At 66.0% G+C, this 115343-nt stretch carries 90 protein-coding genes, 1 pseudogene and 2 riboswitches (2 of these 93 cut by a window edge); of the genes and pseudogenes, 43 read left to right on the forward strand and 48 right to left on the reverse strand.

Translation table 11 applies throughout. The features are described from left to right. On the forward strand, positions 1–1461 hold the 3' portion of the coding sequence (locus QOL57_RS07375) for a phosphoethanolamine--lipid A transferase (RefSeq protein ID WP_089236441.1). 189 nt of this gene lie to the left of the window's left edge; only the last 1461 of its 1650 coding nucleotides appear in the window; its start codon lies off the left edge, out of view; it ends in the stop codon at positions 1459–1461. 589 nt (positions 1462–2050) lie between these two features. Continuing rightward, entirely contained in the window at positions 2051–4021 is a 1971-nt protein-coding gene (locus tag QOL57_RS07380) for a M2 family metallopeptidase (protein WP_089236442.1), read from the forward strand. Between the two features lie 128 nt (positions 4022–4149). Here QOL57_RS07380 and QOL57_RS07385 read toward each other — a convergent pair whose 3' ends face one another. From QOL57_RS07385 to QOL57_RS07395, 3 genes are all read right to left on the reverse strand, one after another. Next, positions 4150–4542 (reverse strand): hypothetical protein, encoded by a 393-nt coding sequence (locus QOL57_RS07385; RefSeq protein ID WP_089236443.1) that lies wholly within the window; start codon positions 4540–4542, stop codon positions 4150–4152. Positions 4543–4619: 77 nt separating this feature from the next. Beyond that, the gene (locus tag QOL57_RS07390) at positions 4620–5516 is read right to left on the reverse strand and encodes a siderophore-interacting protein (RefSeq protein WP_089236444.1); all 897 of its coding nucleotides are present in this window, start codon (positions 5514–5516) and stop codon (positions 4620–4622) included. A gap of 141 nt (positions 5517–5657) precedes the next feature. Further along, positions 5658–6884 (reverse strand): multidrug effflux MFS transporter, encoded by a 1227-nt coding sequence (locus tag QOL57_RS07395; protein ID WP_089236445.1) that lies wholly within the window; start codon positions 6882–6884, stop codon positions 5658–5660. A gap of 299 nt (positions 6885–7183) precedes the next feature. Further along, positions 7184–7286: riboswitch (glycine riboswitch) on the forward strand. A 61-nt stretch (positions 7287–7347) separates the two neighbouring features. Here QOL57_RS07395 and gcvP point away from each other — a divergent pair. Next, the gene (gene gcvP / locus QOL57_RS07400; RefSeq protein WP_089236446.1) at positions 7348–10215 is read left to right on the forward strand and encodes an aminomethyl-transferring glycine dehydrogenase; all 2868 of its coding nucleotides are present in this window, start codon (positions 7348–7350) and stop codon (positions 10213–10215) included. A gap of 133 nt (positions 10216–10348) precedes the next feature. On the opposite strand, the gene QOL57_RS07405 is transcribed toward gcvP, so the two are convergent. From QOL57_RS07405 to QOL57_RS07415, 3 genes are all read right to left on the reverse strand, one after another. Further along, positions 10349–10759, reverse strand: coding sequence for a VOC family protein (locus tag QOL57_RS07405; RefSeq protein ID WP_089236447.1), 411 nt, complete (start codon positions 10757–10759; stop codon positions 10349–10351). Positions 10760–10898: 139 nt separating this feature from the next. Beyond that, the gene (locus QOL57_RS07410) at positions 10899–12269 is read right to left on the reverse strand and encodes an amino acid permease (RefSeq protein ID WP_089238054.1); all 1371 of its coding nucleotides are present in this window, start codon (positions 12267–12269) and stop codon (positions 10899–10901) included. 81 nt (positions 12270–12350) lie between these two features. Next, a complete protein-coding gene (locus QOL57_RS07415; RefSeq protein WP_089236448.1) occupies positions 12351–13085 on the reverse strand; it encodes an AraC family transcriptional regulator in 735 nt (244 codons plus the stop codon). A 117-nt stretch (positions 13086–13202) separates the two neighbouring features. On the opposite strand from QOL57_RS07415, the gene QOL57_RS07420 reads away from it, so the two are divergent. Both QOL57_RS07420 and QOL57_RS07425 read left to right on the forward strand, forming a co-directional pair. Continuing rightward, positions 13203–15299 (forward strand): catalase, encoded by a 2097-nt coding sequence (locus tag QOL57_RS07420; protein WP_089236449.1) that lies wholly within the window; start codon positions 13203–13205, stop codon positions 15297–15299. A 21-nt stretch (positions 15300–15320) separates the two neighbouring features. After that, positions 15321–15506 (forward strand): annotated as a pseudogene (locus QOL57_RS07425) (hypothetical protein); the annotation flags it as partial. Positions 15507–15526: 20 nt separating this feature from the next. Here the strand turns inward: QOL57_RS07425 and QOL57_RS07430 are convergent. Further along, the gene (locus tag QOL57_RS07430) at positions 15527–16270 is read right to left on the reverse strand and encodes an alpha/beta hydrolase (RefSeq protein WP_089236451.1); all 744 of its coding nucleotides are present in this window, start codon (positions 16268–16270) and stop codon (positions 15527–15529) included. Positions 16271–16410: 140 nt separating this feature from the next. On the opposite strand from QOL57_RS07430, the gene QOL57_RS07435 reads away from it, so the two are divergent. Then, positions 16411–16950, forward strand: a complete 540-nt coding sequence (locus tag QOL57_RS07435) for a hypothetical protein (RefSeq protein ID WP_089236452.1) — start codon at positions 16411–16413, stop codon at positions 16948–16950. 219 nt (positions 16951–17169) lie between these two features. Here the strand turns inward: QOL57_RS07435 and QOL57_RS07440 are convergent, their stop codons facing one another. After that, a complete protein-coding gene (locus QOL57_RS07440) occupies positions 17170–19296 on the reverse strand; it encodes a methyl-accepting chemotaxis protein (protein WP_089236453.1) in 2127 nt (708 codons plus the stop codon). A gap of 218 nt (positions 19297–19514) precedes the next feature. On the opposite strand from QOL57_RS07440, the gene QOL57_RS07445 reads away from it, so the two are divergent. From QOL57_RS07445 to QOL57_RS07460, 4 genes are all read left to right on the forward strand, one after another. Further along, positions 19515–20858 (forward strand): AAA family ATPase, encoded by a 1344-nt coding sequence (locus QOL57_RS07445; protein ID WP_089236454.1) that lies wholly within the window; start codon positions 19515–19517, stop codon positions 20856–20858. After that, positions 20845–22227 carry a hypothetical protein gene (locus QOL57_RS07450; protein WP_089236455.1) on the forward strand — a complete coding sequence of 461 codons (1383 nt, stop codon included), beginning with the start codon at positions 20845–20847 and terminating at the stop codon, positions 22225–22227. The genes QOL57_RS07445 and QOL57_RS07450 overlap by 14 nt, the downstream gene beginning before the upstream one ends. A gap of 90 nt (positions 22228–22317) precedes the next feature. After that, positions 22318–23274, forward strand: coding sequence for a L,D-transpeptidase family protein (locus QOL57_RS07455; RefSeq protein ID WP_089236456.1), 957 nt, complete (start codon positions 22318–22320; stop codon positions 23272–23274). A 4-nt stretch (positions 23275–23278) separates the two neighbouring features. After that, entirely contained in the window at positions 23279–23923 is a 645-nt protein-coding gene (locus tag QOL57_RS07460) for a M23 family metallopeptidase (protein ID WP_089236457.1), read from the forward strand. A gap of 30 nt (positions 23924–23953) precedes the next feature. Here the strand turns inward: QOL57_RS07460 and QOL57_RS07465 are convergent, their stop codons facing one another. The 5 genes from QOL57_RS07465 to hflK form a co-directional block, all read right to left on the reverse strand. Next, positions 23954–24592, reverse strand: coding sequence for a hypothetical protein (locus tag QOL57_RS07465; RefSeq protein ID WP_089238056.1), 639 nt, complete (start codon positions 24590–24592; stop codon positions 23954–23956). 106 nt (positions 24593–24698) lie between these two features. Then, positions 24699–25991, reverse strand: a complete 1293-nt coding sequence (locus QOL57_RS07470) for an adenylosuccinate synthase (protein ID WP_089236458.1) — start codon at positions 25989–25991, stop codon at positions 24699–24701. A 327-nt stretch (positions 25992–26318) separates the two neighbouring features. Next, entirely contained in the window at positions 26319–26504 is a 186-nt protein-coding gene (locus tag QOL57_RS07475; RefSeq protein ID WP_089236459.1) for a DUF2065 family protein, read from the reverse strand. Between the two features lie 67 nt (positions 26505–26571). Beyond that, complete coding sequence (locus tag QOL57_RS07480) at positions 26572–27435, reverse strand: protease modulator HflC (protein ID WP_089236460.1); 864 nt, start codon at positions 27433–27435, stop codon at positions 26572–26574. Beyond that, positions 27432–28568 carry an FtsH protease activity modulator HflK gene (gene hflK / locus QOL57_RS07485; protein ID WP_089236461.1) on the reverse strand — a complete coding sequence of 379 codons (1137 nt, stop codon included), beginning with the start codon at positions 28566–28568 and terminating at the stop codon, positions 27432–27434. The genes QOL57_RS07480 and hflK overlap by 4 nt, the downstream gene beginning before the upstream one ends. Positions 28569–28720: 152 nt before the next feature. On the opposite strand from hflK, the gene QOL57_RS07490 reads away from it, so the two are divergent. Together QOL57_RS07490 and pilH are read left to right on the forward strand one after the other, a co-directional pair. Then, positions 28721–29716, forward strand: a complete 996-nt coding sequence (locus tag QOL57_RS07490) for a YhdH/YhfP family quinone oxidoreductase (RefSeq protein ID WP_089236462.1) — start codon at positions 28721–28723, stop codon at positions 29714–29716. 88 nt (positions 29717–29804) lie between these two features. Next, entirely contained in the window at positions 29805–30176 is a 372-nt protein-coding gene (pilH, locus tag QOL57_RS07495; RefSeq protein ID WP_005410644.1) for a twitching motility response regulator PilH, read from the forward strand. A 126-nt stretch (positions 30177–30302) separates the two neighbouring features. On the opposite strand, the gene QOL57_RS07500 is transcribed toward pilH, so the two are convergent. Then, a complete protein-coding gene (locus QOL57_RS07500; protein WP_089236463.1) occupies positions 30303–31199 on the reverse strand; it encodes a DnaJ C-terminal domain-containing protein in 897 nt (298 codons plus the stop codon). Positions 31200–31457: 258 nt separating this feature from the next. Here QOL57_RS07500 and QOL57_RS07505 point away from each other — a divergent pair, with 258 nt between their 5' ends. Both QOL57_RS07505 and QOL57_RS07510 read left to right on the forward strand, forming a co-directional pair. After that, positions 31458–31940 carry a peroxiredoxin gene (locus QOL57_RS07505; protein WP_089236464.1) on the forward strand — a complete coding sequence of 161 codons (483 nt, stop codon included), beginning with the start codon at positions 31458–31460 and terminating at the stop codon, positions 31938–31940. A gap of 30 nt (positions 31941–31970) precedes the next feature. After that, the gene (locus QOL57_RS07510) at positions 31971–32552 is read left to right on the forward strand and encodes a ferritin-like domain-containing protein (protein ID WP_089236465.1); all 582 of its coding nucleotides are present in this window, start codon (positions 31971–31973) and stop codon (positions 32550–32552) included. A gap of 242 nt (positions 32553–32794) precedes the next feature. Here the strand turns inward: QOL57_RS07510 and pbpC are convergent, their stop codons facing one another. The 9 genes from pbpC to prpB all read right to left on the reverse strand — a co-directional run bounded on the left by pbpC (position 32795) and on the right by prpB (position 49227). Further along, positions 32795–35179, reverse strand: coding sequence for a penicillin-binding protein 1C (gene pbpC / locus QOL57_RS07515; RefSeq protein WP_089236466.1), 2385 nt, complete (start codon positions 35177–35179; stop codon positions 32795–32797). A gap of 49 nt (positions 35180–35228) precedes the next feature. Next, entirely contained in the window at positions 35229–40136 is a 4908-nt protein-coding gene (locus QOL57_RS07520; RefSeq protein WP_089236467.1) for an alpha-2-macroglobulin, read from the reverse strand. A gap of 266 nt (positions 40137–40402) precedes the next feature. Continuing rightward, complete coding sequence (locus QOL57_RS07525) at positions 40403–41863, reverse strand: bifunctional 2-methylcitrate dehydratase/aconitate hydratase (RefSeq protein ID WP_089236468.1); 1461 nt, start codon at positions 41861–41863, stop codon at positions 40403–40405. Between the two features lie 148 nt (positions 41864–42011). Further along, positions 42012–43190, reverse strand: coding sequence for a 2-methylaconitate cis-trans isomerase PrpF (gene prpF / locus QOL57_RS07530; RefSeq protein ID WP_089236469.1), 1179 nt, complete (start codon positions 43188–43190; stop codon positions 42012–42014). A gap of 79 nt (positions 43191–43269) precedes the next feature. Next, positions 43270–43512 carry a type II toxin-antitoxin system ParD family antitoxin gene (locus QOL57_RS07535; protein WP_089236470.1) on the reverse strand — a complete coding sequence of 81 codons (243 nt, stop codon included), beginning with the start codon at positions 43510–43512 and terminating at the stop codon, positions 43270–43272. 101 nt (positions 43513–43613) lie between these two features. After that, positions 43614–44309, reverse strand: a complete 696-nt coding sequence (locus tag QOL57_RS07540; protein WP_089238058.1) for a hypothetical protein — start codon at positions 44307–44309, stop codon at positions 43614–43616. A gap of 103 nt (positions 44310–44412) precedes the next feature. Continuing rightward, entirely contained in the window at positions 44413–47031 is a 2619-nt protein-coding gene (acnD, locus tag QOL57_RS07545; protein ID WP_089236471.1) for a Fe/S-dependent 2-methylisocitrate dehydratase AcnD, read from the reverse strand. A gap of 109 nt (positions 47032–47140) precedes the next feature. Continuing rightward, entirely contained in the window at positions 47141–48298 is a 1158-nt protein-coding gene (gene prpC, locus QOL57_RS07550; protein ID WP_089236472.1) for a 2-methylcitrate synthase, read from the reverse strand. Positions 48299–48333: 35 nt separating this feature from the next. Next, a complete protein-coding gene (gene prpB / locus QOL57_RS07555; RefSeq protein WP_089236473.1) occupies positions 48334–49227 on the reverse strand; it encodes a methylisocitrate lyase in 894 nt (297 codons plus the stop codon). A 156-nt stretch (positions 49228–49383) separates the two neighbouring features. On the opposite strand from prpB, the gene prpR reads away from it, so the two are divergent. Beyond that, a complete protein-coding gene (gene prpR, locus QOL57_RS07560) occupies positions 49384–50967 on the forward strand; it encodes a propionate catabolism operon regulatory protein PrpR (protein ID WP_089236474.1) in 1584 nt (527 codons plus the stop codon). 151 nt (positions 50968–51118) lie between these two features. On the opposite strand, the gene pdxH is transcribed toward prpR, so the two are convergent. Then, positions 51119–51718, reverse strand: coding sequence for a pyridoxamine 5'-phosphate oxidase (gene pdxH / locus QOL57_RS07565; RefSeq protein ID WP_089236475.1), 600 nt, complete (start codon positions 51716–51718; stop codon positions 51119–51121). A 40-nt stretch (positions 51719–51758) separates the two neighbouring features. Here pdxH and QOL57_RS07570 point away from each other — a divergent pair, with 40 nt between their 5' ends. Beyond that, the gene (locus tag QOL57_RS07570) at positions 51759–52586 is read left to right on the forward strand and encodes a kinase (protein WP_089236476.1); all 828 of its coding nucleotides are present in this window, start codon (positions 51759–51761) and stop codon (positions 52584–52586) included. 6 nt (positions 52587–52592) lie between these two features. On the opposite strand, the gene QOL57_RS07575 is transcribed toward QOL57_RS07570, so the two are convergent. Continuing rightward, positions 52593–52796: a dodecin family protein gene (locus QOL57_RS07575; RefSeq protein ID WP_049465447.1), complete on the reverse strand. Its 204-nt coding sequence runs from the start codon at positions 52794–52796 to the stop codon at positions 52593–52595. A gap of 98 nt (positions 52797–52894) precedes the next feature. Here QOL57_RS07575 and QOL57_RS07580 point away from each other — a divergent pair, with 98 nt between their 5' ends. The 5 genes from QOL57_RS07580 to mdtD all read left to right on the forward strand — a co-directional run bounded on the left by QOL57_RS07580 (position 52895) and on the right by mdtD (position 57525). Continuing rightward, positions 52895–53437, forward strand: a complete 543-nt coding sequence (locus QOL57_RS07580; RefSeq protein WP_089236477.1) for a shikimate kinase — start codon at positions 52895–52897, stop codon at positions 53435–53437. Next, positions 53434–54546, forward strand: coding sequence for a 3-dehydroquinate synthase (gene aroB, locus QOL57_RS07585; protein WP_089236478.1), 1113 nt, complete (start codon positions 53434–53436; stop codon positions 54544–54546). Before QOL57_RS07580 ends, aroB begins: the two co-directional genes overlap by 4 nt. Before the next feature lie 127 nt (positions 54547–54673). Continuing rightward, complete coding sequence (locus tag QOL57_RS07590) at positions 54674–54913, forward strand: WGR domain-containing protein (protein WP_089236479.1); 240 nt, start codon at positions 54674–54676, stop codon at positions 54911–54913. 28 nt (positions 54914–54941) lie between these two features. Further along, positions 54942–56024: a uroporphyrinogen decarboxylase gene (hemE, locus tag QOL57_RS07595; protein WP_032951968.1), complete on the forward strand. Its 1083-nt coding sequence runs from the start codon at positions 54942–54944 to the stop codon at positions 56022–56024. A gap of 91 nt (positions 56025–56115) precedes the next feature. Then, on the forward strand, positions 56116–57525 hold the full coding sequence (mdtD, locus tag QOL57_RS07600; RefSeq protein ID WP_089236480.1) for a multidrug transporter subunit MdtD: 1410 nt from the start codon (positions 56116–56118) through the stop codon (positions 57523–57525). A gap of 529 nt (positions 57526–58054) precedes the next feature. Here the strand turns inward: mdtD and QOL57_RS07605 are convergent. Both QOL57_RS07605 and QOL57_RS07610 read right to left on the reverse strand, forming a co-directional pair. Further along, positions 58055–61582 carry a hybrid sensor histidine kinase/response regulator gene (locus QOL57_RS07605; RefSeq protein ID WP_089236481.1) on the reverse strand — a complete coding sequence of 1176 codons (3528 nt, stop codon included), beginning with the start codon at positions 61580–61582 and terminating at the stop codon, positions 58055–58057. A gap of 96 nt (positions 61583–61678) precedes the next feature. Beyond that, on the reverse strand, positions 61679–65224 hold the full coding sequence (locus tag QOL57_RS07610; RefSeq protein WP_089236482.1) for an ATP-binding protein: 3546 nt from the start codon (positions 65222–65224) through the stop codon (positions 61679–61681). Positions 65225–65389: 165 nt separating this feature from the next. On the opposite strand from QOL57_RS07610, the gene QOL57_RS07615 reads away from it, so the two are divergent. From QOL57_RS07615 to QOL57_RS07625, 3 genes are read left to right on the forward strand one after another with little or no spacing between them, the layout of a single operon-like run. Then, positions 65390–66034: a YceI family protein gene (locus QOL57_RS07615; RefSeq protein ID WP_089236483.1), complete on the forward strand. Its 645-nt coding sequence runs from the start codon at positions 65390–65392 to the stop codon at positions 66032–66034. After that, positions 66031–66603: a cytochrome b gene (locus tag QOL57_RS07620; RefSeq protein WP_089236484.1), complete on the forward strand. Its 573-nt coding sequence runs from the start codon at positions 66031–66033 to the stop codon at positions 66601–66603. The genes QOL57_RS07615 and QOL57_RS07620 overlap by 4 nt, the downstream gene beginning before the upstream one ends. A gap of 3 nt (positions 66604–66606) precedes the next feature. After that, positions 66607–67179: a YceI family protein gene (locus QOL57_RS07625; protein WP_089236485.1), complete on the forward strand. Its 573-nt coding sequence runs from the start codon at positions 66607–66609 to the stop codon at positions 67177–67179. 88 nt (positions 67180–67267) lie between these two features. On the opposite strand, the gene QOL57_RS07630 is transcribed toward QOL57_RS07625, so the two are convergent. Then, positions 67268–67498 (reverse strand): glutaredoxin family protein, encoded by a 231-nt coding sequence (locus QOL57_RS07630; protein ID WP_089236486.1) that lies wholly within the window; start codon positions 67496–67498, stop codon positions 67268–67270. 101 nt (positions 67499–67599) lie between these two features. On the opposite strand from QOL57_RS07630, the gene QOL57_RS07635 reads away from it, so the two are divergent. Together QOL57_RS07635 and QOL57_RS07640 are read left to right on the forward strand one after the other, a co-directional pair. Continuing rightward, a complete protein-coding gene (locus QOL57_RS07635) occupies positions 67600–68982 on the forward strand; it encodes an L-serine ammonia-lyase (protein ID WP_089236487.1) in 1383 nt (460 codons plus the stop codon). Positions 68983–69106: 124 nt separating this feature from the next. Beyond that, on the forward strand, positions 69107–70102 hold the full coding sequence (locus QOL57_RS07640) for an alpha/beta hydrolase (protein WP_089236488.1): 996 nt from the start codon (positions 69107–69109) through the stop codon (positions 70100–70102). A gap of 90 nt (positions 70103–70192) precedes the next feature. On the opposite strand, the gene QOL57_RS07645 is transcribed toward QOL57_RS07640, so the two are convergent. From QOL57_RS07645 to QOL57_RS07655, 3 genes are read right to left on the reverse strand one after another with little or no spacing between them, the layout of a single operon-like run. Then, the gene (locus QOL57_RS07645) at positions 70193–71260 is read right to left on the reverse strand and encodes a homoserine dehydrogenase (RefSeq protein ID WP_089236489.1); all 1068 of its coding nucleotides are present in this window, start codon (positions 71258–71260) and stop codon (positions 70193–70195) included. Further along, positions 71257–72492 (reverse strand): O-succinylhomoserine (thiol)-lyase, encoded by a 1236-nt coding sequence (locus QOL57_RS07650; protein ID WP_089236490.1) that lies wholly within the window; start codon positions 72490–72492, stop codon positions 71257–71259. The genes QOL57_RS07645 and QOL57_RS07650 overlap by 4 nt, the downstream gene beginning before the upstream one ends. Beyond that, complete coding sequence (locus tag QOL57_RS07655) at positions 72489–73520, reverse strand: homoserine O-succinyltransferase (RefSeq protein WP_089236491.1); 1032 nt, start codon at positions 73518–73520, stop codon at positions 72489–72491. The genes QOL57_RS07650 and QOL57_RS07655 overlap by 4 nt, the downstream gene beginning before the upstream one ends. 76 nt (positions 73521–73596) lie before the next feature. After that, positions 73597–73715, reverse strand: a riboswitch (SAM riboswitch). 138 nt (positions 73716–73853) lie between these two features. Between QOL57_RS07655 and QOL57_RS07660 the strand changes: the two genes are divergently transcribed. From QOL57_RS07660 to QOL57_RS07675, 4 genes are all read left to right on the forward strand, one after another. Then, positions 73854–74738: a M23 family metallopeptidase gene (locus tag QOL57_RS07660; RefSeq protein ID WP_089236492.1), complete on the forward strand. Its 885-nt coding sequence runs from the start codon at positions 73854–73856 to the stop codon at positions 74736–74738. A 74-nt stretch (positions 74739–74812) separates the two neighbouring features. After that, entirely contained in the window at positions 74813–76417 is a 1605-nt protein-coding gene (locus QOL57_RS07665) for a peptide chain release factor 3 (RefSeq protein ID WP_089236493.1), read from the forward strand. Positions 76418–76513: 96 nt separating this feature from the next. After that, the gene (locus QOL57_RS07670; RefSeq protein WP_089236494.1) at positions 76514–77152 is read left to right on the forward strand and encodes a hemolysin III family protein; all 639 of its coding nucleotides are present in this window, start codon (positions 76514–76516) and stop codon (positions 77150–77152) included. A 112-nt stretch (positions 77153–77264) separates the two neighbouring features. Continuing rightward, positions 77265–79238, forward strand: a complete 1974-nt coding sequence (locus tag QOL57_RS07675) for an AsmA family protein (protein WP_089236495.1) — start codon at positions 77265–77267, stop codon at positions 79236–79238. Positions 79239–79735: 497 nt separating this feature from the next. Here the strand turns inward: QOL57_RS07675 and QOL57_RS07680 are convergent, their stop codons facing one another. The 3 genes from QOL57_RS07680 to mtgA all read right to left on the reverse strand — a co-directional run bounded on the left by QOL57_RS07680 (position 79736) and on the right by mtgA (position 82002). Further along, entirely contained in the window at positions 79736–80167 is a 432-nt protein-coding gene (locus QOL57_RS07680) for a CBS domain-containing protein (protein WP_089236496.1), read from the reverse strand. Continuing rightward, a complete protein-coding gene (locus QOL57_RS07685) occupies positions 80127–81146 on the reverse strand; it encodes a glycosyltransferase family 2 protein (protein ID WP_089236497.1) in 1020 nt (339 codons plus the stop codon). The genes QOL57_RS07680 and QOL57_RS07685 overlap by 41 nt, the downstream gene beginning before the upstream one ends. 106 nt (positions 81147–81252) lie before the next feature. Then, a complete protein-coding gene (mtgA, locus tag QOL57_RS07690; protein WP_089236498.1) occupies positions 81253–82002 on the reverse strand; it encodes a monofunctional biosynthetic peptidoglycan transglycosylase in 750 nt (249 codons plus the stop codon). A 77-nt stretch (positions 82003–82079) separates the two neighbouring features. Between mtgA and QOL57_RS07695 the strand changes: the two genes are divergently transcribed. The 3 genes from QOL57_RS07695 (at position 82080) to QOL57_RS07705 (ending at position 87228) form a co-directional block, all read left to right on the forward strand. Next, positions 82080–82973: an Hsp33 family molecular chaperone HslO gene (locus QOL57_RS07695; protein ID WP_089236499.1), complete on the forward strand. Its 894-nt coding sequence runs from the start codon at positions 82080–82082 to the stop codon at positions 82971–82973. Between the two features lie 121 nt (positions 82974–83094). Next, positions 83095–83949, forward strand: coding sequence for a hypothetical protein (locus QOL57_RS07700; RefSeq protein WP_032952038.1), 855 nt, complete (start codon positions 83095–83097; stop codon positions 83947–83949). A 375-nt stretch (positions 83950–84324) separates the two neighbouring features. Further along, the gene (locus QOL57_RS07705) at positions 84325–87228 is read left to right on the forward strand and encodes a TonB-dependent receptor (protein ID WP_089236500.1); all 2904 of its coding nucleotides are present in this window, start codon (positions 84325–84327) and stop codon (positions 87226–87228) included. A gap of 139 nt (positions 87229–87367) precedes the next feature. On the opposite strand, the gene QOL57_RS07710 is transcribed toward QOL57_RS07705, so the two are convergent. Then, entirely contained in the window at positions 87368–87970 is a 603-nt protein-coding gene (locus tag QOL57_RS07710; protein ID WP_025877807.1) for a TetR/AcrR family transcriptional regulator, read from the reverse strand. Positions 87971–88112: 142 nt separating this feature from the next. Between QOL57_RS07710 and QOL57_RS07715 the strand changes: the two genes are divergently transcribed. The 3 genes from QOL57_RS07715 to QOL57_RS07725 all read left to right on the forward strand — a co-directional run bounded on the left by QOL57_RS07715 (position 88113) and on the right by QOL57_RS07725 (position 92036). Next, positions 88113–89030 (forward strand): alpha/beta hydrolase, encoded by a 918-nt coding sequence (locus QOL57_RS07715; RefSeq protein WP_033831779.1) that lies wholly within the window; start codon positions 88113–88115, stop codon positions 89028–89030. Continuing rightward, on the forward strand, positions 89027–91504 hold the full coding sequence (locus QOL57_RS07720; RefSeq protein ID WP_089236501.1) for an acyl-CoA dehydrogenase: 2478 nt from the start codon (positions 89027–89029) through the stop codon (positions 91502–91504). Before QOL57_RS07715 ends, QOL57_RS07720 begins: the two co-directional genes overlap by 4 nt. A gap of 64 nt (positions 91505–91568) precedes the next feature. Then, positions 91569–92036 carry a hotdog fold domain-containing protein gene (locus QOL57_RS07725; protein ID WP_089236502.1) on the forward strand — a complete coding sequence of 156 codons (468 nt, stop codon included), beginning with the start codon at positions 91569–91571 and terminating at the stop codon, positions 92034–92036. 507 nt (positions 92037–92543) lie between these two features. Here QOL57_RS07725 and QOL57_RS07730 read toward each other — a convergent pair. Then, a complete protein-coding gene (locus QOL57_RS07730) occupies positions 92544–92894 on the reverse strand; it encodes a DUF1304 domain-containing protein (RefSeq protein ID WP_089236503.1) in 351 nt (116 codons plus the stop codon). Positions 92895–92963: 69 nt separating this feature from the next. Next, entirely contained in the window at positions 92964–94292 is a 1329-nt protein-coding gene (locus QOL57_RS07735; protein ID WP_089236504.1) for an MFS transporter, read from the reverse strand. Between the two features lie 287 nt (positions 94293–94579). Between QOL57_RS07735 and QOL57_RS07740 the strand changes: the two genes are divergently transcribed. Continuing rightward, on the forward strand, positions 94580–95980 hold the full coding sequence (locus QOL57_RS07740) for a serine hydrolase domain-containing protein (protein ID WP_089236505.1): 1401 nt from the start codon (positions 94580–94582) through the stop codon (positions 95978–95980). A 98-nt stretch (positions 95981–96078) separates the two neighbouring features. Here QOL57_RS07740 and QOL57_RS07745 read toward each other — a convergent pair whose 3' ends face one another. Further along, on the reverse strand, positions 96079–96837 hold the full coding sequence (locus QOL57_RS07745; RefSeq protein ID WP_089238060.1) for an SDR family oxidoreductase: 759 nt from the start codon (positions 96835–96837) through the stop codon (positions 96079–96081). A 112-nt stretch (positions 96838–96949) separates the two neighbouring features. Here QOL57_RS07745 and QOL57_RS07750 point away from each other — a divergent pair, with 112 nt between their 5' ends. Continuing rightward, entirely contained in the window at positions 96950–97852 is a 903-nt protein-coding gene (locus QOL57_RS07750) for a LysR family transcriptional regulator (protein ID WP_089236506.1), read from the forward strand. An 82-nt stretch (positions 97853–97934) separates the two neighbouring features. Here QOL57_RS07750 and QOL57_RS07755 read toward each other — a convergent pair whose 3' ends face one another. The 7 genes from QOL57_RS07755 to QOL57_RS07785 form a co-directional block, all read right to left on the reverse strand. Then, a complete protein-coding gene (locus tag QOL57_RS07755) occupies positions 97935–98474 on the reverse strand; it encodes a histone (protein ID WP_089236507.1) in 540 nt (179 codons plus the stop codon). Positions 98475–99250: 776 nt separating this feature from the next. Further along, on the reverse strand, positions 99251–99646 hold the full coding sequence (gcvH, locus tag QOL57_RS07760; protein WP_089236509.1) for a glycine cleavage system protein GcvH: 396 nt from the start codon (positions 99644–99646) through the stop codon (positions 99251–99253). 94 nt (positions 99647–99740) lie between these two features. Continuing rightward, a complete protein-coding gene (gene gcvT, locus QOL57_RS07765) occupies positions 99741–100853 on the reverse strand; it encodes a glycine cleavage system aminomethyltransferase GcvT (RefSeq protein ID WP_089236510.1) in 1113 nt (370 codons plus the stop codon). A gap of 632 nt (positions 100854–101485) precedes the next feature. Then, positions 101486–101920, reverse strand: a complete 435-nt coding sequence (locus QOL57_RS07770; protein ID WP_089236511.1) for an NfeD family protein — start codon at positions 101918–101920, stop codon at positions 101486–101488. Between the two features lies 1 nt (position 101921). Further along, positions 101922–102881 (reverse strand): SPFH domain-containing protein, encoded by a 960-nt coding sequence (locus QOL57_RS07775; protein ID WP_089236512.1) that lies wholly within the window; start codon positions 102879–102881, stop codon positions 101922–101924. A gap of 121 nt (positions 102882–103002) precedes the next feature. Beyond that, the gene (locus tag QOL57_RS07780; protein ID WP_089236513.1) at positions 103003–103746 is read right to left on the reverse strand and encodes a FadR/GntR family transcriptional regulator; all 744 of its coding nucleotides are present in this window, start codon (positions 103744–103746) and stop codon (positions 103003–103005) included. Positions 103747–103848: 102 nt separating this feature from the next. Continuing rightward, positions 103849–106740, reverse strand: a complete 2892-nt coding sequence (locus QOL57_RS07785; protein WP_089236514.1) for a TonB-dependent receptor — start codon at positions 106738–106740, stop codon at positions 103849–103851. A 282-nt stretch (positions 106741–107022) separates the two neighbouring features. Here QOL57_RS07785 and QOL57_RS07790 point away from each other — a divergent pair, with 282 nt between their 5' ends. The 5 genes from QOL57_RS07790 to QOL57_RS07810 are packed head-to-tail and all read left to right on the forward strand — an operon-like array spanning position 107023 to position 113973. Beyond that, positions 107023–108423, forward strand: a complete 1401-nt coding sequence (locus tag QOL57_RS07790) for a polysaccharide lyase 6 family protein (protein ID WP_244900655.1) — start codon at positions 107023–107025, stop codon at positions 108421–108423. Further along, a complete protein-coding gene (locus QOL57_RS07795; RefSeq protein ID WP_089236516.1) occupies positions 108420–110675 on the forward strand; it encodes an oligoalginate lyase in 2256 nt (751 codons plus the stop codon). Before QOL57_RS07790 ends, QOL57_RS07795 begins: the two co-directional genes overlap by 4 nt. Beyond that, positions 110672–111976, forward strand: a complete 1305-nt coding sequence (locus QOL57_RS07800) for an MFS transporter (RefSeq protein ID WP_089236517.1) — start codon at positions 110672–110674, stop codon at positions 111974–111976. Before QOL57_RS07795 ends, QOL57_RS07800 begins: the two co-directional genes overlap by 4 nt. A 45-nt stretch (positions 111977–112021) precedes the next feature. Beyond that, positions 112022–112774 (forward strand): glucose 1-dehydrogenase, encoded by a 753-nt coding sequence (locus QOL57_RS07805; protein WP_089236518.1) that lies wholly within the window; start codon positions 112022–112024, stop codon positions 112772–112774. 14 nt (positions 112775–112788) lie between these two features. Beyond that, complete coding sequence (locus QOL57_RS07810; protein WP_089236519.1) at positions 112789–113973, forward strand: GDSL-type esterase/lipase family protein; 1185 nt, start codon at positions 112789–112791, stop codon at positions 113971–113973. A gap of 33 nt (positions 113974–114006) precedes the next feature. On the opposite strand, the gene QOL57_RS07815 is transcribed toward QOL57_RS07810, so the two are convergent. From QOL57_RS07815 to mazG, 3 genes are all read right to left on the reverse strand, one after another. Continuing rightward, entirely contained in the window at positions 114007–114309 is a 303-nt protein-coding gene (locus QOL57_RS07815; RefSeq protein WP_089236520.1) for a DUF962 domain-containing protein, read from the reverse strand. A 94-nt stretch (positions 114310–114403) separates the two neighbouring features. Continuing rightward, the gene (locus QOL57_RS07820) at positions 114404–114730 is read right to left on the reverse strand and encodes a YnfA family protein (RefSeq protein ID WP_089236521.1); all 327 of its coding nucleotides are present in this window, start codon (positions 114728–114730) and stop codon (positions 114404–114406) included. Continuing rightward, positions 114727–115343 carry the 3' portion of a nucleoside triphosphate pyrophosphohydrolase gene (gene mazG / locus QOL57_RS07825; protein ID WP_089236522.1) on the reverse strand. 220 nt of this gene lie beyond the right edge of the window, so 617 of the gene's 837 nt are visible here — the last part of the coding sequence; the start codon falls outside the window, past its right edge — the gene reads right to left on this strand; its stop codon occupies positions 114727–114729. Before mazG ends, QOL57_RS07820 begins: the two co-directional genes overlap by 4 nt.

Genomic DNA, 115343 nt, shown 5'->3' on the forward strand with positions numbered 1-115343 from the left:
CTGTTGCTGCTGCTGGGTGCACACGGCGTGCTGCTGGGCATCCTGGTGTGGCGCTGGAATGCCAAGGTGGTGATCAGCGTACTGCTGCTGGTCACCGCGTTCGCCGCGCACTACATGAGCCGTTACCACATCTATCTGGATGCGGACATGCTGCGCAACGTACTGGCCACCGACCCGAAGGAAAGCCGCGAACTGATGACGGTATCGCTGCTGTGGCCGGTACTGCTGCTGGCCGCGCTGCCGATGGTGGTGCTGTGGCGCGTTGAACTGCGCCGCCGCAGTTGGGGCCGCAGCCTGCTGTGGCGCATCGGCTTCCTGCTTGTGGCTGCGGCCACTGCGCTCGGTGGCGCGCTGGTGTCCTTCCAGGATGTGTCGGCCCTGATGCGCAACCAGCGCGAAGTGCGCTACCTGGCAACGCCCGCCAATGTGCTGCTGGGGCTGCCGCGTGCGCTGCGCGGCGACAACCCGGTACAACGCGCGCCGAAGCTGCCGATCGGCACCGATGCCAAGGCGACCCCGCGCGCACCGACCAGCAAGCCACGCCTGCTGGTGATCGTGATGGGCGAAACGGTGCGCGCGCAGAACTGGGGCTTGAATGGCGGCCGCAACACCACGCCGGAGCTGGCCCAGGCGGCGGTGGTCAATTTCCCGGACATGCACTCCTGCGGCACCAGCACCGAGGTGTCGCTGCCGTGCCTGTTCTCGCCATGGGGGCGCCACGAGTACGACGAAAAGAAGATCCGCGCGCACCAATCGCTGCTGCATGTACTGAACCGCGCGGGCATCGCACCGCTGTGGCGCGACAACCAGTCCGGCTGCAAGGGCGTATGCGAGGGCCTGGACTTCCAGTCGCTGTCGGATGCAACCACGCCGGGGCTGTGTGCCGATGGCCGTTGCATGGACGAGATCCTGCTGCAGGACCTGGCCACCCAGGTGCGTGCGCGCCCGGGTGACCGGGTGGTGGTGATGCACCAGCTGGGCAACCATGGCCCGGCCTATTTCGAACGCTACCCGCCTGCCTTCCGCCGCTTCACCCCGACCTGCGATACCCGCGACATCGGCCGCTGCACGCGCGAAGAGATCACCAACAGCTACGACAACGCCGTGCTGTACACCGACCACTTCCTGAGCAAGACCATCGGCACGCTGCAGGGCCTGCAGGACTACGACACGGCGATGATCTACCTGTCCGACCACGGTGAGTCGCTGGGCGAAAAGGGCCTGTACCTGCACGGCGTGCCGTACGCGATCGCACCGGCCGAGCAGACCCGGGTGCCGATGACGATGTGGTTCTCACCGGGCTTTGCCAGCAGCCGTGGGCTGGATCTGCAGTGCGTGCGCAAGCGCTCGGCCAGCTACACCGACCACGACAACCTGTTCCCGTCGGTGCTGGGGCTGATGCAGGTGAAGACCGCTCTGTACGAGCGTGATCGCGACCTGTTCGCCGGCTGCGAGAGTTAGGGTTTATCGGCAGGGCTTGCAGCCCTGCACCTGCTGCAAGCAACAGCAACAGCAACGGCCGAAGCAACAGCAGAAGCTGGTTTCCTGAGGGTAGGCGGGGTGGGTCCGGTGGCGGGAGACGCCGTAAACCCGTCCATGGGGGCTTGGCCGCGGCATCCATGCCGCGGACACTCCCGCCACCGGACCCATCCCGCCTTCGACAGATTTCCGCGATCTGTCAGGCCATCTCTCGGGGTCGGATCCGTTTTCCTCCGGAAAACGGATCCGACCCCATTTTAATTTTCGATATCTGACAGATGTGTCGACCAAGGTCGACACCCACCAACAGCCGCGGAGATCTGTCAGAGGTGGGGCGGTGTCGGAGTGCGGGGTGTCAGCCGCATGGATGCGGCTGCCAAGCCCCCATGGATGGGTTTACGGCGTCCCCGCAGTCCGACACCGCCCCGCCATCCCACGGAATGCGGCTTTGGCTTTGGCTTTTGATCTGGCCTCTGCGGGTGCAGGGCGCAGCCCTGCCGACCTTTGCCACTTGCGGTGGCAAGCCCTGCCCACTAGCCTTCGGCGGTCGTTCACCACCCAAGGATCGCCCGTGAAACACCGTCATCTCCTGCTGGCCTCGGCAATCGCCGCCGCTACGCTGGCCCTGGCCGCCTGCAAGAAGGAAGCTGCCCCAGGCACCGATACCGCCAGCAGCAGCGCGCCGGCCGGCGAAACCGCTGACCAGTTCGTGGCCCGCATCAATGCCGAATTCAAGGCGGCCTACCCGGAGATGACCTCGGCCCAGTGGCTGTCCTCCACCTACATCAACGGTGATTCAGAGCGCATCGCGGCCAAGGCCAACGAGCGTTCGCTGACCCAGCTCAACAGCTGGATCGAGCAGGCCGGCAAGTTCGACGGCAAGCCGATGAGTGAGGACAGCAAGCGCGCGATCCACCTGCTGAAGCTGATGTCGTCGATGCCGGCACCGCGCGACCCGGCCAAGCTGGCCGAACTGACCCAGATCGCCACCCGCATGGAAGGCAGCTACGGCGCAGGCAAGTACTGCACCGACGCCAACGATCCGAACTCGTGCCGCCAGCTGGGCGAGCTGGAACAGGTGCTGGCGCGCAGCCGCGATTACGACCAGCAGCTCGATGCCTGGCAGGGCTGGCACAGCACCACCAAGAGCATGCGCGGTGATTACCAGAAGTTCGTCGGCCTGGTGAACGAAGGTGCCAAGGGCATGGGCTTCACCGATGCCGGGCAGATGTGGCGCAGTGGCTATGACATGCCGCCGGAGCAGATCGGCCCGGAAACCGATCGCCTGTGGGAACAGGTCAAGCCGATGTACGAGCAGCTGCACTGCTATGCGCGCGGCAAGCTGGACAAGACCTATGGCAAGGACAAGGCCGAGGTGGGCAACGGCCTGATCGCCGCGCACCTGATGGGCAACATGTGGCAGCAGGACTGGTCCAACCTGTGGGACCAGCTGGAACCGTACCCGGGCGCCGGCAGCCTGGACATCACCGCGGCGCTGGAAAAGCAGTACCAGACCAACCTGAGCGCGGCGCTGGCCAAGGCCGGCAAGGATGCGAACGTGGCCGCGCAGTACAAGGCGCAGCGCGAAGCCGAACTGCGCACCGCCAAGCAGATGACCGAGCGTGCGCAGGACTTTTACGTGTCGCTGGGCATGCCGTCGCTGCCGCAGTCGTACTGGGACAAGACTCAGTTCATCAAGCCCGATGACCGCGACGTGGTCTGCCACGCCAGTGCCTGGGACATGAACATGGAAGGCGACGTGCGCACCAAGATGTGCATCAAGCCCAACGAAGAGAACTTCACCACCATCTACCACGAGCTGGGCCACATCTATTACGACCTGGCCTACAACCCGCTGCCGCCGCTGTTCCAGGGCGGTGCCAACGATGGCTTCCATGAAGCGATCGGCGACACCATCGTGCTGGCGATGACGCCGAAGTACCTCAGTTCGATCGGGCTGGTCGACGCGCCGACCGAGAGCCGCGAAGCGGTCATCAACAACCAGATGCGCATGGCACTGTCGGGCGTGTCGTTCCTGCCGTTCGGGCTGATGATCGACCGCTGGCGCTGGGGCGTGTTCGATGGTTCGATCACCGCGGACAACTACAACAAGGCCTGGTGGGACCTGAAAGCCAAGTACCAGGGCGTGGCACCGGCCAGCACCCGTGGCGAGGAATTCTTCGACCCGGGTGCCAAGTACCACGTGCCGGGCAACACCCCGTACACCCGCTACTTCCTGGCGCGCATCCTGCAGTTCCAGTTCTACAAGGGCCTGTGCGATGCCTCCGGCTTCAAGGGCCCGCTGCACGAGTGCACCTTCTACGGCAACAAGGAAGCCGGCCAGAAGTACTGGGCGATGCTGAGCAAGGGCGCCAGCCAGCCGTGGCAGGCCACGCTGAAGGAGCTGACCGGCTCGGACAAGCTCGATGCCGGCCCGATGATCGAGTACTTCAGCCCGGTCAACGCCTGGTTGAAGCAGCAGAACGAAGGCCAGATGTGCGGTTGGCAGGCCAACGCGGCACCGGCAGCGGCGGCGAAATGAAAGAAGGGGCGGGTCCGCGAGGATCCGCCCCTTTCCTGGTGTTGTAGAGCCGAGCCATGCTCGGCTGCTTTTCCACCGTGCTGCGCACGGTAAGCCGAGCATGGCTCGGCTCTACAGATTCGGCGCGATCAGTTGCTCTTCTTCGCCGCCAGCTGTGCGGCCAGGGCGGCCTTGAATTCCTCGAAGGTCTGACCCTTCTCGTTGGCTTCGGCCTGCGCCGCATCGCGCAGCGCATCCGAATAGATCAAGCGCACCGGCGTGCCCTGTCGTTCGTGCAGTTCACCGGCCTGCATGATCAGCGCCAGCACCTGCGCCGCACTTTCGCTCTGGCCGGCAATGCGGCCATCCATGCCCAGCACCCATTCGCCATCGCGACGGACGACGCCGGCCAGCAGCGTGCGCTGCGTGTCGCGCAGTTCGGCGTGCGGCTCGACGGGCGAGGCGGTGGCGGCGGCCTTGTTGGCAGCCTGCTGTTCCTGGCGACGGCGCTGGTCGCGGCGGGATTTGGAAGAGGTCGACATCGGTGGGGCTTGCATTGCGGGGGCGCAAGGATAACCCACGCCCCCTGCATGCTGGTTCACACCGGTACGGCGTCGGCTCAGTCCAGCACCCGCCCCTGCCGCCAGTAGCCCATGAAGGTGATCGCGCGGCGATCCAGGCCGCAGTCCTTCACCAGATACCGGCGGATCGCCATCACCGCGCCGGCCTCGCCCGCCACCCAGGCATACATCGCGCCGTCTGCGCTGGCATCAGCCTGCTCCCACAGGATCTGCGCGTCGACGTCGATGTCGTCCAGTTCGGCGCCCTCGGCCACGGCCGGGGCTGCCGCCAGCCGCGCCTGCACGGCCTGCAGCAACCGCTGCCCATGGGCCTGTTGCCCGCGTGGCAACCACACCAGTTCGGCCGTGGCCGGTGCCTTCAATGGCACCGCATCCCCCGCCTGGGCGATCTCCAGCAGGGCCAGCGTGCGCGGCGGATCGGCCAGCCCGGCCAGTTCCTCGAGGATGCCGGCCACCGCCGGCAATGCGGTCTCATCGGCCACCAGCAACACCTGGCCGACCCCGGCTGGCGGCTTCCATTCCCAGCCTTCGCTGCTGTCCGCGCAGTCAGCGTCGGGGGCCAGCAGCACCACGCGGTCGCCCGGCCGTGCGTGCGTGGCCCAGCGCGAGGCCGGTCCGGTCTCGCCATGCAGCACGAAGTCGACGTCGACCTCGCAGTCGCCGGCGCGCAGTTGGCGGACGGTAAAGGTGCGCATCGGCGGCCGCGCGTCATCGGGCAGTGCGCGGTAACGGGCGTACCAGTCTTCGCCGCTGGGCACGTCCGGCGCGTCCTGGCCGGGCAAGGGGAAGAACACCTTGATGCGTTGGTCCGGGCCTTCGGTCTTCATGCGCGCCACGTCGGCGCCGGTGAACACCATGCGGTCCAGGGAAGGAGAAAGAACGCGGCGCTCCTTCAGCGCCACCTCGAACAGGCGGTAGGTCTGCTGCGCAGCCATGCGGGTACCTCATACGACGACATCGGAATGGCTGGCTGTCGTGCATCCACGAACCGGCTCGCTGGAAACCCCAGCCTAATCCCTGCTCCCGGCACCGCAACGGGCCCGCGCGTGATGGCGCACCCTACCCCTGCGCGACGCTCAAAGCGCCGTGCCGGCTGCCTCTGCTGCGCGCTCGCGCTGGTGCTCCCAGTACCAGAACACGAAGCCGGCCGCGAAGAAGGCCGCCTGCCCCAGTGCCAGATGCAGCGGGCTGTCGTGCAGCAGTGGCGATACCACGCCGGCCACCACGGTGCTGATCATCAACTGCACGAAAGCCTGCAGCGATGAGGCCAGGCCGCGCTGCTGCGGATACATGTCCAGCACCGCCAGCGCCAGGATCGGGAAGATCAGCGCCATGCCCATGCCGCCGAGGAAGATCGGCATCACCGCCCACGGCAGCGCGAACTGCGGCGCCAGGCTGACATAGCCGATGTTCAACACGGCAGAGACCGCACACAAGGTAAAGCCGAGGGCAACCTGCCGCGTCGGTGTGCTGTGCCCGGCCATGCGCCCGGACAGGAACGAACCGGTGGTCATGCCGCCGATGGTGGGAATGAACAGCCAGGCAAAGCCGCCTTCACCCAGATGCAGGTGCTGCATCACGATGGCCGGTGCCGAGGAGATGTACAGGAAGATACCGCCGAAGCCGATGCTGCCGGCAAGCGCCAGGCGCAGGAAACGCGGGTTGAAGCCGATGCGCACGTAGTCGCGCATCAACGTGCGTGGCGACAGTGCGACCCGTGCCTCCGCCGGATGGGTTTCCGGCAGGAAGCGCGCGGTGGCCGCCAGCAGCACCAGCGCGAATACCACCAGGAACCAGAAGATCAGCGGCCAGCCGGCACCACTGAGCAGGATCCAGCCGCCGATGATCGGCGCGATGGCAGGAGCGATGCCGAACAGCATCGACACCTGGCTCATCAGCCGTTGCGCGTCGTGGCCGTGGTACAGGTCGCGGATCACCGCGCGGCCGACGATCATGCCGACACCGGCAGACAGGCCCTGCAGCGCGCGGAACGCCAGCAGCGTGGTCAGGTCGGTGGACAACGCGCAGCCCACCGAGGCGCCGACGAAGATCAACAGGCCGCCGAGGATCACCCGCTTGCGCCCCCACGCATCGGACAGCGGGCCGTGGGCCAGGCTCATCAGGCCGTAGAACAGCAGGTAGACGCTGATGGTCTGCTGCACGGCCACCTCGTCCACCGCCAGGCGCTGGGCCAGCTGCGGAAACGCAGGAAAGATGGTGTCGATCGAGAACGGACCGAACATGGCCAGGCCAGCGAGCAACAGGGCCATGCGGCGGGTGGAAGGAGCAACAGCGGCGGTCATCGGGCAAGCGTCCGGCAGGGCCATGCGTGACACGCACGGCGGGCGCCGATCCCCTGCAGCAGGGACGGCGCCAGATGAATACGAGAATCCGACCATCATAGGTGGGGAATGCGTGCGACGCCATGCACGGGTGCACAGAACGCACGCCCGGGCCATCGGCCATTCAGGCCTGTGAGGCCGCTCCGGGCCACCGTCGGACGCCGGCAAGAGGCTATAATCGGCGGGCAACACGGTGGGAGAAGCAGTTCACCGCTGCCGAAGGCGCAACGCCCGTAATCGCTCAGGCCCGATACCACCCGTAACAGAACTCTGGAGAGACCGGTTCGATCCGGCGCCGAAGGGGCACGAAGCTGCGGTTTTCCGCGCTTTTAAACTCTCAGGCAAAAGGACAGAGGGGCGCCCGCAGACCGCCGACCGGCGGCTTGTGCCCGTGCGTGTGCCCTTTCCTGACGGATCCTTCGCCATGTCCCAGAACACCCCTTCCCTGCGTGAGCTCGAGCACCATTCGGCGTTCGTCGAGCGCCACATCGGCCCCAACGATGCCGAGATCGCGCAGATGCTCGGCGTCATCGGCCACGCATCGCTGGATGCGATGACCGATGCCATCGTCCCGGCCAAGATCAAGTCGCCGGCACCGCTGGCGCTGCCGGAGTCGATCACCGAAGTGCAGGCGCTGGCGAAGATCCGCGCGATCGCCGACAAGAACACCGTGCTGCGCAGCTTCATCGGCCAGGGCTATTACGGTACCCACACGCCGAACGTGATCCTGCGCAACATCCTGGAAAACCCGGCCTGGTACACCGCCTACACCCCGTACCAGGCGGAAATCTCGCAGGGCCGCATGGAAGCGCTGATCAACTTCCAGACCCTGTGCGCCGACCTGACCGGCATGGAAATCGCCAACGCCTCGCTGCTGGACGAAGCCACTGCCGCCGCTGAAGCGATGACCCTGGCCAAGCGCTCGGCCAAGTCGAAGTCGGACACCTTCTTCGTGCACGATGCCGTGCACCCGCAGACGTTGGAACTGCTGCGTACCCGCGCCGAGCCCATGGGCATCGTGCTGCGCGTGGGCACCCCGGCCGAAGCGCTGGAAGCGGAAGTCTTCGGCCTGCTGCTGCAGTACCCGGACACCTTCGGCCAGGTCGGCGACTACAAGGCGCTGGTCGATGCCGTGCACGCGCGCGGCGGCCTGGTGGCCGTGGCCACCGACCTGCTGGCACTGACCCTGCTGGCCGCCCCGGGCGAATGGGGTGCGGACATCGTGGTCGGCAACAGCCAGCGTTTCGGCGTGCCGTTCGGCTTCGGTGGCCCGCATGCGGCATTCATGGCCTGCCGTGACGCGTACAAGCGTTCGATGCCGGGCCGCCTGATCGGTGTCTCGATCGACGCACAGGGCAACCCGGCCTACCGCCTGACCCTGCAGACCCGCGAGCAGCACATCCGCCGCGAGAAGGCCACCTCCAACATCTGTACTGCACAGGTGCTGCTGGCGGTGATGGCCTCGATGTACGCCGTCTACCACGGTCCGGAAGGCCTGACCCGCATCGCCCGCCGCACCCATCGCCTGGCCGCTATCCTGGCCAGCGCGCTGCGTACCGCCGGTGTACAGGTCGGTGCCGACTTCTTCGACACCCTGCACGTCACCGGTATCGATGCCGACGCGATCCATGCCAAGGCCCGTGCTGCCGGCTACAACCTGCGTGCGATCGACAGCAGCTCGGTGGGCATCAGCCTTGACGAGACCACCACCCGCGCCGACATCGTCGCCGTGGGCGCGCTGTTCGGTGCCAACGTTGATGTGGACGCGCTGGATGCCAGCACCGCCGACGCGCTGCCGGCCGGCCTGCTGCGCCAGTCCGCGTTCCTGACTCACCCGGTGTTCAATACCCACCACAGCGAGCACGAACTGCTGCGCTACCTGCGTTCGCTGGCCGACAAGGACCTGGCGATGGACCGCACGATGATCCCGCTGGGCTCGTGCACCATGAAGCTCAACGCCACCGCCGAAATGATCCCGGTGACCTGGCCGGAGTTCTCGCAGATCCACCCGCTGGTGCCCGCCGAGCAGGCGCTGGGCTACAAGGAACTGATCGATTCGCTGGAAGCGATGCTGGTCGAGTGCACCGGCTACGACGCGGTCAGCCTGCAGCCGAACTCCGGTGCGCAGGGCGAGTACGCCGGCCTGCTGGCGATCCGTGCCTACCACCGCTCGCGCGGCGAAGATCACCGTGACATCTGCCTGATCCCGGATTCGGCGCACGGCACCAACCCGGCTTCGGCACAGATGTGCGGCATGAAGGTCGTGGTCACCAAGACCGATGCCAACGGCAACGTCGATGTCGAGGACATCCGCCTCAACGCCGAGAAGTACAGCGACCGCCTGGCCGCGATCATGATGACCTACCCGTCCACGCACGGCGTGTTCGAGGAAGAGGTGGTGGAGATCTGCGAGATCATCCACAAGCACGGCGGCCAGGTGTACACCGACGGTGCCAACATGAACGCCCTGGTCGGCGTGGCCAAGCCGGGCAAGTGGGGTTCGGACGTTTCGCACCTGAACCTGCACAAGACCTTCTGCATCCCGCACGGCGGCGGCGGCCCGGGCGTTGGCCCGTGTGCGGTCAAGTCGCACCTTGCCCCGTTCCTGCCGGGCAAGCTGGGTGACAACGGTCCGGTCGGCATGGTCAGCGCCGCCAGTTTCGGCAGCGCCTCGATCCTGCCGATCAGCTGGATGTACATCGCGATGATGGGCACCGAGGGCCTGCGAAAGGCCACCCAGGTCGCCCAGCTCAACGCCAACTACATCGCCAAGCGCCTGGCCCCGCACTTCAAGACCCTGTACACCGGCCGCAACGGCCTGGTCGCGCACGAGTGCATCCTGGACGTGCGCCCGCTGGAGAAGACCAGCGGCATCGGCGCCGAGGACGTGGCCAAGCGCCTGATCGACTTCGGCTTCCACGCCCCGACCCTGAGCTTCCCGGTGGCCGGCACGCTGATGGTCGAGCCGACCGAAAGCGAATCGCTGCACGAGCTGGACCGCTTCATCGACGCGATGATCCAGATCCGCGAGGAGATCACCGCGATCGAAGACGGACGCCTGGACCGCGAAGACAACCCGCTGAAGAACGCGCCGCACACCGCCACCGCGGTGACCGCCAGCGAATGGACCCACGCCTACCCGCGTGAACTGGCTGCGTTCCCGCTGCCGAGCCTGAAGCTGCAGAAGTACTGGCCGCCGGTGGCGCGCGTGGACAACGTGTACGGCGACAAGAACGTGATGTGTGCCTGCATCCCGGTCGATGCCTACAAGGACGATGAAGTCGAGGCGTAAGCCTTCGCGATATCGGTAAAAGAACGGCCCGCGCATGCGGGCCGTTTTCGTTTCCATCCACGCATGGCGTGGATCTACTACCTGCCATGGCGCACTCTTCAGTAGATCCACGCCATGCGTGGATGCTTTGCCATCATGGGTCGGGCACCTGCCCCAGGCTCAACTGCCACGACACGCCGAAGCGGTCCTGCACCCAGCCATAGCGGCTGCTGAACTCGTAGTCGCCCACGGGCATCAGCCAATGCCCGCCATCGCCCAGCACGCGAGCGGCACGCTCGAACGATTCGGCACCCGCACATTCCACGAACAGCGACATCGAGGGCGTGAACGTGAAGTCGTGCACATCCAGGCTGTCGAAGCACAGGTAGTGGGTGCCGCCGAGCAGGAAAATGGCCTGGCGGACCTGCCCGGGCACGCCCGCGCCCGCGCCGTCCGCATGGCGTTGCAGGGCCAGCAGGCGGAATTCGGCGAAGGCTTCGGCGTACAGGGCCAGCGCGGCTTCGGCCTGGCCGGTGAACATCAGGAAGGGACGGCTGCGCAGCATGCGGTGCTCCCGTTCGTCGGGCCGGTGTGGCCCACGCGATCAGGATGGCACGGCCGATGTATGCCTGCTGTAGAGCCGAGCCCATGCTCGGCTGGCGGCCGCGCAAACAGCAGCCGACCATAGGGTCGGCTCTACAGGATCAGGCCTCGCGCATGCGCCGGGCAATGGCGCTGCTGGCCGCGATGGTCGCCGTCAGCGCCACCATCGACAGGAACTGCAGGCGCGTATGCGCCTCACTCAGCAGCAGGCCGAAGATCAACGCCAGGATGCCCAGCGCGCACACGGTCAGCCACGGGAAGCCGGCCATGCGGAATGGCAGGCGCGTGCCCAGGCGGTCGGCGCGACGTCGCAGCACCAGCTGCGAAACCAGCGACAACGTCCAAACCAGCAGGCAGGTGGAACCGACGATGTTCAGCAGCACCGGCAACACCTTGTCCGGGAACAGCAGTTCCATGATGGTGGCAGCAAAGCCGAACAGGACGCTGGCCAGCACCGCGATCACCGGCACCTGGCGCGGGTCGGTCCAGCCCAGCACGGCCGGTGCTTCGCGGCGTTGCGCCAGCGAATACATCATGCGCGAGGCGCCGTAGAGATTGGCATTGAGCGCCGACAGCAGGGCGATCACTGCGATCAGGGTGATGGCCGTGGCCGCACCCGGAATATTGGCGACATCGAGAACTGCGGCGAACGGCGATTTCAGCGCTTCGCTGGTCCACGGCACCACGGCGATGATCACGCTCAGCGAACCGATGTAGAACACCAGGATGCGCCAGGCCACGGTGCGGATGGCACGGGCGATGCTGCGCTCGGGGTCCTCGGTTTCCGCCGCCGCGACGGCCACGATCTCGGTGCCGCCGAAGGCGAACACCACCACCAGCAGCGCAGCGCCGATACCGGCCAGACCCTTCGGTGCGAATCCACCGTGCTCGGTGAAGTTGCTCAGGCCCGGCGAGGCCACCTGCGGCAACCAGCCCATCAGCAGTGCCACGCCAACGGCGATGAAGGCCAGGATCGCCGCCACCTTGAGGATGGCGAACCAGAATTCGAACTCACCGAAGTTCTTCACCCCGAGCAGGTTGATCGCGGTGAAGAACAGCATGAATGCCAGTGCTGCCATCGGTACCGGCACCACTGGCCAGACCGTGGCCAGCAACCCGGCCGCGCCCACCGCCTCGGCGGCGATGACGATGACCAGCTGCACCCACCACAGCCAGCCCACGGTGGCGCCCGCGGTGGCGCCCATGGCATCGCCCGCATACACCGAGAACGCACCGCTGGTCGGCTTGGCGGCGGCCATTTCGCCCAGCGCGTTCATCACGATGATCACCAGCGCACCGGCCACAAGATAGGACACCAGCACCGCCGGGCCCGCCGCCTGCACGCCCACGCCGGAGCCGAGGAACAGGCCGGCGCCGATGGCGCTGCCCAGCCCCATCATGATCAGCTGGCGTGGCTTGAGCGAATGGCCGAGGCGGGAGGGCGAAGCGGTCTGATCGGGAGTGGCGGGCATCGGCAGGGCTGGCGGCGGCGACAAGGGCGACACCTTACCGTGTCCAGCCGCCGCGGGGATAGGCACAGCGCAGCAGGGAACTCAGGCCGGTACCGGCTCGCCGACACTGCCGCCGACATTCCCACCAATACGGGCGCGGTAGGCGCGCGGCGAGAAACCGGTTTCAGCCTTGAACTTGCGGGTGAACGCGCTCTGGTCGCTGAAACCGCAGGCCTGGCCGATGCAGGCGATGCTCTCGTTGCCATGCAGCAGGTGCATGGCCATCTGGATCCGCAGCCGGGTCAGCACCTGCTGCGGGGTCATCTGGAACACCTTGCGGAAGCTGCGTTCCAGCTTGGACAACGAGAATCCGGTGATGTCCAGCAGGGTCTGCATGCGCACGTTCTCGGCGTAGTGCGTATTGAGATGGGCCAGGGCCAGCCGTAGCTGCTCGTACTGGGTGCCCAGGCTGTCCTTCTGGCCGAGGTCGCGGGAGATGCCGATCAGCCCTTCGACCTGGCCGTCGACCACCAGCGGGCGCTTGCAGGTCAGGCACCAGCCCGGTTCGCGGTTGGCGAACAGGTGCAGTTCCATCAGGTTCTCGATCACCTCGCCGGACAGCACGCGTGCGTCCTGGTCGACATAGTCCGCACTCAGGCCGGTGGGGTAGATCTCGGCCGCGGTGCGCCCGATCACGTCCTTGCGCGCACGCAGGCCCAGCCGTCGCAGCATGGTCTGGTTGACGTAGGTGTAGCGGCCCTGGCGGTCCTTCATGAAGAACAGCACGTCCGGAATGGCGTCGAACAGGGCTTCGATGTCGGCGGGTTCGACTCGCATGCGGCAAGCATACCCGAGCCGCCGATTTGTCTGCGCGTTCACTCCCACGGGACCGTGCATTAACACCGACGGCGCCAGTGTCTGGGGTCTGCCCCTACCCGCTCCAGGAGATCCTCCATGGCCGCCAGCAAGCCGACCGGCAAGCGCGCTCCCGCCACTCCCTCCGCCGACCGTGACAGCCGCGGCCAGGGCGATGAACTGCATCAGCTCGCAGGAGGCGCCCATCCGGTACTGACCAGCAACCAGGGCATCCCGGTCGCCGACAACCAGAATTCCCTGCGCCAGGGGCCGCGTGGCCCGGCCCTGCTGGAAGACTTCCTGCTGCGCGAGAAGATCACCCACTTCGACCACGAGCGCATTCCCGAGCGCATCGTCCACGCGCGCGGCTCGGCCGCCCATGGCTTCTTCGAACTGACCAAGTCGCTGGGCAAAGTGACGCGGGCGAAGATCCTCACCGAGGTCGGGGTGAAGACGCCGGTGTTCACCCGTTTCTCCACCGTCGCCGGCGGCGCCGGCTCGGTCGACACCCCGCGCGACGTGCGCGGCTTCGCGGTGAAGTTCTACACGAAGGAAGGCAACTGGGACCTGGTCGGCAACAACATCCCGGTGTTCTTCATCCAGGACGCGATCAAGTTCCCCGACCTGATCCATGCGGTGAAGATGGAACCGGACCGCGCGTTCCCGCAGGCCGCCAGCGCGCACGACACGTTCTGGGATTTCGTCTCGCTGATGCCCGAGTCGATGCACATGATCATGTGGGCGATGAGCGACCGCACGATCCCACGCTCGCTGCGCACCATCGAAGGTTTCGGCATCCACAGCTTCCGCCTGCTGGATGACGAAGGGAACTCCACTTTCGTCAAGTTCCACTGGCGCCCGAAGCTGGGTCTGCAGTCCACGATCTGGGACGAGGCGCTGAAACTGCAGGCCGCCGACAACGATTTCCACAGACGCGACCTGTTCGAGGCGATCCAGCGCGGCGACTTCCCCGAGTGGGAGCTGGCGGTGCAGTTGTTCAGCGAGGAACAGGCCGACGGCTTCCCGTTCGACCACCTGGACCCGACCAAGATCATCCCCGAGTCGCTGGTGCCGCTGCAGGTGATCGGACGCATGGTGCTGGACCGCTGGCCGGACAACTTCTTCGCCGAGACCGAGCAGGTTGCGTTCTGCCCGGCCAACGTGCCGCCCGGCATCGACTTCAGCAACGATCCGCTGCTGCAGGGGCGTCTGTTCTCCTATCTGGATACCCAGCTGATCCGCCTCGGCGGGCCGAACTTCAACCAGATCCCGATCAACGCACCGAAGTGCCCGTTCGCCAACCACCAGCGCGATGGCCACATGCAGATGCAGGTGCCGAAGGGACGCGTAGCCTACGATCCCAGTTCGCTGCAGGAGGACAGCCCGCGCGAAACGCCCGCCGGATTCCGCAGCCACGCCAGCGCCGATGACGGGCGCAAGGGCCGCACCCGTGCGGAGAGCTTTGCCGACCACTACAGCCAGGCACGGATGTTCTTCCGCAGCCTGGAGAAACCGGAGCAGGCGCACCTGGCCTCCGCGCTGGTGTTCGAGCTGTCGAAGGTGGAAACCGAGAAGGTGCGCGTGCGCACCGTCAGCCATCTGCGCAATATCGACGAGGGGCTGGCCAAGCGCGTGGCCGACGGACTGGCCCTGCGTACCCTGCCCGACCCGGCACCGACGGCAACCCCCGCGCAGGATCTGCCCGCCGCACCCGAAGTACGCGTGATCGGCCGCAACAAGCCAGTGCTGCAGGGGCGTTGCGTCGGCATCCTGTTCGATGAAGGTTCCGATGCACGAGTGATCGCCAACCTGCGCAAAGCCGCTGAAAAGGCCGGCGCCAGCGTCAAGCTGGTCGCACCGAAAGTCGGCGGCGCCACGCTCAGCGACGGCAAGCTGCAGGCCGCCGATGGACAGCTGGCCGGTACCCCGTCGGTGGTGTTCGATGCGGTGGCCGTGGTGCTGAGTGCCGATGCTGGCAAGGCGTTGGCCAAGGAAGCGGCGGCCGTAGGCTTCGTCAGCGACGCCTGGGCGCATCTCAAAGCGATCGCCAGTGACGAAGGTGCACAGGCCCTGCTGAAGGCAGCGCGTGTCGGCAACGATGCCGGCACCGTCGAGGCCGAAGACAGCAAAGCCTTCCTCACCGCTGCCGCCACCCGCCAGTGGGCGCGCGAGCCGAAGCTGCGCCTGCTGGCCTGATCATCCAACAGGAGAACTCCCATGCCCCGTGGTGACAAATCCGCCTATACCGACAAGCAGAAACGCCAGGCCGAGCATATCGAAGAGAGTGAGCGCGAACGCGGTGCCAGTGAAGGCACCGCCGAGCGCATCGCCTGGGCCACCGTGAACAAGCAGGATGGTGGCGGCAAGCGCGGCGGCAGCGCGCGCAGGAGCACGAAGAAGGCAGCGCCTGCTCGCGCCCGCAGTTAGTCAGCAGCCGGCAACACCCTCACCCAACCGGCCACCACGGCGGCGGCCGGTTCGGCACAAGCCTGCAGCAGCAGATGCGGCCCTTCCAGTGCAACGTGCCGCGCATCCGGCAACAGGGCCTGTAACTCGGCCACGCTCGGCGGCCACAGCAACCGGTCCTGACGCGCCTGCAGGCACAGCGTCGGCACCGCGATCCGCGGCAGCAGTGCGCGTACGTCCACCCGCAGGGTTGCTGCGGCGCGCTGCCGCAGCGTGGCGGCCGGGATCTGCGCCAACGCATCGCGCAGCATCGACAGGTGCTCGCGGGTGCACCATTGCCCCAGCAGCAGGCGTGCCAGCAACGCTACGGGAGGCATCGGCCAGGCCGGCGACAGCAGTGCCGCGCCGGCTGCCGGTAATGGCACGGGCCGACGTGCGAAGGTCGCGGCCAGCACCACCCCGCGTAGCCCGGGCGGATGCCGCGTGGCGAGTTCAACCGCCAACGGGCCCGAGAAGGACTCGGCAAGCAATACGAATGGTCCGTGTGGCAACCGTGGCCACAGCCCCTCGGCAAGCGTGGCGTAATCCTGGGCTCCCTGCGTAGGCAGTGCGATGGCCTGCGTTGTCAGCCCATGAGCCTGCAGGGCGGACAGGAACGAGGTCGACATCCTGCCGGTGCCATCCAGGCCTGGCAGCATCAGTACGTGCAGCGGCGCAGCCGACGCATCGCCGCACTCCTTCTCCTCGTTTCCGGTTTCCATGGCCCCTCCTTTGCTGGCAAGCATCGCCCGGATCGGCAGGCCGCGGAAGCTCCTGCTCTGCTCTTGTTCCGCTGCGTCGGTCAAGGTTGCGCGATACTGCCGGCTCCGCCGCAGGATGCGGCTACCAAGGAGAGTCGTTGATGCGATGGACCTACGCACTGGCCATGATGGCCCTGATGCTGCCACTCACCACCTTTGCCAGCGATGGCTGGATAAATGGCGACGGCAAGGCGGTTCCGCAGACCGATGCCATGAAGTCCAGGGATGGATTTGCGGCATCGCTGCTGGTCACCTCCGACGCCGATTGGCGGGCCAAGTGGGAAACCCCAGCCGACACCACGCCGAACTTCACCGAGGCCAGCGACGTGCGGCTGGGCGGAGAGCTGTTCGTGCTGACGTTCCTGTCCAACCCGCAACTGGACGAGGATGGCGCCGCCAAGGTCCACTGCGACGTGCGCATGCTGCGCCCGGACGGCAGCACCAGCGCGGATGAGCGCGATGTTCCCTGCTTCACCGCTCGTCTGCCGGGTCCACCCACCCTGTTGTACATGACCAACGTGCAGCTGAAATTCGTCGCCGAGCCCGGCGATCCGAAAGGTACGTGGACTGCGCAGGTGGTGGTCAAGGATCTGCTGCGGGGTGTGAACCTGCCACTGCAGGCGCGCTTCGACGTCCGTTGAAGCATGGCCAACAGATGAAGACGCGACGGGTGATGAGCTGGACTGGTCGACCGCGTATGCGGTGCTGGTGCCGCCAACGCTGCTGTTGCTGTACGCGGCCGGTTGGTTGATCGAACGTGCCGCGCGTGGGCGCTAGCTGTGCCCATCCGTTGGACACATCGACGCCCTGCATGCGGCCATCGCATGCAGGGCGCCATCCAACTTCCAGCTACGGACTGCTTAAGCCGCGCGCGCAGCCACGGCAGGCCTGCGCACACCCTGTTCCAGCTGGAACACCGACACCGACGTGGTCAGTGCATGCGCCTGCTCTTCCAGCGCGCGGCTGGCAGCGGTGGCTTCTTCCACCAGGGCCGCGTTCTGCTGGGTCACCTGGTCCATCTGCACCACCACCTGGTTGACCTGCTCGATACCGGCGGCCTGTTCCTTGCTGGCGGCGGCGATGTCGCTCATCAGCAGGGTGGTACGCGAACTGGCCTGCGCCACGCGCGCAATGGCGGCTTCCGACTGCACGGTCACCGCCAGGCCGCTCTGCACCTTGGCGGCGGCGTCCTCGATCAATTCCTTGATCTCCTTGGCAGCGACGCCGGCACGCTGTGCCAACGTACGCACTTCGCTGGCGACCACCGCGAAGCCGCGACCCTGTTCACCGGCGCGCGCCGCTTCCACCGCGGCATTCAACGCCAGGATGTTGGTCTGGAAAGCAATGCCATCGATCACCGTGGAGATTTCCGAGATGCGCGCGGAAGACTGATCGATCTCGCCCATCACCGTGGCCATCTGCGCCATGGCCTGCTCGGTCTCGCGCACGGCAACGCCGGCCGCATGCGCTTCGCTGTCGGCTTGGCGCGCCAGCTCAGCGTTCTGGCGCACGGTCGAGGTCAGTTCTTCCATCGAGGCGGCAGCTTCTTCCAGATTCGCAGCCTGTTGTTCAGTACGGCGCGACAGATCATTGTTGCCGGCCGCCAGTTCCTGCGCTGCGTTGTTGATGCTGTCGGCGGCCACCTGGATGCCACGCACGATACCGGTCAGCTGTGCGGTGGTGGTGTTGGCATCGTCGCGCATGCGCGCGAAAACACCTTCGTACTCACCTTCCATGCGCGCAGTGAGGTTGCCATGCGAGATCGCGCGCAGCACGTCGGAGACATCGGCGATGCTGGCCTGCGAACTGGCCATCATGCCGTTGAGGTGGTTCACCATCGCCTGGAACTGGTACTGGAACGCCGCAGCGTCGCCACGCATGCTGAAATCGCCGGCGCGCGCGGCACGGGCCAGTTCATCGATCTGCGCGTTGATCGCCATCAGGCTCTGCTTCACCGCCGCCAGGGTGCGGGTCAGCGTGCCCTTCTCGCCCGGATACTCGGGCAGATCGCGGCTGAGATCACCGATGGCATAGCGCTGCATCACCTCGGCCATCAGCAGCTGCACCTGCACGTGCGATTCGACCAGATGGTTGGTGGCCTGCACCATGCGGCCGAAGTCGCCGGGGAACGCACTGGCATCCATCCGGTAACGGATCGCACCGGCTTCATGCTGTTCGGCCATCTGCAGCTGCGCGCCGATCGCCGCCTGCACACTCTGGCGCACGCTGGCCATGGCCTCGCCAAGCTGGGTCAGCTCGTCACGCCCGCCAAGACGGAATTCCTGGTCCAGTTCGCCCTTGGACAGGCGCTCGGCCAACTGCACCGCACGCGCCAGCGGGCCGGTCATGCTGCGGCCGATCAACACCGACGCGGCGATGCCGACCAGCAGGGCCACGCCGCCCAGCACAAGCAGCTGCAGCAGACTGCGCTCGCCCAGGCGGATCGCCTCGGCAGCCGCCTCGCGGCTTTCCTTTTCCTCATAGGCCACGCCATCGGCCAGGGCCTTGTTCCAGCCATTGGCCGCTTCCTGCACCGGGCCCAGGGTCAGCGCCACGGCAGCGGGGAAATCGCCCTGCTCCATCAGCTCGCTGGTCTGCTTGTTGAGCGGACGGGCGAGCGCACGCTTGGCGGCGATGGTCTCGCCGATCACCTTGCCCTCGGCATCGCCGGGCAGGGCCTGGTAGGCAGTCCAGCTGGCCTCGTAGCGCTTGACCAGATCGGCAATGCGCTGCTCGTCGTTGGCGCGCTCTTCGCCCTGGCGGATCAGCATCTCGCGGCGCACGACCATCATCTGGTTGTTGGCATCGAGCATCTCCGACAGCAGCCGTACCTTGGCTACGCCAACCTCGACCACCTGCTCCATCGCGCGCTTCTGCACGGTGGTGGCGGTAGCGCCGGTGGCCACCACGGCGGCAACCAGCAGCAACAACAGGCCAAAGCCAAGCCCAAGACGCCAGGCAACCCTGACGTTCCTCAAGTAGTTCATGGGGTGAATCCAAAACGGGGGGATGTGGCGTTATCGGCAGCTGCGTGATGTGGCTTGATGGCAGCCGCAGCATCCGTCCGGGTACGGTTCAGAGAGTTGATGGCGGCTATTCCCGGCGTAACTCACCCTAAAGTTATCCACCCTGCTGCCAAGGGTGCCCTCACACACCGGGCGCCCTTAGAATCGAATCCATCCTTGGAGATGAATGGATACGTCTGATGAACCAGGACTTTCCCCACCAGCTGATCATTTTCGGTCCACCGGGAACCAGCAAGAGTTACAAGGCCCGATACGAGAAGACTCCGATACTCGGCATCGACGCCGAGGAGGTCATCCCCGTGACCTTCCACGCCGAGTTCGGCTACGGAGATTTTGTTTCCCGGCTGTTGCCATTGTCCGAGGGCAACAAGGTCAACTACGAGGTGCATGCCGGCCCCTTCATCCGCGCATTGGCACTTGCCTGCCACCGTTCCGAGCATAGCCCGGCGGATTCGCCCCCTCGCAACGTTGTCCTGCTCATCGACGAGATCAACCGTGGCAACTGTGCGGAGATATTCGGCGACATTTTCCAGCTGCTGGACCGTGACGACAACGGACAATCCAGCTATTCCGTCTGCGCCTCGAAACTGACGGTGCAGGCGCTGACCGATGAAATAGGCAAGCTTGCAGATCGTGATGGCAAAGACTCCAGCGAGCTGATCGAACGCATCACCGAAGCGCGCATGCTGAGGCTTCCTGCCAATCTCTACCTGATCGGAACCATGAACACCGGCGACGAGTCGATCTTCTTCATGGACTCGGCATTCAAGCGCCGCTGGAACTTCGAGTTCAGTCCAGCCGAGTTCAGCGCGGTACCTGCCGTGCAGGCCAATGCAACGATCGAAGGCCACCCGTCGGTAACCTGGCAGAAGCTGATCGATGCGCTCAATGCGATGATCATCGAGAAATGCGCCTCGCCGAATCTCGACGACAAAATGATCGGCCCCTGGTTCATCAAAGCGCGTGTGGTCGGTGCAACGACACCGCCTGCGACTCTGGAGCAGAGTCATGCGGCATCGATTGCCGTACTGCGCAGGCTTGCCCCAGGAGTCGCAGAGCTCATGCAGGGCGCTGACAACAGTGACACATTCGATCGGGAATTCTGCAAACTCCGCGACGCATGCAACGACGAAACCCGCAAGGCCCTGGACACGCTTTCGGGCTTTGACGATTCCGCCAAACGCAAGCTGACGACCATTGGTTTCAACGGCACGTCCCTGTACTACAAATCGAAGAAAAAGTTCACGCAGGGAAAAGGCGAAATGCTCATCGAGGATTTTGTCGAGAAGCTTGCCAAGCTGGAAGAAGCCCATCCCATCGTCCACCACATTGCCGCCAGCGACATCGAAGGAAAACTGTTTCTCTACCTGTGGGACAACGTTTTCGAAAGGGACAAGTCTCCGCTCGCCGACTGGCTGGGAGTTCCGGCGCACTCGCTGAGGACCTTCGGACAGTTTGCAGCGTGTCGCGAGGCGTTCATCCGCGGCCTTTCCGGTCCGGCAGAGCTTCATGCAGCTGCATGACGTCAGCGTCGTAGCGGCCCAATCCGAAGCTGTGGGCCTCTTCGTGGAAAATGGCCGGACCGAACTTCGGGTACCGCATGGCGTGGCGACCGATACCGCGCCCCGCGACGCATTCCGCCTGCTCTACCTGGCGTTTTCGGCCTTCAAGAACGTTCAATCAAGCCCAAGGAGTGCGCATCAGCAGGATGGCGTTGAAGCGGACACTCTCGGACGAGGGCTTGCATCGGGCCCCGCCTCGTTCGTCGACGCATACAGTATCGACTCGCTGTTCAACCGTTCAAATCCATTGAGGCTGCTGTCGCTGCGGCCACAGATGGCGCAGCGGCAGGATGGCAACCTGCAGCATGCAGACCGCCATCTTCACCATGCGTTGTTCAACGACGACGACGCTCCCTTTTTCCCGAAGCTTCCTACTCGGCGTAGCGTATGCGAACGCGGGACTGCCGACATCGTCGGCCTGTACTTCTTCCTGGCTGAAGACTTCTACCGCAATCTGCTGCAGATCGATCCCGGCATCATGTGGGGACGCTTCGCCACAGATGGCGTGCAGCGTGCGACGGACTTCCGCCATCGTCATCTGCGCCAAGGCGACTCGTTGTATGAAGGTGATGCACTGGCGCAGGAGCTGCTGCAGAGGCGACTCCAGCAGCTGCTGAGAACATGCTACCGGCAAGCAACGCTGCGCAGCTCGGAGTTCCTTGCCCTGTACACGGCGCTGGAGCGCTACCTTCACCCCGCGCTCGCAGGTATCGTGCAGCAGGGTCAGATCTGGGGCATACGGGATTTCTGGCCTGTCTGGGAATCCATGTGCCTGCATGAGGCCCTGCAACAGGCCAGCGAAACACACGGCACTTCAATCGTCACCTGTGACAGTGCTCACCTGCCCCCCCATCCCATGACCATCGAGCACCGGGAGACATGGGATCAGCAACAACAATCAATGTTCGCCCACAATGGAATCTGCCGCCGGCCCGACCTGCTGCTGCAGCGCGGCTCCGAGATCGCCGTGGTCGATTTCAAGTACTACCCCAGCGCTCCCGCCTGGCACCAGCGAAGCGCCCGGGGGGAGGACGAGAAGGCGAAGCAGCTGAAAGAGAAGGAGCGGAAGGATCTGGACAACATCGAGTTGTATGGACTGCTTTTGCACCGTCACCTCGCTGCAACGGAGCCGGTATTGCCATCGATCACGCTGGAGTTCTGGCTCCCTGGAGGCGAAGCGGAGCGGATCGACATCCGCAGCTCACCGGCCTGGAATCCGCCGCTGGCCGTGATGACACTCCCCTCGCTGGACGTGATCAGGCGCTATGGTGAGGGCTATGCGTTGGCTATGCGAACCGGCAGCATGCGCAGAGCTGCGAAGGCTGCGTAAAGACGCATGGCTCAGGTGCGGGTCAGCCTTTTCACGCGGGCTGCTCGTGCGAGACTGGCATGGTGGAAGGGCATTCCTCTGGAGTCATCCATGCTTTCAGCCCGAGCCACCGTGCTGTCCCTCTCCCTGCTGTCGTCCCTTGCCTTTGCACAGGTTGCACCAGCTGGCCTCCCGGCCCCGATTGCTGAAAAGGCCGGGCCCGATGTGGCATCACGCTCCGCCCTGCACGCCCAGGTACTGCTGGACCGCGCGAATTTCTCGCCCGGTCAGATCGATGGTGAAGTGGGCAGCAACCAGCGGCGTGCGGTGTCCGGCTTCCAGGAGGCCCGCGGGCTGACGGTCAGCGGTGAACTGGACGACGCCACCTGGAAAGCCCTGCAGGCCGAGTCGGTTGGTCCGCTCGCCAGCTATACGCTGACCGCCGAAGACGTGGCCGGCCCCTTTGTCGCCATCCCCAAGAAGCCGGCCGAACAGGCAAAACTGAAATCCCTGGGCTTCAGCAGTGTCGAAGAATCGCTGGGCGAGCGTTTCCATGCCGCCCCGGAGCTGCTGAAGGCACTCAATCCCGGCGTGGATCTGAGCAAGGCCGGCAATCGCATCCAGGTGCCCAACATTGCGCCTGCCGCTTTGCCCAAGGCCGTCAAGCTGGTGGTCGACAAATCCGACTCCACCCTGCAGCTGCTGGACGCACAGGGCAAGGTGATCGCTCAGGTGCCGGTGTCGTCGGGCAGCGAGCATGACCCGCTGCCGATCGGTGAGTGGAAGATCCTCGGCGTGTACCCGGATCCGCCATTCCACTACAACCCGAAGCTGTTCTGGGACGCGAAGAAGGGCGATCGCAAAGCCACGATTCCGCCCGGCCCGAACAACCCCGTCGGCCGGGTCTGGATCGACCTGTCCAAGCCGCACTACGGCCTGCACGGCACACCGGTGCCCGGCCACGTCGGCAAGACCGAGTCGCACGGTTGCGTGCGCATGACCAACTGGGATGCGCTGCGCGTGGCCGCGGCAGTGGATACCTCAGTGCCGATCATCATGCAGGAGTGAGCTGATGCGACTTGCGCAACTGATCGTGCTGGGGCTGGTGATGGGCGTGGCCGCCGGGTGGTGGCTGCAGCGCGATGGCGAGCCGTCCGATGGTACGGCTGCCCACCCTCCTGCAGTGGTTGCAGTGGACCACGCACCTGCCCTGCCCGCAGAGCAGGCAGCGACGGCAATCGCTGCGCCCGCCCCTACAGCGACGAGCGACACACCCTCCGGTCTGCTGCTGCCCGTACAGGGCATTGCGTCGTCGCAACTGCAGGACACCTTCACCGATGCACGCAGCGAAGGCCGTGTGCACGATGCCATCGACATCATGGCCGCTGCCGGCACGCCGGTGCTGGCCGTGGCCGATGGCCATGTCGAGAAACTGTTCGACAGCAAACGCGGCGGCCTGACCCTCTACCAGTTCGAACCCAGCGGCCGCTGGTGCTACTACTACGCACACCTGCAGCGCTACGCCGACGGCCTGGCCGAGAAGCAGACCATCAAGCGCGGCGATGTGATCGGCTACGTCGGCAGCACCGGCAACGCCAACCCCGAGGCCCCACACCTGCATTTCGAAGTGCACGCGCTGGGGCCGGAAAAACAGTGGTGGAAGGGCAAGTCACTCAATCCCTATCCGCTGCTGAACAAAGCGGACGGAGGGAATTAAGTCGCAACCCGCACGGTTGTTTCTGGGCGCCTAGGCAGCGCGTGGACGCTGCCTGCGCAGCGCGATGGTGAAGATCACCAGTGCGATGCCTGGAATCAGGAGCAACAGCGCCACCAGTTTCCAGAAGAAGAATGGCCACAGCCAGATGTAATCCAGGTCGGTCAGCTTCAGGAGATCCAGCGGCGGTTGCAGCTCGACCGTTGCCGGCCTGCCGACCAGCGCCGGCTCCACTTCCAGCACGGTTACCCGCAGCCAGGATCGGCCACGGGGCAATGCGTCACCGCGGCCGTAGCCGAAGTATGGGGCGGTGAAAACAGCCGTTTCAACGGTTTCCACCCTACGCACGACATCCGTCGCGGGCGGACCTGATCGCACGCTCGCGCGGAAGTCCGCGCGCTCGTTGGGCGTTTCGATGCGCATCAGCACGTCGGGATCGAGGGCCGGGTCGGCAGCGTTGGGCGGGTAGCGCAGCCGCATCCGCAGGCGATCATCAATGAAGCGGTAGACCGCGATCTCCGCGCTCGCACCGGGGCTCAGCACCAGCGGCAGGGTCTGCGTGCGTGACGCCAGGTGGTTGGCCACAGCGCCCACCGCCAACACCACACAGGCGGCGGCCCACAGGCCCCAGAACACCCACAGGGTGATCCGCAGCACCCTGGTCCCTTTCACGCTGACATCGCCGGTCATCGGTCCGCTTCCCTGCTGGCACTGCGTACACACTAACGAAAAAGCCCCGCTTTCGCGGGGCCTTTCCTTCACGTCAGCGGGCGGTCGCTCAGGCGAACGGATCCTGCAGGACCATGGTGTGGTCGCGGTCCGGGCCGGTGGAGACGATGCTGATCGGGCAGCCGGCCAGCTCTTCCAACGAGCGCAGGTAGGCACGTGCGGCCGGCGGCAGGTCTTCCCAGTTGGTGATGCCGTGGGTGTTCTCGGTCCAGCCCGGGAACTCCAGGTACACCGGGGTGCACTCTTCCCAGCCCTGCGCGTCCAGCGGCGCGTACTCGGTACGCTTGCCGTTGTATTCGTAGGCGATGCAGACCTTCAGCTTTTCCATGCCGTCCAGCACGTCCAGCTTGGTGATGCACAGGCCGCTGATGCCGTTGATGGCCACGGCGCGCTTGAGGGCGACGATGTCCATCCAGCCGCAACGACGCGGGCGGCCGGTCGAGGCACCGTACTCGGCACCGCGGTCGCGGATGCCCTGGCCGATTTCATCGTCCAGCTCGGTCGGGAACGGGCCACCGCCAACGCGGGTCGCGTAGGCCTTGGCGATGCCCAGCACGTAGTCGATCGCGTCAGCGCCGACGCCGGCACCGGCCAGCGCACCGCCGACGGTGGTGTTGGAGCTGGTGACGTACGGGTAGGTACCGTGGTCGATGTCCAGCAGCGCGCCCTGCGCACCTTCGAACAGCACGCGCTTACCCTGCTTGCGCAGGTCATGCAGGATGCCGGCAACGTCCGACTTCATCGGCTGCACGTATTCGCCGAAGGCCAGCGCCTCGTCGAAAGTCTTCTGGAAATCGACCGCGTCGGTCTTCAGGTAGTTGGTCAGCACGAAGTTGTGATAATCCAGCGCGGTGCGCAGGAGTTCTTCCAGCTGCTTGGGGTAATGCAGGTCGGCGATGCGGATGCCGCGACGCGCCACCTTGTCTTCATAGGCCGGGCCGATGCCACGGCCGGTGGTGCCGATCGCCTTGCCGCCGGCCGCGCGTTCGCGCGCCTGGTCCAGGGCGATGTGGTACGGCATGATCAGCGGCGCGGCCGGGGAGATCTTCAGGCGCGAACGCACTTCCACGCCGGAGGTTTCCAGCTCGGCGATTTCCTTCTGCAGCGCAGCCGGCGAAATCACCACGCCGTTGCCGATCAGGCACAGCGCATCGTCACGCAGGATGCCCGACGGGATCAGGTGCAGGACGGTCTTCTTGCCGTTGATGACCAGGGTGTGGCCGGCATTGTGGCCGCCCTGGAAGCGCACGACCGCGCCGATTTCCTCAGTGAGCAGATCGACGATCTTGCCCTTGCCTTCATCGCCCCACTGGGCACCAAGCACTACGACAGACTGACCCATGACGGGTTCCTCTATTTGTTGCGGCCATCGGGGCCGCGGACGGGTAAACCGCAGCGGGGCTGGCCAGCGCTTGGGTGGCGGCTCCAAACGGGGAGCGGCCGGCGATGGAAGGCCCAGACACGGAAAAAGCCGAACGGGGAGGCCCGTCCGGCTTTTGTGCATTATCCGGGTTTCCGGGGTCTGGTGCCACCTTTCCGACGGACGGCTTCACCGACCGGTCAGCCGCCCTGCCCCGGTCGTGCCGGCCGCTGGCCGGCAATGCCAACCAAGGTTGGCATCTACCAGAGCCGGGCCACGTATGTGAACGCAGGCGGCCGTGCCGGGCCCTCAGTGCCGCACCCACCACAGCAGGCTCAACCCGGCCAGCAGGACCAGGCCACCGAAGCTGCGCAGGGCCGGGCTGGGCAGGTCCAGCAGGCGTTCGGCCATGCGCTTCCAGGCCACGGGGGCCGCGAACAGCAACAGGCCTTCCAGCACCGCGACCAGGCAGACGGCGGCGAACAGATCTTTCATGGGGGAACTCCGGAAAAGCACGGGGCCCGGCGTATGGCCGGGCCCCGTGAGGTACTGCCGTGCGGTCTCAGCGATCGTTCTTGAGGTACTGCAGGAACGGGTCGTTCTTGTCCAGCACGATCACGCCATTGCCGTCGGTCATCGAGCCGCGGTAGGCCTCGAGGCTGCGGTAGAACGCGTAGAACGACGGGTCGGCCGAACCGGCCTTGCCATAGATGCGCGCGGCCTCGGCGTCGCCTTCACCACGCAGGCGCTGGGCATCGCGTTCGGCTTCTGCGATCAGCACGGTGCTGTCACGGTCGGCCTGGGCGCGGATGGTCAGCGACTGCTCTTCGCCTTCGGCGCGCAGCTTGGCGGCTTCCTGCTTGCGCTGGGCGCGCATGCGCTCGTACACGTCATTGATCACCTGGCTGTCGGTCGGCAGATCCACCTGCTTGATGCGCAGGTCGATCATCTGCATGCCCAGGCCGGCAACGGCTTCGTTGATCCCCTTCAGCTGCTCGGCGATCAGCTCGCTGCGGTCGCCGGAGACCAGCTGCTGCAGGGTGCGCGAGTTGATCTGGTTGCGCAGCGAGTCGGTGATGATCGGTGCCAGGCGGGCGTTGGCGATACGCGGATCGCCACCGGTGGCACGGAAGTAATCACCCACGTTGGAGATGTAACCGATGGCGAAGAAGTCGACGCTGACGTCCTTCTGCTCGGCGGTGAAGTAGCGTGCCGGCGCGGTGTCCAGCACCTGGAAGCGGCGGTCGAACACCCGCACCGTTTCCACCACGGGCAGCTTGAAGTGCAGGCCCGGCTTGATATCCGAACGCACCACCTTGCCCAGGTTCAGGACCATGGCGGTCTGGTCCTCGCGGACCACGTACACCGAACCCAGCAGGCCCAGCAGCACCGCTACGACAACGGCGATCCACATTGAATTTCTCATCGGCTGCCCTCCTCACGGCCGCTCGAACGCCCGGTCGGGCGGCCCACCGGCCGGCCCGGATCACGGGAAGCTTCCACTGCCGTGGTACCCGGCAGCGACGGCATCACCACGTCCGGGTTCGGTACCGGCGCCTGTGCCGAGGTGCTGGCACGGGTATCGCCGGTCATCGGCACGTAGATCAGCTGACGGCCATCGCCGCCAATGACCTTGCGGTTCTCGCTCAACACCTGCTGCACCGTTTCCAGCCACAGGCGCTTGCGGGTGACTTCCGGTGCGTCCTTGTACTGAGCCTGCAGCAGGCTGAAGCGCTGGCCATCACCCTCGGCCTTGGACACCACGGCCTGCTTGTAGCCTTCGGCGGTGGTACGGGCACGCGAGGACTGGCCACGCGCTTCAGGCACGACCTTGGCCGCATAGGCCTGGGCTTCGTTGATCAGGCGCTCCTTGACCTGCTGGGCACCGTTGACCTCGTCGAAGGCCGGCTTGACCTCCTCCGGCGGACGGGCGTCCTGCAGGGTCAGGCCGGTCACGGTCAGACCGGTCTTGAAGGCAGTCAGCAATGTCTGCAGGCGTTCTTCAGCGGCCACGGCCAGCGGGCCACGGTTGTTCAGCACGGCGTTGAGGTCGGCGCGTCCGACTTCCTCGCGCACCGCGCTCTGCGCCGACTGTTCCAGCACCTGGTTGGCATCGACGGTGCCGAACAGATACTGCTGCGGGTCATCGATGCGGTACTGGACGTTCAACGAGACGTTGACGATGTTCTCGTCGCGGGTCAGCACCGGCACCTGGATCGAGAAGGTCTTGATCTCGGTGGCGTTGACCTTGGTGACCGATTCGATCGGCCAGGGCAACTTGAAGTTCGGGCCTGGGGTCAGGATGCGCGAGAACTGGCCGAAGCGCAGCACGACGCCACGCTGCTGTTCGCCGATCAGCTGGAAGCTGGAGAACAGCACCAGCAGTACCACTGCTGCCGCCACCCAACGCAGGATGCCGCCGTCGAACAGATCCTTCAGCGGTCCGGGCAATCCGCCCCAGCCGCCACCATTGCCACCGCCGCGCGACCCGAACGGCCCGCGTCGATTGTCCTCGGGGCCTTGTCCGCCCTTGTTGCCGCCGGGTGTATTCCAGGCCATGCACGCTCCATCAAGATGTGGGCTGCGACGCGGGCCCTTCCCGCAACGCCAGCCATGAACCACTACCGATCATACAAGATGGGGCTGGCCGGCAGGATTGAAAGGCCCCCGAACGGGTAAGGTGGCGTTTTCCTCGAAGTCAGGCAACGCCGATGGCCCCCACCGCCCCGTTCACCGCCTTCCGCATCGAAAAAGACGACGCCGGCTACCGTAGCGGCCTGGTCCCGCTGAGCCTGGACGACCTCAACCCCGGCCAGGTGCTGATCCGCGCGCACTGGTCCTCGGTCAACTACAAGGATGCCCTGGCCGGCACCGGCAAGGGCCGGATCCTGCGGCGCTTCCCGCTGGTCGGCGGTATCGACGTGGCCGGCACGGTGGTCGCCTCCACCGATCCGGCCTGGCGCGAGGGCGATGCGGTCCTGGCCACCGGCTGTGGCCTCAGCGAAACCCGCGATGGCGGCTACAGCCAGTACGTGCGACTGGAATCGAGCGCGGTCATCGCCCAACCGGCAGGCCTGAGCCCACGCGAGGCAATGGTGCTGGGCACCGCCGGCTTCACCGCCGCGCTGGCCCTGCTGCGCCTGCAGGACAACCGGCAGACGCCCGAGTTGGGGCCACTGGCGGTCACCGGCGCCAGCGGTGGGGTCGGTGCCCTGGCCGTGGACATCTTCAGCCGCGCCGGCTATGCCGTGCACGCGATCAGCGGCAAACCGGAGCAGACCGACTTCCTTCGCGGCATCGGTGCTGCCGAGGTGCTGCCACGTGATGCCCTTGCCGACACCGGGCCGCTGCAATCGGCACGCTTCGGCGGTGGCCTGGACAACGCCGGCGGGCCGATGCTGGCCAGTCTGCTGGCACAGACCGTGCCCTATGGCAGCGTGGTCAGTGCAGGCCTGGCCGCCAGCCCGACGCTGGACATGACCGTGATGCCCTTCATCCTGCGCGGTGTATCGCTGCTTGGTGTGTCGTCGGCCAATGCCCCGCGCGCGCTGCGCGAAGAAGTGTGGGCACGCCTGGGCGACGCGTGGAAACCGCAGCACCTGGACCGCATCTGCACCGCCGAAGTCGGCCTGGACGGCCTGCCTGCGGTGTTCGATCGCATGCTGGCGGGCGGCTCGCTTGGCCGCACGGTGGTGCGGATCGACTGAACGTCGCAGGCAGGCGACGGACGGCAGCTGTCGCCCTCCCGCCAACGGGATGCCGGCACTACACTTCCGGCATCACATGGGGAACAACATGGCACGCATTCTGATCGTCGACGACTCACCGTCGCAGCTGTTGGGGATACAGCGCATCGTCGAGAAGCTCGGGCACCAGATCCTGACCGCCACCGATGGCGCGGCCGGGGTGGAGACCGCCAAGGCCGAGCTGCCCGACCTGGTGCTGATGGACGTGGTGATGCCCAACCTCAATGGCTTCCAGGCCACCCGCACCCTCGCCCGCGATGAAGCGACCCGGCACATTCCGGTGATCCTGGTGACCACCAAGGACCAGGACACCGACCGCATGTGGGGCATGCGCCAGGGTGCCAAGGCCTACATCACCAAACCGTTCTCGGAAGACGAACTGTCCGAAGTGCTGGAGCGGGTGTTCGCCGGCCAGGGCTGACCCACCGCTCTGGTAGGTGCCAACCTTGGTTGGCACGCCTTTGCCGGCCAGCGGCCTGCACTACCCTCGGACCGATTTGCCGCCGCGATTCGTGCGGACCAAGGTCCGCACCCACCGAAGCAGATCTCAGATCGTTTCGCCAAACGCCTTGGCCAGATTCCGATAGGCCTTCTTCTGCGCCTCGTCGGTCGCCGCCGGGGCGACAATCTCCAGCTCGACGATCTGATCGCCGTCCGGGCTGCCCGGCAGGCCACGCCCACGCAGGCGCAGCTTGCGACCGGCATCGGAGTCGGCCGGAATCTTCAGTTCCACCGCTCCGCCCAGGGTCGGCACGCTGATGCTGGTGCCCAGCGCCGCCTGCCACGGGGTGACCGGCAGCGTGTACAGGATGTTGCGGCCGTCGACCTCGAACTGCGGATGCGCGGCGTACTCCACTTCCAGCAGCAGGTTGCCGCCGTGGTTGCCCTGCCCGGCCAGGCGGATCACCTGCCCGGGACGGATGCCCTTGGGCACGCGCACGTCCAGCTGCTTGCCGTTGACGGTGATGCGCAGGCTATCGCCGTTGTAGGCCGCCTCCAGCGGTACCGACAGCTTGGCCCGGGTATCACGGTTGGGTGCATGGCCGTGGCTGCTGAAGCCCGGACCGGGGCCCGCGCCCTGGCTGCCGCGCTGGCGCGCGAACAGGCTCTCGAAGAAGTCGCTGAAGCCACCGTTGGGGCCACCGCCACCACCACCGAACACTTCCTCGAAATTGAAACCGCCGCCGCCGTAGTTCGGCGGAACGTTGAATTCCTCGCCCGGGCGATAGCCCTGCGCGCGCAGCTGGTCATAGGCCGCGCGCTTCTCGGGATCGCGCAGCGCCTCGTAGGCCTCGTTGATGGCCTTGAACTTGTCTTCGGCCCCGGCCTCCTTGCTGACGTCCGGGTGGTACTTGCGTGCCAGCCGGCGATAAGCGGTCTTGATTTCCGCTTCGCCCGCGCTCGGTTCCACCCCCAGGGTGGCGTAATAATCCTTGAATTCCATCCAGCTACCTCGATTCGCTTCGGCGGCGCCGGTGGCGCCGCCCCGGGTTCATTCTACGCGCCGGCGATGCTACGCCGCCGGTCGTGCGGCAATGGTGAGGCCGACTGATCCAGCGCAATGCGCCTGCCATCGTTTCGTCCCACGCTGTGGCTGACCGCCCGCCGCGGACGACGGAGATGGGGTGTATACATGGGTTTTCCAATGTCTTGACGCGTCCGTCCCCTCCTGGCCCCTACCCTCACCCAGCAAGGAGTTCACATGACCATCCATGTCGGCGACCGCATTCCGGAAGTCACCCTCAAGCGCATCCGCGAAGGCATCGAGACCCTCGATACCCACGCCCTGTTCGACGGGCGCAAGGTGGTGCTGTTCGCCGTGCCCGGCGCATTCACCCCCACCTGCTCGGCCCGTCACCTGCCGGGTTACGTGGAAACGTTCGATGCCTTCCGCAAGCGCGGCATCGACGTGTACTGCATGGCGGTCAACGATCCGTTCGTGATGAAGGCCTGGGCCACCGACCAGCACGTGCCCGACGGTCTGCTGATGTTGTCCGACGGCAACGCCGAACTGACCCGCGCACTTGGCCTGGAGCTCGATGCCAGTGCCTCGGGCATGGGCATCCGTTCGCGCCGCTTTGCCCTGTACGTGGTGGACGGCACGGTACGCGCAGCCTGGGTCGAGGAACCCGGACAGTTCGAGGTGTCTTCGGCCGAGCATGTGCTGGAGCACCTTCCTACCTGAAACCCTGACTGCAAAGGAAAACGGCGAGCCATGTCCAACAAGCCAGCCAAAGCCAGCAAGACCGCTCCGTCCGCCAGGATCGATGGCATCAGCGATCGCCAGACCCTGCGCGAGCGGGCGCGGAAGAACATCAAGGATGGTGCGATCACCGACAGCTACAGCGCCGACCGCAAGGTGGTGATCAAACTGCTGAACGACGCGCTGGCCACCGAGTATGTGTGCGTGCTGCGCTACTACCGGCACTATTTCATGGCCAAGGGCATGCTGGCCGATGCGGTGAAGGCCGAGTTCCTGGAACACGCGCAGCAGGAGCAGGCACATGCCGGGAAGTTGGCTGAGCGCATCGTCCAGCTCGGCGGCGAGCCGGACCTCAATCCGGACACGCTGACCGCACGCTCGCACGCCGAATACAAGGAAGGCAGCGACCTGCGCGACATGGTCCGCGAGAACCTGGTGGCCGAGCGCATCGCCATCGACAGCTACCGCGAGATGATCAACTTCATCGGCGACAGTGATACCACCACCAAGCGCATCCTGGAGGAGATCCTGGCGCAGGAGGAAGAGCACGCCGACGAGTTCGCCGACCTGCTGGAGGGGTGGATCGGGGAATAGCAGCGCTGGGCCATAGCCGGCGAATACCCCGGCAGTTGCCCACCTTGGTGGGCAATGGCCTGCACGTGCCAACCAAGGTTGGCAGCTACCGGGTCATGGTGCATCAGGGGTGCCGGGCCATGCCCGGCGAACGCCCTGGTAGTCGCCCACCTTGGTGGGCAGCTTCTGCGCGTGCCAACCAAGGTTGGCACCTACCGGGTCATGGTGCATCGGTAGCGCCGGCTCCCGGCCAAGGTCGGCACCTACCTGAGGACGTTGAACCGTACCTGCGTCCAGGCCCCGTCTGCGGCCAGCGCGGTCAACGTATGTGCGCCCGGATCGGCGAACTCGCGCTGCATCAGCTGTGCACCGCGCGTCTGCGCGATCCAGCGGCCATCCAGCAGCCAATCCACGGCCTGCTCGCTGCCCAATGCGCGCAGCTGCAGGCGTACACCATGCTCGGCATTCGGCGCACGCGCCAGCGTCGCGCCCTCGTTGAGGCCATCGATATGCAGGGCCACGCTGGCCTCGCGACCATCGTCGCGGCAGTCCGGCGACAACGCAGGAAGCTGTGAGGCATCGCGCGTGGCCTTGGGCAGCCAGGGTGACAGCAACGCCGGCCACCGCGCGATCTCGCGCGCGACTTCTTCATGCGGTGCGCTGCAGTCAGCCGATACCCGCAGGCCGGTGCGCGCGTCGGCCAGATAACGCTGCCGACCGGGCTGCCAACGCCGCGCGTCGCGCTCCGGGAACGTGGGCGGCGCCGCACCGTCCAGCAGGTAGGCCGACAGGCGTCGCTGGCAGAGCTCGGTGGGCAACGCCTCGGCCAGTTCACCGGTCGGCCAGCAGATGTCCGCCTCGGTCACGCTGGCTGGCATCGGCGCGGCCGCCGCATCGCCGCGCTGGCGCGGCAGGCTGTCGACCACTTCGAACATCAGCGGCAACGCGGTGACCGCACCGTACTGACCCGGTAGCGGCGTGCCATCGGGCCGCCCCACCCACACACCCACGGTGTAGTGGCGGGTACTGCCGATCGCCCACGCATCGCGGTAGCCGTAGCTGGTGCCGGTCTTCCAGGCCACGCGCGGCCTCCCGCCAACATCGAACGTACCAACGCCATAGCCCGGGCGCGGGTTCGATTCCAGCATCTCGCGCACGATCCAGCTGGCACCGGGCGACGCCAGCCGCCGTTCGATCATCGGTTCGTCATCGGTGTAGCGCACGCGGCCGGCAATGCCGTTGCGATTGAGTGCGGCAAACGCACCGACCAGGTCTTCCAGGCGCGCGCCGGTGCCGCCAAGAATCAGCGACAGATTCGGCGAACTGCCCGGCGGGAAACGCAGCTGGATACCGGCGTGCGACAGGCGCGCGGCAAAGCGTGCAGCACCCACCCGCTGCAGCAGGTCCACCGACGGCACGTTCAACGACAGACGCAAGGCACTGGCGGCACTGATCGGTCCGTTGAAGGCCATGTCGAAGTTGCCTGGCCGGTAATTGCCGAAACTCTGCGGTGCATCCACCAGCAGGCTCTCGGAATGGATCAGGCCATCATCGAGTGCCATCGCGTACAGGAACGGCTTCAGCGTGGAGCCCGGAGAGCGCCAGGCCTGCACCATGTCCACGTGGCCCAGCCGTTGCCGATCACCGAAAGACAGCGTGCCGACGTAGGCACGCGCCTGCAGGGTCTGGTTGTCGACCACCAGCAGCGCCGCCGAGGTGCGCTCGGGCAGCGTGGAGAAATAGCTGGCCACGCGCTCTTCCAGGGTGCGCTGCAGGCCGATGTCGATGCTGCTCTGGATCCGCGCCTGCCCGGGATGCGCGGAGTGCAGGCGCTGCGCCAGCAGTGCGGCATGCAGCGGCGGACGCAGCGAGCGTGCAACCACGTTCTCGATGCGCGCATCTTCCACTTCGTCCGGCGTCCACGCACCGAGCTCGGCCATGCGCGCCAGCACCTTGTCGCGTGCCTTCTGCGCGGCTTCGGGATGACGGTCCGGGCGCAAGCGACTGGGCGCCTGTGGCAGCACCGCCAGCAGCGCGGCCTCGGCATGCGAGAGTTGCGCGGCCGGTTTGCCCAGATAGGCCCAGCTGGCCGCTTCCACGCCCTCGATAGTGCCACCGTAGGGCGCGCGCTCCAGATACAACGCGAGGATCTCGCGCTTGGACAGGTGCACTTCCAGCTGCACCGCACGCAGCATCTGCTTCAGCTTGCCCCAGGGGGTGCGTGTATGCGGATCCAGAATGCGCGCGACCTGCATGGTCAGGGTCGAGCCACCGGAGACGATGCGGCCACCGCGCAGCAACTGACCGCTGGCACGCAGGATCGCCAGCGGATTGATGCCCGGGTGCTGCCAGAACCAGCGATCCTCGTAGGTCAGCAGCGCCTGCAGGTACAGCGGCGAGACGCTGTCGACCGACGCCGGATAGCGCCACACGCCCTCGGCGTCGGCGAACGCACGCAACGGGCTGCCGTCAGCGGCAACCACCAGCGTGCTGGTATCGCGCTGCTTCGGCAACGGTGGCGGAAAGACGACATCCAGCACCAGCAACAGCGCCAGCAATGCCGCGGTGCCCCAGCGCAGCCACGGCCATAGCGGTTGCAGCCGCTGCCGCAGGCGCGGCAGCCGCGTTTTCAGAGATCCCACCTTCATCCACGGCATCCTGTGGGACGGGCCGCGCCGTCGCGGCCCGTCCGCACGATCACGGCTGTACCACCGTCAACGTGGTCGGGTTGCTGCGGCCGACGCCACGCAGCTGCGGCCGGTACATGTCCTCCACCAGCGACGGCGGCACCGTGTAGGTACCCGGAGTGACCGCACGCACCAGATAGAACACATTGGCCTTGCTGCCGCGCGAGAGCTTCAGCGCCGCCACGTAGCGGTCATCGCGGAACTCTTCGTGCTTGGTATCGGCCGCTTCGCTGCGGTCGCTGATGGTGATGCCATCCACCACCACGTCGGCCCACTGCTTGGCATCGCCCAGGTTGAGGTTCTCGATCTCCAGGCCTGCCGGCAGCAGGTCGGTCAGCAGCGCATCGGGCATCTCGCTGTCGGCGGTGATGGTGACGCGCACGATCAGCGCTTCACCCTCCTTCAGCGGACGCGGCGACCACGGCTTGCCATCGGTGCCGAAGTAACTGCGCTCGACGCCGATCACGCTGTTGTCCGGTGCCGGTGCGCTGCGCGGGATGCCGGCCACGTCGATGCTGGCGAACATCGGCGGCTGCCCCTGCGGCGTGAAGCGCACGCCCGCGGCCAGCTGCCCTGCGTCGAAGTTGCGGCCAAACAGCTTGCGCTCGCCGATGGCCTCGGTGCTGCCACCGATCACCAGCTCACCGGCCACCAGTGCCTTCTGGTTGGCAGCCAACGCCTTGCCGAGGCGGGCGATGGCCACCTGTTCCTGCGTGCTCAGCCACATCCAGCCACTGTTGCGGCGCGCATCCAGGCCGCGGCCAAGATCGACCGCGCGTGCATCCCATGCCGGCTTGGCCAGCTTGTTTTCGTGGGTCAGCGCGATCATCAGCGCGTCGTCGCGTACGGCACTGCCGTAGTCACCGAAGTACGACGGACGTTCGCTGCTGGACTTGGCGAAGCCGGCCGCAAGAGCGGCCTGGCCACGCTTGGCATCGCCCTGCAGCGACAGCGCCACGCCCAGGTGCACCAGCGACAGGCCACCCACGGCCTTGCTGCGTTCGTTGTCGTACAGCGTGCGCAGAGTACCCAGCGGTGCGCGGTTGACGCGGGCCAGCACGTAACCCGAGTACGCCTGGTTGGCGAACTTCAGGCTTTCGCGCTTTTCCTGGCCGTAGAACTGGTTGCCCCCGGACAGCAGGTCTTCGCTCAGGCGGTTCAGCGCCTTCTGCAGCACGTTGTCCGGCACCGCAAAACCACCGTCCTTGGCATCGAGCAGGAACTCGGCGATATACGGCGTCAGCCACGGGTTCACGTAGCCGTCGTCACCCCACATCGAGAAGTTGCCATTGGCCACCTGCATCGATGCCAGGCGACCGAACGCACCTTCCATGCGCTCGCGACGGGTCTTCGCGTCAAGCCCATCAGCGCCCAACATGGACGACGTGGCCTGGTCCAGGATCAGCGCGGCGTAGCCCTTGCTGGTGGTCTGTTCGGCGCAGCCGTACGGGTAGTTCAGCGCGCCCTGCAGCGCGCTGGCGAACGGGATCGGCGGCAGCGGGCTGACCAGCAGGCGGGCATTGACCGATTCGGACATCAGCCCGTCCATCAGGCTGCCATCCAGGCTTACCGCCGCCAGCGGATCGAGCGTACGCACCTGCGAGCGCAGCACCTGCGGCCACGCCGCGCGTACCGGAAGATCGTAGCGGCGGTCGGCCTTGAAGCCGTTGCCATCCACACGCACGCGCACCTTGGCCACGCTGTGGCCCTCGCGCGCCGACAACGGGAAGCTCAACGTGGTCTTGGCATCGGCATTGAGCTGCACGCTGCGCGTGCCCTCGCTCAGGCTCAGCGGGCCTTCGCTGTCCACGCGCACGTTGAACTGACCGGGCTTGCCGGTGAAGTTCTGCACGTCCAGGGTCACCGTACTGCGGTCACCCGGGGCGAGCACGCGCGGCATGCTGGCCTCGGCCAGGATCGGCGCGCGCACGATGGTTTCCACATCGCGCTTGCCGTACTGGTCATCGCTGTAGACCAGCGCTGACACGCGCAGGGTGCCATTGAAATCCGGCACCTTCAGGCGGATGCGGGCAATGCCCTTGGCATCGAGCTGCACCGGGCCGGAGAACAGGTCCACGGTCTGCACGCGCGCGGTCGGCCGCTTGGCCTGCGGCAACGCCTGCAGCGCCATGTCGCCACCGAACTTCAACTTGCCACTGCTGCCGTCGAAGCTCTCGATCACCCGGCTGTAGATGTCATAGGCATCGATGCCGAGGCGACGCTGGGCAAAGAAGTGTGCTCCGGCATCGGGCACCGGGAAGCGGGTGATGTTGAGAATGCCCACATCCACCGCCGAAACAGTGACGTGCGCGGTCTTGCCGGCCAGCTGCGGTGCGCTGACCGTCACCGGCAGGTCCTGCTCCGGTCGCATCTGCTTGGGTGCGGCCAGGCCGACGGCCACGGTGCGGCCCTTGCGGTCCATCGGCACGTGCACCACGCCCACCGCGCGGGCCGGGGTGATCTTGCTCGGCGCACTGCCACCGCGGAACACCAGCGCGGTGATGTACACGTCGTGGCGCTCCCAATCGGCAGTGACCGGGATCTTGTAGGTGGCACCGGGCTTGGCGTCGATGTCCTGCACGTACAGCATGCGGTCGGTCTCGACCATCAACACGCCCTTGCCGGCGTGCGGCGGGGTCACCGTCACTTCCAGGGTATCGCCAGCCTTGTAGCCGGTCTTGTCCAGGCCAAGCTTGACCTTGTCCGGGCGGGCATCGAGGCCACGGTTGTCATCGCCCCAGCTCCAGCCGGCGCGGAACGGATAGCGGCTGGTCAGGCCGGTGGACGGATCGAACACGTCCACCCGGTACTCACCCCACTCCACCGGGAAGTCGAAGGCGACCGCGCTGCCGCCCGCATCGACGGTACGGGTTTCCTTGTTCTCGAAACGGCGGGTGAAATCGTAGTCCCAGCGGTTGTCGTTGAAGGTCCAGTGGTAGTCGCGCAGCTCGCGCACCAGGGTGATCTTCAGGCCCTTGGCCGGCTGCGGCTTACCGTCCGCATCCACGCGCATCAGTTCAAAGCGCGCGTTGCCGTTGGAATCAGCGCCATCGTCCGGATTGAACAGCGGGCGCACGCCGACCAGTGCCGCGGCCGGCCACACCACCCGCTTCAGGGTGCGGGTGACCGTGCGGCCACCGGTTTCATACAGGCTGCCGGACAGCACCACCGCGATCGGCGCCTTCGCTTTGACCGCTTCTTCCGGCAACGACACGTCTTCGCGCAGCTGGCCATTGGCCGGCAGCGTGGTGTCGATCACATCCTTGGCTTCGCGCGGCAGCTGCAGGGTCGGGTCGCCGAAGAAGTAACCCGGCAGCCCCTCCACCGGCTTCTGCTCGGCGGCCACCGCCATGCGCGCGGTGAAGCGGTTGCCATCGGCCGGGGCACCATACAGATAGGCACCGTTGGCCTGCAGACGCAGGTCTTCGCCCGGCTTCAGCGTCTTCTGGGCGCTGTCCAGGTCCAGCTTCATGCGCTCGGGCAGGAACTCCTCGATGCGCAGGGTCATGCCCTGGATCGCTTCCTTGCTGGCCGGGTCGGTGCGGAACTCGACCTGCCAGCGCCCGGTCGGCGCCTCGGCGGGGATGGTCTGCTCGAAGTTGATGTAGCCCTGTTCGCCCGGTTGCACGCGGGTTTCGCGGAAGGTCTTGCCGTCGGGCTGCTTCAGGCGCAGGAACACCGGCTGGCTCTTCACCGGCTTGCCGTCGTTGTCACGCAGCAACGCCGACAGGCGCACCGTCTCACCCGGGCGGTACAGGTCGCGGCCCGACCAGGCGTAGACATCGAACCAGGCGTTGTCACGGCCGGCCACGGCGAACTCGCTCAGGTCCAGCGCGGGCTGGTTGAAGGGCAGGAAGCTGGTGTCCTTGCCGCTGCTGGCCACCAGCACGTGGGTGGCATCCAGGGTGTAGTTCAGCAGCGCATTGCCGTTGCTGTCGGTGCTGCCCTTCAGCACCACCTCGCCCTTGGCATCGAGCACGCGCAGGTCGATACCCTTCAGCGATGCACCGTCCTTGAGCGCGGCGGTGTGTACGAACAGCTTGTCCTTGTAGGCACGGGTGTGCAGGCCGATGTCGCTGACCGAGAAGAACGCGGTATCGAACTCACCCTCGTAGTCTCCGGTGCGCTTGAGCAGAGCGAAATACAGGCCCGGCTCCTGCAGTTCCTTGATGTCCTGGGTCGGCAGGTAGGTCAGCACCCGCTCGTTCTGCTTGCCACCCAGAATGAAACGGTTGACGTAGACCGGCTCGGCCAGCTTGTTGATCGGGCTGCGCTCGTAGTCGCTGCTCAGTTCCCAGCTGCCACGGCGACCGCCGCGCTGGTACTGGCTGAAGAAGGTCGGCAGGTCCTTTTCGCGCACGCGCAGGAACTCGACATCGACTTCCGGCACGTTCACCGACACCACCGGCAGGCCACGGCTGTCCTTGGCCGGCAGCACGCTGCCCTGCGAGGCAAAACCGGCCACCGGCTTCAGCTCGCCGCTGAACACCTTCTGCTTCAGTTCCTTGCCCAGGCGGCTGCCATCGGCGGCCAGCAGGTCCGGGGAGACCACCAAGCTGAATTCCTTGCCGGCTTCGACGAAGGGGTAGCGCAGGGTCAGACCGTCATCGGACAGGGTCCAGCTGCTGTCATCGTTGCCGACCTTCTCTTCAAAGCGCACCAGCTTGTCGAAGTCCTGGGTGCCGACCAGCGGGCGCGAGAACTCCAGCGCCAGCGACAGGCCTTCACTTTTCTGGTCCGGATAGGCACGCAGCAGGGTGAACTCCTTCACCTGCTCGGCCTTGGTGGCGATGGCCTCGCCGCTGGCCTTGGGCAGCTGCCCGCTGTCGTTGCGGCAACCGGCCAGGCCCAGCAACAGGCCTCCTGCCAGCAAAGCTGCCGTCCATCCCCACCGCATCCGCCGTGCCGGACCGCTCATGTCGTCACTCCTTGATCGAGGCGCCCATTATAGGGCCGCCGCGTCAAGGCGTTGACGCCGGGCAACCGGTACCGGAAACCAGGTAGACGCCAACCTTGGTTGGCGCCGGACCTCGACCGGGCGATGCCGAGGCCGTGCCAACCAAGGTTGGCACCTACCAAAGCAGGGCCGGAAACCCGGTAGTCGCCAACCTTGGTTGGCGCCGGACCTCGACCGGGCGATGCCGAGGCCGTGCCAACCAAGGTTGGCACCCACCAAAGTGCGCCCTACCCCGGCAGGTACAGGTCCACGTAGTCGGTCACCGGCATCGCCGCCAGCGCGACCGGGTCCAGCGAGGCGGCCAGGATCCGTTGCTGCTGGGCAGTCGGGAAGCGATGCGCCAGATGCCGGCGGAACTTGTCCATCAGCAGCGGAATACCCTCTGCGCGCCGGCGCGCGTGGCCCAGCGGGTACTCCACCAGCACCTCCGGCAGCGCGCTGCCATCACTGAAGCGCACGCTCAAGCCATTGGCAATGCTGCGCTTGTCCGGATCCAGGTAGTCGGTGCTGAGCTGCGGGTCTTCATGGCAGGCCATCTTCGCCCGCAGCGCATCGATGCGCGGATCGGCCGCCATGTCGTCCTCGTAGTCCTCGGCCACCAGCCGTCCATGCAGCAACGCGATGGCCACCATGTACTGCACGCAGTGGTCGCGGTCGGCGGGATTATGCAATGGGCCCTGCTTGTCGATGATGCGGATGCAGGCTTGCTGGGTACGGATCGCGATGTGCTCGATGTCCTCGACCTTCCGCCCCAACGCGCGCAGCTGGTGGTGCAGCAGGACCGCCGCCTCCACCGCCGTCTGCCCGTGGAACTCGGCCGGGAAGCTGATCTTGAACAGCACGTTTTCCATCACGTAGCTGCCGAAGGCGCGGCCGAGGGTCAGCGCCTGGCCATGCATCGATACCGCCTCGAAGCCCCAGGTCGGTGCACTGAGCACGCTGGGGTAGCCCATCTCGCCGGTGGCGGCCATCAGCGCCAGGCGCACGCCACGGCTGGTCGCATCACCGGCTGCCCAGCTCTTGCGCGAGCCGGTGTTGGGCGCATGCCGGTAGGTGCGCAGCGCCTGCCCATCCACCCAGGCCAGCGACACCGCATTGAGCATGCGCTCGCGGTCCAACCCGAGCATCTGCGCGACGACGGCGGTGGTGGCCACCTTGACCAGCAGCACGTGGTCCAGGCCGACCCGGTTGAAGGAGTTCTCCAGCGCCAGCACGCCCTGGATCTCGTGCGCCTTGATCATCGCCAGCAGCACGTCGTGCACGGTCGGCGGTGGACGTCGCAACGCGGCCGCATTGCGGCCGAGCCAGTCGGCTACGGCAAGGATGCCACCCAGGTTGTCCGAGGGGTGGCCCCATTCGGCGGCCAGCCAGGTGTCGTTGAAATCCAGCCAGCGCACCATCGCGCCGATGTTGAAGGCCGCCTGCACCGGATCGAGTACGAAGTTGGTGCCGGGGACACGCGCGCCATTGGCCACGCTGATGCCCGGCACCAGCGGCCCCAGCAGCTTGCTGCAGGCGGGGAAGGACAGCGCCTCCAGCCCGCAGCCAAGCGTGTCGAGCAGGCAGTGATGCGCGGTCTGGAACGCCAGCGGCGAATCGATGCGGGTGTCACGCACGTAGTCGACGATATCCACCAGCAGCGCATCCCAGGCTGCACGCGTGTTGGATGGGGTCTGATTCTCGGACATCGTCGATCTCCTCGTAGGTTTGCCAGGCCACGCCAGACCCGGTAGTCGCCAACCTTGGTTGGCGCGGACGTTCACCCGGCGCTGCCTTCTTCATGCCAACCAAGGTTGGCATCTACCGAAGCATGTGATGCCACCGCCGACCAGCCCATCACTCGGCGGGCACCCGCACCTTGCCTTCCATCAGCACGCGGGCACTGCGGCTCATGATGGCCTTGGACACTGTCCACTGGCCGTCAACGAGCGCCGCCTGCGCACCCACACGCAACGTGCCGGAGGGATGACCGAAGGTCACCGCTTCACGTTCACCGCCACCGGCCGCACGATTGACCAGCGTGCCGGGGATTGCCGCGGCGGTACCGATCGCCACTGCAGCGGTGCCCATCATCGCGTGGTGCAGCTTGCCCATCGACAGCGCGCGTGCATGCAGATCGATGTCCGCAGACGAAATCGCCTTGCCGCTGGACGACACGTAGTCCTGTGCCGGAGCGACGAAAGCCACCTTCGGCGTGTGCTGGCGGGTGGCCGCGTCTTCCAGCGTCTGGATCAGGCCCATGCGCAATGCACCATAGGCTCGGATCTTCTCGAAGCGCTCCAGCGCCGCCTTGTCTTCATTGATCGCCGGCTGCAGTTCGGTGCCGGTGTAACCGAGGTCGGCAGCGTTGAGGAAGATGGTCGGGATGCCGGCAGTGATCATCGTCACCTCGAAGCTGCCCACGCCCGGCACGTCCAGGGTGTCCACCAGGTTGCCGGTGGGGAACATCGCGCCAGCATCGCCATCGTCGGACGGATCAATGAATTCCAGCTGGATCTCGGCCGCCGGGAAGGTCACGCCATCCAGCTCGAAATCGCCAATCTCCTGCACTTGCCCATCGCGCATCGGCACGTGGGCGATGATCGTCTTGCCGATGTTGGCCTGCCAGATGCGCACGGTGCACAGGCCATCGCGCGGCACCCGGGCCGGATCGATCAGGCCATTGGCGATGGCGAACGGGCCGACGGCGGTGCTGAGATTGCCGCAGTTGCCGCTCCAGTCCACGAATGCCGTGTCGATCGACACCTGGCCATACAGGTAATCCACATCGTGGTCGGGCACCGAAGCGGTGGAAATGATCACACACTTGCTGGTGCTGGACGTCGCGCCGCCCATGCCGTCGGTCTGCTTGCCATACGGGTCGGGCGAACCGATCACGCGCATCAGCAGCGCATCGCGCGCGGCGCCCGGCGTCTGCGCGGCTTCGGGCAGGTCCTGCAGGCGGAAGAACACGCCCTTGCTGGTGCCGCCACGCATGTAGGTGGCGGGAATTCGAAGTTGCGGGAGGAAGGTCATGAATAAAATTTCCTGTGTGCGTTGAAAGAATACTTGGAGAGCCGTAAGCCAACCCTGGGGGAGGTAGGCTCTACAGACTTCATTTTCGATTCGATGCACGCTCAAGCAGTTTCTGAAAGTGCCCCGGAGGCAGAGGAGCCGGAGGCCCCGAAGCCAAGCCTTCCGCGATCAACTGGCGGAGCAGATTCTCAGCCTTGCTCCGCCGACGCTGGCGGATAAGGTCGCGAACGTATTCAGAAGCGCTGGCATAACCCTCTTCACGAATTTCCTCGTCTACGAATCGTTTGAGCTCATCAGTCAGCACCACGCTGATAGTGACCATACGGACCTCCGCTGCAGAACTGTCACGTGACAGTCTGCGAGGGCCTCGGGGCAACGACAAGGGCGGAAAACGCCAGCCTTTGCATACAGAGGACATCGCCATCAGGCAGCCGCCTCAGCATGATTTCGCCGCGACCGCGCACCGGCCCCCTGCTGCCATCGAAAGAGATACAGGATGACAAGTTTGGTGCAGCCACTCACCACCGCCAGCAGCAGCAAAGGCCACCCCATCCGCAGGCCCATGGCGAAGGCAAATACTATTGTGGACAGGTCCATCAGCAGGATCAGCTGACTCATCCGCAGCGACACCGCACCGGTGTGGCCATTGCGCAGGATCAGGAGGATCTGATGCGCGTAACCCTGCGCCAACAAGGCGGTGATGACCACGATCATCGCACTGGCCACCACCCTGCCCTCATCCACATGACGACCACCCCAAGCCAGACCGGCCATCGCGCAAAGCAAGAGCAACGCGGTTGCCATCAAGCTCGTCGTGGCGGAGCGATTTCGGCGGTCGCGCCATATCTCCACCAGGATGGCCATCACCAGCACCGACGCGAGCAACCGCGGCCAGACGATGAAGTGATTGAACGGTGTGACGCTGTAGCCGTAGACGAAGAAAGAAAGGTAAGCCAGAAAGCTGACAGTGAACTGATTCAGCGATAGAACCGCAGTGGCGCTGTCAGTCGCGCCCGTGCGTCCGCGGCGGCGGCGCACCAGCCGCCATTGCGCGCCCACACCCAACAAGCTCAGCAGAATGAAGGCGGTGTTGACTGTGCCGGCGATGTTGTAGAACACAGAACCCATGCAGATGGGGCAATACCCCTCTCCTCCATGACCACCACCATGCGGGCCGAAGCCAGCATGGCGGCAACTCGACACAAGGCGGCTACCAGCCGCCTCACGCCACCTTGGCGCCTTCCAGGAAGTCCTGGGCGAAGCGCTGCAACACACCACCTGCCTCGTAGATCGCCACTTCCTCGTCGCTGTCCAGGCGGCAGGTCACCGGCACGATCACGTCCTGTCCATCACGACGATGGATCACCACGTTCAGCTCCGCGCGGGGCGTACGCTCACCAATCACATCGAAGGTCTCGGTGCCGTCGATGCCCAGGGTCAGGCGGGTGGTGCCCGGCTTGAACTCCAGCGGCAGCACGCCCATGCCGATCAGGTTGGTACGGTGGATGCGTTCGAAGCCTTCGGCAACGATCGCCTCTACGCCAGCCAGACGCACGCCCTTGGCGGCCCAGTCACGCGAACTGCCCTGGCCGTAATCGGCACCGGCGATGATGATCAGCGGCTGCTTGCGCTCCATGTAGGTCTCGATCGCTTCCCACATGCGCATGACCTTGCCTTCCGGCTCCACGCGCGCCAGCGAGCCCTGCTTCACGCTGCCGTCGTCGTTGCGCACCATCTCGTTGAACAGCTTCGGGTTGGCGAAGGTGGCACGCTGCGCGGTCAGGTGGTCGCCGCGGTGGGTGGCGTAGGAATTGAAGTCCTCTTCCGGCAGGCCCATCTTCGCCAGGTATTCACCCGCAGCGCTCGAGGCCAGGATCGCGTTGGACGGCGACAGGTGGTCGGTGGTGATGTTGTCCGGCAGCACCGCCAGCGCACGCATGCCAGCCAGCGTGCGCTCACCGGCCAGTGCGCCCTCCCAGTACGGCGGACGGCGGATGTAGGTGCTCTGCGCGCGCCAGTCATACAGCGGGCTGACCTTTGCAGCCTGCTCCACGCGCACGTTGAACATCGGGTTGTAGACGCTGCGGAACTGCTCCGGCTTCACCGCAGCCTTCACCACCGCATCGATTTCCGCGTCGCTCGGCCAGATGTCCTTCAGGCGCACCTCGTTGCCGTCGGTGTCCACGCCCAGCACATCCTTTTCGATATCGAAACGGATGGTGCCGGCGATGGCGTAGGCGATCACCAGCGGCGGCGAGGCGAGGAAGGCCTGCTTCGCGTACGGATGGATGCGGCCATCAAAGTTGCGGTTGCCCGACAGCACCGCGGTGGCGTACAGGTCGCGATCGATGATTTCCTGCTGGATCTTCGGGTCAAGTGCGCCGCTCATGCCATTGCAGGTGGTGCAGGCGAAGGCGACGATGCCGAAGCCCAGCTTCTCCAGGTCCGGCAGCAGGCCGGCTTCTTCCAGGTACAGCTGCACCGCCTTCGAGCCCGGTGCCAGCGACGACTTCACCCACGGCTTGCGCAGCAGGCCACGCTCGTTGGCCCTGCGTGCCAGCAGCGCCGCAGCGATCACGTTGCGCGGGTTGGAGGTATTGGTGCAGCTGGTGATGGCGGCGATGATCACCGCTCCGTCGGGCATCAGGCCCTGTGCCTGTTCGGCCTTGCCGGCTTCCAGCTTGGCGGCATCGGCGATGCCGCGCTCGACCAGTTCCGATACCGGCAGGCGGCGATGCGGATTGCTCGGGCCGGCCATGTTGCGCACCACCGTCGACAGATCGAAGCGCAGCACGCGCTCGTACTGTGCGGTGGCCAGGTCATCTGCCCACAGGCCGGTGCTGCGCGCGTAGTTTTCGACCAGTGCGACCTGCTTTTCCTCGCGACCGGTCAGGCGCAGGTAATCAAGCGTCTGCCCGTCGATGTAGAACATCGCGGCGGTGGCGCCGTACTCGGGGCACATGTTGGAGATGGTGGCGCGATCACCGATGGTCAGTGCGGCGGCCCCCTCACCGAAGAATTCAAGCCAGGCGCCGACCACGCGTTCCTTGCGCAGGAACTCGGTCAGGGCCAGCACCACGTCGGTGGCGGTGATGTCCGGCTGCGGCTTGCCGGTCAGCTCGACACCGATGATGTCCGGCAGGCGCATCCACGACGCGCGACCCAGCATCACGTTCTCCGCTTCCAGGCCGCCCACGCCGATGGCGATCACGCCCAGCGCGTCCACATGCGGGGTATGGCTGTCGGTGCCCACGCAGGTATCGGGGAAGGCCACGCCGTCCTGCACGTAGATCACCGGCGACATCTTCTCCAGGTTGATCTGGTGCATGATGCCGTTGCCCGGCGGAATCACGTCCACGTTCTCGAAGGCCAGCTTGGTCCAGTCGATGAAGTGGAAGCGGTCTTCATTGCGGCGATCCTCGATGGCGCGGTTCTTCTCGAACGCCTGCGGATCGAAACCACCACACTCCACCGCCAGCGAGTGATCGACGATCAGCTGCACCGGCACCACCGGATTGACCTTGGCCGGGTCACCACCCTTGTCGGCGATCGCATCACGCAGGCCAGCGAGGTCGACCAGCGCGGTCTGGCCGAGGATGTCATGGCACACCACGCGCGCCGGGAACCACGGGAAGTCCAGGTCGCGACGGCGCTCGATCAACTGCTTCAGCGAGTCGGTCAACGTGGCCGGGTCGCAGCGACGCACCAGGTTTTCGGCCAGCACGCGCGAGGTATACGGCAGCGTGGCATAGGCACCGGGCTGGATGGCATCGACCGCGGCACGCGCGTCGAAGTAGTCCAGCGAGGCGCCGGGGAGGTTCTTGCGATAGTCGATATTCATGGGCTGGCGGAATACTTGAGGCGGGCCGGGTGCCGGCGATGCGGCGGCGAAAACATCCGGCCGGCACGGGGCCGGCCGGATGCATGCAGCAGTGGAACAGTGGCGATGATCAGGAACGCTTGTCGATGGCCACGAACTCGCGATCTTCCGGGCCGATGTAGTTGGCGCTCGGGCGGATGATCTTGCCGTCGATGCGCTGCTCGACGATGTGCGCGCTCCAGCCGGCGGTGCGGGCGATCACGAACAACGGGGTGAACATCGCGGTCGGCACGCCCATCATGTGGTAGCTGACAGCGCTGAACCAGTCGAGATTCGGGAACATCTTCTTGATGTCCCACATCACCGTTTCCAGGCGCTCGGCGATGTCGTACATCTTCAGGCTCGACTGTTCTTCGGACAGTTCGCGGGCGACGTCCTTGATCACCTTGTTGCGCGGATCGGACACGGTGTAGACCGGGTGGCCGAAACCGATCACCACTTCCTTGCGCTCGACGCGGGCCTTGATGTCTTCCTCGGCTTCGTCCGGATTGTCATAGCGCTTCTGCACTTCGAAGGCCACTTCGTTGGCGCCGCCGTGCTTGGGACCGCGCAGTGCACCGATGCCACCGCAGATCGCGCTGTACATGTCGCTGCCGGTGCCGGCAATGACGCGGCAGGCGAAGGTCGAGGCGTTGAACTCGTGTTCGGCATACAGGATCAGCGAAGTGTGCATCGCCTTCACCCACGAATCCTGCGGCTTCTCGCCGTGCAGCAGGTGCAGGAAGTGACCACCGATGGAGTCATCGTCGGTTTCCACGTCGATCGCGCGACCGTTGTGGCTCCAGTGGTACCAGTACAGCAGCATCGAGCCCAGGCAGGCCATCAGCTTGTCGGCGATGTCACGTGCGCCCGGATGGTTGTGGTCGTCCTTCTCCGGCGACACGCAGCCGAGCACGGACACGCCGGTGCGCATCACGTCCATCGGGTGCGCCGACGGCGGCAGCTCTTCCAGCGCAGCCTTCACCGCAGCCGGGATGCCACGCAGCGACTTCAGCTTGGCCTTGTACGAAACCAGCTCGGCGCGGGTCGGCAGCTTGCCGTGCACCAGCAGGTAGGCGATTTCCTCGAACTCACTGGTGTTGGCCAGGTCCAGGATGTCGTAGCCGCGGTAATGCAGGTCGTTGCCACTGCGGCCGACGCTGCACAGCGCGGTGTTGCCGGCGGCGGTGCCGGACAGGGCGACGGACTTCTTCGGCTTGAAGGTCGGGGTTGCGGTCGTATCGTTCATGTTTCCCTCCGAAACTTGATGGTGCAGGGTACTGCTTATTTCTTGGCGGCGAACAGCGCATCGAGCTGCTGCTCGAAGGCGTGGTAGCCGATACGGTCATACAGCTCCTCGCGGGTCTGCATGCTGTCGATCAGGTTGCGCTGGTGGCCTTCGCGGCGGACCGTCTGGTAGACGTTCTCGGCCGCCTTGTTGGCGGCGCGGAACGCCGACAGCGGGAACAGCTGGATAGCCACACCGGCAGAGGCCAGCTCGTCGCGGCTGAACAGCGGGGTCGCGCCGAATTCAGTGATGTTGGCCAGCACCGGCACCTTCACCGCATCAACGAAGCGGCGGTAGGTTTCCAGGTCGTAGGCAGCCTCGGCGAAGATGCCGTCGGCACCGGCTTCAACACAGGCGATGGCGCGCTCGATGGCCTTGTCCACGCCGTCCACCTGGATGGCATCGGTGCGTGCGATCAGGAAGAAGTCCGGATCGGTCTTGGCATCGGCAGCCGCCTTCACGCGGTCGACCATTTCACCCTGCGAGACGATCTCCTTGCCCGGGCGATGACCGCAGCGCTTGGCGCCGACCTGGTCTTCGATATGGCAGGCGGCCGCACCGGCCTTGATCAGCGACTTCACCGTACGCGCGATGTTGAACGCGCTCGGGCCGAAGCCGGTATCGATGTCGACCATCAGCGGCAGGTCGCAGACATCGGTGATGCGGCGCACGTCCACCAGCACGTCTTCCAGGGTGTTGATGCCCAGGTCCGGCAGGCCCAGCGAGCCGGCAGCAACACCGCCGCCGGACAGGTAGATGGCGCGGAAACCCGCGCGCTTGGCCAGCAGCGCATGGTTGGCGTTGATCGCGCCGATCACCTGCAGCGGCGATTCGGCAGCCAGCGCCTCGCGGAAGCGGGCACCAGCGGAGAAGGGAGTGGAAGCGGTCATGCGGCAATCCAGGTTGAAGGACAGAGGGGTAAGCGCAAGCACCATGCCAACCTGCAAGTGATTGATTTCACCGGGATGACCGGCCAATCGCGGTGAAACACATGAAACATTGAAACAGATGTATCATGAAACATCGTCACTCCCGATCCGCGCACCATGTACCTGCCCCGCTCGCCCCTGCGCCACGCCGATGCCGACCCCGGCCGTCCGGTGATCTGGACCGTCAGCGTCTCGCGCCTGACCGGCCTGCTGGGCGATGTCATTCCCGAATTCGACCGCCGCGCGCGCATCGAGCAGATCAACCTTGGCTTCGAGGAAGCAGTGGAAGTGATCGGCCAGCGCCTGCGCCGCGAGCACTGCGACGTGGTGATCGCCGGCGGCTCCAACGCGGCCTGGTTGCGCGGCCGCCTGGACCTGCCGCTGGTGCCGATCCAGGCCAACGGTTTCGATCTGATGGAAGCACTGGCGCGGGCGCGCCGCATCGCCCCACGCATCGGGCTGGTCACCCACGCCAGCGACGTGCCGGTGTTCAGCAGCTTCCAGCAGAGCTTCGGCCTGGACATCGAGCATCGCCGTTTCGTCACCCGCGAAGACGCGCGCGACTGCATCGCCGACCTGCGCGCCAACGGCATCGAAGTGATCGTCGGCACTGGCATGGCCATCGACCATGCGGAACAGGCAGGCCTGCCGGGCGTGCTGCTGTACTCGGCCGATTCGGTGCGGCAGGCCTTCGAGCACGCGCTGGAACTGACCCAGACCCTGGCACGCTCGGCGGACGCGCGCCCAGCGACACGCCGAAGGGCCGCACCGCGCGCCGATGCGCATGCCCTGCTCGGCGACAGCAACGCGATGGCCGACGTGCGCGCGCAGATCGCGCTGTACGCTCCGCACGACAGCACTGTACTGGTCACCGGCGAGACCGGCACCGGCAAGGAACTGGTGGCGCGGCAGCTGCATGCGGCCAGCGGCCGGCGGGGTCGCTTCGTCGCACTGAACTGTGGCGCGATCAGCGAATCACTGCTGGAGGCCGAGCTGTTCGGCTACAGCGATGGCGCCTTCACCGGTGCGCGGCGTGGTGGTCGCGTCGGCCTGGTCGAGGCCGCCGACGGCGGCACCTTGTTCCTGGATGAGATCGGTGAACTGCCGCTGCCATTGCAGACCCGCCTGCTGCGCGTGCTGGAAGAACGCGAAGTGCTGCGCGTGGGAGCGACCGAGCCCACGCCGGTGGACCTGCGCGTGGTGGCTGCAACCCTGCAATCACTGGAGCAGCGCGCGGCGGCTGGCAGCTTCCGCCGCGACCTGTATTACCGGCTGGCCGCGTTGCGCATCGCGCTGCCCACGCTGCGTGCGCGTCGCGGCGATATCCCGCTGCTGACCACGCACTTCTTCCGCGAACTGCGCGGCATCGATGCACCGCTGGATGCAGAAGCGCTGGCCCTGCTCGGCGCTGCCGACTGGCCGGGCAATGTCCGTGAACTGCGCAACCTTGTGGATCGGCTGCGCATCCACTGGCAGCCGGGTGAAGGACTGATCGATGCCGCGCGACTGCTGCAGCTGGCACCGGAGCTGGTGAACGAAGGCGTCGCGGCACTGCCGGTGGAAAGCAACGGCAAGCGCCCGCCGCGTGCGCAGTTGGAGGCGCTGCTGCAGGAACATCGCAATGACCGCGAAGGCATGGCACAGGCGCTGGGCGTATCACGCACCACGCTATGGCGATGGCTGCGGGCGGAAGGGTTGTAACCGCCTATTGCCTGGTGGGTGCGAACCGATGCCTGGTGGGTGCGAACCTTGGTTCGCACCGCTCTTCCGTCAAACAACTCATCCACGCATGGCGTGGATCTACTGGCATCGCGGGGCACTACAAGTGACACGCGCACCTCATCACTACGCCTTACGGGTACAACAGACGCTTGCTCCAGCGCCCTTCGGCACCGGCCTCATAGCACCAGCGCTCGTGCAGGCGGAACTGCGCGCCGTACCAGAATTCGATACGGTCAGGCACCACCCGCAGACCACTCCAGCCGTCCGGACGCGGCACGTCCTTGCCGTCGAAGCGCGCCTCGACCTCGGCCACGCGTGCGTCGAACTCCTCGCGCGTGTTCAACGTCTTCGACTGCAGCGACGCCCACGCGCCGATCTGGCTCATGCGCGGACGGCTGGCAAAATAGGCATCGGCTTCGGCATCGGCCACCTGCTCCACGCTCCCCTCGATGCGCACCTGGATGCCGGCCTCGCGCAGGCTGCGCCACAGGAACAGCAGCGCCGCCTGCGGATTGGCCTGCAGTTCGGCGCCCTTATGGCTGTCCAGGTGCGTGTAGAACACGAAGCCGCGCTCGTCGAACGCCTTCAGCAACACAGTTCGCGCCGACGGCCGGCCCTGCGTATCGGCAGTGGCCACGGTCATCGCATTGGGCTCCACCTCACGGCTCTGTTTCGCTTCTTCGAACAGGGCGGCAAAGGTCGACAGGGCTTCGGCGTACAGGTCGCTCATGACAGCATTCTTCTCACACGGTTTGGGCTATTGTGGCGGCATGGTCGCTGCTGCGTACATGCCCCAGGTGAAAGGATTCCCCGAAACAGTGGTCGAGCAGGCGCTGGATGACGCGCTGGGCAGCAGTACAGCCGTTCCAGTATTGGCGATCAGCGGCCTGCAGGGGAGCGGCAAATCGACGCTGGCCGCGCAGGTGGTCGCCCGTGCCCAGGCCCGTGGCCTGAACGCCGCAACGCTCTCCATCGACGATGTCTACCTGACCCGCGCGCAGCGCCAGCGCCTGGCACGCCAGGTGCATCCCTTGTTGATCACCCGTGGCCCGCCGGGCACCCATGACCTGCCGCTGGCGCATGCGGTACTGGATGCAGTGGCTGCACGACAGCCGCTTGCCCTGCCCCGCTTCGACAAACTGGCCGACGAACGCCTGCCAGAGGCGCAGTGGCCGCAGCTCCAAAAGCCGCTGGACCTGCTGGTGTTCGAGGGCTGGTTCCTCGGCACTCCGGCGCAGGACGCGTCCGAACTGGACCCTCCCCTCAACGCACTCGAGCGCGAGGCCGATGCCGATGGCCGCTGGCGGCGCTGGTGCAACCAGGCGCTGGCCCGCGACTATCCGGCGCTGTGGCAGCGCTGCGACCGTCTGTGGTTCCTGCAGCCCCCCGATTTCTCGGTGGTGCCGCGTTGGCGCTGGCAGCAGGAGCAGAACCTGCAGGCGGCCCAGCCGGGCCGGCACGGCATGAGCCGGCCACAGCTGGAGCGTTTCGTGCAGTACTACGAGCGGGTCAGCCGGCAGGCATTGCGTGCGCTGCCGGCCATTGCCGACCGGATGGTGGTGCTGGATGCGCAGCGCCAGGTGCAGGCGCTGCGCTGAGCAGGCTCACTCCACCAGGAAGGTGATCCGCAGGTTCACCCGCCATTCGGTGATCTCACCGTTGCCGTCGGTGACCACCTTGGTCTCGTTGATCCAGGCGCCCTGGATGCCCTTGACCGTCCCGGACACCTTCTTCAATCCGCTGCGCACCGCGTCCTCCACGCTCTTGGGCGAGGACGCATTGATTTCGATGACCTTGGCAACCGACATGGCAGGTACTCCGTCAAGCGCGGGAAACCCCGCAGGAACCTCCACCCTGACGTGAAGAACGTAAAGGCCAAGGCACGGAGGTGTTAGCATCAGAGGGCATGAATCCCGCTCCGAACCTGATCCTGATCGGCCCGATGGGCGCCGGTAAAACCTGCATCGGCCGCCGCCTCGCCGAGCGCTTCACGCTGGACTTCGTCGACGTCGACCAGGCCATCGTCGATGCGACCGGGGCCAGCATCCCCACGATCTTTGAACATTCCGGCGAGGCTGGCTTCCGCGCCCATGAGCGCCAGGCACTGGCACAGGTGCTGGCCGGCCGTGGCCAGCTGGTGTCCACCGGCGGTGGTGCCGTGCTCGATCCGGACAATCGCGCCCTGATCGCCCGGCGTGGCTTTGTCGTCTACCTGCGGGTCAGCGTCGCGGCCCAGCTGGAGCGCCTGTCACGCGACAAGGCGCGCCCCCTGCTGCAGCGGCCGGACCGCGAACAGGTGCTGCATGATCTGGCCGCGCATCGCGACCCGCTGTATCGCGACCTGGCCGATGTCACCCTTGATACCGACCCGTTTACCGCAGCCGATGCGACCGCCCAGCTTGTGCTCAAGCTGGCCACGCACTGGCAGCGACAGGACCCCACTGCATGACTTCCCCTGCCCTGCTGCAGGTCGCCGTTGGCGGCGACCGCCCCTATTCCATCACCATCGGCGCCGGCGCCCAGGCCGAAGGTTCCGCGCTGGTCAGTCATGTACGTGGCCGTCATGTGCTGCTGGTCAGCGACAGCGAGGTTGCTCCGCGCTATCTGGATGCCGTCAAACAGACCCTGCTGGCCGCACGCCCGGACCTGATCGTGGGTGAGCATGTGCTGGCTGCCGGCGAAGCCTCCAAGACCCTGGCCGAGTTCGGCTCGGTCATCGAGGCGCTGGCTGCGCTCGGTGCGACCCGCGATGCCTGCGTGTTCGCCCTCGGCGGCGGAGTGGTCGGCGACCTTGCCGGCTTTGCCGCGGCCTGCTGGATGCGCGGCGTCGACTGCGTGCAGCTGCCGACCACGCTGCTGGCGATGGTCGACTCCTCGGTGGGCGGCAAGACCGCCGTGGATATCCCGGCCGGCAAGAATCTGGTCGGCGCGTTCCATCCGCCGCGTGCGGTGATCGCCGATACCCGCGTGCTGGCCACCCTGCCGCCGCGTGAACTGCGCGCAGGCCTGGCCGAAGTGGTCAAGTACGGTGCGCTGGGTGATGCCGTGTTCTTCGAATGGCTGCAGCAGCATGCCGACGCACTGGCGGCCGGCGAAGATGCCGTGATCGCCGAGGCCATCGCCCGCAGTTGCCGGCACAAGGCCGCGATCGTCGAGCGCGATCCGTTCGAGAAGGGCGAACGCGCCCTGCTCAACCTGGGGCACACCTTCGGCCACGCCATCGAAACCGAACAGGGCTACTCCGCACCGGGGCGCGATGCGCTCAACCACGGTGAGGCCGTGGCGGTGGGCATGGTGCTGGCGGCCCGCCTCTCCACTCAGCTGGGCCTGGCCGAGGACGCCGACCGCGTGCGCCTGCAGGCCCTGCTGGAGCAGTTGGGCCTGCCGGTGGCAATCCCCGCCGGACTGGACCCTCAGGCCCTGCTCGGCCGCATGCGCCTTGACAAGAAGAACGTGGCCGGCCGCCTGCGCCTGGTGCTGTGGCGCGGCATGGGCCGTGCCGAAGTGGTGCCGGATGTGGATGAAGCGGCGGTGCTGAAGGTGCTGGGCGAAGGCTGACCGCTTCCGCGTTCGCCGGGCATGGCCCGGCGCCCCCGGGGAGGTTTCATGAGGTTGCCGGCCAGCGGCCGGCACTACCGCTCAGCGTTGCGGCAGGGGTCACACCACCCCCGCTACAATCGACGCCATGCACGTCCACCTGCAACAACCCGCCGACGGTGCTCAGGCACCACGCTTCCTGCGCCTGACCCTGGTCCCGGACCTGTTCGGCGGCTGGGAGCTGCTGCGCGAATCCGGCCGCGTCGGCGCCCGCTCGCAGCTGCGGCGCGAGCTGTATCTCAAGGCCGACGAAGCCCGCCACGCCTACGAGAAGGCCCGCGATGCCGAACTGCATCGGGGCTTCCATATTCTTTCGCACGGCGACTGACTGCGCCGCTGCCCTTTTCGCCCAAGGAATGCCCACTGTGACCAGCCCTCTCCGCAACGATCGCCTGCTGCGCGCCCTGCGCCGCGAACCGGTGGACTGCACCCCCGTCTGGCTGATGCGCCAGGCCGGCCGCTACCTGCCGGAATATCGCGCCACCCGGGCCAAGGCCGGCAGCTTCCTGGCCATGGCCAAGAACCCGGAGATCGCCTGCGAAGTCACCCTGCAGCCGCTGCGCCGCTTCCCGCTGGACGCGGCCATCCTGTTCTCGGACATCCTCACCATTCCCGATGCAATGGGCCTGGAGCTGTACTTCGTCGAAGGCGAAGGCCCGAAGTTCCGCCACCCGGTGCGCGATGAAGCGGCCATCGCCAGGCTGGCGGTGCCGGACATGGAACAGGACCTGGGCTACGTGATGGACGCGGTGCGCCTGATCCGCCGCGAGCTGGACGGCCAGGTGCCGCTGATCGGTTTTTCCGGCAGCCCGTGGACACTGGCCTGTTACATGGTCGAAGGCGGCGGCAGCAAGGATTTCGCGCGCATCAAGGCGATGGCGCTGAATCATCCGCAGGCCCTGCACCGTCTGCTGGAAGTAACCACCGACGCGGTGATCGCCTATCTCGGCGCGCAGCGCGCCGCCGGTGCGCAGGCCCTGCAGGTGTTCGACACCTGGGGTGGCGTGCTGTCGCCAGCAATGTACCGCGAGTTCTCGCTGCGCTACCTGCAGCGCATCGCCGAAGGCCTGGAGCGTGGCGAAGGCAGCGAGCGCACGCCGCTGATCCTGTTCGGCAAGGGCACCGGCCTGCACCTGGAAGCGCTGTCACAGACCGGCGCCGATGCGCTCGGCCTGGACTGGACGCTGGACCTGGATGAAGCGCTGCGCCGCACCGGTGGCCGCGTAGCCCTGCAGGGCAACCTGGACCCGACCACGTTGTATGCCTCGCCCGATGCGATCGCCGCCGCGGCCGCACGCGTACTCGACACCTATGCCGCCGGCAATGGCGGTTCGCGCGAGGGCCATGTGTTCAACCTCGGCCACGGCATGTCGCCGGACATGGACCCGGCGCATGTACAGGTGCTGGTCGACGCGGTGCACGCGCACAGCCAACGCTGAGCATCCCGCATGCAGTCGCGGCGCGGTGTTGATCGCGCCGTGACCCGCAGTGCGCGATCATGGCGCCCCCACGTTGCACCGGCCACACCCCATGTCCACAGCGCCATCGACCTACACTCGCCAGCGTCCCCTGCTGTGGCTGGTCTCGCTGGCGATCTTCATGCAGATGCTGGACTCGACCATCGTCAACACGGCGCTGCCGGCGATGGCGGCCAGCCTCGGCGAAAGCCCCCTGCAGATGCAGTCGGTGGTGTTCAGCTACGCGCTGGCAGTGGCCACCTTCATTCCCGCCTCCGGCTGGATCGCCGACCGCTACGGCACCCGTCGCACCTTCCTGGTGGCGATCATCCTGTTCACCCTCGGCTCGCTGGCCTGCGCGATGGCGCAGCAGCTGCACCAGCTGGTGGCCGCACGCGTACTGCAGGGCATCGGTGGCGCGATGCTGCTGCCGGTCGGGCGCCTGGCGGTGATGCGCTCGGTGCCGCGCGAGGACTTCCTGCGTGCGATGAGCTTCATCGCCATCCCCGCACTGGTCGGTCCGCTGATCGGCCCGACCCTGGGCGGCTGGCTGGTCGAGATTGCATCGTGGCACTGGGTGTTCCTGATCAACCTGCCGATCGGTGTCATCGGCTTCATCGCCGCGATGAAGATCATGCCCGACCACTACGCCAGCCATCGAACCCGCTTCGACCTGCGCGGCTACACCATGCTGGCCTTTGCGATGGTGGTGCTGTCGCTGGCGCTGGATGGCATTTCCGGACTCGGCACACCGCACGCACTGGTGATGCTGATGACCGTGGCCGGCCTGGCTGCGCTGGTCGGCTACTGGCTGCACGCGGCAAATTCAACGGCACCGCTGTTTTCGCTGGCGCTGTTCCGCGTGCCCAGCTATCGCATCGGCATTCTCGGCAACCTGTTCTCGCGCATCGGCAGCAGTGCCATGCCGATGTTGATTCCGCTGCTGCTGCAGGTCGGCCTTGGCCTGGGGCCGATGAACGCCGGCCTGATGATGGTGCCGGTGGCGGCCGCGGGCATGGTGTCGAAGAAGCTGGCGGTGAAACTAGTCGAACGCTACGGCTATCGCCGCGTACTGATGACCAACACCGTGCTGGTCGGCCTGGCGATGGCCAGCTTCATCCTGATGACACCGGGCCAGCACCTGAGCATTCGCCTGCTGCAGCTGGCCTTCTTCGGTGCGGTCAATTCGCTGCAGTTCACCGTGATGAACACCGTCACCCTGCGCGACCTGGATCGCGAGTTCGCCAGTTCCGGCAACAGCCTGCTGTCGATGGTGATGATGCTCGCCGCCGGCTTCGGTGCGGCGGCTGCAGGCAGCCTGCTGGCCGCGTTCGGCACTCAGCTGGAAGGCCACGGCGCGACGGCTGCGCTGCATGCCACGTTCCTGTGCGTGGGCGCGATCACCCTGACCTCGACGCTGATCTTCTGGCAGCTGCCCGACACCAAGCCGGAGCCGCGCGAGGTCGAGCACGTGGCGGAGTAGTGGGTTCGGCAGGGCTGCGCCCTGCACCTGCAGAGGCCAGAGCAACGGCAACAGCCGAAGCAAGAGCTGGCATTCCGTGGGATGGCGGGGCGGTGTCGGAGTGCGGGGACGCCGTAAATCCGTCCATGGAGGCTTGGCAGCCGCATCCATGCGGCTGACACCCCGCAATCCGACACCGCCCCACCTCTGACAGTTTCCCGGTGTCTAATGGATCCACGCCATGCGTGGATGAATCTCTTTCAGATATCGAAATAATTTTCGGGTCGACCAAGGTCGACACCCACCAACAGCAACACAGAACGCCATTCCGACAGATCGCGGAAATCTGTCGAAGGCGGGGTGGGTCCGGTTGCGGGGGTGTCCGCGGCATGGATGCCGCGGCCAAGCCCCCAGGGACGGGTTTACGGCGTCCCCCGCAACCGGACCCACCCCGCCATCCCACGGATAGCCAGCTGTTGCTGTTGCTTCGGCCGTTGCCGTTGCCGTTGCCGTTGCCTCTGCAGGTGCAGGGCGCAGCCCTGCCGAACCCCTATCGCCCCAGCACGCGGGCGATCGCTTCCACCAGCAGCTCGCCGGTCACCGGTTTGCGCAGGAAACCACCGATGCCGGCCGCTTCCACCTGCTGCTGCAGATCCGGGTCGGTGCGTGCGGTCACCGCCAGCAGCGGCAGCGTGTAGCCCTGGTTGCGCAGGTGCTGGGCCAGTTCGAAACCGCTCAGGCCCGGAAGATCCAGATCAAGCAGGCCGACATCGAAATCACCTGCGCTGATCTCACGCAGTGCGGCCAGCGCGTGGGCGGCGTGGACCACCTCATGGCCACGGGTCGTGAGCAGACCACACATCACATCGGCCACGGTCGCGTCGTCCTCCACCAGCAACACCCGCAGCGGTGGCATGTTGACCGCCGCAGCGGCGGCATCGCTATCGGCACCTCCGTCGCTGGCCGCACCCTGTTGCAGTGGTAGTGGCAGGCTGACACCGAAGCAGGTACCGCTGCCCAGCTGGCTTTCCACGCGGATCCGGCCCTGCATGGCCAGTGCCAGCTCGCGGCAGATCGCCAAGCCCAGGCCGCTGCCGCCGTACTGCGCGGCAGTGCGCGCGCCGTCAGCCTGCTCGAAGCGGCGGAACAACCGTTGCTGCTGTTCCTGGCTGATGCCCGGACCGGTATCGCGCACCTCGAAATGCAGTCCACGCGGCCCTTCCTCGCAACGCGCGTGCAGGGTGATGCTGCCGCGGCTGGTGAACTTGACCGCGTTGGAGAGCAGGTTGAGCAGGATCTGTCGCACCCGCATCGCATCGCCGGTCGCCTGCAGCCCTGCAGGCAACTGGTTGTCGAGGATGAACCGCAGGCCCTTCTGTGCAGCCAGCGGCCCCATCAGCGCGGCCAGATCCTGCAACAGACGGTTGAGACCGAACGCATTGGATTGCAGTTCCAGTCGCCCCGATTCGATCCGCGCCAGATCCAGCGCATCGTTGACCAGGTGCAGCAGATGCTCACCCGCATGCCGGATGGACTGGGTATAGCCACGCTGCTGCGGATCCAGTGGCGAGGCCAGCAACAGCTCACTCATGCCCAGCACGCCGGTCATCGGCGTACGGATTTCATGGCCGAGATTGGCGAGGAACCGCGTCTTGGCCGCCGAAGCGTGTTCGGCCAGATCCTGCTTGTGCAGGGCGAGCTGGTAGGCGTGCTGGCGCTGCAGCCGGCGCCGGTACAACCAGGCGAACCAGCTGGTCAGCAGCAGTGCGATCGAAGCCAGCACCAGCAGGCCGGACAAGCTGCGCCACCATGGCGGCTGCACGTGGAATTCCAGGGTCTGTACCCGCGACCACACGTGGTCGGCCGAGCGCGCCTGCACTTCCAGCCGGTAGGCCCCGGGTGGCAGACGCGAGAACAGGCGCTCGCCTGCCGGTCCCACCTCTACCCAATCCGGGTCGTAGCCGGCCAACCGATAGCGGTAGGTGTTGGAGGCCGAATCGGCGAAGGACAACAAGCGCGCGACGATACGCAGGTCACGGTCGCCGTCGGCGATCTGCAGCGGCGTGTCATGGGTCAGATCCAGCAACTGCTCGTTGCGGCGCACCTCCACCCGCTCGATCACCAGCGGCGCACGCCGGGTGGAAGGCCGCACCTGCTCGGGATCAAACACCACCACGCCGGCGGGGGTACCCGCCACCATTCGCCCAGCGGCGGAGGCAATCAGGGTGTGTTCGCGGAACTCCTGGCTGGGAAGCCCATCGTGCACCCCATACAGGCGCACGCTCTCGCCATCGGCACTCACCCGCACCAGGCCGCGGGCACTGGTGGCCCACGCCACGCCCTGTGCGTCGACCACCAGACCGGTGGCGGAAATCGCCGGATAGCCCTGCTCCGTGCCCACCACCGCCTGCCGTTCCAACCTGCCCTGGCTCCAGAGATACCGCGACAGGCGGCCATCCTCGGACAACCAGATCTGCCCATCCTTGCCGACGTGCAGGGCATACACTGCCGTGGCCGGCGCACCCGGCACCGGCTGGAAGCGCTGCGCATCCGGTTGCCACTGCAGCAGACCACGGCTGCTGGCCAGCCAGATCCGGTCCTGCGGGCCGCATTCCACGTCAAGATTGAGCTGGCCGGCCTGCAGACCATCCTGGCCGTTGTCCAGCTGCCGGCGCACATGCCCATCCAGGTCACGCTGCTGCAGGCCCGCTGCCAGCATCAACCACAGGCTGTCACCATCACAGGTCATCATCGCCTCGATGTTGCCTTCCATGGTCGCGTCGGCACCGGCATCCCTGCCCCAGCGCCGCAGCTCGCCCCGGCGCGGGTCATAGCGCATCAAGGCGTCGGTCGAACCCACCCACACCCGTCCCTGCCGGTCTTCGCGCACCGACGTCAGCCAGTGCATGCCGTTGACGAAGGTGCGGTGCTGCTCGATCACACCCGTGCGTGGATTGAAACGGTCCAGCGCACCATGGCTGCCGACGGTCCACACGCCACCGTTGCTGGAGGGACTGGTACCCAGCACATAGGAATTGCGCAGCGAGGACGGATCATCCTCCAGCCGCGAGAACACCGAGAACTGCCACCAGCGCGGAAGCAGATGCCACAGCCCGGCATTGGTGCTGGCCAGCCAGATGCCGCCTTCGCGATCCTCATAGGCGCCGGTCCAGTTCGGCCGCACCAGGCCACGGGCGATGGCGCTGTACAGCGGTACTGTCTGGTACCGACCTTCGATGCCCCGGCCCAGGCCGCTGCGCGTATCCAGCCAGTGCCCGCCCTGCTCATCGCGCAGCATCATGCCCAGCACCTGATCCCCGGCCGGCAATGTCCAGGGCACGGATTCGAAACGGCCATCCGGGCGGCGCACGGTGGCCCCTGCCAGCGTGCTGATCCAGAGGCTGCCATCGGGTTCTGCGGTCAGTCCATTGATCAACAGGCTGGGCACGAGGTCGCCGCCGATGCGTTCGAAATCGGTGCCGGTCCAGCGCGCCACGCCATGCTTGGTGCCGACCCACAGGCTGCCGTCGGCAAGCGTGGCGAGGTACGGCACCGACGCGGCCGGCACGCTGCGCGGGTTGTTCGCTTCGGGCAGGAACCGCTGCAGACGATTATTGCTGTCCAGCCGGTACAGGCCGCCTTCGTGGGTACCGAACCAGATCGCGCCATCCGGCGTTGCAGCCAGGCTCCAGACCGTGTTGCTGCCCATCAGCGGCTGGCTGCTGCGGTCGTAGAAGCGCAGCTGCCGGCGATCGGCCGACATCCGCACCAGGCCGGCATTTTCAGTGCCGATCCACAACTCGTTGCGGGCATCGACCAGCACGCTCCAGATGCGGTTGTCGCGCAGGCCGTCTTCGGAACGCCAGATGCGGTAGTTGCGCCCGTCGTAGCGGGCCAGGCCATCGTTGGTGGCAATCCACAGGTAGCCGTAGCGGTCTTCGGCCATGCGGTTGACGGTGTTGGACGGCAACCCATCGAACACGGTGACCTGCCGCGGCGAAGGTGGCACCGGCTGCGCGGCAGCGGGCGCCAGGCAGCACAGCAGCAGCAGCAGCGTCACTGCCCGCAGATACACCACCGATGGCCTCCTCACGCTGCTGTAGATGATGCCCACGCCGTGGGCGTCGGCATGGTAAACCGAAAGTTGCGGGATTCACGCCGCAAGATGCCGTACTCAGCTGATGATCTGGCGTTTACTGCGCGCCTGGGCAATCGCCGCCACCAGCAGATCGCCGGTCACCGGCTTGCGCAGGAAACCATCGAATCCGGCCGCAAGCACCTGGGTTTCGGCATAGGCATCCGAGCGCGCGGTAACCGCCACCAACGGCAGCTCGTAGCCCATCGCGCGCAGCTGGCGGGCGATGGCGGTGCCGTCGAGTGCCGGCAGGTCGAGGTCGAGCAGGCCGACATCGAATCCCTCGGTGGATATCTCCGACAGTGCGCCCAGGCCATGCAGCACGTGCACCACCTCATGGCCGCGGCCGCGCAGCAGGCCCGCGATGACCTCGGCAACGGTTGCATCGTCCTCGACCAGCAGGATGCGCAGTGCAGGCAGTGTCGGCGACGCTGCCTCGCCAGGGCTGGAGGCCTGCTGCCGGCTCCATGGCAGCGGCAGCCGCACTGCGAAACGTGCGCCGCGCCCCGGCTGGCTGTCGACATCGATGCGGCCGCCCATCGCCACCGCCAGCTCCTGGCAGATCGCCAGACCCAGCCCGCTGCCGCCATAACGCGAGGCGGTGCGCGGGCCATCGGCCTGTTCGAAGCGGTGGAACAGGCGCTGCTGCTGTTCGGCATTGATGCCCGGCCCGCTGTCGCTGACTTCAAAGGTCACCGCGCCACCGTCCTCGTCCAGGCGCGCCGCCAGACCGACATGGCCGCGCTCGGTGAACTTGATCGCGTTGCCCAGCAGGTTCAGCAGGATCTGGCGGACGCGCATCTCATCGCCACTGACGCAGATCGGGCCAGGTAGTGCTTCCCCGCGCTGGAAAGCCAGCCTGCGCTGTTGTGCCATCGGCTGCATCAGTGCCTGCACCTGGTCCAGCAGTCCGCCCAGGTCGAATGGCCGGATGTCCAGCTCAAGCCGTCCGGCCTCGATCCTTGCGAGGTCCAACGCATCATTGACCAGCCGCAGCAGATGACTGCCTGCCTGCTGGATCGAGCCGGCATAGCTGCGCTGCACCGGATCCAGCTCGGTCGCAAGCAGCAGCTCGCTCATGCCCAGCACGCCGGTCATCGGCGTGCGCACTTCGTGGCCCAGGGTCGCCAGGAAGCGGCTCTTGGCCTGCGATGCCTGCTCGGCGATCTGCTGCTTGTGCACCGTCAACTGCCACTGCTGGCGTCGGCGCAGCCGCCTGCGGATCGACCACAGCAGTGCCAACAGCAGCAGCGAGCCCAGCATCACATAGCCGAAGATCGCCATGCCGCTGCGCCACCAGGGTGGCAATACCTTGATGTGCAGCTGCTGCGAGGGTGTCCACGGGCCACTGGCCGATGCGGCCTGCACCTCGATCGAATAGGCCCCGGGCGGCAGCCGCGACAACGTCCGCTGGCCATCCCCGCCCTGTTCCACCCAGTTCTGGTCGTAGCCCTCCACGCGGAACCGGTAACGGTTGCCCTGTGGGTTGGCGTAGGACAGCAACCGCGCATCGATCTGCAGGTCACGGTCATCAGGCCCCAGCAACAGCAGGCCGGAGGTCGGCAAGGGCTGCCAGCCGCGCGCATCGTCGCGACGCACGCGCACCTGCGCGATCACCAGCTGTGACGGCGGCAGTTCGGCGTCGGCTGCATTCGGATCGAAGCCCACCATGCCGGTCTGGGTAACGGCCAGTACCCGGCCATCGGCATCGATCGCCGGCGGGCGTCCGGTGAACTCGGCATCAAGCAGGCCGTCGCGCTCATTGAAGATCTGCAGGCGACGCTGTTTCGGATCCCAGCGCAGCAGGCCACGGGGCGACGTCGCCCATAATTGTCCGTTCGCGGCCAGGGCCAGCCCTCCCATGCTGACCGGCGGCACGCCGGCGCTGGCATCGACGCGCTGGATCAGGCGCAGGCTGAGGCCATCCCACTGGTAGCGTTCAAATGCGCCCTGGCGTGCGATCCACATCTGCCGGGGATCGATCCATACCAGGTCATAGATCGGACCCCGGGAAACGCCCGGGACCGCTTCGAAGCGGTCACCCTGCTCGCGCATGATCCCCGTTTCCCCCATCACCCAGGCCCGCCCCGTGGCATCGAAGCGGATCTGTTCGACCGGTGCATCAGTATCACCACGCAGCATGGCGCCATCGAAACTGCGCAACAGGCGGCCCTCGGCACTGCGCTGCTGCAGGCCCAGATTCATCACCGACACCCAGACCGTGCCATCAGGCGCCTGCCGCATCAGATCGATCCGCTGTCGCAGGTCGGAGCCGCCGCCGATGCGCCAGTCGCGCAGCGCACGGGTGGCCGGGTCATACACGCTGATGCGTCCCGCGCGCCCCAGCCACAGCCGCCCATCGGGACGTGGCAGCACCGACCACACCGCGCCACCGCCCAGCTCGCGCTCGCTGGCCAGCAGCCTCAACGTCCCCTGCGCATCGATCTGGTAGACACCATGGGCAGAGCCAACGTAGTAGCTGCGACCGTCACTGGCGGCGCTCAACAGGTACTGGCTGTCGAGCGGTTTGCCATCAAGCTGGTACCAGGTCGAAAAACGCCGCCAGTCTGGCGGAAGGTAGGCCAGGCCCTGGGTCAGCAGCGCGACCCACAGCCCTCCCTCATGATCCTGCAGCAGATCGAGCACGCCACTATGGCCGGTCAGGAAGCCACTGCCACGGTCGCCCTCCAGTTTGCGCAGCACCTGGCCGTCACCGCGCAGCAGGCCATCGGAGGTTCCCGCCCAGTAGCCTCCGCGGCTGTCGGGCAGCACCAACGCCGAACGCAGGCCGGCGCTGTCGGCCCAGGCCGGTCGCGTTACCCGATCCTGCGCATCGATGCGGTACAGGCCGTCGTTCTGTGTGCCGACCCAGATTGCGCCATCGGCATCGCGGCTCAGCCGCAGCACGCTGACTGCCGCCAGTTCGCGCGGTGCCACGGCTTCGAAGGCATGGCCGTTCCAGCGCGCCAGGCCGGATTCGGTTCCCACCCACAGCCGTCCCTGCGCATCGACCAGGCTGCTGAAAACGGTGTCGCTCGGCAGACCGCCGGGCTGCGCCGGATCATGCTGGAAATGGCGCAGCGAGGCGTCTTCGCCGAAGCGGCAGACCCCATGGCTGCTGCTGCCGACCCATAGCGCATCCTCGGCATAGGCCAGCGTCCAGAACTGTCCCTGGCACCCTTCAGTGACGGACTCGAACCTCTTGAAGCGCTCGCGATCGGCATCCAGGCGGGCCAGCCCCTTGCCGTTGATGCCGACCCATACCCGGTCGAGCGGGTCGACCAGCAGGGTTTCGATCTCGTTGCCGGGCAGCGAATCCGGTTGTGCAGGGTCGTGCTGCCACACCCGCAGTTCACCACCGTCATAGCGGGCCAGGCCGCCGTCGGTGGCAGCCCACACACGGCCCTGTCGGTCTTCGGCCAGCGCGACCACCATGCGCGAGGGCAACCCCTCGGCCGCGCCGAAACGGCGCAGGCGCGGCGTTTCACCGGCCATGTCCAAGGTCGCGGCTGCAGCGGAAAGCGCCAACAGCACCAGACCTGCTCCTGCAATGCCTTGGCACCACCGGCGCCAGCCGCTCGTCATCCTGAACCCCCTGTCCTGTGCCGATTGTCACACAGGGCTGCAGCCATCGCTGCAACAGCCTGTTTCCGGCCACATCGGCACCACGAACTGTTGCAGCCGTGGACACAGCGTTGCGCAAGGGCTATGGGTATGATCGAACAGTCTTTTTCCCGGAGTCCACCGCCGATGCGCCACTGCCTGGCCCTGCTGCCGATGCTGCTTGCCGTCGCCCCCGCCTGGGCAGGCAACGATGCCTACCGCATCGATCCGGTACATACCCGGGTGCTGTTCGCCATCGACCATGCCGGCTACTCGCAGGCGCTGGGTACGATCTCCGGAAGCCAGGGCCAGCTGCAGTTCGATAGCGACAACTGGCGCGATGCGACACTGGACGTCGAGATTCCGATAGCACGACTGGACCTTGGCGATGCCAAGTGGAACCAGGCCACCCTGGCGCGCAGCCTGCTCGATGGCGAGCGCTTTCCCACCGCCCGCTTCGTCTCCCACCATGTCGAACCGATCGACGCGAAACGTGCCCACGTGACCGGGACACTGACCCTGCGCGGGGTCAGCCAGGAAGTCACGCTGGAGGTGACCTTGAACCAGGTCAAACGCTATCCGCTGCCGCCGTTCCGGCGTACTGCAGGGTTCTCCGCCACCACGACACTGAGCCGCCGAGCCTTCGGCATCACCGCCTGGCCGGGCGTGATCGGCGATGCAGTGCAGGTGCGGATCGAGGCTGAAGCCACGCTCGACCGCAGCGATTCTCCGGGAACTCCCGCGCCCCAACCCCACTCCGACAGCCAGACGGCCACCAAGGACCCTTCATGACCGCCAAGAACACCCCCGCCGCCTGGGGGAGTGTCAGCCAGACCCTGCACTGGCTGATCGCATTGCTGATCCTCGCCCTGGGCATCGTCGGCCTGACCATGGGCGAGCTACCGAAGACGCCCAAGTATTTCTGGGTCTATACCGCGCACAAGTCGATCGGCATCACCGTGCTGGCACTGGTGGTGCTGCGCCTGGGCTGGCGCCTGTATGCCGGTGCCCCCAAGCCGGTACCGGGCGTACCGAGCTGGCAGGAGCGCATCGCCAGCGCCACCCATGTGCTGCTGTACGTGCTGATGTTCGCCATCCCGTTGTCGGGCTGGATATACGACTCGGCCAGCGGCCTGCGCCCGTTCCGCTGGTTCGGTCTGGTCGACGTGCCCAAGCTGAGCGGACCGGACCCGCAGGTCGTGGCGGTTTCCCATGCGTTGCACGAATACGGCTTCTGGCTGTTGATCGCGGTGGTGCTGGCCCATGCCGGCGCTGCCTTCTACCACCACCTGTTCCAGCGCGATGCCACCCTGTCCCGGATGTTGCCGCGTGGCTGGCTCGCCTCTCCCCAGAAGGACTGACTGATGAACCTGAAACTGACCACCCCGGCCGCCGTGGCTGCCGCCCTTGCCGGCATGCTGGCCACCGCACCGGTGCTTGCCGCCGATTACGCCCAGGCGCCCGGTGCCGGTTCGTTCCTGGCCTTTGCCACCAAATACGATGGTGAAGTGTTCACCGGCAGCTTCCCGGGCTTTGCCACCAAGCTCAGCTTCGACCCGGCCAATCCGTCCGCAGGTTCGCTGGACGTGGTGATTCCCCTGGCCGGCGCCAAGAGCGGCAACAGCGACCGCGACTCCACCCTGAAGGAGGCGGACTTCTTCAACGTCGGCAAGTTCGCTACCGCGCGCTACACCGCAAAGGGCTTCCGCGCGCTCGGCAACGACCAGTTCGCCGCCGATGGCACGCTGGAACTGCGCGGCGTGAGCAAGCCGGTCACCTTCACCTTCACCTGGAAGCCCGGCGCGCAGCCGGTGCTGACCGGCAAGGCCACGGTCAAGCGCCTGGACTTCGGTGTCGGCGGCGGCGACTGGGCCGATACCAAGACCATCCCCGACGAAACCGCGATCAGCACGATCGTGAAGTTCGACGCGAAATAAGACGCCCTGGCATCCGCGGTAGCGCCGGGCCATGCCCGGCGGCTTCCCCCGATGGCCGCGCTACGCGCTCGCCGGGCATGGCCCGGCGCTACCTGTCCGCGGCCAACCAGGCCTGCACCGAGGCCGCATCGAACGGCCAGTCCAGCTCCCGCCCGCGTGCCTCGTCACGCAGCACCGGCACCCGCGCCCCATAACGCGCCTCCAGCGCCGGCTGGTCATCGAGGAACACCGATTCGAACTCGGGCGCCCGCGCCTTGGCCAGTTCGGCCAGGGCCATGTCACACAGATGGCAGTCGTCACGCTGGAACAGGGTCAACACCGGGGTTTGCTCCCTTGGCGGAAATGCTGCGCCGCAGTCATGGAAGTGCGGCGTGAACCGCTAGAATAGCGGTCTCTCCCGGTACCCGCAGTACGGCAACCATGGCTGTCAGCACGTTCGACGTTTTCAAGATCGGCATTGGCCCGAGCTCCTCGCACACCGTCGGGCCGATGAGGGCCGCCGAGCGCTTCATCCATCGCTGGCTGCTCGACCCGGGCAAGCTGGGGGAGGTCGCGCGCATCCGTGCCGATGTGTACGGCTCGCTGGCACTGACCGGTCGCGGCCACGGCACCGACAAGGCGATCCTGCTTGGCCTGGAAGGGCAGCGTCCGAACCTGATCGACCCGGACATCATCCCGTCCACGCTGGAGCGCATCCGCAGCAGCAAGCGCATCATGCTGATGGGCCAGCACGAGATCGCCTTCGACGAAAAGCGCGACCTCGGCCTGAACAAGCGGCAGAAGCTGCCCTACCACACCAACGGCATGCGCTTCACCGCGTACAACGCCGATGACGAAGTGCTGGCCACCCGCGATTACTACTCGGTCGGCGGCGGCTTCGTGGTCAACCAGGACGATGCGGCCGATGACCGTATCGTGCCCGACGAAACGCCGTTGCCCTACCCGTTCAAGAGCGGTGACGAGCTGTTGGCACAGACCGCACGCAGTGGCCTGAGCATCGCCCAGTTGATGTTCGAGAACGAGAAGTGCTGGCGCACGGAAGACGAGATCCGCGACAACCTGCGCGAGATATGGAGCGCGATGCAGGCCTGCGTGGCGCGTGGCATCCGTGAGGAAGGCGTGCTGCCCGGTGGCCTGAAAGTGGGCCGCCGCGCACCGGCGCTGTACCGCGAACTGTCATCGAAGCCGGAAGCGGCGATGCGTGATCCGCTGACCACGCTGGACTGGGTCAACCTGTACGCGCTGGCCGTGAATGAAGAGAACGCCGCCGGTGGCCGCGTGGTCACCGCACCCACCAACGGCGCGGCGGGCGTACTGCCGGCGGTGCTGCACTACTTCGACCGCTTCTGCCCCGGCGCGAACGAACAGCGGGTGTTCGACTTCCTGCTGACCTCGGCGGCGATCGGCATCCTGTACAAGGAAAACGCCTCGATCTCCGGCGCCGAAGTGGGCTGCCAGGGTGAGGTCGGCGTTGCGTGTTCGATGGCCGCCGGTGGCCTGGTCGCGGCGCTCGGCGGCAACCCGAGCCAGATCGAGAACGCGGCGGAAATCGGCATGGAGCACAATCTCGGCCTGACCTGTGACCCGATCGGCGGCCTGGTGCAGATTCCGTGCATCGAGCGCAACGCGATGGGTGCGGTGAAGGCAATCAACGCCTCGCGCATGGCCATGCGCGGCGACGGCAAGCACAAGGTGTCGCTGGACAAGGTCATCAAGACCATGCGCGACACCGGCCGCGACATGCAGGACAAGTACAAGGAAACCAGCCGCGGCGGGCTGGCGGTGAACGTCATCGAGTGCTGATGATTGGCGCAGCCAGGCATGGCCAGGCTCTACTGTGCAGCCGGGCATGGGCTCGGCTCTACACCGGACGGCGTCGTCACCGCTTTGCGGTTAGGCTCGGGCATCCCCTGCTCCGGAATGTCCCATGCGCGTGATCGCTGCTGCCCTGCTTGCCTGCGTTCCGTTGTCCGTTCTCGCTGCGCCAACCTACGGGCCGCGGCTGGAAGGGTTCGATTACGGCTATCCGGTGAAGACCTTTGCGCTGGAATCGCAGCGCCAGCCGCTGGAGATGGCCTATCTGGATGTCGCGCCGAAGAAGAAGCCGATCGGCGTGGTGCTGCTGCTGCATGGCAAGAACTTCTGCGCAGCGACCTGGAAAGAGACGATCAAGCCGCTGGTGGCTGCAGGCTACCGGGTGATCGCGCCGGACCAGGTGGGCTTCTGCAAATCGAGCAAGCCCGAGCGCTACCAGTATTCCTTCGGGCAGCTTGCCGACAATACCCACGCGCTGCTGCAGCAGCTGCAGCTGGGTGACGTGCCGGTGCATGTGGTCGGTCATTCGATGGGCGGCATGCTGGCCATCCGCTATGCGCTGATGTATCCGCAGGAGCTGCGCAGTCTGTCGCTGGTCAATCCGATCGGGTTGGAAGACTGGAAGGCGCTGGGCGTGCCTTGGCGCAGCGTGGACGCGTGGTATGCCGGCGAAATGAACATCAGCTATGACAGCATCCGCCGCTACCAGCTGGACGTGTACTACGACGGCAAGTGGAAGCCGGCGTACGAACCGTGGGCGCGCATGCAGTCAGGCATGTACGAAGGCCCGGGCAGGCAGCAGGTCGCCTGGAGCCAGGCGTTGACCTCGGACATGGTGTTCAACCAACCCGTCGTCCATGAACTGAAGAACCTGCAGGTGCCGACCACCTTGTTCATCGGCCAGAAGGACCGCACGGCGATCGGCCGTGACCAGGCATCACCCGAACTGAAGGCGACGCTGGGCAACTACCCGGCACTGGGCAAGGCGGCAGCGGCGGCGATACCCGGCTCGACCCTGGTCGAGTTCGCGGCACTGGGCCATTCGCCGCAGGTGCAGGACCCGAAGCAGTTCAATGCCGCATTGTTGAAGGCACTCAAGGCGCGGTGAATTTCCATAGCCGCCGGGCATCCCCCGGCGCTACCAGGATCGGTGCGGGTAGCGCCGGGCCATGCCCGGCGAGCGCAGCGGCGGCTGGGGTCAACCCACGATCCGCAGCACGTCATCCAGCAGCGCTGCTGCGGTGACTTCCGCACCCGCGCCCGGCCCCTGGATCAACAGCGGCTGCGCGCGGTAGCGATCGCTGTGGATGGCCACGCGGTTGTCGGTGCCCGCACCCTGTGCCAGCGGGTGGTCGGCAGCCAGTTCGCGCAGGCCTACCTGCGCACCCTCACCATCCACACGTCCGACAAAACGCAGCACCCGACCGTTCGCGCGCGCCTGCTGCCAACGCACCTGCAGCGGTGCATCCAGCTGCTCCAGCGCGTTCACTGCATCATCCAGCGGCAACGCCGCGAGCGTATCCGGCACCAGTGAATCGACCTGCACCTGCGAAGCGTCCAGCGCCAAACCGCTGCTGCGCGCGAGGATCAACAACTTGCGGCGCACATCCTCGCCGGACAGATCCAGTCGCGGATCCGGCTCGGTGTAACCAGCCGCCAGCGCTTCACGCACCGCCGCCGAGAACGGCGACTGGCCGTCATACCGATTGAACAGCCACGCCAGCGAGCCGGAAAGCACGCCCTCAATGGCATGGATGTGGTCACCACCGGCAACCAGCGCACGCAGGCTGCTGAGCAACGGCAGACCCGCGCCGACAGTGGCACTGTCGCCGTAGCGTGCACCGCTGTCGGCGCAACGCTCGGCGATGGCCTGCGCGCGCGACAGGTGCGCGCCACGGCCGAGCTTGTTGGCGGTCACCACGTGCACGCCGCGCGCCAACCACTGCACATGGCGCGCCGCCACGTCTTCGCTGGCGGTGGCATCGACCACTACGTCACCACGCTCCAGCCCTTCGGCGCTGGCCCACGGCGGCGAACTCTGCCCATCGCGCGGCGCACGCCGTGCCAGTTCCAGCGGCAACGCCAGATCACGGTCGATCGCCAGCGCCGTGCGCGAATTGGCCAGCCACTGCACGCTGGGCAGTTCCAGCCCACGCGCCTGCAGCGCCTGGTAGCGCTGTACGAAGGCCGAACCGACGGTGCCGGTTCCGAGCAGCGCCAAGCGGCCGGTCCCCAGCAGCGGAATCTCGACAGGCAAAGCGCTCATGCGTCTGCCACCTGTTTGCCACGCGCCACCGCATCGATCACCGCCCCGGCGCGCGCCAGTGCAGCGCCCAGATCCGCCAGCAGATCGCGCTCGCCTTCGATGCCAACCGACAACCGCAGCAGGCCTTCGCTGATGCCCGCAGCAGTGCGTGCTTCGGCCGTCATCGCCGCGTGGGTCATGGTTGCCGGGTGCGCGATCAGGCTCTCCACTCCACCCAGCGACTCGGCCAGCGTGAAGTAACGCAGGCCATCGACAAACGCACGCACAGCGGCATGCGGATCATCGCCGGAACAGCTGGCCAGTTCGAAGGACAGCATCGCGCCAAAGCCACTCTGCTGCCGGGCGGCAACAGCGTGGCCGGGATGATCGGCCAGGCCCGGATAGTAGACCTTGGCCACCGCCGGATGCGCATCAAGCAGTGCCACGATCGCGGCAGTATTCTCCTGGTGCGCGCGCAGGCGTGCATCCAGCGTGCGCAGGCCGCGCAGGGTCAGGAACGCATCGAACGGTGAACCGGTAAGACCCAGTGCATTGCCCCACCACACCAGCTGTTCGTGCACGGCGGGATCGCGGGCAATCACCGCACCGCCGACCACGTCGCTGTGGCCGTTGATGTACTTGGTGGTGGAGTGCAGCACCAGGTCCGCACCGAACGACAGGGGCTGCTGCAATGCCGGCGACAGGAACGTGTTGTCGACCACCACCAGCGCACCGGCCTTGTGCGCCGCGTCGATGACGAAGCGCAGGTCGGTGATGCGCAGCAGCGGGTTGGACGGCGTTTCCACCAGTACCAGCTTCGGCTGCGTGGCCAGCGCGTGGGCCAGCGCGCGCGGGTCGGTCAGGTCGGCGGTGACCAGTTCGAAATGGCCCTTCTTCGCCAACGCGTTGAACAGGCGCCAGCTACCACCGTACGCATCATGGGGCACCACCAGGGTATCGCCGGGCTGCAGCAACGCGTTCAGCACCAGGTTGATCGCGCCCATGCCGGTGGCAGTCACCACGCCGCCGGCGCCGCCTTCCAGTTCGGCCAGCGCTTCGCCCAGCAGGTCGCGCGTGGGATTGCCACTGCGGGTGTAGTCGTACTGGCGCTTGTTGCCGAAGCCTTCAAAGCTGAAGTTCGACGACAGCACGATCGGCGGCGTGACCGCGCCATGGGCGGTGTCCCGATCGATGCCGGCGCGGACGGCGGCGGTGGTGCGACAACAGGACGGTTCAGCGGCGTGCAGGCTCATGCGGACTCTCCAGAAGTGCGGAAGGCGGTGGCGAGGATCGCGTCGATGCGATCGGTTTCTTTCAGGAAGGCGTCGTGACCGTAGGGCGAGCGCAGCACGCGCAGGCTGCCGCGCGGGCCCAGTCCCTCGACCAGGCCGACCAGGTCGGCAAGCGGTACCAGGCGGTCGCCTTCAACGGCAACCACCACGGTCGGCGGCAGGATCGCGCTCGGGTCCACGCGGTGCAGGTCGATCGACTCGGACAGGCGCAGGTAGGCATTGACCGGCGTGCGCGCCACATACTGCGCGCCAGCGGCGTCGAGGTAATCTTCGGCGGCGACACGAACGCGGCCATTGACCACTTCCGGTGCCGCGTCGAAGCGCTCGCCGAATTCTTCCGGCGTGCGATAGCTGAGCATCGCGAACTGGCGTGCCAGCGCCAGGCCGTGGTCTTCGCCACACTGCAGCTGGCCCAGCGCCACGGCACGGCGCTGCAGCGCACGCCAGGCGGCGGCATACGGATGCGGGCGATGTGCGCCGCTGACCAGCACCAGCTGGCGGACCCGGGCACGGTGCCGGATCGCCAACTGCTGGCCGACCAGTGCACCATACGAGTAGCCGACGAACGCCTTCAGCGCGCGGATGCCGAGGTGGTCCAGCAGCAATGCCAACGCATCGGCCTGGTCAGCGGTATCGATCGGCACATCCAGCGCGCCGTCGGCGCCGATGAAATCGAACGCGAGCACACGCAGTTGTTGCGGATCCAGTGCGCGGCCGCTGCCGACCAGGCCTTCGGCCCAGCCCTTCTCGGTGAACTGCGCATTGGAGGCCACATGGCGGTGCGCGGAAATGCCACCGGCCAGCACCACCACCGGTGCGTTGACCGGACCGACCCATTCATAGCGCAGGCGCACCGGGCAAGGACCGGCATGACGCATCGACAGCACGGCGGCGAACTCGCCGCGCTCGGCGTGCACGCGGTCATCGACCGGCACGCTGACGGGGACAAAGGGTTCGGGGCGAAGCACGGTGCTGGTGGCGAAGCTCATGGCGGGTTCCGGTAGGGAAATCGGCCATCGAGCCTTCGCGGGGCTCGCGTTCGAAATGCACGTTGTGTGCAGGTTCGAACCATCTTTCGGTGGACGCCACGGTCCCCGCAGGATTTGGCACCTACGCAGGCGCTTTCGCGTCTGCGGGCTGCCCCGGCTTCAAAGGGCCTGTCCCTCTGCCGGTCTCGATGGTGGAGCCACGATGCCAGTCCTTTCCGGGCATGTCAATCCCTTCATGCGGATAAAGAGATGAATTAGTGCAGAGGCCCCCACCCTTCCCCCATCCCGACAGCTTGCGTAGAGTCCCGGCGGTCCATGTCGCTGGAGCCATCGATGCGCCGCTTGCCCCTGTCCTGCCTGCTGCTGCCCCTGTTGGCGAGCGCCTCCGCGAACGCCGCCGACTGGCGCCAGGGCTGGGGACTGGTACCGCAGACGCCAGCCGCGCCCACGTCCGACGCCGCGCCGCAAGCGGCGCCGATGGCCCGCCTGCGGCTGCAGCAGATCGGCGACCAGTGGCAGGCACGGATCGACAACCCGCTGTCCGGCCCGGTGCAGATCGAGCTGCGCGCCGCTCCCGGCACGCAGGTGGAGGGCCTGCCGCTGCAATCACTGGTGCAGGCCACCGGCAGTCTGGCGGTGGGCCACCTTCCCTCCCCTTCCAGCGGCAAGGCAGTGGACCTTCGCCTGCAGTCGGTGCCGGGCAATCCGGCCGCTCGCGCCGAAGACGTCGCCTATCGCCTGCCCTTCGAGGCTGTACAGCTGCGTGTGGACCAGGCCCCGCAGGGTCGGTTCAGCCACGATGACGAGGAGAACCGCGACGCCATCGACTTTGCCCTGCCCGAAGCAACGCAGGTCCTGGCCGCCCGCGAGGGCACGGTGATGCAGGTACAGGACGGTTTCCACGGCAATGGCCTGGATCGTGAACGCGATGCCGGACGCGCCAACTTCATTCGCATCCTGCACAGCGATGGCAGCATGGCGATGTACGCCCACCTGCAGGCCGGCGGCATGCGGGTCCGTCCCGGCCAGGCCGTGCAGGCTGGCCAGCCTATCGGCCTGTCCGGCAACAGTGGCTACAGCACCGCCCCGCACCTGCATTTCGTGGTGCAGCTCAACCGGGGCATGGGCCTGCGTTCGGTGCCGGTGCGCATCCTCGCCCCACAGGGCGAATTGCACTTCGCCCGCGAGGGCCGCGGCGACGCCAGCGCCGGGCGCTGACCCGCCGACGCCGGCAGGCCGGTATAATCGGGCGCTTATCTCTTTGAAAAGCGCCCCGTGCGGGCGCCACTGCCATGTCCGAAGTCGCCACCGAAGCGTCGCGTCGCCGCACGTTCGCCATCATTTCCCACCCTGACGCCGGCAAGACCACGCTGACCGAAAAGCTGCTGCTGTTCGGCGGCGCGATCCAGATGGCCGGCTCGGTGAAGGGCCGCAAGGCTGCCCGCCACGCCACCTCGGACTGGATGGCACTGGAAAAGGAGCGCGGCATCTCCGTCACCTCCTCGGTGATGCAGTTCCCGTACGAAGGCAAGATCATCAACCTGCTCGACACCCCGGGCCACGCCGACTTCGGCGAGGATACCTACCGCGTGCTGACCGCGGTGGACTCGGCGCTGATGGTGATCGACGTGGCCAAGGGCGTGGAAGAGCGCACCATCAAGCTGATGGAAGTGTGCCGCCTGCGCGACACCCCGATCATGACCTTCATCAACAAGCTCGATCGCGAGGGCAAGGAGCCGATCGACCTGCTGGATGAGGTTGAAAGCGTGCTCGGCATCCAGTGTGCACCGGTCACCTGGCCGATCGGCATGGGCCAGCGCCTGAAGGGCGTGGTCCACCTGATCACCGGCGAAGTGCACCTGTACGAACAGGGTCGCAACTTCACCCGTCAGGATTCGACCATCTTCCCGTCGATCGATTCGCCCGGGTTGGCCGAGAAGATCGGCGAGCGCATGCTGGCCGATCTGCGCGACGAACTGGAACTGGTGCAGGGCGCCAGCCACCCGTTCGACCTGCAGGCCTATCGGGCCGGCAAGCAGACCCCGGTGTTCTTCGGTTCGGGCGTGAACAACTTCGGCGTGCAGCCGCTGCTGGACTTCTTCGTCGAGCACGCGCCGTCGCCGCAGGCGCGCTCCACCACCGGCCGCGAAGTCGCCCCGCAGGAGCCGAAGCTGACCGGCTTCGTGTTCAAGATCCAGGCCAACATGGATCCGCAGCACCGTGACCGCGTGGCGTTCATGCGCGTCTGCTCGGGCCGGTTCACTGCCGGCATGAAAACCCTGCACGTGCGCACCGGCAAGGACATGAAGCTGGCCAATGCGCTGACCTTCATGGCCAGCGACCGTGAAATCGCCGCCGAGGCGTGGCCGGGCGATGTGATCGGTATCCACAACCACGGCACCATTTCCATCGGTGACACCTTCACCGAAGGCGAAGCGATCACCTTCACCGGCATCCCCAACTTCGCCCCGGAACTGTTCCGTCGCGCCCGCCTGCGCGATCCGCTCAAGCTCAAGCAGCTGCAGAAGGGCCTGGCACAGTTGTCCGAGGAAGGTGCGACCCAGTTCTTCCGTCCGTTGACCAGCAACGACCTGATCCTGGGTGCGGTGGGCGTACTGCAGTTCGATGTGGCTGCTTACCGCCTGAAGGACGAATATGGCGTGGAAGCCACCTTCGAGCAGGTCAGCGTGACCACGGCGCGCTGGGTCCACTGCAGCAACGAGAAGAAGCTGGAGGAGTTCCGCGAGAAGAATGCGCTGAACCTGGCCCTCGACGCCGCCGGCCACCTGGTCTACCTGGCGCCGACCCGGGTCAACCTCCAGCTGGCGCAGGAACGCGCGCCGGATGTGCGTTTCTCGGCAACCCGTGAAGCCGCGCATACGGTCACCGGCAACTGATCGCAGCAACCATACGGTGGCGGGGGTGCACGCGCCCGCCATCGCGGCGATGATAGGGGGGTGCGGGTCCCCCTCCCTGCAGACGATGCCCATGCCATGTCCACGACTTCCGTTGTTTCGATCCGTGAAGAAATCGCCAGCGCCCTGACCCACGGGCTGGGCGCGGTGCTTGCCCTGGCCGCCAGCGCGGTATTGATCACCCTGGCCGCGATCTACGGCGATGGCTGGCAACTGGCCAGCGCGATCGTGTTCGGCATCGCCCTGCTGCTGCTGTACACCGCCTCCACGCTGTACCACGCCATCCAGCACCCGCAGGCCAAGGGCCGCCTGAAGGTGTTCGACCATTGCGCGATCTATGTGCTGATCGCCGGCACCTATACCCCGTTCACCCTGATCGGCCTGCGCGGCCCCTGGGGCTGGGGCATGTTCACCGCGATCTGGGCGTTGGCGCTCGGCGGCGTGGTGTTCAAGCTGTTCTACACCGGTCGCTTCAAGCTGCTGTCCACGGTGATCTACATCGCCATGGGCTGGCTGGTGGTGGTGGCGATCAAGCCGATGTGGGCCTCGATCGATGGCGGCACCCTGGCCTGGCTGTTCGGCGGCGGCCTGTCCTACACGCTGGGCACCTACTTCTACCACCGCGAATCCATCCCCTATTCGCATGCGATCTGGCACCTGTTCGTGATCGGCGGCAGCGTCTGCCACTTCGTCGCAGTGACCCGACAGGTGCTGTGACCCTCGATCAGCGGTAGCGCCACGCCCTGCCTGGCAAGCAAGCGTTCGCTCTGCACGCCATGCACATGAACGCTTCGCGCCCCGTCCACCGCGACGGGGCAACCATGACAGCGTGAATGCTGCCTCTGCTCCTGCTGCTCCCAAGGCGTCGCGCTGGCGCCTGCGTCGCCCCGGTCCACGCGGGCAGCGTTGGCTCGCCGTGCTGGTGTTCCTGTTCGCGGCGATCCTGGTCCTCATCGCCCTCTGGGACTGGAACTGGTTCAAGGGCCCGGTGGAACGAGCGGTGCAGGCCCGTACCGGGCGTGCCCTGCACATCGGCAACCTGGATGTCGACCTCGGCCGCACCACCACCGTGCGTGCCGATACCCTCACCTTCGCCAATGCGCCCTGGGCCAAACAGCCGAACATGGCCAGTGCCGACCGGGTCGAGATCGACGTGCGCGTGTGGCCACTGCTGCGCGGCAACGTGCAGCTTCCCGAAGTCCGCCTGACCCGCCCTGACGTACTGCTGGAGACGGCACCGCGCAAAGGCGACCCGGGCAACTGGAATTTCCTCGGCGACAGCAAGGGCGGCACCACGCCGCAGCTCAAGCGCCTGAGTATCGATGATGGCCGCCTGCAGTTCCTCGACGCGCTCGGCCGCACCGATATCCTGGTAAACGTGCGCAGCGGCGAACCGAAACGGGCCGACGCCGCACCACCGTTGCTGGTGGCCGGCAAAGGCCGCTGGCGGGGCAACCCCTTCATCCTGAGCGGCGGCACCGAATCGCCGCTTGAACTGACCGACAGCGCCCATCCCTTCCGTATCCACCTCGATGGCCGCGCCGGCGCCACCCATGCCATTGCCAGCGGCACCTTGACCAACCCGTTCCAGCTGCAGGTGTTCGACCTGCAGTTCGCGCTGAGCGGCAACGACCTGGCCGACCTCTATCCATTGCTGGGCATCGCCATTCCGCCCTCCCCGCCGTATGCCCTGGACGGTCGCCTGAAGCGTGATCACCAGGTGTGGCGCTACGAGCGCTTCACCGGCAAAGTCGGCGACAGCGATCTGGGCGGCGATGTGCAGTTCGACGTCTCCCGGGAACGCCCACGGATGACCGCGAACCTGGTGTCGCGTCGTCTTGATTTCGATGATCTTGCCGGCTTCGTCGGTGCACCGCCGAAGACCGGCGGCGGTGAGACTGCCAATGCAGAACAGAGGGCCGAGGCTGCGCGCGTGGCCGCCAGCGCAAAGGTGCTGCCGGCCACCCCGTACAACCTGGGCAAGCTGCGTGCGATGGATGCGGATGTGCGCTGGAAGGCCCAGCGCATCAATGCGCCGAAGCTGCCGCTGGACGACATGGATGCGCATCTGCTGCTGGATGATGGTGTACTGCGGCTGGACCCGCTGAACTTCGGCGTTGCCGGCGGCGACATCCGCAGCACCATCCGCATGGACGCACGACGCCCGCAGATCGCCACTTCGCTCAAGGCCAACGTGCGCGGCGTGCAGCTGGGCCAGTTGTTCCCCGATGCCAAGCTGGCCGAGCAGGCCAAGGGGGGTATCAGCGGCGACATTGATCTGACCGGCAACGGCAACTCGATCGCGGCGATGCTCGGCAGCAGCAGCGGCAACGTAGCGTTGGGCATGGGCCGCGGCCATGTCGGCAACCTGCTGATGGAAGTGGCGGGGCTGGACATCACCGAGTCGCTGAAATTCCTGTTCACCGGCGACAAACAGATTCCGCTGCGCTGCGCCTTCGCCGATTTCGGCGTGCGCGAGGGCCTGATGCATACCCGGTCGATGGCAGTGGACACCACCGACACAATCATCCTCGGCGAGGGCGATGTCAGCCTGCGCGATGAAACACTGGACCTGCTGCTGAAGCCACGACCGAAGGACAGGAGCATCCTGGTACTGCGCTCGCCGCTGCGCATCGGCGGCACCTTCAAGGACCCGTCGTTCCGTCCGGACTTCAAGGCGCTGGGTATCCGTGGTGCGGTGGCGTTGACGCTGGGCAGCATCGCGCCGCCGGCGGTACTGCTGGCCACCATCGAGCTGGGCCCGGGCAAGGATGCCGACTGCGGTGGGCACTACGCGAAATAGAGCGGGCGTTCGGCGCCTTTGTTTTCCGTGCGGAGAGCCGAAGCAAGGCGACAGGCAGGACACGCCGTAAACCCGTCCATGGGGGCTCGGTCGGCGCATCCATGCGCCTCACGGTCCTGCCTGCCGCCTTGCTCCGGCTTCGGACAGTTTCCTGCGCGCGCGGAACGAGAGCAGGAATTCAAGATCAAAAGAAAAAGCACAGAGCAGAATCAAAAGCAGTGCCAACCGAGGTTGGCATCTACCAAGCCAGATCAAGCGGGATCAAATACCCACCGCGCTCGCAGGAACGTGTCCTGAGGTGGAGGGCATGGGCGTGCAGGACCGTTGGCGCCATGGATGGCGCCATCGAGCCCCCATGGACGGGTTTACGGCGTGTCCTGCACGGCCATGCCCTCCGCCTCCCCGCACATCAGGCAGGCGCCGCTTTGCTTTTGCACTTGCCGTTGCTCCGGCTTCGAAAAGCGGGCCGGCGGGCCGCAGGCCCGCCAGCGACAAACTTACCCCGCCACGATGTACTGCTGCAGCTGATCCAGCTCGCGCCGCTGCGCATCGATCACCGACTTCACCAGGTCACCGATGGAAATCACCCCCAGTACCTGCCCGCCCTCGACCACCGGCAGATGGCGGATACGATAATCGGTCACCAGTTGCAGGCAGTGTTCCACCTGCTCACCCGGGGTCACTGTCACTACTTTCGCGGTCATGATCTCCGACACCGCCGTATCGCGGGACGAGCGATCGTGGAGCACGATCTTGCGTGCGTAATCACGCTCGGACAGGATCCCGACCAGTCGTGGTCCATCCATCACCAGTACCGCACCGATGCCCTTCTGCGCCATCAGCCGGATCGCATCGATCACCGCCGCGCCAGGCGCGACCGCATGCACTTCAGGGGACTTGCCGTCCAACAGTTGCCGTACCGACGTCATCTGCCTGCCCTCCCAGGGTGGGTTGCAGGCCCGAGTCTGCCACGGAAGGGGTCAGCCATGCGTCAACCAGGTACAGCGGTCGTTGCTTGGATTCCTCGTACAGGCGCCCCAGGTACTCGCCGATCAGCCCCAGTGCGATCAACTGCACGCCCCCCAGGAACAGGATCACCGCCATCATGGTCGGCCAGCCGGCCACCCGGTCGCCATATATCGCGGCCTTGGCGATCACCCAGATGGCAAATACGAAGGCCACGCCCGCGGTGGCCAGCCCCATGTAGGTCGCCGCCCGCAGCGGGACCGTCGAGAAACCGGTGATGCCTTCCAGCGCGAAGTTCCACAGCCGCCACAGGCTGAACTTGCTGGTGCCGGCCAGGCGGGCATGCCGGTGATACGGCACCGCTATGCGGCGGAAACCGACCCAGCTGAAGAGCCCCTTCATGAACCGGTGGCGTTCGCGCATCTCGCGCAGTGCGCTCAGCGCGCGCGGCGACAACAAACGGAAATCGCCGGTATCGGCCGGAATGGGCGTGCGCGAAAGGCGCCCTATCACCCGGTAGAACATCGACGCGGTCGCACGCTTGCTCCAGCTCTCACCGTCGCGCACCAGGCGGGTGCCGTAGACGTTGTCGTAGCCTTCGCGCCAACGTTCGACAAACTGCGACACCAGTTCCGGCGGGTCCTGGCCATCGGCGTCGAGGATCATTGCCGCACCTTCGCGCACCTGGTCCAGGCCGGCGGTCAGCGCGGCCTCCTTGCCGAAGTTGCGCGACAGCTTCAGCGCCGATACCCGCGGGTCAGTCTGGGCCAGCGAGGTGATCAACGACCAGGTCGTGTCACTGCTGCCATCATCCACGTACAGGATGTGCCCATCGATTCCGACCAGGCCATCCAGTACCGAGCACAGCCGCGGATGCAGCTGGGGCAGCGCCAGTTCCTCGTTGTGCGCGGCGATGACGAAAGTAAGGCGTTCGCGAGTCATCGCGCGATTGTACGTGGTTGACGGGCGTGCAGCCCGTCAGTCCAGGGTTCCAGGCATCTGCTTGCCGCACGAGTACCAGCGGCACCACCAGCACTGCTCATGCCCCTCAGTCCTCCGCCAGATACCCCGCTCCACCCAGCTGCCGTGCCTGTCGCTGGATCCACGCCGCGCGCCGCTGCACGTAGGGGCCAGGCTTTGCCGCGCTGTAGCGGCGCGGCGCCGGCAGCACTGCTGCCAGACGTGCGCTCTCCGCAGGGCTCAGCCGCGCGGCGTCCTTGCCCCAGAACGTCTGCGCCGCCGCCTGTGCGCCATACACACCATCGCCGAACTCGGCGATGTTGGCGTACATCTCCAGGATCCGCTGCTTCGGCCAGAAGGCTTCGATCAGCACCGTGTACCAGACCTCCAGGCCCTTGCGGATCCAGCTGCGGCCCTGCCACAGGAACAGGTTCTTGGCCACCTGCTGGCTGATCGTGCTGGCCCCACGCAGGCGCCCGCCCCGCGCGTTGTGGTCGCGCGCCTTTTCAATGGCCTGCAGGTCGAACCCGCTGTGGTCAGGGAAGCGCTGGTCCTCGGCGGCCACCAGCGAAATGGGCAGGCTCGGCGCCATCTGGTCCAGGTCCCGCCACTGGTAATGCAGCCGGTAGGACCAGTCGCCTTCACCCAGCGCCTCGCCGAAACGCCAGACCATCACCGTGGACAGCGGCGGATCGATGAAACGCAGCACCAGCACCTGCAGGCAGCTGAAGGCCACGAACAGTACCGGCAGCCACAGCAGCCGCTTCCAGCGCCAGCGTCGGCGCGGCACCGTGTCGGCGCTGGCCACTACCTTGTCCTGCTCTCCCCCTGCCCCCATTACTGGTGCATCCTTCTTATGCCTGGTTGTCGGCGCATTATCCGGCAACCATCCCCGTTTCCGCGCGATGTGAGCCGATGACCGCCCAATCCGATTCCCTTATCCGTTTCCTGCTCCCCGACGCCGGTGTCCGTGGCGTGCACGTGCGCCTGCAGGCCACCTGGCAGGACATCCAGTCCCACGGCGAGTATCCGGACAGTGCCACCGAACTGCTTGGCGACGCCTGCGTGGCCTCGGCGCTGTTCACCGGCCACACCAAGGTGGACGGCCGCCTGTCGATCCAGCTGCGCAGCAATACCGCGCTGCGCACGCTGTTTGCCGAGTGCACCGCCGCCGGCACCCTGCGCGGCATCGTCCAGCTGGCCGAAGGCGGTGACGCCCCCCGCGACCTGACCGACCTGGGCCAGGACTCGCTGCTGGCCATCACCATCGAGAATCCGGGCCTGGATCCGCGTGAACCGCAGCGTTACCAGAGCCTGGTCGCACTGACCGCGCCGGAACTGGATGAAGCATTCGAGGACTACTTCCGCCAGTCCGAGCAGTTGCCAACGCGCCTGCTGCTGGCCGCCGACCGCGACGGCGCTGCCGGCCTGCTGCTGCAGAAGCTGCCGGGCGACGAGGGCGACGACGACGGCTGGGCCCGCGCCAGCGCGCTGTTCGACACCCTGGGCAAGGCCGAGCTGCTGGCCACCCCGGCCGAGGAGCTGCTGCACCGGTTGTTCCACGAGGAGAAGGCAGAGCTGGTGGGTGACAAGGCGCTGTCCTTCGCCTGCTCCTGCTCGCGTGAACGGGTTGCCTCGATGCTGGTCTCGCTGGGCGAGGAAGAGGCGCGTACCGCTGCCGAAGACACTGGTGCGGTGGACGTACGGTGCGAATTCTGCGGACAGGAGTATCACTTTCCGTTGACGGAGTTCGGCATACTGTTCCACGGTGCCCAGGGGGCTGTACCGGCACCTGAACGTCTTCAGTGAAAAACGAACGAGTCTTGTATCTGGGGAGGAGCAAGGCTTGTTAAGAATTCATAAACACCCTAGGATCGAGTTCCCGCCCCAGCGGGAACTTTCACTGTCCGTCCCTGTCTGAACTGGTCCGATGCGTACCTTCCTGCGTCTACCGCTGGCCCTGCTGATCGCCCTTGGCGCGATCACGGGCGTGCATGCGCAGAGCAAGGACACCCGCACCGTGATTCCGGTCTGGAACAAGGGCAGTGGCAAGGTCGAGGCCCTGCTGTACCTGGAGCCGACCGGTGAACAGGCCGTCGGTGCACGCTGGCATTTCGGCCGCAATTCACTCGATGCTGCGTTCGGTCTGTCCTCGGGCGACTCGCTGGGCCTGCTGTGCAACAGCAGCAGCGGCTCCAGCATCAGCGGCCTGGCCAGCCATTGCATGCTGGCCAGCCTGGGCGACGACGATGACGCCATCGGTTCCAACCGGCGCCTGACCGGCACCGCCGCGCTCAACCGTGGCACCGGCCGCCTGGGAATCACTGCCGGCACCGGCCGCGAGACCCTGCCCGCCTGGCTGGCGACACCCAGCAAGACCCCGTCGCTGCGCGCCGAACAGAATGACCTGACCGTGTTCGCACAGAAGAACATCGGTCGCGAAGGCTTTGTCTCCATCGCCGGCACGTATGCCAAGGCACGCCTGGTACCACTGGCTGACGCCTCACCGGCCATCGTTGACCGCTGGGACAGCAAGAGCCTGAGCCTTGGCGCGGGCTACGGCAATTTCAGCGGCAGCATCATCGGCCGCGTGGTTGACGTTCCGGGCAAGCCCGGCAAATGGGAAGGTCTGGGCATCGGCCTGACCTGGCGTACCCCGTGGTCCGGTCAGCTCACCGTCGGCGCGGAAAACGTCATCAGCCGCGGCAAGAACCCGTTCTCGCCGCGCAACGAAAGCAACGATGACGGCACCGTCCCGTACGTGCGCTACGAGCAGGATCTGTAGTCGCTCATCGACTGCGAACAAGCTGTGTTCAACATCGGGCGCCCTGGGGCGCCCGATTTGTTTCTGGCTGCCACTGTCAAGTGCGAAAAGCACTCGATTGTTACAAACAGGTACATCGCGACATGCATCAATTGAAACTTTTTTCTGTTTCGCTGGCCGACAACCGTCGTCACATACCTATGCGCAATGAGATAACTCATTGAAATAAAACAAATCAAAGCGCATTCATCTGTAACCACAGCGTGAATTAACACAGCTTTAATTTTTGGCAGAGGGCCGTTACTATCGATTCAGCCTCGCGATTTTGGAGCCCTCATTTTAGGCTCCGCCGCGCAGGCACTACCCCAGCCAAGATTTCTTGGAGAGAGAGAGCAAATGAATTTCCAGTCCAACAAGCTGCGTGACGCTGTCGTCGTCGCGCTGATCGCCGGTGCGGCCACGGCGACTGCCCAAGCCCAGGAAGCCACCAACCTCGATCGCATCGAGGTCACCGGTTCGCGCATCCGTCAGGTCGATACCGAAACTGCACAGCCCGTGCTGAGCATCAGTCGCGCCACGATCGAAAAGAGTGGCTTCAAGACGGTCGCCGATGTACTGCAGAACATCGCAGCAGCAGGCAATCCCTCGATCAGCCGCTCCCAGCCCCTGTCCTCCGGTGAAGCCGTTGGTGGCTTCTACATTGACCTGCGCAACCTTGGTGCACAGCGCACCCTGGTGCTGGTCGATGGCAAGCGTCTCGGCGCCAGCGTCAATGGCCTGCAGGACGTCTCGCAGATTCCGTCGGCGATCGTTGAACGTATTGACGTGTTGAAGGACGGCGCCTCGTCCATCTACGGTTCGGATGCGATGGCGGGCGTGATCAACATCATCACCCGCAAGAATTTTGAAGGTATGGAAGCCAATGCCTACGTCGGCCAGTACGGCGAAGGCGATGGCCAGAAGACCAGTTACGACTTCGTCGCCGGCTTCACCGGTGAGCGTGGCTCGATCACCATTGGTGCCGAGTACGCGGAAGAGAAGGAAGTCTGGGCACGCGATCGCTGGTTCAGCAAGTACAGCAAGACCTCGCGCCATCCGGATGCTCCCTCGAACTGGACCACGGTCAGCCAGTGGGGCATGGTCTACGATCTGGAAGACGAGGACGCGCCGAGTCTGACCCTGAATCGTGGCGGCAACTCGCGCAACATCAACGACTACCACGAAACCGATACGACGCCGATCACCGGTGACGTCAGCAACTCCAACGAGCAGATGCACCTGATCACGCCGACCAAGCGTCGCAGCGTTTTCGCCAACGTGCAGTACGACCTGACCGACAACGTCCGTTTCGTTTCCGACCTGCTGTACACGCGCCGCGAATCCGAGGCACAGGTCGCGGGTTATCCGTTCCAGTCCGAGGCCTACACCGGCTTGGGCGCTACCTGGTCGAAGGACAGCTACTTCAACCCCTTCGGCAAGGACATGGCCTACGTCCGTCGCGGCTGGGAAGTGCCGCGCCTGTCCAATAACAAGCTGACCACGTTCCGCTTCAGCGGCGCGCTGCAGGGCTCCTTCCAGTTCAAGGAGAAATTCTTCGACTGGGAAGCCGGCTATCTGTACCAGAGCTCGGAAAACAACCAGAGCCAGACCGGCAACTACAACGTGCTGGCCGCCAACGCCGCAACGGGCGCGTCGTTCCTCAATCCGAACACCGGTCGTGTCGAGTGCGGCACCGCTGCTGGCCTTGCAGCCGGTACGAACCCGGCCTACGGCGCTGGCCCGGGCGGTTGCGTGCCGTGGAATCCGACGATCCCCTACGGTCGCGCTGGCGACGGTGGCTTGACCGGCAACCCGGAACTGCAGCAGTTCCTGTTCCCGACCACGCATAACACCGGCGAAACGACGATGACGTCCTACTACGCGAACATCGCGGGTAGCCTGTTCACCCTGCCGGCCGGCGACCTGGGTATCGCACTGGGTTATGAGTACCGCGAACAGAAGGGCAACTTCAATCCGGATGCGCTCTCGCAGTCGGGTTACTCCACCGACCTGGCCGCCGGTCCGACCAAGGGCAAGTACGACGTCAACGAGGTCTACCTCGAACTGAACGTGCCCGTGCTCGCCGACCTGCCGGGCGCCAAGGAACTGAGCCTGAGTGCGGCTACCCGTTACTCGAAGTACAGCACCTTCGGCAACACCACCAACAGCAAGTTCGGCCTGAAGTGGAAGCCGATCGACCAGCTGCTGGTGCGTGCCACCTGGGCAGAGGGCTTCCGCGCTCCGACCATCGCTGACCTGTACGGCGGCTCTTCGCAGTCCTTCGAAGGCTTCACCGATCCGTGCGACACCAAGTTCGGCTCGGCCGCCTCCAACGCGGCGACCGCTGCCCGCTGCGCCGCTGACATCGCCAATGCTGCGACCTTCCGCCAGCTGCGTCAGGGTTACCAGCCTGCCGATGGCCCGGGCGAGCAGAGTCCGGTTCCGTTCGTCTCCGGCTCGAATCCGAACCTGACCCCGGAAACCTCCACCTCCAAGACCGTCGGCCTGGTCTGGAGCCCGACCTTCGCTACCGGCCTGAACCTGAGCCTGGACTGGTGGAGCATCAAGATCGAGAACACGATCGTCGACGATGCTCCGGATGATCAGCTGAACGACTGCTATGTGCTGGGCATTGCCTCGCGTTGCAGCACCTTCAGCCGTGATGCCGGCCGTGGTTATGTCAACAAGCTGAGCTATGGTGGTCGCAACGCGGGTTACATCGAAACCGAGGGCTACGACTTCGACGTCGCCTATCGCTTCGAAACTGCAGCATGGGGCTCCTTCAACCTCAACCTGCAGAACACCTACGTCACCAAGAACGTTCTGAAGACCACCAACGACGATTCGCCGGTGCAGATCTACAACGGCTTCGCGTCCAAGGACCAGTCCAACTTCCGCCTGCGCTCGAACCTGACCGTGGGTTGGGAGTACGGTGACTGGGGTGTCACCTGGGGTACCCGTTACTACTCCAGCGTGAAGGAACGTTGCTTCTTCGGCACCACCACCGAGTGCTCGATCCCGGACTTCGGTTCGCCGGATTCGCTGCACGACTTCCCGATGAACAAGCGTGGCGCCACCACCTTCCACGACGTGCAGGTCTCCTGGACCGCGCCGTGGAATGCGACCATCGCGGTGGGTGCACGCAACGTGTTCGACCACTACGGTCCGCAGATGTACTCGACCCCGAACTCGCAGTACGCCTACTACGGCGGTTACGATATCGGCCGCTACATGTACATGCAGTACAAGCAGAAGTTCTGATCGATCCATTGATCAGCTGAAGCAGCAACGGCCCCGAAAGGGGCCGTTGTTTTTTGCGTGTTCGATACCGTGTCATCGCCAACGAAAAAGGCCGCGGTACTGCCCGCGGCCTTTCTGCATGCAGCGGAGAAAGCAGGCCTCAGCCGTTCGGAATCAGCGTGTCGATCAGATGTTCGACATACGCTTCGAAATCCTCGCGCGCCTGCTTGGGCTGCTGCAGCTGCAACGACAATTGCAGGAAGCCCACATACGCCGCATAGGCCAGCCGTGCGCGATGGCGGGCATCGGTCGAGCTCAGGCCCGCCTGGCGGAACGAGGCGATCAGGTAATCGAGCCGCCGCTGCGACACGCGGTCGATCACCGGCCGCACCATCGGATGGTCCAGCGCCTTCAGCAACTCGCTGTAGATGATGTGCGGCTGCACTTCGTGCGCCACCATCTGGAACAGCTGGCGCAGGCGCACGCGCGGGTCCGGCACGTCTTCCAGGCTGCCGAACACCTGTTCCTGCTCGAACAGTTCCCAGCGTTCCAGCGCGGCCTGCAGCAGCGCATCACGCGAGGGGAAATGCCAGTAGAAACTGCCTTTGGTCACGCCAAGGCGGCGCGCCAGCGGTTCCACCGCGACGGCGCTGACACCTTGCTCGGCAATCAGATCGAGGGCCGCCTGGGCCCAGTCTTCGGCACTCAGGCGGCTGTTGCGGCCGGCACGCGGTTCGCCGGCGGAAGCGTCAGGTTGATTCATTTGCTGATTTAACCATACGCCGGGGTTCGTTGCAGTACGCGGTTGCGGCCGAAACCGTCGGCAGCCTGGCCAGAAGGGATTCCTGCAGCGCACCATACCGTGCAGTATTGACTTCCTGCAGAAGCAATCCATACTAGCGAGTATGGTTATGTCCCCTACTCCCGCTGCATTCCATGACCTGCGCCTGGAGGCTGCCCACGGCGCCTCGCTGGCTGCAACTGCCAGCACCTCCGGCCGTCGCGGACGCGTGCTGTTCGCACATGGCTTTGGCCAGACCCGCCATGCCTGGACGACCACGGCCAAAGCACTTTCGGCCGCTGGCCTGCAGACTCTGGCCTACGACGCCCGCGGTCATGGCGATTCCGACTGGAATGCGGCCGATCTGGCGTATCACGGCGAGCAGTTCGCCGATGACCTGATCGTGCTGGCCGGCGAGCAGCCGCGACCGCCGGTACTGGTGGCGGCCTCGATGGGGGGCCTGTTCGGCCTGTTGGCCGAATCGCGCTGGCCCGGGCTGTTCTCGGCCATGGTGCTGGTGGACATCACCCCGCGCTGGGACACCGCTGGCGTCGAACGCATCCTTGCCTTCATGACCGCGCACCCGGAAGGATTCGCCTCGCTGTCGCAGGCTGCCGATGTGATTTCGGCCTATGTGCCGCACCGCCCGCGCAAATCCGAGGATTCACTGCGCGCCCTGCTGCGCGAAGATGGCCACGGCCGCTGGCGCTGGCATTGGGACCCGCGCCTGGTGGCCGAACTGGCCCGCGACAGCGAGCAGCACCAGGATGCACTGGCCGAGGCCGCGCGCCAGGTGAAGTGCCCCCTGCTGCTGGTCAGCGGTGGCCGCAGCGACCTGGTCACCCCGCAGACGGTGGCCGAATTCCTGGCATTGGCGCCGCACGCGCGCCACGTACAGTTGCCGCAGGCCACGCACATGGTCGCCGGTGATGACAACGACGCCTTTACCGCTACTGTGTTGGACTATCTGGACGTGTTGCCCGCAGCGGATGCTGCAGCTTCGTCCGCCATAAACGAGCACGTCACCGGAGCACGCTCATGAGCCTCGTCATTCCCTTCCTCGCCCTGCTGCTGGCAGGCGCGTTCGTTGCCTACCACCGCATGCGCCTGCTGACCTGGACGCTGATCAGCGTGGCCCTGCTGGTCGCCTGCTGGTTCATTCCCTACGTCAACCAGACCGCCACGATCGTCGCTGCCGCCGTACTGGCCGTGATCGTCGTGCCGCTGCTGCTGCCGTTCATCCGCAAGCCGCTGCTGACTGGCCCGATGATGAAGGTGTTCCGCAAGGTGCTGCCGCCGCTGTCACAGACCGAGCGCATCGCCCTGGAAACCGGATCGGTCGGCTTCGAAGGCGAACTGTTCACCGGTGACCCGGACTGGAACATCCTGCTGAACTACCCCAAGCCGCAGCTGACGGCTGAAGAACAGGCCTTCCTCGATGGCCCGGTCGAAGAGCTGTGCAAGATGGTCAACGACTGGGAGATCACCCACGTCCATGCCGACCTGCCGCCGGAACTGTGGAGCTTCATCAAGAAGAACAAGTTCTTCGGCATGATCATTCCGAAGGAATACGGCGGCCTGGGCTTCAGCGCACTGGCCCACCACAAGGTGATCCAGAAGCTGGCATCAGTGTCGAGCGTGGTCAGCTCCACCGTTGGCGTACCGAACTCGTTGGGCCCGGGTGAGCTGCTCAACCATTACGGCACCCAGGAACAGAAAGACCAGTACCTGCCGCGCCTGGCCGATGGCCGCGAAGTGCCCTGCTTCGGCCTGACCGGTCCGTTCGCCGGCTCGGACGCCACCTCGATCCCCGATTACGGCATCGTCTGCAAGGGCGAGTGGAACGGCGAGCAGGTCCTTGGCGTCAAGCTCACCTTCGACAAGCGCTACATCACGCTGGCCCCGGTGGCCACGCTGATCGGCCTGGCCTTCCGCATGTACGACCCGGATGGCCTGATCGGCACCACCCGCGATATCGGCATCACCTTGGCCCTGTTGCCGCGTGACACCGCCGGTGTGGAAATCGGCCGTCGCCATTTTCCGCTCAACTCGACCTTCCAGAACGGCCCGATCCGTGGCAAGGATGTCTTCATCCCGCTGACCCAGCTGATCGGCGGCGCCGAGAAGGCCGGCAAGGGCTGGAACATGCTCAACGAGTGCCTGGCCGTCGGCCGCTCGATCACCCTGCCCTCCACCGCCAGCGGCGGTGCCAAGGCCGGCGCGGTGGTGACCGGTGCCTACGCACGTATCCGCAAGCAGTTCGGCCTGTCGGTCGGCCGCTTCGAAGGCGTGGAAGAAGCGCTGGCCCGCATCGGTGGCAAGGCGTACAAGATCAGCGCGCTGTCGCAGGCCACCGCTGCCGCTGTGGACCGCGGTGACGTGCCGTCGGTGCCGTCGGCGATCGCCAAGTACCACTGCACCAACATGAGCCGTGAAGTGATCTCGGACGTGATGGACGTGATCGGCGGCAAGGGCATCATCCTGGGGCCGCGCAACTTCGCCGGCCGCAGCTGGCAGGCCGCACCGATCGCGATCACCGTGGAAGGGGCCAACATCATGACCCGCAGCCTGCTGATCTTCGGCCAGGGTGCGATCCTCTGCCACCCGTGGGTGCTGAAGGAAATGAAGGCCGCGCAGGATCCGGACACCCGTGCCGGCCTGCAGGACTTCGATCGCAGCCTGTTCGGCCACATCCGCTACGGAATCTCCAATGCCGTGCGTTCGTTCTGGTTCGGCCTGACCGGCGCGCGCTTCGGTGCCGCCCCGGGCGATGCCTACACCCGCCGCTACTTCCGCAAGCTGGACCGCTACTCGGCCAACCTGGCGCTGATGGCCGACATCTCGATGATGACGCTCGGCGGCAAGCTGAAGTTCAAGGAATCGCTGTCCGGTCGCCTGGGCGACGTGCTGAGCCATGTCTACATGACCAGCGCCATGCTCAAGCGCTACCACGACGAAGGCGCGCCGCAGGCCGACCAGCCGCTGCTGGCCTGGGCCTTCCATGACAGCGTGCACAAGATCGAGGAATCGCTGTCGGCTGCGCTGCGCAACTTCCCGATCCGTCCGATCGGCTGGCTGATGTGGGCACTGATCTTCCCGCTGGGCCGTCGTGCCGAGGCCCCGGGCGACCGCCTGAGCCGTCGCGTGGCTGCGCTGCTGATGGCACCGAACGAAGCCCGCGACCGCCTCGCCAGCGGCGTGTTCCTGACCCCGTGCGAGAACAACCCGGGTGGCCGCATCAACAGCTACCTGAGCAAGGCGATCATGGCCGAGCCGGTGGAGCGCAAGTTCATCAAGGCGCTCAAGACCAAGGGCATCGAAGCGCTGGATTTCGTCACCCAGTTGGACGAGGCCGTGGCCGAAGGCGTGATCACCCAGGACGAACGCACCCTGCTCGAGGAGCTGCGCACGCTCACCCTGGAAACCATCACCGTGGACGACTTCGATCCGGAAGAGCTGCGCTCGGCGGGCTACTACAAGCGCGAACAGAAGGGCGCGCAGTCGCAGGCCGCGTGATCGCAGCCACCGTGTAAACGACAACGGCGGACTTCGGTCCGCCGTTTCTTTAGGGAGACACCCGATGTCTGCTCCACTGCTTACGCTTTACCACCGCCTGCAGCGCTGGCCTGCCGGTAACTGGTTGTTCTCGCGCGCGGTGTGCTTCAAGGCACCCTACTTCGCCAGCATCGCCCCGCGCATCACGCTCCTCGAGAACGGCCGCTGCGAGGGCACGCTGGCCGACCGCCGCAAGGTGCGCAACCACATCGGCACGGTGCACGCGATCGCGATGTGCAACCTGGCCGAGCTGACCGCCGGGCTGATGGTGGATGCGTCACTGCCCAAGGGCATGCGCTGGATTCCGAAGGGCATGCAGGTGCAGTACCTGGCCAAGGCGCGCGGCACGCTGCACGCGGTGGCGTTGCCGGCGCAGCCGATCGTGGTGGCGGCGGAAGGCTACGCGTTGCCGGTGACGGTGAGCGTGCGCGACCGCGCGGGCACGGAAGTGTTCAGTGCGGTCATCGACATGTGGGTGTCGCCGGCGAAGTGATGTTCCCGCGAACGGCGCAGCCCCTCGTGGGTTGGTCGCGGAAAGCGCTGGTTTGGCTGGGGGCGGTGGGTTCGCGGGGGACGCCGTGAACCCATCCCTGGGGGCTTGGCCGCGGCATCCATGCCGCGGACACCCCCGCGAACCCACCGCCCCCAGCCCCTGACAGTTCTCTGCGGCGTCCACCCAAGCAAGAGAAAAAAGAAGAGCAAAAGCAAAAGCAAAAGCAAAAGCGGCCCGGTGGCCGCTTTTTCCATGCGCGCAGAACCCACGAGCGCAGCGACCCGCTGTTGCTCTTGATCTTCTTTTTCTTCTCCGTGGGCTGGCCGCGCACGGAAACTGTCAGGGGTCGGGCGGGTTGGGTTCGCGGGGGTGTCCGCGGCATGGATGCCGCGGCCAAGCCTACACGGACGTACTTGCGGCGTCCCCCGCGAACCCAACCCGCCCGGCCCAAACACATGACCTGCTCCCAGCGACCAACCCACGAGGGGCTGCGCCGTTGGCCGGAAACTACGCCACCGCGCGAAGGATCAACGCCAGGATCGCCGGCACCGCCTGGATCATGAAAATGCGCCGGCTCACGCTGTACGCGCCATAGCACCCCGCCACCACCACGCACGCCAGCGAGAACGTCACCAGCACCGGCTGCGCCAACACCAGCCCCACCACGATGCCTGCCGCCAGGAAGCCGTTGTACAGGCCCTGGTTGGCCGCCAGCACGCGCGTGGTCTCCGCCTTCTCCGGCGTATTGCGGAACGTCTTCAGGCCCAGCGGGCGGGTCCACAGGAACATCTCCAGCACCAGGAAATACAGGTGCAGCACGGCAACCAGCACGGTCAGCAGCAGCGCGAGCAACGACATCGATTCTCTCCTTTGCAAAGTTGGGGTCAGAGCCCTTTTCCAATGAAAAGGGATCTGACCCTGGATCACTCAACGGTCGCGCGGCAGCTTCTTCTCTTCGCGCAGCACGCCGAACGCTGCCAGCGTCATCAACCCGGCTACGGCGACGCCACCGATGAACACCACGTGCGAGCCGAACAGCGACAGCGCCTTGTGCAGCCAGGTGAAGCTCAGGTCGGCACCGCGGTAGACCACCGTGTCGATGGCTGCGCCGGCCTTGTAGCGCCACTGGCGGTCCACGCGGGTGTAGATGGATTCGCGCGCTGGCTTGAACAGCGAGAACTCGCTGGCCCGGGTCAGCACCTGCACCACCGCCACCATCATCGGCAGTGGCGACGCAGCAAGCACAGAGAAGCCGAGCAGGATGGCGAAGGCGGGAATCAGCAGGGCCGGGGCGATGCCATGGCGCGACAGTAGCCAGCGGGTCAGGCTCAGCTGCAGCAGCAGCGTCAATGCGTTCACCGCGAGGTCGATGCGCGAGAAGAACGCAGTGCTGGCGGCCGGATCGCTGAAGGCCGCACGTACGATACTGGCCTGCTGGTTGTACAACAGGGTGCCCACGCCCACACCGAACATCACCAGGACTGCCAGCCAGCGCAGCAGGGGCTCGCGCACGATCAGCTTCAGACCATCGAGCACGCTTCCACCCATCGGCATTTCACCCGACACCAGCTGCTGCTCGCGTTCGCGCAGTACCGCCCAGTGCCGCAGGCGCCAGATGCAGAACAGGCAGATGACCAGGAAACCGGCCGACACCAGCATCAGGTTGGCGATGCCCACGCGCTGCGCCAGCGCACTGGTGATGAGCGGGCCGAGGAAGGCGCCGACCGTGCCGGCCGCACCGATATATCCGTAGTAGGCCCGCGCCTGCGCATTGGAGAACACGTCGGCCATGAAGCTCCAGAACACGGCCACTGCGAACAGGTTGAACACCATCACCCATAGGAAGAAGGCCATGCCCCGCCCCGGCACTTGGCTGTCGAACAGCGCATAGAAGCCCAGCAGGGTGGCGATGAAGAAGCCGTACACCGCCGGCAGGAATACCCGCCGCGGGAAGCGGCTGACCAGCCAGCCATAGACCGGCTGCAGCACCAGCATGATCACGAACACGCAGGAGAACAGGAACTGCAGGACGAAGTCCTTCAGCGCGATGCCGTGGCTGGCGAACCAGGCGATCAGCACCGGCGGGAACACCGCCTCCAGGTCGGCCGAGGCGGCCATCGCCTCGCGTACCGGGCGCAGCACGTAGTAACCGCTGAGCAGGCAGAAGAAGTACAGGAACGACCACCAGAGCGCCGGCGACTCGCGCAGCGCTGCGACCAGCTTCTTCAGCGGACCGCCTGTCCCGGCCGCGCTCACGCGGCTCCCCTCGCCAGCGAACGGCGGTTGGACAGCGGCATGGCAGGCTCCGGGGGCAGTGAAGCGCGTACGTTATCCAATGCACTGCAACATCGCCAGCGCGGGCTGCACCGATGGCTGCAACGAAGTGTCACGGCATCGCCCGCATGACACCTTCTGATACCCGCTTTTGCGGCGTCAAAAATCCAACTTTTTCAACGAGATGCGCATTCATCTTCGCTTTGTTTGTGCACAGGCGAAAAGCGGCGCTAGAATCATCCCCAGCAGTCGCGCACGGGTTCCAACCGATGAAAAAGAACAGCCTGCGTCGTCCGATCCGTTCGGCGGCCACCGGTTTGCTGGGCATGTTGATGCCCCTTGCCTTGTCCACCACCGCGCAGACCCCGCCGGCCCTGCCGCCGATGCCGACCAACATCGAGACCGCTGCCGGTGGCGCCATTGCCCACACCCAGCCGGCGGCCTACCGCACCGGCCTGGTGCCGCAGGTGCAGTTGCCGGCCGCCGGCTTCAACGTCGCCAACATCGAATCGATGGCGCAGCAGCTCACCTATGGCGAGCGCGTGCCGGGCATGGCGGTGGCCATCGTGCAGGGCGGCCGTGTGCTCAGCGCGCGCGGCTACGGCGTCACCGACGTCAACAACCCGTTGCCGGTCGACGCCCACACCGTGTTCCGCCTGGCGTCGCTGTCCAAGGCCTTCGCCGGCACCATGGCCGGCCTGCTGGTCAACGATGGCACCCTGCGCTGGGACAGCAAGGTCACCGACTATGTGCCGGGCTTCCGCCTGAACTCGCCGGAGGCCACCGACCGCCTGACCGTGGCCGATGTACTCAGCCATCGCGTCGGCCTGCCGTACAACGCCTACGACCGCGACATCGAAGGCAACGCCGAGTACTACGCGCTGACCCAGAAGCTGGCCAACACCGGCCTGAAGTGCCTGCCGGGCGACTGCTACGCCTACCAGAACGTGGCCTTCAGCCTGATCGGCGACGTCGTGTATGCCGCCTCCGGCAGCTTCTACGAGCAGTCGGTCGAACGCCGCATCTTCAAGCCGCTGGGCATGAACGATGCCAGCCTCGGCCTCGCCGGCATCCAGGCCAGCTCGCGCTGGGCACGCCCGCACGTGCGCAGCCGCAACGGCTGGGTATCGCTGACGCCGAAGCCCACCTATTACCGCGTGGCCCCGGCTGCCGGCGTCAACGCCAGCGCCAGTGACATGGCGCAGTGGCTGCTGGCCCATACCGGCCACCGCCCGGACGTGCTGCCGGCGCCGCTGCTGGCCACCCTGCACTCCAGCCTGATCAACACGCCGGGCGAGATGCGCTCGGGCTGGCGCCGCGAACGCCTGCACTCGGCCGGCTACGCGCTGGGTTGGCGCACCTTCGACTACGCCGGTCACGATGTCGTGTTCCATGCCGGCGCCGTGCAGGGTTACCGCGGCCTGGTGGCATTGGTGCCCGAGCGCGACCTCGGCATCGCCATCATGTGGAACGGTGAAAGCGGCCTGCCCAGCGGCCTGCTGCCGACCGTGCTCGACGCCGCCCTCGGCCTGCCGTCGCAGCGTTGGCTGGACGTGGACACCGACTTCGGCAGCGACAACCTGATGGCCGAGGGCGCCGCCCCGGCACAGCAGGACAAGCGCAAGGGCAAGGGCGCCTCGGGTAATCGCGCGGTGGCCTCGCCGCGCTGAGCCGGCGAGCTCGACCGTAAACAAAAGGGCGGCCCTCGGGTCGCCCTTTTTTGTTGTTGTAGAGCCGAGCCCATGCTCGGCTCTACCGTTCCGCAGCGCTAGTGGGCGAAGTAGTGCATTCCTCCATCCACCGGAATCACCGCGCCGGTGATGTACCCCGCCAACGGGGAAGCCAGGAACGCGACCAGGTGCGCCACCTCCTCCGGTTCGCCGAAACGCCCCATCGGGATGTTGCGGGCGATGAACTCACGTCGGCTCTCTTCGGTGGGATGCAGCCGATCCAGGATCTGCGCGCTGTTGATGCGCCCCGGTGCAATCGCGTTGACGGTGATGCCCTCGCCCGCCACGTCGCAGGACAGCCCCTTGCTCCACAGATGCAGCGCCGCCTTCGCCGGGCTCGCGGCATTCACCGCGCGCGGCTCCATCGACCCACTGAGGTTGATGACACGCCCCCAGCCATTGGCCCGCATCGACGGCAGCAACGCCTGCGTCAACCGTCGTGCTGCCGAGAAGTTCAGCGCCATCGCCTCGTCCCACACCTCATCTGCTGCAGCCACCCCGGCCAGCCGTGCACCACCGGCCGCATTGACCAGGATATCCACGCGCTGCAGCGCCCCCAGCGACGCGCTGGCGATGCGCTGAACATCGTCGGCGTCGGTCAGATCACCCAGCAGCACGACCGGTGCTGGCCCACCTGCCGCCTCGATCGCGGCCGCCACCGATTGCAACGGCGCCTGCCGCCGCGCGGTGATCGCCACGCGCACACCCAGTGTTGCCAGCACCCGCGCGACACCTGCGCCGATGCCGCTGCCTGCGCCGGTGACCAGCGCGGTACGTCCTTCAAGATCCAGTTTCATGTGCTGCCCTGCCAGGTTCTGCCGGCCCATCTGGCCGTGCGGACATGCTCTTTGAATACCCTCGATTGATAAACTCCAGCGAGGTTTCAACATTCAGAACCCGGGGTGTCAGATGAACCTGTTGGAGAGCATGCAGGTCTATGTGCTGGCCGTGGAAAAGGGCAGCCTGAGTGCCGCGGCGTCGGCACTGGACATCTCCGCGACGATGGCCGGCAAGCACCTGCGCGCCCTGGAAGAACGGCTGGGCATGCAGCTGTTGAGCCGCACCACGCGACGGCAGCACATGACCGCTTTCGGTGAGGCCTACTACGGCCGCTGCAAGGAGATCCTGCGCCTGGTGGAGGAAACAGATGCGCAGGCACAACATCACCATCTGGCACCGGCGGGCAAGCTGCGGATCAGTGCACCGGTGATCTTCGGCACGCATGCGCTGGTGCCGGCACTGTCCACCTACATGGACCACTACCCCGAGGTCAGTGTCGAACTGGTCCTGACCGATCGCGTGGTCGAACTGGCCGATGAGGGGTTCGAGGCCGCCATCCGCATCGGTACGCTTGCCGACACCACGCATCTGGTAGCGCGTCCGCTCAGCCCCTACCGCCTGACCTTGTGTGCATCACCGACCTATCTCGCGCGGCATGGCACGCCGCATAGCGCGCAGGCGCTGCAGCAGCATCAATGCCTGTCGCTGGATCCGGCTGCGCTGTCGCACTGGCTGGGCAACGAGGCAACGTCGGCGGTGCAGCTGCCCTCGGGACGGCTGCAGATCAACAACGGCGAAGCGTTGCGGCTGGCCGCGCTGCAGGGACTGGGCATCATCCTGCAGTCGAGCCTGCTGCTGGCAGCGGACATCGATGCGGGTGGCCTGGTCCCGTTGCTGCCGGAACATGGCCGACGCGGTCGGCCCATGCACGTGGTCTATCCGCACGACCGTTATCACTCGACCCGGCTGCGCAGCTTCGTGGATTTCCTGGTCGAGCGGTTTCCCTGTGAAGCAGCTGGCCATCGCAGCTAGCCAAAACTGATGCCCATAAAAAAACCCCCTCCCCGCTGGGCAGTCGGGGAAGGGGTCTCAGGGTACGGCTATCGGGAAGTACTTAGATCAGCGGTGCCGGAGTTGCCGGAAGGGCCACCGGGGCGGCCTTCTTCTTGCGGGCGGCCGGCTTGCGCTTGGCAACCTTCTTGGCAGCCTTCTTCGGGGCAGCCTTCTTGGTGGCCTTCTTCGCAGTCTTCTTCACCGCCTTCTTGGCGGTCTTCTTTACCGCCTTCTTCACTGCCTTCTTGGCGACCTTCTTGGCCGGCTTGCGGGCAGTAGCTTTCTTGGCGGTCTTCTTTACGGCTTTCTTGGCAGTCTTCTTGGTGGCCTTCTTGGCTACCTTCTTGACGGCCTTCTTCGCGGTCTTCTTTACGGCCTTCTTGGCAGTGGACTTCTTGGCTACCTTCTTCGCAGCCTTCTTCACTGTCTTCTTCGCCGTGGCCTTCTTGGCGACCTTCTTGGCAGCCTTCTTCACTGCCTTCTTGGCGGTCGCCTTCTTCGCGACCTTCTTCACTGCCTTCTTGGCAGCGGCCTTCTTGGCGACCTTCTTCACCGCTTTCTTGGCGGCGGGCTTTTTCTTCGCAGCTTTCTTGGTTGCCATGGTGATGGCTCCTCGTCAGTGATAGGGAGTTGAAACGCCCAGGTGGATCAAACCCGCCCATGCTGCGTGCGGGGACCGCCGGCGCGTCAGGCGCGCCGTTACGGATGCGGTGATGCCCGCCACGATCGGCGGAGCAGGCATCGGAACAGGGGTCGCCTTGCATTTCTCCGGGGGAAGCGGGGCCATGTCCACCGTCTTGAGGATCGCGGTGGTCTTCGAGGGGCTGCTTCGCATCGGACGATTGATTCTGCGCACTCGGTTTGGCAGGCAAGGTCTGCTGAGGCGAAACCTAATCACGGTTTTTTTTACTGTCAACAACCCCCGCTAAAAATTTTCACATCCGCCGCGTCCCGGGAGCCCTTCCCGCGCCTGCCGATGTTCCTCCGCGAGCGCCGGCAAACACTGCATCGCGCATCGTCGCTGCCATAAGCTGCGCACCAACAGCGAAGAAAAAACACTTGAAACAAGCACTCTGCGCCATGTAGAGGTCTGAAGTGGAACGCCACACGACGATGTGGTCGTGCACGGCGATGCACTCGCCAACGCCAGCACAACGGACCTGCAACAAGGCCAAAAACTTTTCACATCCGGGCGTGCCGCCGCGGGGGTGGAAACGCGGATTTGCGCAAAACTGCGCACGCCTTTTGGCCGTGCTCAACACCGGCTGATGCCATGGCGATGGCATGCGGCGAACCGGTCGGCATAAGTTCGACGCGTCCTCCCAAACGAAAACGGCCACCCGAGGGTGGCCGTTTTCGTACCGGGGAAACGACGACTCAGTGCTCTTCGTCTTCCAGGCCTTCGGCGTACGCGTCCGGGTCCAGCAGCTCGTTGAGCTCTTCGCTGTTGGACACTTCGACCACGAACATCCAGCCGTCGCCGTAGGCGTCTTCGTTGATGGTTTCCGGCTTGTCGGCCAGCGCCGAGTTGACCTCGACGATGGTGCCGCTGATCGGGCTGTAGACGTCGGAGGCGGCCTTCACCGACTCGACGACCGCGATCTGCTCGTTGGCCTTGGCGGTCGTGCCGACTTCCGGCAGCTCGACGTAGACCAGGTCACCCAGCAGGCCCTGAGCGTGGTCGGAAATACCGACGGTCACGCGGCCATTGCCTTCGACACGGGCCCACTCATGGGACTTGAGGAACTTGAGGTCGCCGGGGATCTCGCTCATGGGACTGCTCCAGAGATATGCAGGGGGTGGAAAAAACGGGGCTAGTGTAACCAACCGGCCGCCACTGCTGGCAGTGACGACCGACACGTTTGGATCACGCTTCGGTGAGTACGCCGGGCTGGGCCTGGCCTTCGCGCACGAACGGGAACTTGACCACCCGCACCGGCACCTGACGGCCGCGGATGTCGACGGTGACCTGACCGAGTTCACCGGCCGGTACGCGCGCGAATGCGATGCCCTTGGCCAGGGTCGGCGAGAAGGTGCCGGACAGGATCTCGCCCTGGCCGCCGGCCGTGGTGACGGCCTGGCCATGGCGCAGCACGCCCTTCTCATCCATCACCAGGCCGATCATCTGACGTGCGTTGCCGGCCGCCTTCTGCGCCTCCAGCACGTCGCGGCCGATGAAGTCGCGACCCTCGTCCAGCGACACCGTCCAGGCCAGCGCCGCCTCGTACGGGCTGATCGCTTCGTCCATGTCCTGGCCGTACAGATTCATGCCGGCTTCCAGGCGCAGGGTGTCGCGCGCGCCGAGGCCGGCCGGCTTCACGCCAGCAGCAAGCAGGCGGTTCCAGAACGCGACCACGGCATCCTGCGGCAGCAGGATCTCGAAACCGTCTTCGCCGGTGTAGCCGGTGCGGGCGACGAACAGTTCAACGCCGTCGTCGGACTGCACCTGCAGCGCGGCGAAGCGGCCGAGCTTGCCCAGCGACTCACGGTCGGCTTCGCGGGCCAGGCCGATGACGATGTCGCGCGCCTGCGGACCCTGCACGGCGAGGATCGCCAGGTCCGGACGCTGCTCGACCGAGACGTTGAACGGCGCAGCCTGCTCGCGCAGCCACGCCAGATCCTTCTCGCGAGTGGAGGCATTGACCACCATGCGGAAGAAGTCTTCGCCCAGGTAATAGACGATCAGGTCGTCGATGACGCCGCCCTGCGGATTCAGCATGCACGAGTACAACGCCTTGCCGGTGGCCTTGAGCTTGTCGACCGAGTTCGCCAGCAGGCGGCGCAGGAACGGCTTGACCTGGTCGCCGCGCAGGTCGACCACGGTCATGTGGCTGACGTCGAACACGCCCGACTCACGACGCACCAGGTGGTGCTCGTCCAGCTGCGAGCCGTAGTGGATGGGCATGTCCCAACCCCCGAAATCGACCATCTTGGCGCCAAGGGCGCGGTGGGTATCGTTGAGCAGCGTCTTCTGGGTCATGACCGGGTCCGGCAGCAGAGGAAACAAGAACGCGCATTATCCCAGATCGGTCGCCCACAGGTCGCGCCGCAGCGCAGCGGGGGATGTTGGCCGGCCTGCGGCCGGCGGGTGCTTTCTACAAGCCAGGCAACGGCAACGGCCAAAGCGCATCGGCTCGGCGACGTCTGTGGGGTGGTGGGGCGATGTGGGGTTGCGGGACACGCCGCAAGTACGTCCCTGTAGGCTCGTAGGCGCCATCCATGGCGCCTGCGGTCCCTCCACCCCACACCGCCCCACCCCGACAGGTTCCCGGAGACGGGACGGAAGGCAAGAGCGGTTGTGGATGTCGATACATATAAGGAGAGGTGTGGGATTTCTTTTCCTGCCGAAAAGAAATCCCACACCGGCCATGACCCGCGAGCGCAGCGACCCGCTTCTGCTTCGCTCTTATTTTCTTTTCCGTGGGTGGACGCCACCGGAAACTGTCAGAGGTCGGGCGGGTGGGCTGGGCAGGGGTGTCCGCGCCATGGATGGCGCGGCCAAGCCTACAAGGACGTACTTGCGGCGTCCCCTGCACAGCCCACCCGCCCGACCCAACCCAGCATCTGCTTTCAGCGACCATCCACGAGGGGCTGCGCCGTTGGCTGGAAAACTCAGCCGGCCGCTTCGACCACCAGCGCACTGCCCTGCACCGCTACCACCCGTACCAGCGTGCCGGCCGGCAGCTCCGGCCCACTCACCTGCCACGACGCGTCATCGATGCTGACCCTGCCCTGCCCGCCGACGATGGCCTGCTGCAATGGCACCACCCGCCCGACCAGTTGTTCAGCGCGACGGTTCAGCAGCGGCGCGTCGCTCTGCCGCGCACGCGGCTTGCCCCAGTGCCGGTAGCACTGGATCGACAGCACGCTCAGCAGCACGAAGGCGACCACCTGCCACAGCACCGGAATATCGGCGAACACCGCTACCAGCGCGAACACCGCCGCCGCACCGATGCCGATCCACAGCATGAACGCGCCGGGCGCCAGCGCTTCGGCGGCAAACAGCAACAACGCCAGCGCACCCCAGGCAACGACTTCCCAGCGCATGTCAGCCTCCAATCGGCGGCGGCCGCTTGGCCGGTGACCGGGTTTCCTGGTTGGACAGGGCCTGCTTGGCGAGCTCGGCCACGCCGGCGATCGAACCAATTACTCCGCTGGCCTCCATCGGCATCAGCACCAGCTTCTGGTTCGGCGACGTGGCCAGTTCCTTGAACGCTTCCACATACTTCTGTGCGATGAAGTAGTTGATGGCCTGGACGTCGCCGTCGGCGATCGCCGCCGACACCACCTGGGTCGCCTTGGCTTCGGCTTCGGCCAGGCGCTCGCGGGCTTCGGCGTCGCGGAACGCGGCCTCGCGCCGTCCCTCCGCTTCCAGCACCGTGGCCTGCTTCTCGCCTTCGGCGCGCAGGATCTCGGACTGGCGCGAACCTTCCGCCTCAAGGATCTGCGCGCGCTTCTCGCGCTCGGCCTTCATCTGCCGTGCCATCGCATCGAGCAGGTCGCGCGGCGGCTGGATGTCGCGGATCTCGATGCGGTTGACCTTCACGCCCCAGGGGTTGGTCGCATGGTCGACCACGCTGAGCAGCTTGGCGTTGATCACCTCGCGCTGGCTGAGTGATTCATCCAGGTCCATCGAGCCGATCACGGTACGGATGTTGGTCTGCACCAGGGCGATCATCGCCACTTCCAGCACCGACACCTCGTAGGCGGCCTTGGCCGCGTCCAGTACCTGGAAGAACACCACGCCATCGACGCGCACGGCGGCGTTGTCCTTGGTGATCACTTCCTGGCCGGGCACGTCCAGCACCTGCTCCATCATGTTCACCTTGCGTCCCACCCCATAGACGATCGGGATCAGGAAGTGCAGGCCGGGCGACATCGTGTGGGTGTAACGGCCGAACCGCTCGACGGTCCACTCATAACCCTGCGGCACCATCCGTACCGCCTTGAACAGGATGACCACGGCCACGAAGGCCAGTACCGCGCTGAAGAACATGGTCGGGAACATCGCGCTTTCCTTATGGGAGACGTCCGGAGCCCAGCATAGCGCGCGGATGCAGGCAGTGCGGGTGCGGGACGTTCCAGCGGAAAGCAGCCGAGCGTGGCCCGGCTCTACAGCATGGGCCCAGTCAGATCCGGGTCGTGGCCAGGAAGCGCTCGCGGTCCTGCTGGGTCTGCCGGCGGATCTCGGCCAGCGCCTGGCTTTCGGTCGCCTCCAGCATCGCCTCGAACAGGCGCTGGAAGTGATGCCGCATCGCATTGCGTGCCGCGACCGGATCGCGCGCGCGCAGACCTTCGAAGATCGCCATGTGCTCGTCGGCGCGGCTGGCACCATCGTCATGGCACACCCGGGCGTAGACCTCGGTCACCCGCGGCAGCTCGCTGCGCATGCGCCAGATCTGCTGCACCAGATACTCGACCACCGGATTGCCCGACAGGCGCGCGATGGCCAGATGAAAGCGGCGGTCGTAATCGCCGGCCTCTTCGTCGGTGAGGTCACGCCGGCACAGTGCTTCGGCCAGCACCTGCAGCTCGGCGATGCCGGCCTCATCGATATTGCTTGCCGCCAGCGCAGCGGCTTCCGCCTCGAACACGGCACGCGCAGCGGTCAGGTCGAAGGCGCTGATGTCGGGCAATCCACCGACGGCCTGTGCCGGGCGCGGTTTCACATAGACACCCGAGCCGATACGGATCGCGATCCAGCCCTGCGCTTCCAGGGCGATTTCCGCCTCGCGGATGGTGACCCGGCTGACGCCGAAGCGTTCGGCAAGTTCACGTTCGCCCGGCAGGCGCGAACCGGACGGATATTCGCCATCTTCGATCAGCTTGCGGAGCTTGGCGGCGATGGTCTGGTAAAGACGGTTGGCGGACATGCGGCTGACCCTTGGCGGTTCCCTCCGGGCCCGTCCCCGGCCACCGGGCACGGTGCGGGTCCGGTTGGAGCGACGGCGCGACCATTGGCCGCGCCGCCCTGTTCAGAACTTGTATCGTACACCGAAATACGCGCGCCGCCCGTAGCTCACCACCTCGCGGAAATTCCCGTAAAGCGGCTGGTATGCCACGCGTGGCTCGTTGGTCAGGTTCATCAGTTCCAGCGACAGCGACAGCTGCTTGTTCACCCGGTAGCGCAGGCGCAGGTCGACGCTGGTGTTGTCATCGTAATAGCGGTTCTGCTGCGCCGTGTTGCCGGTGAAGTCCTGGTAATAGTGCGAACGGAACTTGCCGATGGCCTGGATGTTGAAGCGGCCCACATCCCAGTAGATGGAACCGGACAGCACGTGCCGCGAGAATCCGCTCAGGCCGGCCGGCGGCACGATGGCCGGGATGATCGATCCGTCGGCGGCCAACTGCTCGCCCAATCGTGAATCCTGGGTCTGGTAGTCGGCGTCAGCATAGTTGTAGCTGACCTTGAAGCCGAGGCCATCGAACGGCTTGGGCAGATACGAGAACCGGTGCGTGGCACTGAGCTCGATACCGGTCAGGGTGCTGTCCTCGTCGGTGGTCACCTGCTGGCGCACCGGCACGGTCACCGTCTGTCCGTTGATGGTGTAGGTTTCCGGCACCAGCGCGGTGGCGGTGCCACCGTTGAACTGCTTCCAGTACACCGCACCGGCCAGCAGCGTGTCCGGGTTCGCATACCACTCCAGCGAGACGTCACCGTTCCAGGACATCAACGGCTGAGCGGCCGGATTGCCGCTGGCACTGATGTCGTCCAGCGCGTCGGCCAAGCCGGTATAGGTGGCATCGCTGCTGACATTGATGGTGCGGCCGGCACCGAGTGCGGCGATATCCGGGCGCGACATTGCCCGATACGCGCCCACCCGCAGCAGCAGGTCCGGCTTCAGCTCGAAGGCAGCATTCAGGCTTGGCAGCAGCTTGTCATTGCCCGACTTGAACACCTGGGTGGTGAAATCACCCGTGGGCTGCAGGCGGATCGTGCCGTCGCCGTTGTCGATGATTGCCAGGTCGGTGCGCACACCTTCCGAGCGCACGTCGGTCTTGACCCAGCGCAGGCCGACATTGCCGGTAACCGGCAACCCGAACAGCGTGCTGCTGAACTCGCCCATCAGATACAGCGCGCGGGTTTTCTCGGTCACATCGACGTTGTTCGGATCCTGGAAATCCGGGTCCAGGCCGCTGTCGCTGGTGCCGCGGAAGGACTCGTAGAGGCAGCTCGGATCGAAGTACGCCCACGAGGAGATCGTGTTGCCGCTGGCCGCATCCATGAAGTCGTCCTGCGGGAACGGTGCACGGCAGGCACGGTTGGCGGCAATGATCTTCGCCTTGTCTGCCGCCACGCGCTGGTCGTAGTCGGTCACCAAGGTATTGTCGCGCAGGCGGTAGTCGGCCTGGCTGGCGCGCACGCCGCCCTTGATGCGGGTGAAGAAACCGGACTCGGGCATGAAGCTGGCATCGAAGCGGCCAGCCTTGATCTTGTGGTCGTTCTCGGTCGCGCTGGAGGTCACCCGCGCTGCACCGGTGTAGGCATCCCAGTTGTTCGGATCGAAGTTCGGCGCCAGCGCCACGCTCGGCACCTCGCCATGCCAGTCCCAGTCGTAGTCGACATAGCCGGTGGCGCCACTGCTGATGCCCGGCACGATGGCGTTGTTGACGTCGCGCTGGTTGGCGCGCAGCCGGGTCATGCGCTCGCTGTCCAGGCGGTTGGTATGCGAATAGGAAAGGTCGGTGGACAGCTCCCAGGCCGGGCTCGGGCGCAGGATCAGGTTGAGGCCGCCACCGGTGTATTCCTCGCCGCGCCAGTAGCGGTTGGAGGTCGAATCGATGGAGGTGCTGCCATGCAGGTGACGGACGATGCCGTCCTCGTCCACGTCGCGCTGGGTGATGCCGCGGCGTGCGTTGGACAGGCTCAGGTCGCTGCGGTTCTCGTCCCAGTTGCGCTCGGTATGCTCGAAATCGAGGTTGAGCTCGACCACGTCGTTGGGCCGCCACTGGATCGCCGCGAACTCGCTCTGGCGATCATTGCGTTCCTGCTTCAGGCGATAGATGCGGCTGCTGGGCACCAGGTAATACGGTGCACCGTTGGCGATGGCCTGTGCACTGACCTCACTGCAGTTGGCATTGGCCACGTTCTGCCTGCCATCGCAGGCATACCAGGTGGAGCCGCTGGTGATGCTCTCCTCCGGGTCGGTGCCCTCCAGCCGCTGGATGCCCAGTGAGATGCCGAGCTTCTGGCCGTTGCCGAATTCGAACTGGTCGATGTAGCTGGCGGTACCGCGATAGCCGATGCCATCGTCGTCGCGGTACTTCTTGTCATACTCGGCCCAGCTGCCACGCAGATCGATCTGCGCCGAGCGCTTGCCGTACTCCAGCGGCTTGACCGTCTCCAGCCCGATGGTGCCGGCGACACCACCTTCGATGATGTCGGCGCGCTGGGTCTTGTAGATCGCCACCGTATTGATCAGCTCGGCCGGGAACATGTTGAAGTTCACCGAACGATCGCCGCTGCCGTTGGTGATCTCGCGGCCATTGAAGTTGGTGCTGCTGAGGAAGGCGCCGAGACCACGGATCGAGATTTCCGACGCGCCGGTCTTGTCGCGGGTGGAGGCGGCACCGGTCAGCGTTTCGATCGCATCGGCCAGCGACGGCGCGGGCAGGTCGCCGATGTCATCGGCCGACAACACATCGGCGATCACCGTGTCGTCGCGCTTCTTGTTGATCGAACTCTGCATCGACTCGCGGATGCCGGTGACCTGGACCTGGTCCAGGGTGGTGGCGTCCTGCCCGGAACCGGTAGCGGCAGACTGCGCCTGTACGGCCGGCGAAGCCGCCAGCGCAGCGAGCAGTGCCACGATCAGTGGTGTGGGTGACAACGGTGTACGACGTACAACTCCGGCAGGTTGCCGCATGGTTTTCCTCCTCCCAAAGGATCGCCCGGACGGTAGGCGTGGGACGCAGCTTCGACACGCCGACACAGAAATGTCAACCAACTGGACTGGATTTTTCGTAATACCTTTGATTCAGACCGGTTGCCCGCCATTTCATGTGCTGATGCAGCATGACTTTGCGCGCAACGTGGCTTACAACACACCCAACAAGTGGTATGCACACCCACTCTGAAACCGCGGCATCGCCGTCTCTGGAAGGACTTCATGCGCACTCAATCGACTTCGCACCGCCTTTCTAAACCTATGCTTGTGCATTGCCTGGCAATTGGACTGGCAACATGCCTGACCAGTTCACCCGCAACGGCTGCCAGCTGGCTCGTCCACGACGCCAGCGCGTTCGCCACCGCCGCTGCCGCCCTGCAGCCCGGCGATGAGATCGTGCTGGCCGATGGCACCTGGACCGACGCGCGCCTGCTGCTGAAGGGCCAGGGCACGGCCACCGCTCCGATCGTGCTGCGCGCGCAGACGCCGGGCAAGGTGATCCTCAGCGGGGCATCGGACCTGCGTCTGGCCGGCAGCTACCTGCAGGTCTCCAACCTGGTGTTCCGCAACGGCTACACCCCGGGTGACGCGGTGGTGGCCTTCCGCGAGTCGAGCAAGGCGGTAGCCAGCCACAGCCGCGTCACCGGCTTGGTCATCGACGACTACAGCAATCCCGATGGCAGCGACCAGGACTACTGGGTGTCGCTGTACGGCAACAACAACCGCCTCGACCACGGCCAGCTGCGTGGCAAAACCAACGCGGGCCCGACGGTGGTGGTGGTGCGTGATGCCACCCAGGGACTGGACAACCAGCACCGCATCGACCACAACTGGTTCGGCCCGCGCCCGGCGCTGGGCGTCAATGGCGGCGAAACGATCCGCGTCGGCACCAGCGACACCTCGCTCAGCGATTCCAACAGCACGGTGGAAAACAACTGGTTCGAGGGCTGCGATGGCGAGACCGAGATCATCTCCAACAAGTCCGGCGGCAACACCTTCCGCGGCAACGTGTTCTATCGTTCGGCCGGCGCGCTGACCCTGCGCCATGGCAACGGCAACCGGGTGATCGACAACCTCTTCCTCGGCGACGACAAGGCCGGCACCGGCGGCGTGCGCATCATCAACGCCGACCAGACCGTCAGCAACAACTACTTCGAACGGCTGGCCGGCTCCAGCAACCGTTCGGCGCTGGCGGTGATGGATGCACAGGCCAATCCGCCACTGTCCGGCTATGCGCCGGTGGTCAACGCCACCATCAGCCGCAACACCTTTGTCGACGTGGCGAAGATCAGCTTCGGCGTTGGCCATGACGAGGCCAAGGGGATCGTGGTCGCGGCCAGCAACAGCCACTTCAGCGGCAACCTGATCGTCAACCGCACCAGCAAGAATCCACCGAATGCGGCCAGTTCGCTGGCGGGCATCGCCTTCAGCAACAACGTGCAGTCGCCGCAGGCCAGCAGCGTATTCCCGGGCGGGGTGAGCAGCGCCAGCATCGCCCTGCAGCAGGCCGCCAGCGATCTGTGGGTGCCGGCAACACCCCTGCCCACCATCGGCGCCGATCCGGCGCTGGCGATGACCCCGCGCGAACAGACGGGGGTGGACTGGTATCCCAAGGTGGGCGAGGTTGCCCTGTCACGCACCAGCACCGGAGTTGATCGATGAGGTTGCAGCCGCTGTCCCTTTGTTCCCACCGTCTGGCGCTCGCCCTTGCCCTGGCCGCTCCCTTCGCCCTGCTGCCGACGATGTCGCTGCACGCTGCACCTGCCGCAGCCGCAGCCGCGCGACAAGGCGATACCGCGCCGGTACTGGTGACCGCTGCACAGTGGCAGCAGATGGCCAGCGAGGGCAGCCGCTATCCGTGGTTCGCCAAGGAGCAGGCGCGTACGCAGAAATCGCTGCAGAAGATGATGAAGGCCGGCATCGACGTGCCGGTGCCGAAGGACAAGGGCGGCGGTCGCACCCATGAGCAGCACAAGCGCAATTACCAGGCCCTGCTGGCCGCCGGCACCCTGTACCGGCTGACCGGCGACAAGGCCTATGTCACCTATTCGCGCGACATGCTGCTGCAGTACGCCAAGCTCTACCCGACCCTCGGCCCGCATCCGGAAGGACGCGGGCAGATTCCCGGCCGGGTGTTCTGGCAGGTGCTCAACGATTCGGTCTGGCTGGTCAACGCCATCCAGGGCTACGACGCGATCCGCGATGCGCTGTCGCCTCAGGACCGGCAGACCATCGAATCGCAGGTGTTCCGGCCGATGGCCGAGTTCCTGGCCAGCGAGCCGAAGAACTATGACCAGATCCACAACCACGCAACGTGGGCGGTAGCTGCCACGGGTATGACCGGCTACGTGCTGCGTGATCCGGAACTGGTGGAGAAATCGCTGCGCGGTAGCCGCAAGGATGACCAGTTCGGTTTCCTGCGGCAGATCGACCTGCTGTTCTCGCCCGATGGTTATTACGAGGAAGGCCCCTACTACCAGCGCTACGCGCTGGCCCCGTTCCTGCTGTTCGCCAACGCCATTGAGCGCAACGAGCCGCAGCGGAAGATCTTCGCGCGCCGCGACGGCGTGTTGCTGAAGGCGGTGGACGTGCTGGTGCAGACCAGCTACGACGGACTGTTCTTCCCGATCAACGATGCGATCCTGGACAAGGGCATCGACACCGAAGAGCTGGTGGCGGGCATCGGCATCGCCTATGCACAGGCCGGCGATGATCGCCTGCTGTCGGTCGCGCAGCAGCAGAAACGCCTGCTGCTGTCACCGGAAGGCCTGCAGGTGGCGCAGGCATTGGCGGCCAACAAGGCCAAACCGTTCGACTACCGGCCGATGCTGCTGCGCGATGGCCCGGACGGTGAACGCGGCGGTCTGGCAATCCTGCGCATGGGCGGCGAACGCGGCCAGGCGCTGGTGCAGAAGGACACCATGCAGGGCATGGGCCATGGCCACTTCGACAAGCTCAACTGGCTGTTCTACGACAACGGCAATGCCGTGGTGACCGACTACGGCGCAGCACGCTTCCTCAACGTGGAAGCCAAGCGAGGCGGCATCTACCTGGCCGAGAACCGCAGCTGGGCCAAGCAGACCGTGGCCCACAACACCCTGGTGGTGAACGAGCAGAGCCACTTCAAGGGCGACTGGAAGCGCGGCGAGGAACATGCGCCCACGGTGCGTTTCTTCCAGGCCGACGCCGATACCCAGATCGCTTCGGCGACGATGCGTGATGCTTACCCAGGCGTGGTATTCACCCGCACCCAGGCATTGCTGCGCCACCCCGAACTTGGCCTGCCTGTGGTGCTGGACTTGCTGCAGGTGCATGGCGACAAGACCGCACGCTACGACCTGCCGCTGCACTTCAACGGCCACATCGTCACCACCGGTTTCGAAGCCGAGCATTTCCCCACCCAGCGCCCGGTGCTCGGCGGCGAAAACGGCTACCAGCACCTGTGGCTGGACGCACGCAGCAAGGCCGGCAGTGAACCGCGCACGCTGGCATGGCTGCTCGACGGACGCTTCTACACCTACCGCTTCGGCAGCAGCGCGCCATCGCAGGCATTGCTGGTGGAAAGCGGCGCCAACGATCCCGAATTCAACCTGCGCCGCGAACCGGCACTGCTGCAGCGCGTGGAAGGACAGAAGGATGTGACCTTCTTCAGCGTGCTGGAGCCGCATGGCGAGTACAACGGCACCGCCGAGTACGTGCACGGCGCCGACAGCCGCATCAAGCAGATCATCCGCACACGTGGCAATGATGCCGAGGTGCTTGAGCTGCGCCTGGCCAGCGGCGCACGCATCGCACTCGGCGTGGCCGACGACAGCGAGGCGAAGGGCGAACACAGCGTGACGGTGGACGGCCATGCCTACCGCTGGAGCGGCAGCCATGCGCGCATGGACCGCAGCAAGGGTGACGCGCGATGAACGGCCCCTCGGCCGTGACCACGCTGCGCAAGGTGCCGGTGCGCTCGGCCGTGCGCTGGCTGATCGTCGGCCTGATCGCGGTGGCCACGGTGATCAACTACATCGACCGCAATGCGCTGGCGGTGATGTGGCCGGAGATCGCCAAGGAGGTCGGCGCGACCAAGGACGACTACGCGCTGCTGGTCACGGTGTTCATGCTGTTCTACGCCGCAGGCCAGTTCCTGTTCGGGCGCCTGTTCGACATGATCGGGACGCGGCTCGGGTTCGCCTTGTCGATCAGTGTGTGGTCGATCTCGATCGCGCTGCATTCGGTCACCCACTCCATGCTGTCCTTCAGCGTGGTGCGGGCGATGCTGGGCATCAGCGAAGCCGGTGCCTGGCCCGGCGCGGTGAAAGCCAACGCCGAATGGTTCCCTGCGCGTGAACGCGCCCTCGCACAGGGCATCTTCAACGCAGGTGCGTCCATCGGCGCCATCGTTTCGGCGCCGGCCATCGCCGGCCTGTACCTGTGGCTGGGCTGGCGCGGCACCTTTGTGCTGGTCGGTGCGCTTGGCTTCCTGTGGCTGCTGCCGTGGCTGTTCGTCTATCGCGCCGGCCCGGACAAGCACCCGTGGGTGAGTGACGCCGAGCGACGCCTGATCATGGAAGGCCAGACCGGCCAGCAGCGCGCGGATGCGCCCAAGGTCAGCGTGCGATCGCTGCTGGCCCACCGGCAGAGCTGGGGCATGCTCGCCTGCCGCTTCCTGCTGGACCCGATCTGGTGGCTGTTCGTATCGTGGCTGCCGATCTATCTGGCCGAGACCTTTGGCTTCGACATCAAGCAGATCGGCCTGTTCGCCTGGGTGCCGTTCGTCGGCGCCATGCTGGGCAGCCTCAGCGGCGGCTGGCTGTCGGGGCGGCTGATCAACGCCGGCCATGGCGTGGACCGCGCACGCAAGCTGTCGATTTCGCTCGGCTGCGTGATCATGGCACCGGCCCTGCTCGGTGCGGTACTGGCCAACCAGCCGCTGTTTGCGGTGCTGGCGATCGCTGCGGTGCTGTTCGGTTTCCAGATCGCCATCGGCAACATCCAGACCCTGCCCGGCGATCTGTTCGACGGCCGCTCGGTCGGCACGCTGGCCGGTCTCGGCGGCCTGGCCGCAGTGGCCGGCACGTTGATCACCACCTGGCTGGTGCCGGTGCTGACCCGCCATTCCTACGCACCGATCTTCATCCTCGTCGCCGCACTGGTGCCGCTGTCGCTGGTGGCGCTGTGGTGGTGGACCGGACCGATCCACAAGCTCGACCGCAACGACGGTTGAGCCCCCTTCCCCTCGCATTCCCCCGCAAACCAAGGAGTTTCCCGCATGTCGTTCCAGGACAAGGTGGCCATCGTCACCGGTGGTGGCCGTGATATCGGCCGTGCCGTCTCGATCAAGCTGGCTGCGGCCGGTGCACGCGTCTGCCTCAATTACGCCAACGACGAAGCCAGCGCGCAGGAAACGCTGGCGCTGATCAAGGCGGCCGGTGGCCAGGCCATCGCTCACCGCGCCGACGTCACCGATCCGGCCGCGGTGGCCGGTCTGGTCGCAGCAACCCAGGCGGCATTCGGCCAGCGCATCGATGTGCTGGTCAACGTGGCCGGCGGCATGGTCGAGCGTCGTCCGCTGGCCGATATCGACCCGGCGTTCTTCCACAAGGTCATCGACCTCAACCTGACCTCCACCTACCTGACCACGCACGCGGTGGTGCCGCACATGGGCGAAGGCGCGGCGATCGTGAACTTCGCCTCGCAGGCCGGTCGCGATGGCGGTGGCCCTGGCGCGGCGATCTACGCCACAGCGAAGGCCGGCGTGATGACCTTCACCCGGGCCATGGCCAAGGAGCTGGGGCCGAAGGGCATCCGCGTGAATGCGCTGTGCTGCGGCATGATCGCGACGCGCTTCCATGACGAATTCACCAAGCCCGAAGTGCGCACGGCGGTGGCCGGCGCGACGCCGCTGCGTCGCCAGGGCCTGCCGGACGAAGCCGCCGATGCAGCGGTGTACCTGGCGTCGGACGCAGCAGCGTTCGTCACCGGCGCCAATCTGGACGTCAACGGCGGCACCTACTTCTCCTGACCGGACCGAAGCCCATGCAGCGCTGGATCACCCTGCTTTCCCTGGCCATCGGCAGCGCCGTGGCCGCCCCCGCGGCGCTGGCCGCACCGGTCTGGGTCACCGCTTGGACTGCCTCGCCCGCGCCTGACCGCAAGGATGGCAGCGCCGATGCGCCGGTACAGTTCGCCGCGCAGACCGTGCGCCAGGACATGCGCCTGGGCAGCAAGGGCGATGCGCTGCGGCTGCGCATCAGCAACGAGCTGGGCACCACGCCGCTGCATGTGGAAGACGTGCGGTTGCGCCTGAAGGATGGCAAGGCGTCAGCGCTGCCGGTCACCGTCGATGGACGCGTGTCCATCGACGTACCGGTAGGTGCAGCGCTGCTGAGTGATGCGCTGCCATTGCAGGTCGCCGCCCTGCAGGAGATCAGCGTGACCGCGTACTTCCCGCAGCCCACCCGCCCTGCGGTGCGCCGCACCGTGGTGCGTGTGGCCGACGGAAAGCAGGATGCGGTCGCCGACAGCGTGCGCGTGGGCTACCAGCAGAATGTGTTCTCGGCCGTGCTGGTGCAGCGCGCGGATCGGCCGCAGGTGATCGTGGCCCTGGGTGATTCCATCACCGAAGGTGCGACGGCCTCGCGTGGCTCGTTCAACCAATGGCCCGAGCGGTTGGGCCAGCGTCTGCAGCAGGCCTGCCCGGACCGCTTCGTGGTGCTCAACCAGGGCATCAGCGGCAACAAGCTGCTGGACCATGGTCGCAGCCACAGTGCGCTGTCACGGCTGGATCGCGACGTGATCGCAGTGGCCGACGCCGACCAGGTGATCCTGTTCGAAGGCATCAATGACATCCGCCACGGTGGCGGCGCACAGCCTCTGCCGGGACGCAGCACGGCGGACATGCTGCTGGGCTACCGCCAGGTGGCCGCCCGGCTGCATGCGCATGGCATCCGCGCTCATCTCGGCACATTGACGCCCTTCGGCGATTCGGAGCGCTACGAGCCGGTATCGGCCGCCACCCGCACCGCGATCAACCAGTGGGCGCGTGGCAAGGACACCGGTTTCGATGGCGTAGTGGATTTCGATGCGGCGCTGCGTGATCCGAAACAGCCTGAATCATTGCCGGCGAACATCACCCGCGATCATCTGCACCCGAACGACGAGGGCTACCGGCGCATGGCCGACTCGATCGACCTGGCGATGCTGGGCTGCACGGCGCGTTGAATCACGCAGCGCGGGCCAGCGCCCCGAACGACATCACCATTTCACCCTGCCGCGCAGGATGTCGGCGAACATCACCCAGTCTCCGATGAAGGAATACAGCGGATGACGGAAGGTTGCAGGGCGGTTCTTCTCGAAGAAGAAGTGGCCGACCCAGGCAAAGCCGTAGCCGCAGGCCAGTGCAGCCAACAGCAGCAGCGGCTGCCCTCGCAGCACGGCGCTGGCGACCAGCAGCAGCACGCCGCAGCTGCCGATGAAGTGCAGGCGACGCGAGACCGTGTTGCGGTGCTCGCTGAGATAGAACGGGTAGAACTCGCGGAAGCTGGCAAAGCGGGACATGCGCATGCTCCGTTCGTTGAGTGTAGTGCCGAGCCATGCTCGGCTGCCTTTGCCAACGGCGGTCAAACATCACTCGACTCTACACCGCCGCGACCTACCCGGGCTGTCGCGGCCCGAACATGATCACCGCCATGCCGGCCAGGCAGAGTGCAGCACCCAGCATGTCCCAGCGGCTGGGACGGATGCCGTCGACCAGCCACAACCAGAACAGCGCCGTGCCGATGTACACGCCACCATATGCTGCGTAAACGCGGCCGCTGGCGGTCGGGTGCAGGGTCAGCAGCCAGGCGAACAACGCAAGACTGGCCGCCGCCGGCAGCAGCAGCCAGATGCTGCCGCCCTTGCGCAGCCACAGCCAGGGCAGGTAACAGCCGACGATCTCGGCCAGTGCGGTCAGCAGGAACAGACCCAGCGTTTTCACGCTTTTTCCGTGGCCTTGGCGTGCTGCCAGAGCGCTTCCTGTGCATCCAGATCGAGTGCAGCCAGCGAATCGCCGTGTGCCTCGGCCTGCGCTTCCATCGAACGGAAGCGACGTTCGAACTTGTGGTTGGCCCCACGCAGCGCGGCGCCCAGATCGATGTCCGCATGCCGCGCCAGGTTTGCGCAGACAAACAGCAGGTCGCCCAGTTCCTCCTGCAGGCGCGCCTTGTTGCCGGCAATGTCACCGCGCTCGAACTCCTCGCGCAGTTCCTGTAGTTCCTCGGCCGCCTTGTCCAGTACCGGCAGCGGACCGGGCCAATCGAAGCCGACCTTGGCCGCCCGCGACTGCAGCTTCACCGCCCGCTGCCATTCCGGCAGGCCACGCGAGATGCCCGCAAGCGCCGAGGTGTCCCGCTCACCCTTCGCCGCGCGTTCGGCGCGCTTGATCGCGTCCCAGTTGCGCATCACACCATCAGCATCGTCGACGCTGACGTCGGCGAAGACATGCGGATGGCGCCGCTGCATCTTGTCGCTGATCGCGCGCGCGACCTCGGCAAAGGCAAACGCCCCCTGCTCTTCGGCCATGCGCGCATGGAACACCACCTGCAGCAGCA

Source organism: Stenotrophomonas sp. yr243 (genome assembly GCF_900184195.1).
GTDB classification, from domain to species: Bacteria; Pseudomonadota; Gammaproteobacteria; order Xanthomonadales; family Xanthomonadaceae; genus Stenotrophomonas; species Stenotrophomonas lactitubi.

Coding starts and splice junctions, on each gene's coding strand:
- QOL57_RS07385 (WP_089236443.1), bottom strand. CDS start 4,542: ATGTCGACCTCTTCCAAATCCCGCCGCGACCAGCGCCGTCGCCAGGAA.
- QOL57_RS07390 (WP_089236444.1), bottom strand. CDS start 5,516: ATGGCTGCGCAGCAGACCTACCGCCTGTTCGAGGTGGCGCTGAAGGAG.
- QOL57_RS07395 (WP_089236445.1), bottom strand. CDS start 6,884: ATGACCGCCGCTGTTGCTCCTTCCACCCGCCGCATGGCCCTGTTGCTC.
- gcvP (WP_089236446.1), top strand. CDS start 7,348: ATGTCCCAGAACACCCCTTCCCTGCGTGAGCTCGAGCACCATTCGGCG.
- QOL57_RS07405 (WP_089236447.1), bottom strand. CDS start 10,759: ATGCTGCGCAGCCGTCCCTTCCTGATGTTCACCGGCCAGGCCGAAGCC.
- QOL57_RS07410 (WP_089238054.1), bottom strand. CDS start 12,269: ATGCCCGCCACTCCCGATCAGACCGCTTCGCCCTCCCGCCTCGGCCAT.
- QOL57_RS07415 (WP_089236448.1), bottom strand. CDS start 13,085: ATGCGAGTCGAACCCGCCGACATCGAAGCCCTGTTCGACGCCATTCCG.
- QOL57_RS07420 (WP_089236449.1), top strand. CDS start 13,203: ATGGCCGCCAGCAAGCCGACCGGCAAGCGCGCTCCCGCCACTCCCTCC.
- QOL57_RS07430 (WP_089236451.1), bottom strand. CDS start 16,270: ATGGAAACCGGAAACGAGGAGAAGGAGTGCGGCGATGCGTCGGCTGCG.
- QOL57_RS07435 (WP_089236452.1), top strand. CDS start 16,411: ATGCGATGGACCTACGCACTGGCCATGATGGCCCTGATGCTGCCACTC.
- QOL57_RS07440 (WP_089236453.1), bottom strand. CDS start 19,296: ATGAACTACTTGAGGAACGTCAGGGTTGCCTGGCGTCTTGGGCTTGGC.
- QOL57_RS07445 (WP_089236454.1), top strand. CDS start 19,515: ATGAACCAGGACTTTCCCCACCAGCTGATCATTTTCGGTCCACCGGGA.
- QOL57_RS07450 (WP_089236455.1), top strand. CDS start 20,845: ATGCAGCTGCATGACGTCAGCGTCGTAGCGGCCCAATCCGAAGCTGTG.
- QOL57_RS07455 (WP_089236456.1), top strand. CDS start 22,318: ATGCTTTCAGCCCGAGCCACCGTGCTGTCCCTCTCCCTGCTGTCGTCC.
- QOL57_RS07460 (WP_089236457.1), top strand. CDS start 23,279: ATGCGACTTGCGCAACTGATCGTGCTGGGGCTGGTGATGGGCGTGGCC.
- QOL57_RS07470 (WP_089236458.1), bottom strand. CDS start 25,991: ATGGGTCAGTCTGTCGTAGTGCTTGGTGCCCAGTGGGGCGATGAAGGC.
- QOL57_RS07475 (WP_089236459.1), bottom strand. CDS start 26,504: ATGAAAGATCTGTTCGCCGCCGTCTGCCTGGTCGCGGTGCTGGAAGGC.
- QOL57_RS07480 (WP_089236460.1), bottom strand. CDS start 27,435: ATGAGAAATTCAATGTGGATCGCCGTTGTCGTAGCGGTGCTGCTGGGC.
- hflK (WP_089236461.1), bottom strand. CDS start 28,568: ATGGCCTGGAATACACCCGGCGGCAACAAGGGCGGACAAGGCCCCGAG.
- QOL57_RS07490 (WP_089236462.1), top strand. CDS start 28,721: ATGGCCCCCACCGCCCCGTTCACCGCCTTCCGCATCGAAAAAGACGAC.
- pilH (WP_005410644.1), top strand. CDS start 29,805: ATGGCACGCATTCTGATCGTCGACGACTCACCGTCGCAGCTGTTGGGG.
- QOL57_RS07500 (WP_089236463.1), bottom strand. CDS start 31,199: ATGGAATTCAAGGATTATTACGCCACCCTGGGGGTGGAACCGAGCGCG.
- QOL57_RS07505 (WP_089236464.1), top strand. CDS start 31,458: ATGACCATCCATGTCGGCGACCGCATTCCGGAAGTCACCCTCAAGCGC.
- QOL57_RS07510 (WP_089236465.1), top strand. CDS start 31,971: ATGTCCAACAAGCCAGCCAAAGCCAGCAAGACCGCTCCGTCCGCCAGG.
- pbpC (WP_089236466.1), bottom strand. CDS start 35,179: ATGAAGGTGGGATCTCTGAAAACGCGGCTGCCGCGCCTGCGGCAGCGG.
- QOL57_RS07520 (WP_089236467.1), bottom strand. CDS start 40,136: ATGAGCGGTCCGGCACGGCGGATGCGGTGGGGATGGACGGCAGCTTTG.
- QOL57_RS07525 (WP_089236468.1), bottom strand. CDS start 41,863: ATGTCCGAGAATCAGACCCCATCCAACACGCGTGCAGCCTGGGATGCG.
- prpF (WP_089236469.1), bottom strand. CDS start 43,190: ATGACCTTCCTCCCGCAACTTCGAATTCCCGCCACCTACATGCGTGGC.
- QOL57_RS07535 (WP_089236470.1), bottom strand. CDS start 43,512: ATGGTCACTATCAGCGTGGTGCTGACTGATGAGCTCAAACGATTCGTA.
- acnD (WP_089236471.1), bottom strand. CDS start 47,031: ATGAATATCGACTATCGCAAGAACCTCCCCGGCGCCTCGCTGGACTAC.
- prpC (WP_089236472.1), bottom strand. CDS start 48,298: ATGAACGATACGACCGCAACCCCGACCTTCAAGCCGAAGAAGTCCGTC.
- prpB (WP_089236473.1), bottom strand. CDS start 49,227: ATGACCGCTTCCACTCCCTTCTCCGCTGGTGCCCGCTTCCGCGAGGCG.
- prpR (WP_089236474.1), top strand. CDS start 49,384: ATGTACCTGCCCCGCTCGCCCCTGCGCCACGCCGATGCCGACCCCGGC.
- pdxH (WP_089236475.1), bottom strand. CDS start 51,718: ATGAGCGACCTGTACGCCGAAGCCCTGTCGACCTTTGCCGCCCTGTTC.
- QOL57_RS07570 (WP_089236476.1), top strand. CDS start 51,759: ATGGTCGCTGCTGCGTACATGCCCCAGGTGAAAGGATTCCCCGAAACA.
- QOL57_RS07575 (WP_049465447.1), bottom strand. CDS start 52,796: ATGTCGGTTGCCAAGGTCATCGAAATCAATGCGTCCTCGCCCAAGAGC.
- QOL57_RS07580 (WP_089236477.1), top strand. CDS start 52,895: ATGAATCCCGCTCCGAACCTGATCCTGATCGGCCCGATGGGCGCCGGT.
- aroB (WP_089236478.1), top strand. CDS start 53,434: ATGACTTCCCCTGCCCTGCTGCAGGTCGCCGTTGGCGGCGACCGCCCC.
- QOL57_RS07590 (WP_089236479.1), top strand. CDS start 54,674: ATGCACGTCCACCTGCAACAACCCGCCGACGGTGCTCAGGCACCACGC.
- hemE (WP_032951968.1), top strand. CDS start 54,942: ATGCCCACTGTGACCAGCCCTCTCCGCAACGATCGCCTGCTGCGCGCC.
- mdtD (WP_089236480.1), top strand. CDS start 56,116: ATGTCCACAGCGCCATCGACCTACACTCGCCAGCGTCCCCTGCTGTGG.
- QOL57_RS07610 (WP_089236482.1), bottom strand. CDS start 65,224: ATGACGAGCGGCTGGCGCCGGTGGTGCCAAGGCATTGCAGGAGCAGGT.
- QOL57_RS07615 (WP_089236483.1), top strand. CDS start 65,390: ATGCGCCACTGCCTGGCCCTGCTGCCGATGCTGCTTGCCGTCGCCCCC.
- QOL57_RS07620 (WP_089236484.1), top strand. CDS start 66,031: ATGACCGCCAAGAACACCCCCGCCGCCTGGGGGAGTGTCAGCCAGACC.
- QOL57_RS07625 (WP_089236485.1), top strand. CDS start 66,607: ATGAACCTGAAACTGACCACCCCGGCCGCCGTGGCTGCCGCCCTTGCC.
- QOL57_RS07635 (WP_089236487.1), top strand. CDS start 67,600: ATGGCTGTCAGCACGTTCGACGTTTTCAAGATCGGCATTGGCCCGAGC.
- QOL57_RS07640 (WP_089236488.1), top strand. CDS start 69,107: ATGCGCGTGATCGCTGCTGCCCTGCTTGCCTGCGTTCCGTTGTCCGTT.
- QOL57_RS07645 (WP_089236489.1), bottom strand. CDS start 71,260: ATGAGCGCTTTGCCTGTCGAGATTCCGCTGCTGGGGACCGGCCGCTTG.
- QOL57_RS07650 (WP_089236490.1), bottom strand. CDS start 72,492: ATGAGCCTGCACGCCGCTGAACCGTCCTGTTGTCGCACCACCGCCGCC.
- QOL57_RS07655 (WP_089236491.1), bottom strand. CDS start 73,520: ATGAGCTTCGCCACCAGCACCGTGCTTCGCCCCGAACCCTTTGTCCCC.
- QOL57_RS07660 (WP_089236492.1), top strand. CDS start 73,854: ATGCGCCGCTTGCCCCTGTCCTGCCTGCTGCTGCCCCTGTTGGCGAGC.
- QOL57_RS07665 (WP_089236493.1), top strand. CDS start 74,813: ATGTCCGAAGTCGCCACCGAAGCGTCGCGTCGCCGCACGTTCGCCATC.
- QOL57_RS07670 (WP_089236494.1), top strand. CDS start 76,514: ATGTCCACGACTTCCGTTGTTTCGATCCGTGAAGAAATCGCCAGCGCC.
- QOL57_RS07680 (WP_089236496.1), bottom strand. CDS start 80,167: ATGACGTCGGTACGGCAACTGTTGGACGGCAAGTCCCCTGAAGTGCAT.
- QOL57_RS07685 (WP_089236497.1), bottom strand. CDS start 81,146: ATGACTCGCGAACGCCTTACTTTCGTCATCGCCGCGCACAACGAGGAA.
- mtgA (WP_089236498.1), bottom strand. CDS start 82,002: ATGGGGGCAGGGGGAGAGCAGGACAAGGTAGTGGCCAGCGCCGACACG.
- QOL57_RS07695 (WP_089236499.1), top strand. CDS start 82,080: ATGACCGCCCAATCCGATTCCCTTATCCGTTTCCTGCTCCCCGACGCC.
- QOL57_RS07700 (WP_032952038.1), top strand. CDS start 83,095: ATGCGTACCTTCCTGCGTCTACCGCTGGCCCTGCTGATCGCCCTTGGC.
- QOL57_RS07705 (WP_089236500.1), top strand. CDS start 84,325: ATGAATTTCCAGTCCAACAAGCTGCGTGACGCTGTCGTCGTCGCGCTG.
- QOL57_RS07710 (WP_025877807.1), bottom strand. CDS start 87,970: ATGAATCAACCTGACGCTTCCGCCGGCGAACCGCGTGCCGGCCGCAAC.
- QOL57_RS07715 (WP_033831779.1), top strand. CDS start 88,113: ATGGTTATGTCCCCTACTCCCGCTGCATTCCATGACCTGCGCCTGGAG.
- QOL57_RS07720 (WP_089236501.1), top strand. CDS start 89,027: ATGAGCCTCGTCATTCCCTTCCTCGCCCTGCTGCTGGCAGGCGCGTTC.
- QOL57_RS07725 (WP_089236502.1), top strand. CDS start 91,569: ATGTCTGCTCCACTGCTTACGCTTTACCACCGCCTGCAGCGCTGGCCT.
- QOL57_RS07730 (WP_089236503.1), bottom strand. CDS start 92,894: ATGTCGTTGCTCGCGCTGCTGCTGACCGTGCTGGTTGCCGTGCTGCAC.
- QOL57_RS07740 (WP_089236505.1), top strand. CDS start 94,580: ATGAAAAAGAACAGCCTGCGTCGTCCGATCCGTTCGGCGGCCACCGGT.
- QOL57_RS07745 (WP_089238060.1), bottom strand. CDS start 96,837: ATGAAACTGGATCTTGAAGGACGTACCGCGCTGGTCACCGGCGCAGGC.
- QOL57_RS07750 (WP_089236506.1), top strand. CDS start 96,950: ATGAACCTGTTGGAGAGCATGCAGGTCTATGTGCTGGCCGTGGAAAAG.
- QOL57_RS07755 (WP_089236507.1), bottom strand. CDS start 98,474: ATGGCAACCAAGAAAGCTGCGAAGAAAAAGCCCGCCGCCAAGAAAGCG.
- gcvH (WP_089236509.1), bottom strand. CDS start 99,646: ATGAGCGAGATCCCCGGCGACCTCAAGTTCCTCAAGTCCCATGAGTGG.
- gcvT (WP_089236510.1), bottom strand. CDS start 100,853: ATGACCCAGAAGACGCTGCTCAACGATACCCACCGCGCCCTTGGCGCC.
- QOL57_RS07770 (WP_089236511.1), bottom strand. CDS start 101,920: ATGCGCTGGGAAGTCGTTGCCTGGGGTGCGCTGGCGTTGTTGCTGTTT.
- QOL57_RS07775 (WP_089236512.1), bottom strand. CDS start 102,881: ATGTTCCCGACCATGTTCTTCAGCGCGGTACTGGCCTTCGTGGCCGTG.
- QOL57_RS07780 (WP_089236513.1), bottom strand. CDS start 103,746: ATGTCCGCCAACCGTCTTTACCAGACCATCGCCGCCAAGCTCCGCAAG.
- QOL57_RS07785 (WP_089236514.1), bottom strand. CDS start 106,740: ATGCGGCAACCTGCCGGAGTTGTACGTCGTACACCGTTGTCACCCACA.
- QOL57_RS07790 (WP_244900655.1), top strand. CDS start 107,023: ATGCTTGTGCATTGCCTGGCAATTGGACTGGCAACATGCCTGACCAGT.
- QOL57_RS07795 (WP_089236516.1), top strand. CDS start 108,420: ATGAGGTTGCAGCCGCTGTCCCTTTGTTCCCACCGTCTGGCGCTCGCC.
- QOL57_RS07800 (WP_089236517.1), top strand. CDS start 110,672: ATGAACGGCCCCTCGGCCGTGACCACGCTGCGCAAGGTGCCGGTGCGC.
- QOL57_RS07805 (WP_089236518.1), top strand. CDS start 112,022: ATGTCGTTCCAGGACAAGGTGGCCATCGTCACCGGTGGTGGCCGTGAT.
- QOL57_RS07810 (WP_089236519.1), top strand. CDS start 112,789: ATGCAGCGCTGGATCACCCTGCTTTCCCTGGCCATCGGCAGCGCCGTG.
- QOL57_RS07815 (WP_089236520.1), bottom strand. CDS start 114,309: ATGTCCCGCTTTGCCAGCTTCCGCGAGTTCTACCCGTTCTATCTCAGC.